The organism is Brevibacillus sp. SAFN-007a, from assembly GCF_051967035.1.
Lineage (GTDB): Bacteria > Bacillota > Bacilli > Brevibacillales > Brevibacillaceae > Brevibacillus.
The window spans coordinates 1-90,200 of the sequence record NZ_JBQCKK010000016.1 but is presented as its reverse complement, the minus strand read 5'-3'; the positions used below and the strand labels follow the sequence as shown (position 1 = coordinate 90,200).

Annotated in this window: 90 protein-coding genes, 2 tRNA genes, 4 pseudogenes and 2 riboswitches; of the genes and pseudogenes, 82 read left to right on the top strand and 14 right to left on the bottom strand. The window is 53.4% G+C overall.

What is annotated here, in order from left to right; genetic code table 11:
• Positions 1-254 precede the first annotated feature (254 nt).
• A complete protein-coding gene (gene istB / locus ACTHO6_RS16380) occupies positions 255-1,022 on the top strand; it encodes an IS21-like element helper ATPase IstB (protein WP_023555282.1) in 768 nt (255 codons plus the stop codon).
• A 145-nt stretch (positions 1,023-1,167) separates the two neighbouring features.
• Here istB and ACTHO6_RS16375 read toward each other — a convergent pair.
• Positions 1,168-2,650, bottom strand: a pseudogene (locus ACTHO6_RS16375) (IS1182 family transposase).
• A gap of 430 nt (positions 2,651-3,080) precedes the next feature.
• Here ACTHO6_RS16375 and ACTHO6_RS16370 point away from each other — a divergent pair.
• The 15 genes from ACTHO6_RS16370 (at position 3,081) to ACTHO6_RS16300 (ending at position 12,198) form a co-directional block, all read left to right on the top strand.
• The gene (locus ACTHO6_RS16370) at positions 3,081-3,767 is read left to right on the top strand and encodes a class I SAM-dependent methyltransferase (protein WP_440242830.1); all 687 of its coding nucleotides are present in this window, start codon (positions 3,081-3,083) and stop codon (positions 3,765-3,767) included.
• A 164-nt stretch (positions 3,768-3,931) separates the two neighbouring features.
• Positions 3,932-4,252, top strand: a complete 321-nt coding sequence (trxA, locus tag ACTHO6_RS16365; RefSeq protein WP_019007357.1) for a thioredoxin — start codon at positions 3,932-3,934, stop codon at positions 4,250-4,252.
• Positions 4,253-4,328: 76 nt separating this feature from the next.
• Positions 4,329-5,114 (top strand): sulfite exporter TauE/SafE family protein, encoded by a 786-nt coding sequence (locus ACTHO6_RS16360; RefSeq protein WP_440242829.1) that lies wholly within the window; start codon positions 4,329-4,331, stop codon positions 5,112-5,114.
• 11 nt (positions 5,115-5,125) lie between these two features.
• The gene (locus ACTHO6_RS16355; RefSeq protein ID WP_198827739.1) at positions 5,126-5,473 is read left to right on the top strand and encodes a rhodanese-like domain-containing protein; all 348 of its coding nucleotides are present in this window, start codon (positions 5,126-5,128) and stop codon (positions 5,471-5,473) included.
• A 4-nt stretch (positions 5,474-5,477) separates the two neighbouring features.
• On the top strand, positions 5,478-6,056 hold the full coding sequence (locus ACTHO6_RS16350) for a sulfurtransferase TusA family protein (protein ID WP_440242828.1): 579 nt from the start codon (positions 5,478-5,480) through the stop codon (positions 6,054-6,056).
• Positions 6,057-6,083: 27 nt separating this feature from the next.
• Entirely contained in the window at positions 6,084-6,482 is a 399-nt protein-coding gene (locus ACTHO6_RS16345) for a DsrE/DsrF/DrsH-like family protein (RefSeq protein ID WP_440242827.1), read from the top strand.
• A gap of 18 nt (positions 6,483-6,500) precedes the next feature.
• Positions 6,501-7,640 carry an MBL fold metallo-hydrolase gene (locus ACTHO6_RS16340; RefSeq protein WP_440242826.1) on the top strand — a complete coding sequence of 380 codons (1,140 nt, stop codon included), beginning with the start codon at positions 6,501-6,503 and terminating at the stop codon, positions 7,638-7,640.
• A 34-nt stretch (positions 7,641-7,674) separates the two neighbouring features.
• Complete coding sequence (locus ACTHO6_RS16335) at positions 7,675-7,899, top strand: sulfurtransferase TusA family protein (protein ID WP_015256538.1); 225 nt, start codon at positions 7,675-7,677, stop codon at positions 7,897-7,899.
• Between the two features lie 190 nt (positions 7,900-8,089).
• Entirely contained in the window at positions 8,090-8,569 is a 480-nt protein-coding gene (locus ACTHO6_RS16330; RefSeq protein ID WP_440242825.1) for a DsrE/DsrF/DrsH-like family protein, read from the top strand.
• 64 nt (positions 8,570-8,633) lie between these two features.
• Entirely contained in the window at positions 8,634-8,900 is a 267-nt protein-coding gene (locus ACTHO6_RS16325; RefSeq protein WP_015256540.1) for a metal-sensitive transcriptional regulator, read from the top strand.
• Positions 8,901-8,909: 9 nt separating this feature from the next.
• A complete protein-coding gene (locus ACTHO6_RS16320; RefSeq protein WP_440242824.1) occupies positions 8,910-9,281 on the top strand; it encodes a rhodanese-like domain-containing protein in 372 nt (123 codons plus the stop codon).
• Between the two features lie 70 nt (positions 9,282-9,351).
• Positions 9,352-9,741 (top strand): DUF302 domain-containing protein, encoded by a 390-nt coding sequence (locus tag ACTHO6_RS16315; RefSeq protein WP_440242823.1) that lies wholly within the window; start codon positions 9,352-9,354, stop codon positions 9,739-9,741.
• Between the two features lie 105 nt (positions 9,742-9,846).
• The gene (locus tag ACTHO6_RS16310) at positions 9,847-10,533 is read left to right on the top strand and encodes a response regulator transcription factor (protein WP_440242822.1); all 687 of its coding nucleotides are present in this window, start codon (positions 9,847-9,849) and stop codon (positions 10,531-10,533) included.
• Positions 10,523-11,617, top strand: coding sequence for a sensor histidine kinase (locus tag ACTHO6_RS16305; protein ID WP_440242821.1), 1,095 nt, complete (start codon positions 10,523-10,525; stop codon positions 11,615-11,617). The genes ACTHO6_RS16310 and ACTHO6_RS16305 overlap by 11 nt, the downstream gene beginning before the upstream one ends.
• 5 nt (positions 11,618-11,622) lie before the next feature.
• The gene (locus ACTHO6_RS16300) at positions 11,623-12,198 is read left to right on the top strand and encodes a class I SAM-dependent methyltransferase (RefSeq protein WP_198827731.1); all 576 of its coding nucleotides are present in this window, start codon (positions 11,623-11,625) and stop codon (positions 12,196-12,198) included.
• A 294-nt stretch (positions 12,199-12,492) separates the two neighbouring features.
• Here ACTHO6_RS16300 and ACTHO6_RS16295 read toward each other — a convergent pair.
• Positions 12,493-12,756 (bottom strand): annotated as a pseudogene (locus tag ACTHO6_RS16295) (bifunctional metallophosphatase/5'-nucleotidase); the annotation flags it as partial.
• Positions 12,757-13,148: 392 nt separating this feature from the next.
• Here ACTHO6_RS16295 and ACTHO6_RS16290 point away from each other — a divergent pair.
• The 7 genes and pseudogenes from ACTHO6_RS16290 to ACTHO6_RS16260 all read left to right on the top strand — a co-directional run bounded on the left by ACTHO6_RS16290 (position 13,149) and on the right by ACTHO6_RS16260 (position 18,072).
• Positions 13,149-13,829: a hypothetical protein gene (locus ACTHO6_RS16290; RefSeq protein WP_198827730.1), complete on the top strand. Its 681-nt coding sequence runs from the start codon at positions 13,149-13,151 to the stop codon at positions 13,827-13,829.
• Entirely contained in the window at positions 13,822-14,544 is a 723-nt protein-coding gene (locus tag ACTHO6_RS16285) for a cytochrome c biogenesis CcdA family protein (protein ID WP_198827729.1), read from the top strand. The genes ACTHO6_RS16290 and ACTHO6_RS16285 overlap by 8 nt, the downstream gene beginning before the upstream one ends.
• 18 nt (positions 14,545-14,562) lie before the next feature.
• Positions 14,563-15,120 (top strand): TlpA disulfide reductase family protein, encoded by a 558-nt coding sequence (locus ACTHO6_RS16280; protein WP_198827728.1) that lies wholly within the window; start codon positions 14,563-14,565, stop codon positions 15,118-15,120.
• An 83-nt stretch (positions 15,121-15,203) separates the two neighbouring features.
• On the top strand, positions 15,204-15,791 hold the full coding sequence (locus ACTHO6_RS16275; RefSeq protein WP_440242820.1) for a hypothetical protein: 588 nt from the start codon (positions 15,204-15,206) through the stop codon (positions 15,789-15,791).
• Between the two features lie 362 nt (positions 15,792-16,153).
• Positions 16,154-17,106 (top strand): annotated as a pseudogene (locus ACTHO6_RS16270) (ISLre2 family transposase); the annotation flags it as partial.
• Positions 17,107-17,449: 343 nt separating this feature from the next.
• Complete coding sequence (locus tag ACTHO6_RS16265; protein WP_198827726.1) at positions 17,450-17,755, top strand: type II toxin-antitoxin system RelB/DinJ family antitoxin; 306 nt, start codon at positions 17,450-17,452, stop codon at positions 17,753-17,755.
• On the top strand, positions 17,752-18,072 hold the full coding sequence (locus ACTHO6_RS16260; RefSeq protein ID WP_198827725.1) for a type II toxin-antitoxin system RelE/ParE family toxin: 321 nt from the start codon (positions 17,752-17,754) through the stop codon (positions 18,070-18,072). The genes ACTHO6_RS16265 and ACTHO6_RS16260 overlap by 4 nt, the downstream gene beginning before the upstream one ends.
• 18 nt (positions 18,073-18,090) lie before the next feature.
• On the opposite strand, the pseudogene ACTHO6_RS16255 reads toward ACTHO6_RS16260, so the two are convergent.
• Both ACTHO6_RS16255 and ACTHO6_RS16250 read right to left on the bottom strand, forming a co-directional pair.
• Positions 18,091-18,885: pseudogene (locus tag ACTHO6_RS16255) on the bottom strand (IS5/IS1182 family transposase); the annotation flags it as partial.
• A gap of 340 nt (positions 18,886-19,225) precedes the next feature.
• Positions 19,226-19,645 carry a TIR domain-containing protein gene (locus tag ACTHO6_RS16250; RefSeq protein WP_221843794.1) on the bottom strand — a complete coding sequence of 140 codons (420 nt, stop codon included), beginning with the start codon at positions 19,643-19,645 and terminating at the stop codon, positions 19,226-19,228.
• Between the two features lie 53 nt (positions 19,646-19,698).
• Between ACTHO6_RS16250 and ACTHO6_RS16245 the strand changes: the two genes are divergently transcribed.
• Entirely contained in the window at positions 19,699-19,902 is a 204-nt protein-coding gene (locus ACTHO6_RS16245) for a PGDYG domain-containing protein (RefSeq protein ID WP_221843793.1), read from the top strand.
• On the opposite strand, the gene ACTHO6_RS16240 is transcribed toward ACTHO6_RS16245, so the two are convergent.
• On the bottom strand, positions 19,892-20,434 hold the full coding sequence (locus tag ACTHO6_RS16240; RefSeq protein WP_338463375.1) for a DUF4231 domain-containing protein: 543 nt from the start codon (positions 20,432-20,434) through the stop codon (positions 19,892-19,894). The two genes, ACTHO6_RS16245 and ACTHO6_RS16240, sit on opposite strands and share 11 nt — an antisense overlap.
• A 187-nt stretch (positions 20,435-20,621) precedes the next feature.
• Between ACTHO6_RS16240 and ACTHO6_RS16235 the strand changes: the two genes are divergently transcribed.
• From ACTHO6_RS16235 to ACTHO6_RS16085, 31 genes are all read left to right on the top strand, one after another.
• Positions 20,622-20,906, top strand: a complete 285-nt coding sequence (locus tag ACTHO6_RS16235) for a YolD-like family protein (RefSeq protein ID WP_221843645.1) — start codon at positions 20,622-20,624, stop codon at positions 20,904-20,906.
• A gap of 218 nt (positions 20,907-21,124) precedes the next feature.
• The gene (locus ACTHO6_RS16230) at positions 21,125-21,367 is read left to right on the top strand and encodes a hypothetical protein (protein ID WP_440242819.1); all 243 of its coding nucleotides are present in this window, start codon (positions 21,125-21,127) and stop codon (positions 21,365-21,367) included.
• Between the two features lie 142 nt (positions 21,368-21,509).
• Complete coding sequence (locus ACTHO6_RS16225) at positions 21,510-21,818, top strand: hypothetical protein (protein WP_440242818.1); 309 nt, start codon at positions 21,510-21,512, stop codon at positions 21,816-21,818.
• Positions 21,819-22,192: 374 nt separating this feature from the next.
• Positions 22,193-22,268 (top strand) — tRNA-Gly (locus ACTHO6_RS16220).
• Between the two features lie 47 nt (positions 22,269-22,315).
• Positions 22,316-22,392 (top strand) — tRNA-Arg (locus ACTHO6_RS16215).
• Between the two features lie 227 nt (positions 22,393-22,619).
• Positions 22,620-23,573 (top strand): AAA family ATPase, encoded by a 954-nt coding sequence (locus ACTHO6_RS16210; RefSeq protein WP_440242817.1) that lies wholly within the window; start codon positions 22,620-22,622, stop codon positions 23,571-23,573.
• Between the two features lie 13 nt (positions 23,574-23,586).
• A complete protein-coding gene (locus tag ACTHO6_RS16205; RefSeq protein ID WP_440242816.1) occupies positions 23,587-24,792 on the top strand; it encodes a DUF58 domain-containing protein in 1,206 nt (401 codons plus the stop codon).
• Between the two features lie 4 nt (positions 24,793-24,796).
• Entirely contained in the window at positions 24,797-27,031 is a 2,235-nt protein-coding gene (locus tag ACTHO6_RS16200) for a transglutaminase TgpA family protein (RefSeq protein WP_440242815.1), read from the top strand.
• 20 nt (positions 27,032-27,051) lie between these two features.
• Positions 27,052-27,154: riboswitch (purine riboswitch) on the top strand.
• 230 nt (positions 27,155-27,384) lie between these two features.
• A complete protein-coding gene (guaA, locus tag ACTHO6_RS16195) occupies positions 27,385-28,923 on the top strand; it encodes a glutamine-hydrolyzing GMP synthase (protein WP_440242833.1) in 1,539 nt (512 codons plus the stop codon).
• A 90-nt stretch (positions 28,924-29,013) separates the two neighbouring features.
• Positions 29,014-29,116, top strand: a riboswitch (purine riboswitch).
• Between the two features lie 121 nt (positions 29,117-29,237).
• Positions 29,238-30,614, top strand: coding sequence for an NCS2 family permease (locus tag ACTHO6_RS16190; protein ID WP_440242814.1), 1,377 nt, complete (start codon positions 29,238-29,240; stop codon positions 30,612-30,614).
• A gap of 132 nt (positions 30,615-30,746) precedes the next feature.
• Positions 30,747-32,264 (top strand): M1 family metallopeptidase, encoded by a 1,518-nt coding sequence (locus tag ACTHO6_RS16185; RefSeq protein WP_440242813.1) that lies wholly within the window; start codon positions 30,747-30,749, stop codon positions 32,262-32,264.
• Between the two features lie 19 nt (positions 32,265-32,283).
• The gene (locus tag ACTHO6_RS16180) at positions 32,284-33,822 is read left to right on the top strand and encodes a M1 family metallopeptidase (protein ID WP_440242812.1); all 1,539 of its coding nucleotides are present in this window, start codon (positions 32,284-32,286) and stop codon (positions 33,820-33,822) included.
• Between the two features lie 182 nt (positions 33,823-34,004).
• Positions 34,005-34,493, top strand: a complete 489-nt coding sequence (gene purE / locus ACTHO6_RS16175; protein ID WP_440242811.1) for a 5-(carboxyamino)imidazole ribonucleotide mutase — start codon at positions 34,005-34,007, stop codon at positions 34,491-34,493.
• Positions 34,490-35,653: a 5-(carboxyamino)imidazole ribonucleotide synthase gene (gene purK, locus ACTHO6_RS16170; RefSeq protein WP_440242810.1), complete on the top strand. Its 1,164-nt coding sequence runs from the start codon at positions 34,490-34,492 to the stop codon at positions 35,651-35,653. Before purE ends, purK begins: the two co-directional genes overlap by 4 nt.
• The gene (gene purB / locus ACTHO6_RS16165; protein ID WP_440242809.1) at positions 35,650-36,945 is read left to right on the top strand and encodes an adenylosuccinate lyase; all 1,296 of its coding nucleotides are present in this window, start codon (positions 35,650-35,652) and stop codon (positions 36,943-36,945) included. The genes purK and purB overlap by 4 nt, the downstream gene beginning before the upstream one ends.
• A 345-nt stretch (positions 36,946-37,290) precedes the next feature.
• A complete protein-coding gene (locus ACTHO6_RS16160; RefSeq protein ID WP_440242808.1) occupies positions 37,291-37,806 on the top strand; it encodes an RNA polymerase sigma factor in 516 nt (171 codons plus the stop codon).
• A gap of 143 nt (positions 37,807-37,949) precedes the next feature.
• A complete protein-coding gene (locus ACTHO6_RS16155; RefSeq protein WP_440242807.1) occupies positions 37,950-38,648 on the top strand; it encodes a response regulator transcription factor in 699 nt (232 codons plus the stop codon).
• On the top strand, positions 38,645-39,694 hold the full coding sequence (locus tag ACTHO6_RS16150) for a sensor histidine kinase (RefSeq protein ID WP_440242806.1): 1,050 nt from the start codon (positions 38,645-38,647) through the stop codon (positions 39,692-39,694). The genes ACTHO6_RS16155 and ACTHO6_RS16150 overlap by 4 nt, the downstream gene beginning before the upstream one ends.
• Before the next feature lie 36 nt (positions 39,695-39,730).
• The gene (locus tag ACTHO6_RS16145) at positions 39,731-40,501 is read left to right on the top strand and encodes an ABC transporter ATP-binding protein (RefSeq protein WP_440242805.1); all 771 of its coding nucleotides are present in this window, start codon (positions 39,731-39,733) and stop codon (positions 40,499-40,501) included.
• The gene (locus ACTHO6_RS16140; protein WP_440242804.1) at positions 40,476-42,365 is read left to right on the top strand and encodes an FtsX-like permease family protein; all 1,890 of its coding nucleotides are present in this window, start codon (positions 40,476-40,478) and stop codon (positions 42,363-42,365) included. Before ACTHO6_RS16145 ends, ACTHO6_RS16140 begins: the two co-directional genes overlap by 26 nt.
• Positions 42,366-42,441: 76 nt before the next feature.
• The gene (locus ACTHO6_RS16135; protein WP_440242803.1) at positions 42,442-42,912 is read left to right on the top strand and encodes a nucleoside deaminase; all 471 of its coding nucleotides are present in this window, start codon (positions 42,442-42,444) and stop codon (positions 42,910-42,912) included.
• Between the two features lie 227 nt (positions 42,913-43,139).
• Positions 43,140-43,616, top strand: a complete 477-nt coding sequence (locus tag ACTHO6_RS16130) for an Lrp/AsnC family transcriptional regulator (RefSeq protein ID WP_440242802.1) — start codon at positions 43,140-43,142, stop codon at positions 43,614-43,616.
• Between the two features lie 121 nt (positions 43,617-43,737).
• Entirely contained in the window at positions 43,738-45,300 is a 1,563-nt protein-coding gene (locus ACTHO6_RS16125; RefSeq protein ID WP_440242801.1) for an ABC transporter substrate-binding protein, read from the top strand.
• A gap of 42 nt (positions 45,301-45,342) precedes the next feature.
• Positions 45,343-46,299 carry an ABC transporter permease gene (locus ACTHO6_RS16120; RefSeq protein WP_440242800.1) on the top strand — a complete coding sequence of 319 codons (957 nt, stop codon included), beginning with the start codon at positions 45,343-45,345 and terminating at the stop codon, positions 46,297-46,299.
• Positions 46,299-47,129, top strand: a complete 831-nt coding sequence (locus ACTHO6_RS16115) for an ABC transporter permease (protein ID WP_440242799.1) — start codon at positions 46,299-46,301, stop codon at positions 47,127-47,129. Before ACTHO6_RS16120 ends, ACTHO6_RS16115 begins: the two co-directional genes overlap by 1 nt.
• A 40-nt stretch (positions 47,130-47,169) precedes the next feature.
• The gene (locus ACTHO6_RS16110; RefSeq protein ID WP_440242798.1) at positions 47,170-48,144 is read left to right on the top strand and encodes an ABC transporter ATP-binding protein; all 975 of its coding nucleotides are present in this window, start codon (positions 47,170-47,172) and stop codon (positions 48,142-48,144) included.
• Positions 48,141-49,127 (top strand): ABC transporter ATP-binding protein, encoded by a 987-nt coding sequence (locus ACTHO6_RS16105; protein ID WP_440242797.1) that lies wholly within the window; start codon positions 48,141-48,143, stop codon positions 49,125-49,127. The genes ACTHO6_RS16110 and ACTHO6_RS16105 overlap by 4 nt, the downstream gene beginning before the upstream one ends.
• A 24-nt stretch (positions 49,128-49,151) precedes the next feature.
• On the top strand, positions 49,152-49,733 hold the full coding sequence (locus ACTHO6_RS16100; protein ID WP_440242796.1) for a chromate transporter: 582 nt from the start codon (positions 49,152-49,154) through the stop codon (positions 49,731-49,733).
• Complete coding sequence (locus tag ACTHO6_RS16095; protein ID WP_440242795.1) at positions 49,730-50,260, top strand: chromate transporter; 531 nt, start codon at positions 49,730-49,732, stop codon at positions 50,258-50,260. The genes ACTHO6_RS16100 and ACTHO6_RS16095 overlap by 4 nt, the downstream gene beginning before the upstream one ends.
• Positions 50,261-50,292: 32 nt before the next feature.
• Positions 50,293-51,903 carry a gamma-glutamyltransferase gene (ggt, locus tag ACTHO6_RS16090; RefSeq protein ID WP_440242794.1) on the top strand — a complete coding sequence of 537 codons (1,611 nt, stop codon included), beginning with the start codon at positions 50,293-50,295 and terminating at the stop codon, positions 51,901-51,903.
• Between the two features lie 306 nt (positions 51,904-52,209).
• The gene (locus ACTHO6_RS16085) at positions 52,210-53,001 is read left to right on the top strand and encodes a DUF169 domain-containing protein (protein ID WP_440242793.1); all 792 of its coding nucleotides are present in this window, start codon (positions 52,210-52,212) and stop codon (positions 52,999-53,001) included.
• Here ACTHO6_RS16085 and ACTHO6_RS16080 read toward each other — a convergent pair.
• Positions 52,998-53,519, bottom strand: a complete 522-nt coding sequence (locus tag ACTHO6_RS16080; protein WP_440242792.1) for a DinB family protein — start codon at positions 53,517-53,519, stop codon at positions 52,998-53,000. The genes ACTHO6_RS16085 and ACTHO6_RS16080 overlap by 4 nt on opposite strands.
• Positions 53,520-53,584: 65 nt before the next feature.
• Positions 53,585-54,532: a helix-turn-helix transcriptional regulator gene (locus ACTHO6_RS16075; RefSeq protein WP_440242791.1), complete on the bottom strand. Its 948-nt coding sequence runs from the start codon at positions 54,530-54,532 to the stop codon at positions 53,585-53,587.
• Positions 54,533-54,676: 144 nt separating this feature from the next.
• On the opposite strand from ACTHO6_RS16075, the gene ACTHO6_RS16070 reads away from it, so the two are divergent.
• Positions 54,677-55,039 (top strand): hypothetical protein, encoded by a 363-nt coding sequence (locus ACTHO6_RS16070; RefSeq protein WP_440242790.1) that lies wholly within the window; start codon positions 54,677-54,679, stop codon positions 55,037-55,039.
• A gap of 98 nt (positions 55,040-55,137) precedes the next feature.
• Here ACTHO6_RS16070 and ACTHO6_RS16065 read toward each other — a convergent pair whose 3' ends face one another.
• Both ACTHO6_RS16065 and ACTHO6_RS16060 read right to left on the bottom strand, forming a co-directional pair.
• On the bottom strand, positions 55,138-56,253 hold the full coding sequence (locus tag ACTHO6_RS16065; RefSeq protein ID WP_440242789.1) for an aminopeptidase: 1,116 nt from the start codon (positions 56,251-56,253) through the stop codon (positions 55,138-55,140).
• 90 nt (positions 56,254-56,343) lie between these two features.
• On the bottom strand, positions 56,344-57,543 hold the full coding sequence (locus ACTHO6_RS16060; RefSeq protein ID WP_440242788.1) for an iron-containing alcohol dehydrogenase: 1,200 nt from the start codon (positions 57,541-57,543) through the stop codon (positions 56,344-56,346).
• A 276-nt stretch (positions 57,544-57,819) separates the two neighbouring features.
• Between ACTHO6_RS16060 and purC the strand changes: the two genes are divergently transcribed.
• From purC to purD, 10 genes are all read left to right on the top strand, one after another.
• Positions 57,820-58,539: a phosphoribosylaminoimidazolesuccinocarboxamide synthase gene (gene purC, locus ACTHO6_RS16055; RefSeq protein ID WP_440242787.1), complete on the top strand. Its 720-nt coding sequence runs from the start codon at positions 57,820-57,822 to the stop codon at positions 58,537-58,539.
• Complete coding sequence (gene purS, locus ACTHO6_RS16050) at positions 58,532-58,780, top strand: phosphoribosylformylglycinamidine synthase subunit PurS (protein ID WP_440242786.1); 249 nt, start codon at positions 58,532-58,534, stop codon at positions 58,778-58,780. The genes purC and purS overlap by 8 nt, the downstream gene beginning before the upstream one ends.
• 4 nt (positions 58,781-58,784) lie before the next feature.
• Positions 58,785-59,477 carry a phosphoribosylformylglycinamidine synthase subunit PurQ gene (purQ, locus tag ACTHO6_RS16045; protein WP_440242785.1) on the top strand — a complete coding sequence of 231 codons (693 nt, stop codon included), beginning with the start codon at positions 58,785-58,787 and terminating at the stop codon, positions 59,475-59,477.
• Positions 59,458-61,701, top strand: a complete 2,244-nt coding sequence (gene purL, locus ACTHO6_RS16040; RefSeq protein WP_440242784.1) for a phosphoribosylformylglycinamidine synthase subunit PurL — start codon at positions 59,458-59,460, stop codon at positions 61,699-61,701. Before purQ ends, purL begins: the two co-directional genes overlap by 20 nt.
• On the top strand, positions 61,686-63,104 hold the full coding sequence (purF, locus tag ACTHO6_RS16035; RefSeq protein ID WP_440242783.1) for an amidophosphoribosyltransferase: 1,419 nt from the start codon (positions 61,686-61,688) through the stop codon (positions 63,102-63,104). Before purL ends, purF begins: the two co-directional genes overlap by 16 nt.
• Positions 63,105-63,135: 31 nt before the next feature.
• Complete coding sequence (gene purM, locus ACTHO6_RS16030) at positions 63,136-64,176, top strand: phosphoribosylformylglycinamidine cyclo-ligase (protein WP_440242782.1); 1,041 nt, start codon at positions 63,136-63,138, stop codon at positions 64,174-64,176.
• Positions 64,170-64,781 (top strand): phosphoribosylglycinamide formyltransferase, encoded by a 612-nt coding sequence (gene purN, locus ACTHO6_RS16025; protein WP_440242781.1) that lies wholly within the window; start codon positions 64,170-64,172, stop codon positions 64,779-64,781. Before purM ends, purN begins: the two co-directional genes overlap by 7 nt.
• A gap of 213 nt (positions 64,782-64,994) precedes the next feature.
• On the top strand, positions 64,995-65,369 hold the full coding sequence (locus ACTHO6_RS16020; protein ID WP_440242780.1) for a hypothetical protein: 375 nt from the start codon (positions 64,995-64,997) through the stop codon (positions 65,367-65,369).
• A gap of 187 nt (positions 65,370-65,556) precedes the next feature.
• On the top strand, positions 65,557-67,107 hold the full coding sequence (gene purH, locus ACTHO6_RS16015; RefSeq protein ID WP_440242779.1) for a bifunctional phosphoribosylaminoimidazolecarboxamide formyltransferase/IMP cyclohydrolase: 1,551 nt from the start codon (positions 65,557-65,559) through the stop codon (positions 67,105-67,107).
• Between the two features lie 37 nt (positions 67,108-67,144).
• Positions 67,145-68,437: a phosphoribosylamine--glycine ligase gene (gene purD, locus ACTHO6_RS16010; RefSeq protein ID WP_440242778.1), complete on the top strand. Its 1,293-nt coding sequence runs from the start codon at positions 67,145-67,147 to the stop codon at positions 68,435-68,437.
• A 52-nt stretch (positions 68,438-68,489) separates the two neighbouring features.
• Here purD and ACTHO6_RS16005 read toward each other — a convergent pair whose 3' ends face one another.
• Complete coding sequence (locus ACTHO6_RS16005; RefSeq protein ID WP_440242777.1) at positions 68,490-68,624, bottom strand: EYxxD motif small membrane protein; 135 nt, start codon at positions 68,622-68,624, stop codon at positions 68,490-68,492.
• Positions 68,625-68,643: 19 nt separating this feature from the next.
• Positions 68,644-69,186: a YgaP family membrane protein gene (locus ACTHO6_RS16000; RefSeq protein ID WP_440242776.1), complete on the bottom strand. Its 543-nt coding sequence runs from the start codon at positions 69,184-69,186 to the stop codon at positions 68,644-68,646.
• Between the two features lie 197 nt (positions 69,187-69,383).
• Between ACTHO6_RS16000 and ACTHO6_RS15995 the strand changes: the two genes are divergently transcribed.
• From ACTHO6_RS15995 to ACTHO6_RS15935, 13 genes are all read left to right on the top strand, one after another.
• Positions 69,384-71,138 carry an adenine deaminase C-terminal domain-containing protein gene (locus tag ACTHO6_RS15995; RefSeq protein WP_440242775.1) on the top strand — a complete coding sequence of 585 codons (1,755 nt, stop codon included), beginning with the start codon at positions 69,384-69,386 and terminating at the stop codon, positions 71,136-71,138.
• A 256-nt stretch (positions 71,139-71,394) separates the two neighbouring features.
• Positions 71,395-72,204 carry a MetQ/NlpA family ABC transporter substrate-binding protein gene (locus tag ACTHO6_RS15990; protein ID WP_440242774.1) on the top strand — a complete coding sequence of 270 codons (810 nt, stop codon included), beginning with the start codon at positions 71,395-71,397 and terminating at the stop codon, positions 72,202-72,204.
• 90 nt (positions 72,205-72,294) lie between these two features.
• Positions 72,295-73,317 (top strand): methionine ABC transporter ATP-binding protein, encoded by a 1,023-nt coding sequence (locus tag ACTHO6_RS15985; RefSeq protein ID WP_440242773.1) that lies wholly within the window; start codon positions 72,295-72,297, stop codon positions 73,315-73,317.
• Positions 73,310-73,981, top strand: coding sequence for a methionine ABC transporter permease (locus ACTHO6_RS15980; RefSeq protein WP_440242772.1), 672 nt, complete (start codon positions 73,310-73,312; stop codon positions 73,979-73,981). The genes ACTHO6_RS15985 and ACTHO6_RS15980 overlap by 8 nt, the downstream gene beginning before the upstream one ends.
• Positions 73,982-74,012: 31 nt before the next feature.
• Positions 74,013-74,792, top strand: a complete 780-nt coding sequence (locus tag ACTHO6_RS15975; protein WP_440242771.1) for an enoyl-CoA hydratase-related protein — start codon at positions 74,013-74,015, stop codon at positions 74,790-74,792.
• A gap of 21 nt (positions 74,793-74,813) precedes the next feature.
• Positions 74,814-75,959 carry an alpha-hydroxy-acid oxidizing protein gene (locus tag ACTHO6_RS15970; protein ID WP_440242770.1) on the top strand — a complete coding sequence of 382 codons (1,146 nt, stop codon included), beginning with the start codon at positions 74,814-74,816 and terminating at the stop codon, positions 75,957-75,959.
• A 23-nt stretch (positions 75,960-75,982) separates the two neighbouring features.
• On the top strand, positions 75,983-77,170 hold the full coding sequence (locus ACTHO6_RS15965; RefSeq protein ID WP_440242769.1) for a CaiB/BaiF CoA transferase family protein: 1,188 nt from the start codon (positions 75,983-75,985) through the stop codon (positions 77,168-77,170).
• A gap of 339 nt (positions 77,171-77,509) precedes the next feature.
• Positions 77,510-78,757: a branched-chain amino acid ABC transporter substrate-binding protein gene (locus ACTHO6_RS15960; RefSeq protein WP_440242768.1), complete on the top strand. Its 1,248-nt coding sequence runs from the start codon at positions 77,510-77,512 to the stop codon at positions 78,755-78,757.
• Positions 78,758-78,908: 151 nt separating this feature from the next.
• Complete coding sequence (locus tag ACTHO6_RS15955; protein WP_440242832.1) at positions 78,909-79,859, top strand: branched-chain amino acid ABC transporter permease; 951 nt, start codon at positions 78,909-78,911, stop codon at positions 79,857-79,859.
• A 9-nt stretch (positions 79,860-79,868) separates the two neighbouring features.
• Positions 79,869-81,152, top strand: a complete 1,284-nt coding sequence (locus ACTHO6_RS15950; protein ID WP_440242831.1) for a branched-chain amino acid ABC transporter permease — start codon at positions 79,869-79,871, stop codon at positions 81,150-81,152.
• A 21-nt stretch (positions 81,153-81,173) separates the two neighbouring features.
• On the top strand, positions 81,174-81,950 hold the full coding sequence (locus ACTHO6_RS15945) for an ABC transporter ATP-binding protein (RefSeq protein ID WP_440242767.1): 777 nt from the start codon (positions 81,174-81,176) through the stop codon (positions 81,948-81,950).
• A gap of 14 nt (positions 81,951-81,964) precedes the next feature.
• Positions 81,965-82,672, top strand: coding sequence for an ABC transporter ATP-binding protein (locus ACTHO6_RS15940; RefSeq protein ID WP_440242766.1), 708 nt, complete (start codon positions 81,965-81,967; stop codon positions 82,670-82,672).
• Between the two features lie 212 nt (positions 82,673-82,884).
• Complete coding sequence (locus ACTHO6_RS15935) at positions 82,885-83,859, top strand: aldo/keto reductase (protein ID WP_440242765.1); 975 nt, start codon at positions 82,885-82,887, stop codon at positions 83,857-83,859.
• Between the two features lie 60 nt (positions 83,860-83,919).
• Here ACTHO6_RS15935 and ACTHO6_RS15930 read toward each other — a convergent pair whose 3' ends face one another.
• The 3 genes from ACTHO6_RS15930 to ACTHO6_RS15920 form a co-directional block, all read right to left on the bottom strand.
• Positions 83,920-85,419 (bottom strand): IMP dehydrogenase, encoded by a 1,500-nt coding sequence (locus ACTHO6_RS15930; protein ID WP_440242764.1) that lies wholly within the window; start codon positions 85,417-85,419, stop codon positions 83,920-83,922.
• Positions 85,420-85,634: 215 nt separating this feature from the next.
• Positions 85,635-87,038 (bottom strand): HAMP domain-containing sensor histidine kinase, encoded by a 1,404-nt coding sequence (locus ACTHO6_RS15925; RefSeq protein WP_440242763.1) that lies wholly within the window; start codon positions 87,036-87,038, stop codon positions 85,635-85,637.
• The gene (locus ACTHO6_RS15920; protein ID WP_440242762.1) at positions 87,035-87,736 is read right to left on the bottom strand and encodes a response regulator transcription factor; all 702 of its coding nucleotides are present in this window, start codon (positions 87,734-87,736) and stop codon (positions 87,035-87,037) included. The genes ACTHO6_RS15925 and ACTHO6_RS15920 overlap by 4 nt, the downstream gene beginning before the upstream one ends.
• Before the next feature lie 174 nt (positions 87,737-87,910).
• On the opposite strand from ACTHO6_RS15920, the gene ACTHO6_RS15915 reads away from it, so the two are divergent.
• The 3 genes from ACTHO6_RS15915 (at position 87,911) to ACTHO6_RS15905 (ending at position 90,095) form a co-directional block, all read left to right on the top strand.
• Positions 87,911-88,975: a DUF3048 domain-containing protein gene (locus tag ACTHO6_RS15915; protein WP_440242761.1), complete on the top strand. Its 1,065-nt coding sequence runs from the start codon at positions 87,911-87,913 to the stop codon at positions 88,973-88,975.
• Positions 88,976-89,094: 119 nt separating this feature from the next.
• Positions 89,095-89,385 (top strand): YerC/YecD family TrpR-related protein, encoded by a 291-nt coding sequence (locus ACTHO6_RS15910; RefSeq protein ID WP_122903015.1) that lies wholly within the window; start codon positions 89,095-89,097, stop codon positions 89,383-89,385.
• A gap of 17 nt (positions 89,386-89,402) precedes the next feature.
• The gene (locus ACTHO6_RS15905) at positions 89,403-90,095 is read left to right on the top strand and encodes a heptaprenylglyceryl phosphate synthase (RefSeq protein WP_440242760.1); all 693 of its coding nucleotides are present in this window, start codon (positions 89,403-89,405) and stop codon (positions 90,093-90,095) included.
• Positions 90,096-90,200 lie beyond the last annotated feature (105 nt).

The window sequence follows — 90,200 nt, the reverse complement described above, 5'->3', positions numbered from 1 at the left end:
AATCCCCCTCTGTTCTTCTGATACCAGATTAACAAGATAAGGGGTGATAACTCAAATCCAATTTTGGGGCTTTAGAGAAATGACCTCCGGGATGTTGCACAGCACCTTTCCCGACTAAAAGATACCAAGCCCTCCTCAGAACCTCGTTTCGATCAAGCAATACCAAGCAACTTCCGCAACCTCTCCGCATTACAAGCCACTTCACCAACGAGGGAAATGGATAAATATTTAAAAATACTAGGGGGCATTTGACGTTGAACAGCACCGTACAGACCATGCAAAATTACTTCCGCCATCTTCGGATGGCGGAGACAGCCAATGAACTGCCTGAATTCCTTCGTAAAGCTGAAAAATTCTCTTGGACCTATCAGGAATTTCTAGAAGAACTCTTAACCTATGAATTGAAACGGAGAGAAGCAAAAAATGCGGAGAGGAGATTGAAATGGGCCAAGTTTCCCTATCAAAAGACCTTGGATGAATTTCAGATCGATGAGCAAAAGTCAATCAGTTCCCGCCAAATCAAACAGTTGAAGGAACTGAATTGGCTAGAACAACAGTACAATCTGATCCTTCTTGGTCCTCCAGGAGTGGGCAAAACCCACATTGCAATTGGACTTGGGTTAGAAGCGATACAAAAGGGTTTTCAAGTTACCTTTTCAACCATGGGAGAGTTGATCCATCTATTGAAAACCCAAGAGTACCTCACAAAATCACAAACGCAGCTTAAAAGAATAAACGAATCCGATTTGGTCATTATTGATGATCTCATGTATATGGCAATGGATCAAAGGGAGGCAAACCTATTTTTCCACCTCATAAACAACCTGTATGAACGAAGTTCAATCATATTAACATCCAACAAAGGACCCGAACAGTGGGGAGAATTAATAGGTGATCAAGGAATTACGACGGCTATATTAGATCGATTGCTTCACAGAGTGGAAGTGATCCAACTAAACGAAGAAAGCTACAGAATCAAATACAGGAGCTCTATTTTCGGAGAAAAAAGTGTTCAATCTTAATGAGCAAAAAGTGTTCAAAACTACTTGACGGTTACACCAGATTGGGAGAGTCCTGCAAAATACCTCTTTTGAGGTTTGCGGATCGGGTAACCCACACTATTTTTTACAAAAAAGGACTTTAACGAAAAATGCAGCCCATTCTCCTTTAAGAGGCGGGCTGCATTTTTTCTGTCAATTTTATCATCCGTTTTACATTTACGACGAAAGTCGTAAGTATTGCCTGTATTCGCATACGAAAGAGACCACGGTACTTGGCCTTGGTCATCCCATGATACCTTTTTAATTCAGCATTTTTGTGCTCAATAATCGATCTGCGACGAATACGTTCTTTGAACGTATCGCTGTTTTCAAACTCGATTTGCGCCTTGTAGGTTTCCGCCACGATCCGGATGGAGTAGGTCTTGCTCTTCGCTCCTGGTTTGAAACAGCCTTCCCTAAGTGGGCATGTCTTACATTTCTCCGTATCGAAGTAGAAAACGAGAGAACGACTTTTTGCCACTCTTGCTTCCTTGGACAGCCTTTCGGATACTATGTTGTCCTGCCGGACAAATAACAAAGTCTGCATCCTTGTTGTACTCAAAACCTTCTTGCCTTAGCCCTCCGTTATGTACGATTGGGTTTAGTGGGACGACGGGTTGAATCTTCTTGGCTTTCATCTCGTCCAAGTTATCTTTACCCGAATATGCGGTGTCAGCAATCACTTCTTGTACTTCTATTCCTACGTCAAGCGATTGGTTCAAAAGTTGTTTGAATTGTTTTCCGTCATCCGTACTTCCTCCGGTGACCTCCACAGCCGTAATGATTTCTTCTTCGGTCATGGCAATATGCTCTTTGTAGCCAAAAAAGGATTTCGTATTGCTCTTCCATCCAAAGCGTGCATCTGGATCAATGGCCGACATAATACCTTTATTGGCGAGGAGACGTTCGTCTTCCACGATGGCCTTGGCGATCTTGACCTTCTCCGAGATGGAACCCTCATGATCGGGTAACAAAGTCTCGACAGTCTCTCCAAGTTCCGCCAAGTAGTGAAGCATGATCTTCTCAGCATCCTCTTGATCTTTCTTCAACTCCGGTAACCGTGGGAGTTTCTTTTCGAGTTTTGGATGCTTTTTCACCACAACACGGAATAAGCGCTTCGCCGCATCCCGCAGTACTTCAAGCGGCTTTTGTTTTTGCGAAGCTGCCAGTGTATGGGTGGAATCCATGATGATCGTCTTTGACTTCACAAGTCCTTTTTCGATGGACTGACGTACAACTGATTTAAGCACCTCATCCACGGCTCCCGCCCCTAACCGATGATTACGAAAGCGGGATAATTGAGAGGGGTCAGGAAGGGTATCTTCTGGATTTAAACCTAAAAACCACTTATAAGCGAGGTTTACCTGCGTTTCCTGAATGATGCGTTCATCCGAAAGATTGTAGAGAACTTGTAAAAACAATAGACGAAACAGGAGTTCGGGTTCGTTAGCAGGTCTTCCGTAATGCTCACAATAAGAGGAACGAACCAACTCATGAATGAATGTGAAATCTACGATTTCATTGATTTTACGTAATGGGTGATCCGCGGGAATCAGTTTATATAATTCGGCATGGAAGGATGCCGTGATTTGTTTAGAGGGCTGTAGCAATGGTTCCAACTCTTTCGTTTTCTTTTCATTGTACAACAAACCCAGTGTCGAAGGGGCATTGGGTTTCAGCCTGTTGAAAACCTACTGTTTCGGAGGAGAAGCATGTTTCCAGGCGGAGCGACTGGCGGAGTCCAGCAAAGCGGAACAGCGAGCCCGGGGAAACAGAAGCGCAATCTATGAGTAAACCCCGGAGCTGCGCGCCGTTTTGCGCTTCCCCCGGGATCGCTGTGGAGCGGACAGTTTCACATCCTTGCAGGACGTAGACCGGAGCGCAGATCGGAAACATGCTTCTCCCCACTACAGCTACATTCTCGATAATTAAAACCCCAGTACCTAAGGGCACTAGGGTTACGGTTTACAGATATTAGGTGGACTTTTGCAGGACTCTCTGATAAGGATAGGCCTTGGAATAAGAAAAGGGAGAGCGATCATGGCGTTGTTCGATCAGGAAGCTTCCACTTATGATAACTGGTGCAACACTCCACTGGGTTCGTTTGTCGACAAAGTGGAAAAAGAATGGATAGCCAAAAGTGCGCAGCCGCAAGTGGGAGAAAAAGCAGTGGACCTGGGATGCGGCACGGGAATTTTCACCATATGGCTGGCGAAACAGGGACTTGACGTTACCGGAATCGATCTGTCCTCGGAAATGCTGGCCAAAGCACAGGAAAAAGCACAGAGGGAAGATCTTGCAATCCATTGGATTCAAGCGGACATGAACCGACTTCCGTTTGACCGTGAAACGTTCGATCTTGTGATTGGCAATATTGTTTTGGAATTTGTTGAGAATCCTGAGAAAGTCGTTGCGGAAGCGCTGCGGGTATTAAAAAAAGACGGACGATTGGTGATCGGATTGATCAACAAGGAAAGTTACTGGGGAAGAACTTATTCGCAAAAGGGAAAAGATAATCCCGACAGCGTTTTTGCCCATGCACATTTTTATTCGGAACAAACGATCGTATCTTGGGAAACAAGACATTTTGCCTCTTTGGACTATGGATTATTCGTAACCCCGGAAAATTTCGAAAATGAAAATCAAGCGCTTGAATTGGAAAAGAAGCTTTCCCGAACCGCCGCAAAAAATCAAGCCGGTTTTATCGTTGTCAGATGGAATAAATAAGTTAAAAAAGGAGAGAATCGTTGGGAAGTAACAACGAAAGAAGGAACAATAGGACTGCCTTTGGGGCGGTCCTTTCGTCAATTTGGCATTGACAAAAAGGCAAGAACGATTTATTATACCTATAGGGGTATTAGTATATGAAAATCACAAGGAGGGACGATTTTATGGCAGCAATAAAGGCAACGGACAATACTTTGGATCAGATCATCAGGAATAACAAAGTCGTTCTGGTCGATTTTTGGGCTCCGTGGTGCGGACCTTGCCGCATGATGGCCCCGGTTTTGGATCAATTGGCTGCAGAAGCGGACAAAGAGGCCGTCATCGTAAAAGTGAATGTGGATGAAAATCCGGTTTCCGCCATCAAACACCATATTCAAGGCATCCCGACATTGAAACTCTTTGTCAACGGGAAAGAAACCACTACCTTTGTCGGTGTCCAGCCGCTAAATAAACTGAAAGCATTGATCATGCAATATGCAAATTAATTTTTTAATTCAAAATACCCCTATAGGTATATTGAAGTAACAAAAATCGGAATCATACAAACGAAAGGGGGGTCTTATGGAACTGGATGTAGGTTGGGTCATCACATTATTCGCGATCGGTTTTGTCGGTTCCATGATCTCCGGAATGGTCGGGATCGGCGGTTCCATCATTAAATATCCGATGCTGCTGTATATTCCCCCGCTGCTTGGTTTCGCGGCGTTTACCGCGCAAGAAGTTTCCTCAGTGAGTGCGGTCCAGGTGTTCTTTGCTACGCTAGCCGGAATGTTTGCTTACCGCAAAGGCGGGTTTATCAATAAGAAGCTCGTCATCGCCATGGGGATTCCTATTATTGCGGGAAGTTTTATCGGCGGCTACGGCTCGAAATTTCTGCCCGATTCCGCGATTAACCTGACGTATGCCGTTATGGCGCTCGTTGCGGCGGTCATGATGTTTATGCCAAAAAAAGAAACGGACAGAACCGACTATTCCAACGTTAGCTTCAACACAACTGTCGCGGTCATTGCCGCGGCGACTGTGGGCCTCCTGTCGGGGATCGTTGGTGCGGCCGGCGCTTTTATCACGGTCCCGATCATGCTGGTCGTACTGAAGATTCCAACCCGTGTGGCCATTGCCTCATCGCTCGCGATCACGTTCATTTCCTCGATCGGTACCACGGTCGGGAAAGTGATGGGCGGTCACTTGCTTCTGATTCCGTCCCTGGTGATGGTTGTGGCGAGCATTGTCGCTTCTCCGCTCGGCGCCAAGCTTGGAAAGAAAATGAAAGTGAAGGTGCTGCAATGGATTCTCGCCGCGCTCATCACGGCAACGGTCATTAAGATTTGGGTGGATATTTTGATGTAAACAAGGAGTGGATGAAGGTGTCCGGAACCTATACGAAAAACATTCTCCCCCAGGAAGTACAAAGACGGCTGGAACGTGGGGAAAAGCTGAATCTGTTGGATGTGCGGGAGCACGACGAATGGGAATCGGGACATATTCCCGGCGCAAAGCATATTCCCTTAGGTTCACTTGGGGAAAGACACAAGGAACTGAACCCGGGCGAAGAAACGATTGTGATCTGCCGAAGCGGGAACCGCAGCGCCCTGGCATGCGAATATCTGGCATCCATGGGTTATAAGGTCGTCAATATGCAAGGCGGCATGATCGAATGGACCGGGAATATCGAATACGGAAAATCACCATGCTATACTGGGGGGTAATGTTGTGAGCAGAGAAATCCAAACGGATCGTGTCCTTGAATGTGAAAGATTGTCATGTCCGATGCCGGTGGTAAAAACCAAGAAAGCCATGGAAGAAATGAAGCCGGGGGAAGTCCTCGAAGTGCGGGCCACCGATAAGGGATCTGTCGCGGATTTGCAGAGCTGGGCCAAACGCACCGGCCATCAATACATCGGTCTTATCGAAGAGAACAGGGTTTTCCGCCATTTCTTGAGAAAAGCCTCCAACAACGAAACAAAAGCGGAAGTCAAATTCCCTCACACCATGAGCAACGAGGAATTAAACCAAAAAATGGATTCCGGCGAAAGCATCATCGTATTGGATGTTCGCGAACCTGCGGAATATGTCTTCGGGCACATTCCCGGCGCCATATCCGTACCTTTGGGACAACTGGAGGAAAAAATAAGTCAGTTGGATCCGGGCAAAGAGTACGCAGTGATTTGCCGTACGGGAAACCGCAGCGATATGGCCTGCCAAATTCTTGCCGAGCACGGATTTTCCAAAGTGAAAAATGTGGTGCCGGGCATGTCCCAGTGGCAGGGAGCCACAGAAAGCGACGAATGAAAAACTTCAAAGAAAGGAGATCGAAATATGGCAAACAAAAAAGTGGCGATTATCGCGTCTTCTCCGGGTCTGGAGACCGCATATAAAGCATTGAACATTGCAACGGCGGCTGCGGCGCTGGACGCGGAAGTGGCGATTTTTTTCACCTTTGAAGGGCTGTCCATCATTCATAAAGATGCGGAACAAATATTGAAGCTCAGACCGGGCAACGAAGGGCTGGCGGAAGGCTTCAAGAAGGTCAACGTTCCCACCGTTCCGCAGCTTCTGGACATGGCGAAAGAATCCGGAGTACGCATGATCGCATGCCAAATGACGGTGGACGTGATGGGACTGGAAAAAGATCACTTTATCGATGGAGTTGAACTTGGCGGCGCGGCGGCATTTTTGGATTTTGCCTTCGACGCGCAGGTGACGCTGAACTTTTAACAGGAAAGGAGAATAAAGATGGAAAAAGTTCTCTCGATTACGGCGGAAGAGCTTCACCGCAAAATGAATTCCGGTGAAGACATCTTGATTCTCGACGTAAGGAACGAGACGGATTACAATGATTGGAAAATTGAAGGCAAAAAAGTGAGATCCATGAACATTCCGTACTTTAACTTTCTGGAAGAGGATGAGCAGGTGTACGCGGGACTGCCGAAGGATACGGAAATTGTCGTTGTTTGCGCGAAAGGCGGCGCTTCCGATTATGTAGCGGAAATGTTGATGGAAAAAGGGTATAAAACCTGGTCGTTAAAAGGCGGAATGCTTGCCTGGAGCCAGTTTTACTATCCCACCACCGTATATAGGGACGAAAAAATGAAAATCATTCAAATCAACCGTTTGGCTAAAGGCTGCCTTTCCTATGCGGTCATTTCGGAAGGGAAAGGCATGATCATCGATCCGAATCAAAAGGTCGATGTATACCTTGACCTGGCAAAGCAGCATCATTTCAAGATTGAACATGTCGTGGATTCTCATCTTCATGCCGATCATATTTCCGGAGGTTTGCAGCTTGCCGAACAAACCGGCGCGACCTACTACATCTCTTCCGGGGAGGTAAAGGATACGAATCTGAAGTTCGAGCCGCTTGATCGGCATAACCGTATCAGAGTCGGAGAAATTGACGTGGAGGTCTTGGCGATTCCTACTCCAGGCCATACTCCCGGATCAACTTCCTTCCTGATTAACAACCGGTTCCTGATGTCCGGCGATACCATCTTTGTCGGCGGTTTGGGAAGACCTGATCTAGGAGGAAAAGCAAAAGAATGGGCTATGGATCTGTACGATACCGTATTCAACAAGCTGAGCAATCTTCCGGATGATTGTCTCGTTCTTCCAGCTCACTATGCCGACATTCAGGAAATCAACGATAACGGGATTGTCGGGGCCACACTCGGAGAGATTCGCGGGAATAACGAAATTATGCGCAACGCCGATAAAGAATCGTTTACAGAACAAGTGGCCGGCGCGGTTTCCATGGAGAAACCGCCGAATTTCGAGGAAATTGTGGCCATCAACCGGGGAGAACTTCAGGTAGATGCGGAAAAAGCCATTGAACTCGAGATCGGACCGAACCGCTGCGCGGTGCACCATCGCGGATAAAACATCACGGAAAAACGAAGAGGAGGTTTCAAGCATGACGGACATTTTTGTCGACGCAAAAGGTTTGGCTTGCCCGATGCCGATCGTCAGAGCAAAGAAAGCCATCGATTCGCTTCAATCTGGTCAAATCATGGAATTGCACACAACCGACAAAGGTTCCATGAACGACTTTCAAGCATGGGTAAGACAGACCAACCATGAATTGATCGAGGCAAAAGAAGACAACGGTGTATTTAAGTTTATCGTAAAGAAAGGGTAAGTTTTTTAGGAGATGCGGTTCTAACCGCATCTCCTTCCAACATCAACGTTTGCCAATTCGAAATCACCGGCCTGAGTTCAAGTCTTCATTATATAACTTGCTCAAAACAAGGTTATGCGCCAAGTATGACTCATTTTATTTGCAAATTCGATACCCATACCTGTATAAGCCAAAAAGAAAGGATGATCGTATGAGCCAAAAAGAAAAAACCACCATTATTCTGTTCAGCGCCGATCTGGACAAAGCGATCGCCGCCTTCATCATCGCGAATGGAGCGGCTGCATATGGTCACGAAGTGACGGTCTTTTTCACCTTTTGGGGGTTGAATACGCTTCGCAAAGATCAGCCTGTTTCCGTCAGGAAAGGGTTTCTCGAGAACATGTTCGGCAAAATGATGCCGCGCGGAGCGAATAAACTGGGACTTTCCAAAATGAATTTTGCCGGAATCGGTCCGAGACTGATCAAACATGTCATGAAGAAGCACAACGCGCTCGGCCTGCCGCAATTGATTGAGCTTGCCCGGGAACAGGGAGTCAAGCTTGTCGCGTGCACGATGACCATGGATTTGCTTGGACTAAAGAAAGAAGAACTGATCGACGGGATCGATTATGCCGGTGTTGCAACCTATTTGGGGGATGCTGCAGAAGCGAAAGTAAACTTGTTCATTTAAGGCCGGTTCCCCGGATTTAGGGTATAATATACCTATACACGTATTCGTGATTGGGGGATATTCCATGCTGATGAAATATGATGAGGACGTCAAAAGAAGGCTGCGCCGCGTGGAAGGACAAGTTCGCGGCGTACTGAAAATGATGGAGGAAGAGAAAAACTGCAAGGATGTGGTGAGCCAGCTTTCGGCTGTCCGAAGTGCAGTGGACAAAGCCATTGCCTATATCGTGGCAGTCAATCTGGAACAGTGCATCCTGGAAGAGAAGGAGGCCGGCAAAGATACCGGCAAACTGGTTCAGGAAGCTGTCGAATTATTGATCAAAAGCAGGTAGGTGAGTTCATTGGAACCTTACCTTTACGCAATCATGGTTTTACTCGTATCGTGGTTTGTTTACAAGCAGTTTGCCCCGGTGAAGGGGTTGCGAAATCTGAATGCCGAGCAGTTCAAAACGGAATCGAAAGGTCAAAGGATGATTGACGTCAGGGAAGTTCATGAGTTTAAACAGGGACACATTCCGGGAGCGATCAACATTCCGTTAAGTCAGTTGCGAACAAGACTTTCCGAGATTCCGAAAGACAGCCCCGTCTTTTTGTACTGCCGCAGTGGGATGCGCAGCAAACAAGCCGGCAGGATCCTTAGCCGGAACGGATACCGTAATGTGGCTCACTTGAACGGTGGGATTATGGCCTGGAACAGACCTCTGGCGAAATAGACGAGTTATTTTCCGGAAAAGATACCATACTATCGTTAGGATTTGGAATACACTGACTGGGGGAACGGTTATGTTTCATTATACGGCAGAAACAACAACGAGCGTTCAGAATGCCATTGCCGCCTTGGAAACATCTTTAAAGGAAGAACAGTTTGGCGTGCTATGGCGGTTTAATCTTCGTGAAAAACTGAAGGAAAAAGGATTTGATTTCGAGCGCGAGTACGTGGTCTTGGAGGTATGCAATCCTGCAGAAGCGAACAGAGTCATTAGTGAAAATGTATTGGCCGGGTACTTCTTGCCATGTAAAATTGTCGTATATGAAGCGGACGGAAAGACCAAAATCGGCATGCCGAAACCGACCGCATTCATGAATATGCTGGAGGATGATGCTCTGATGGGTATTGCTGCCGACGTGGAAGCCCGATTGATGAAATGCATCAATCGGGCTGCGAATCCATGATATGAAAACCGATGAGTTCATCTCATTGGTTTTTTCTTTAACGCATCTTAACAAATGGTTGTTATTCTCGGACAAACAGCCAGGTGTTTAGGGGGTGTTAGAGGAATGAAGGGCAAAACGATCCTGATTGTTGAAGATGACGCCAAAATCCGACAGTTACTGAAAATATATCTGGAAAAAGAAGGATACGAGATCCTGTTGGCGGCGGACGGCGCCGAAGGAATGAAGCTCTTTGAAAAGCTCGATCCCTGCTTTGTCATTATGGATCTCATGCTTCCGCACAAAAGCGGGGAAGAGCTTTGTCAGTGGATCCGTTGCGACATGAAAAGCGATATTCCGATCATCATGCTGACGGCCAAAGTGGATGAGGCGGATCGAATTCAGGGGTTGCAATTAGGGGCGGATGATTATATCACGAAACCTTTCAGTCCGCGGGAGGTCGTTGCCAGGGTGGAAACCGTCCTGCGCAGAACGGCCAATCGTTGCAGCAAAATCAGCTACAGGGGTTTAACGCTGAAACCTCATAGAGGAGAAGTGAAGTTTAACGGAGAGCTTATTCCGCTGACGGTGCACGAATTTAAACTGCTATACTTTCTGATGCGGCATCCGAATCAAATATTGTCAAGAGAACAAATATTACAAGAACTGTATCCGAATGAAGAACGTTCGGTAATCGACAGGACCGTGGATGTCCATATTAGCAAGCTCCGTGAAAAGCTTGAAGCAATGGGCGGGGCTCCGCGTTTTATTGAAACGATAAGAGGGATGGGATATCGATTTCATGCATATTAAACATGGGATGTTTTGGCGAAAGCATTTGACGATGAAACTCATAATGGTCAACGGCCTGGTTATCGCTGTTGTGATCTGGCTCGCAGGGGTATCGGTAAAAGATTTTGCTTGTATGGTAGTAGCCCAATATGAACTTGTCGGCGAGGAAAAAAGCAGATTCTTCAATGAAACGATGGAGTTTTATTTATGGAGAGCCAGTGTTTTGGCCATTTTGGTCGCCGCCGTCATTCATTATATGTTTATCAGAAAAATACTTTCTCCTTTAAAACGGCTCACAGAATCGACACGACTCATGATCGAGGGACATTACCCAAAGCCCATCGAACCCAAATCTCATGATGAAATCGGTCAGCTTACCCAACATTTCAATGAACTGGCAAAAAAGCTGAAGCGTACGGAAGAAAACCGGAAACGTCTTCTAAGCAATATATCTCATGAATTGCGTACGCCTCTGAGCAACTTAAACGGCTATTTGGAGGCGTTGTCCAGTGGTGTCATGGAAGGCAACCGTGAACTGTACCAATCCCTGCTTGAAGAAGCTCAGTACCTCACCCGGCTCGTTGAACAACTTCATCATTTGACGGTCTGGGAAGCCAGAAGGAATATCAGTCTGGATCAGACAGAAATCAAAATCCATGAACTGCTGCAACAAACGATTCAGGCTTTTCAGTTGGAAAGCGAAAAAAAGGGTGTCTTATTGGACGCCTCCATACAAGAGTGCGTCGTTCTTGGCGAGGAAGACGGAATCAAGCAGGTCATGAACAATTTGCTCAAGAATGCTTTCATGTACAATACAGGGAAAGAGATCAGGATTACGGGAAAAAGGGAACAAACAGAATACCGTATCACGGTATCCAACATGGGGGAGCCTATACCGGAAGAAGCCTGCGATTTGGTTTTTGAGCGGTTCTATCGCGTTGATCCGTCAAGACACCGGGAAAAAGACAGGTACGGTACGGGGCTGGGTCTTGCGATTGTGAAAGAAATTGTGGAACGGTTCGGCGGAAAAGTCGGATTGCAATCGGATGGCCGCAAGCATACGTTTTGGGTTACCCTCCCCATAAAAATGGATAAAGGTGGTTAAGAAACATGACAGAACGCCGATTTAAACCTGAACATATGAAGAAACTGGACAACCCGGAACGGCGTAAATTGCTGCCACCACACAAGCTATTGGAGTTGCTGGAAATCCAAGATAACGACATTCTGATTGATTTGGGCGCAGGTACCGGGTACTTTACCATACCGGCGGCAAGTCTCACCCGGAACAAAGTCTACGCCTTGGACGTGGAACCGCAAATGTTGCAATATTTGGGGAAACGTGTGGAGGAGCAAAAACTTGACAATGTCGAGTTAATTGAAGGAGCCATTGAGCATATTCCCTTGACAGGACAAATCGCCGACCATGTGATCGCTTCATTCGTCTTACACGAAGTAGAACCTTTGGAAAAAGGACTCCAAGAAATGAGCAGAGTGCTAAAGCCGGGTGGAAAAGTATTATGTATCGAATGGGAGAAAAAACAAACGGTACAAGGTCCTCCTCTCCATCATCGAATACAATCCAATGAACTGGCAAAAGCATTTGATGAGAATGGCCTCCTGGTTGAAAAACTGACCTATCCTTCCGATCAGCACTATCTTATTGTTGCAAGAAAAACGAAATAAGGGAAAAAATCATGGAGGATAATGACTACGGGTAGGCATATGATCCAAAAGCCTAGAAAGGCTGCCGGTCCGTTGGTTGCATGCCGCTGCGGTTGGTGAACAACTGACGTCCTCCATTCATGAAGTTGCCCAACATGCCGCTACTGTAGCCGATCAAACCTCTGAAGCCGTTCGCAATTCGTTCAGGTAGGATTTTTGAGTCTAACATTCATCATTTTGCCAAAACTGATCTCTAACGGCATGCGTTTCGCAAGGCATCATGCCAGAGGTTGCCTGTGCTTGTGCACATAACCGCTAAATACTGAAAATGCGGGGCGTATCATGAATTTCAATGGTTTGATGGGCCTGAAAAAAGTGCCTGATCGCATCATGGGCATGAATTCCTGAATGTTTCTTGACAGACTGATATTGCCCAAGGATTTGTTCGCCGGCACTGACAATTCGGTATATGGCATCCGGTTTAAGCGGTTTATTTTGAACGAGAAAATGTTCGATTCGCCGTCCTTTGGGGTTATATGGTTTATAAGCCATGATGACACCGGAAGTTCGCAATACATATCCGCCTTTCTGCTGAAACGGGTCCGTGGAAAAGACTTGACGAAATCAATGCTATCGATTACCCCAAGGATGAAGCCTGCCCCATCTTTAATCGCTTGTCTGACAAAGTCCGAGCAATCGAGAGTCCGGTTATCGGAGCGACAGGAACCAAATTCGAAAGGCGCCCCCAAATATTTCATACTGGCTTCAGTCACGTTTTTGGCTGTTCCGGCAGCGGTTTGCGCAGTTTCGCCGGAAAAGTAACCCCCCCACGGATATGTACCGGCTCTGCGTAGTGACATAACCGGTTTGTCCCCGGTGATCTTTGATTTTGTACGAATTAGGGGTTTACCCATAGCTTAATCATTTCTTTAAAAAGGAACGTTATCCTCATCTACAAAGGGGGTGGGGGGGTGCACAGCATTCAAATCGGTTCTTTTGTCTTGAACGGACAATTGATTTTGTATTTCAGTTTTGGGGCGGCGGGCTGGTTGATGTTACAATATCGGCTCCGAAACATGCCGGAGCGGGGGTTGATCTTGTCCTGCGTATCCAACGCATTCTGGCTGTGGCTGATCGTCTGGAAAGCGAGCTACCTGCTCTTTCATCCGGTTGAAGTCATCCAACAGCCTGTTTCTTTCATCTATTTCGATGGCGGGGAACGTGGGAAATGGATGGCAAGCCTGGTTGCCGTGACCTATATTTGGCTGAAGGCTTCGAAGCAGAACGTTCCTTTAAAAATGTGGGTGGACATTTTAATAACGTATGCCTTTGCGGGTTGGTCGGCCTGCCAAGTGTTGTTATTCATGATCGGGGAGGAGCCGGCCTGGTTTCATGCGGCAAGCGCCGGATTATCCGCGGTTCTTTTCATGTCCTTCTCGTTTTCTTCAAGAGGATCCGATTCTCCGGAAGGAATTGTATATGCCATTTGGTTCTCGATTGGTCATGTGATGCTATGGTTTCTGGTCCCCGATCGTTCGATGTGGCTTTTGTCCTTCAACAAACAGCAGTTGATTTTTCTGCTCGTTGCCACGGGTTTGACCGGATGGGCCTGGTTGGACGAGAAGGTGAAAAAAGGAGGTTCTCATGGATAATATTTCGGTTTTCGCAGCCTTTGCCGCGGGGATGCTATCCTTTTTATCCCCTTGCGTCTTTCCGCTCATCCCCGCTTACGTTTCCCATTTGACGGGCTCGTCCTTTCAAGATGGCAAACTGGTCGTGCATCGGGGGAAACTGATTGTTCAGTCTCTTAGTTTTATTGTGGGTTTTAGTCTCGTTTTCATCGCGATGGGGGCTTCGGCAAGCTTTATTGGCCGCTTCTTTGCCCAGGAACGCGATTTGATCCAAAAAATAAGCGGTCTGTTGATTATTGTGTTTGGTCTGCAAATGGCCGGATTATTAAATCTCCGGCTGTTGATGTCCGGTAAAACATGGGAAATCAAAACGAACAGGAGCCGCGGCGCAATCCGTTCGCTACTTACCGGTGTGGCTTTTAGCGCCGGCTGGAGTCCCTGTGTAGGGTTGGCGTTGTCATCCATTTTGCTTCTGGCCGGGTCTGCCGAAACGCTGTGGAACGGGATTGGGTTGTTGGCCGTGTATTCGCTCGGGTTGGGTGTTCCGTTTTTACTGATTTCATGGTTGCTGACGTATTCGCTGCAGTTCATGAAAAAAATGAACAGATGGATCCCTCTTCTGTCCAAACTGAATGGCTGGCTGCTCATCGGGCTGGGGTTTCTGTTGTTTACCGGGCAATTGCAGAAGATCAGCGCCTGGTTATCCCAATATACGTTTTGGGAGATCAACTTTTAACGAGTGGAGATGAAACGGATGAAAAAAAGCATGATCGCTGTTCTGGTTTTGATAGGGCTCGTCGTTTATGGCGGATATGATTATTTTCACAAGTCTTCTTCAGAAACCGGAAAAATTGCGGAATCGGGGGAAGCAAACCTGGAGACGGGCATTCTGAAGGGGCAGCTTGCGCCGGACTTTGCGCTTACGGATTTGCAGGGGAACACGGTTCACCTGTCTGATTTTAAGGGCAAGAAAGTGCTGGTCAATTTTTGGGCGACATGGTGTCCGCCGTGTCGGGTGGAAATGCCCCATATGCAAAAATTTTATGAGGATTACCAATCGAAAGACGTTGTGATTTTGGGTGTTAACCTGACACCTACCGAGGAAAATCCGGATAACGTACAAGCATTTGTGAAAGAGCAACAGCTCACGTTCCCCATCGTTCTGGACAAGGAAGGAGAAGTCATGCAAACCTATCAGGTTGTCGCCTATCCCACGACATTCTTGCTGGACTCGGACGGAGTGATTCGGGAAAAGTTTCAGGGCGCGATTAATTACGACATGATGAAAGAAGCTGTTTCCAATATCAAATAAGACGGGAGAGGTTATGCCGCATGAGTCAATCGGTTAAAAAATTGATTTTGTTTACACTATCCGCTTGTCCGATGGGCCGCTCCATGAATACGGTCATCGGAGAATTGCTTGCCTGCAAAAAAGAGCTTGCATATGAAGTCGTCTATGTGGATGTTGACCATGAAACGACCAATCGATATCGCATTAAGATGAATCCCACCACGCTCTTTTTGGATGACAGCGGCGTTGAATTGTACCGTATTGAAGGTTTTAAAGAAACGGAAGAGGTATGGAACTTGTTTGGACAGATAGAAGAAGGATCGCTGCGATCGGAAGCGCCGCGGGAAGAAAACCGGGAGACTACCGAAACTTACACGATCTATTTGTTCCAAAACGGCAACGCCGTTCCGGTGGAGACAACGGTGATCAACAAGACTTCCGTTAAAGCGCCAAGAATCACAGCGATTAAACAATTGTTGCGCACCCGGCCTGAAGGATTTGACAATCCGTTTCCGGCAGACACTTCGCTTGAGCGGGTTTCCTTTCATCATAATTCTTGCATCGTAACGCTCCGTTCGACAAATAAAGTGAGCATGGAAGAAACCGATCGAATGAAGACGTTGCTCGCTCATACTTTGGCGGTCTACGGCATCTCCGAAATCAAATTGGAGTGGATGAAGCCGTCCAATTAGCCAACCACGAAGCAAAGAAGGGAGAGGGAAGCCCATTGTAATAATCTTGCCCATCGTTATAACGATCGTAATGTAATCTATTATTGTAAGTAGATTATTGGAATCCTGATGGACGATGGGGACGATTCAGACGGAAGAGAGGCTGGACTCAATGTGGGAGGGATATCAGATTTCACAGGCCGAAGAAAACTTGACAGTCTTGGCTTGACTCATAGTGGGACATAAGGTATGAGTAAAATGTTCGTGGGCAAACAGAAAAGAAATTGAAGAAAAATCAGTAGGAGGGTATAGAAAAGGGCTTCTCTTCTTGGTAAAGTGTAAATCGCCAAAAAACCAACACAAACCAAGGAGGAGAAACCCCTATGCGTCAGTGTAACACGGAATTTCCGACAATGAAAGAGCTTGAAACCCTGTTATTTCGGAAGTTACAGGAACAATTTGCAGCAGGTATGGGCACGCATGCTGGAATTGCTGGACGAGTATCTGATGCATCAACGGGATCATACTCGATTTCGCTTGAAGGATCAGCGAGAAGTGCAGATCGACACGCTCTTTGGTACGGTTCGATTCAAACGGCGATTGTATCAGGATCGAGTGAAGGGTCAGCATGTGTTTTTGTTGGACCACATGCTGGCTTTTGACGGGCGGGAGAAGCTCAGCCCGTTTTTGGAAGAGGTAGCGATCGAGTTTGCCAGCCAAGGTCCCTCGTACCGGGACAGCGCCAACCGCCTGGAAGCGTTGCTGGGATATCGGGCATTAAGCCATGAGGCAATCCGAGACAAATTGATAACTCGAATGGAGCAGGGGGCAACCGTGTTGCCGGAGGCGACCCGAAGGTCGGTTCGCTTGCTGTTTGTGGAAGTGGATGGACTCTACACAAGCTTGCAACGACAACGCCAACGGGGGATGGAAAATCGAATCGCGGTCGTACATGAGGGATGGGAACAAGAGGGAGGCCGAGTGCGTCTTAGGTCAAACGACATTACCTGCATACAAGGAAGGGAGACTTCTGGGAAGGGTTTGGCGACTTTCTCGTTCGTCATTATGACATGGATGAAAACACGTGGCTGGTGGTCAATGGGGATGGAGCCGAATGGATCGGAGGATGCGAATCATACTTTCACCGCTGTATTTACACACTGGATCGCTTTCATGTGGCGCGAGAATTGCGCCGATTCCTGGGTCAGCTGCCAGAGACGTGGCCAACCGTACAAATCGTTGGCATCCTTTGATACAGATACCTTGCTTTACAACAGTAGAATCCGCTCCAGAGGAAAAGATTGGGGAGGAGCACCGAAACGAGTGGCGCAAATACGTGACATGAGGGACGGCGTTAGGCGGTCAGACTAAAGAGGAAGTGAAGGATTGCTGCGGGATGTCAAAGAACAGGCAAAAGGCTATATAAACGGGATAATCCGCCTGTTGCACGGGCCATATCAAAGCAGCCCTACCGGGCTGGCCTTAAAAGCCCTTCGCGGATGAAGCAAAAAACGAGTGGAAACAAGGAGTCAGCGTAAAATAAAACGCTTTCAAGAGAAGGGAACCACAGTGAAGTAAAAAAAGGTGTCCGCAATAGCTTGACTCAACCTAAATTTGCGAAACGCATGCATATCGCAATACAATCGGGTATAATATATTGCAGAAGGAGGCGTTTTGAAATGGCAAGAACAGCTAATATATTTGCCCGTGTTGAGCCTGAAATTAAGGAACAGGCCGAAAAGGTGCTTGAGCAGCTGGGCATTCCCATGTCTAACGCAATCGGGCTTTTTCTGCGTCAGGTTGTGCTTCAGCGCGGAATTCCGTTTGATATGAAGCTTCCTCAAAATAAGCCTTTGTCTATTGAAGAGCTCAGCGAGGAACAGTTTAATGCGGAAATTGAGAAAGGCATGGCTGATTTAAACAGCGGGAAGGTTGTCACGGCGGAAAAGGTTTTTGACAGGATAAACAAGGATTACGGGCTATGAGCGCTTGGAAAGTGGTTTATACCGAGCGGGCGGAAAACGACCTGCGCGGAATTTACGAATACATCGCTTACTCCCTGCTTGAGTCTGAAATTGCAAGAAAGCAGACGAAACGTATTATGGAAGCTGCGGCAAAACTAAATGAAATGCCTTTCCGCTGCCGCCTGTATGAAAAGGAACCGTGGCACAGTAAGGGGCTTCGGGTTTTGCCGGTTGATAACTACCTGGTATTTTATCTGCCCATTGAAGATCGGGAAACTGTTGCAATCATCCGTATTATGTACGGCGGGCGGAATATTGAGAAGCAATTGAGTAAATAGGGCTTGCTGAACGATTCTTTACATGGCACAAATGGACAAAAAATCTGTCGAACGGAATCCAAACAGCCGTCTGATGTATCGGACAAAAAGATCCCGCAGCCTGCGCTCGAGGTTCATCACCAGGAGTTGAAGTGCGATGACGGTTTCGCTCGTTTTCACAAGGCATGCTCGAATACGGTCAAGCGCAGGACCGCTCAAGCGAATGCCATGTGTTTGGCAAAACGCCCGGTTCTCCCGCGTGCGATAAATCTGCTCGGCCAGTACCGCCTTCGGGTAAAAGCCGAAGCGCCTCTTTTACGTTTCAAGGGTTTCGATCAGCGTTAAGCCCTCGTTGAAGTTATCCCACGACTGGCGTTCCAAAATCGCATATCCGTTCACCATGGTAACGGATACCTTGGCACCAAACTCCACACGGGCTTTCGCTTTGCCGCGTACGATCGGGCGAACGTGTGGTTGACTGATGCTCACGATTCGATCTTCAATCTGGTGCGACCTTCGCTCGAACATGATGCGTTGCTGCCGATACAGTTCTTGAATCACAAGCAAGTCGCGATACTGTTTCCGGCTCAGAATCTACAATGACTGCTGCGAGGCCAGGTCATGGATGATTCGAAGGTTACGTGCAACATACTGAAGTTGCTTGCCGATCGCTCGACGAATGACCTTGCCGCTTGCCCGATGCTGTTTGGCCACGGCCAGGAACTGTTTTCGTGCTATCTTCCGATATGTCCGTGGTTTGCGGGCATGACCGATCAACGGAGCATGCAACGTGTCGATGATATCCTCCAGTTTTTCACGCGCTTCGTTCAGCAAACCCTAATATAACAAATCGTGTTCGGATTCGCATACTCACCGGATCGAGAGTTGGCGGCTATCCTCGGGGCTGTCGGTAAAGTGGGTGCAGACAAATAAAACTGTAGTGTTGAATTAAAGGGAGAGAAAGTCATCCGCCGCCTGTCGCTGGTAAGAAATTGGCGGCGGAGTTATAATCAATTTGAGATGAGTTATCTTGGAGGTTTGATTGGAGGCATCGGTCGAGATGGCGGCATTGGACTTGGTGGATAACTTGGTTGCTTAGGTCCTGGAATCGGCCCTGGACCTGGTTTTGGATTTGGAGGATTAAATACCATTTTCAAACACCTCATTCAAATTATTACCTTGCAGCAACTGCATTTACAATCGAGCTTTTGTTCCAGCCAACCATAATGTCTGCATTATCAGAAACTTTTGTGGGAATACGTTCTTGACCCCATGGTTTGACGCCAATAATGTATTTTTCATACGATTTAGCTGTGTCAATTTCAAAGTCAATCCAATAACTGTGGGCAACATACATGCCAGCAAGAATAATAACAATCGACGCAGGTTTAATTTGAGAGTCTAAGGCTGCTTTCAGTTGTGCTTTACCAACTTCGGTATTCGGGTCGATAGCTGGATCATGTTCGGGGACAGAATAATTTTTCCAATTGAAGGTACCTTCTGACTGGGCTTCATTAAGCCACTGAACCACTTTATTATAGTGCTCGGAATACTTCCATGCGTGACTAATGAAAATGTTGTATGTTTTTGCCATCGTGCATCACTCTCCTTACTTTTAAAGTTTTTTTCATATTGGAGGGATGGTATATGGGAAAATTAAATGCAGGTAAGTACCGCAAAAAGCCAGTAACAATAGAAGCCTATCAAACCACTACGGCAGTGACCATTCAAACTCTGGAAGGCTTAATGAAGGCTGAACCGGGAGACTGGGTCATTACTGGAGTTGCGGGTGAGCAGTATCCTTGCAAACCTGAAATCTTTGAGCAAACTTATGAGAAAGTTAACGATTGATATGCTTTTTCTTCTCATCGGTAGAGGTAGCAAGTTGCGACCAGTTAAAATTTTCGGAAGAAATGAAACTTTCGACTCTTTGAACCAGGAGCTGAAAGTTTCTTTCTTCATATGGGCTTGTACCAGTCAGGTATAAATATTTTTCGTGCTTAAGCAACTCACAAATAGATCGATACTCGATCCAGTTTTCATGGTATTTGCCTAGCCTAGTGAGTGCGGCGATAATCACAACAAGTGTTCCCATTAAGGAAATCGCAAAAGGAATGGACCAGTGCTTGTCAGCATATCCACTGAGAAATGGGATCATAGCAGCCAAGACAATTTCGGCTCCTTGGAGACGTTTATATTTCCGTTGAGCGGATATGCTTTTGTTGTCATACCAAGTTATTTGGTCATCAAGCCTTGTTTTGATGTAGTCATGCACTGGCATCGAAACATACTCTTCAATCTGCCCCTTTTGTACAGTTTCGCTTATATATATCCCTCCTTTGTAATAGGTCTTAAGAGCATTCTCATGACCATCCTCCGACATAATTTTACACCATAAGCCCTTTTTTGGCGATATATGGAATATCTTTGGTAGGGAAATGACACCCTGTTCACAAAGGACTTTCTTTTCGATGTGAAAATTTTATCCCAATTCACAAGTTTTTTGTCTTGAAACAAGAACAAATGTTCTTGTAAAATACAAACAAATGTTCTTGTTTGGAGGTGCCGTCATGGCTTTGCTTATTGACGAAACCACACTGGTGAAACGTCCTGATGTCGACGAAGACGAACTGATGGAGTATGGCTACATGATCACGGAGAGTCAGAAAGAGGGTAAAACCGTCACCGTGCGCTGGTGGCATCCAGTGAAGGTCAAAGAGAAGCTTGGGGAGATTCGGGAAGTATGCGGCGTTGTGCAGAAAATTGACACATCCAATCGCCGCATTCGACTGGAGAACATACACGGTAGTGTCTGGATCGACGTTGCAAAGATTGTCCGTGTATCAACAAATTGAACGGGTGATGAGTATGCACCGTGAACTACAACGATACCTCAATGCTGGCCAGCTGGTGGAGATTATCTACATAGATCGTCGCGGCCAGACGAGCAAACGAACCTTACGTCTGCACGCAATAACCGGTAACCGCGTCAAAGCTTACTGCTTCACTCGGCAAGCAAAACGCGTCTTTACAATCGCCAACATCCTCGCAGTCGCCCCGGTGGTGACCCGACATGCTGTCTGATATCGAAAGGCAGGTCCTGCGTATCATCGGCAACTATTCTGCCGGCCGTCGCCGGACACCAACGGTAGATGAACTGTGCATCAAAACCGGGAGATCCCGGGGCGGAATCATGGAGGTTTTGGAAGTCTTGAAACGAGAAGAATATATCAATTGGGACCGCATGCAGCCAGATAAAATCGAACTGCTGGAAGCATGGGAAAGGGGAGTCCATCATCCATGGCGAGCAAAATAGACAGAAGAACTGCGCAGCATGTGGGGCGTGATCAAGTGGATGGATCAAAACAGCCGACGGGTTAAACTGGTGAACGATGAGGAGAGCCGGTGGATTCAGATGGATGCAATCATTGACGTAATTCCATAAAGGGGAGAGCAACGTGTCAAATGTACTTACCTCATTAGATTCAATGGATGTAAGAAGTAGGATCATGGGAGCCATTATTGTTGTTTTTAAAAAACCAGAAGCGATAGCACAATTTGTAGATGAGAGTACTGGGACCACGTACGTTGTTACTTACAACCGAAAAATATTGAAAATTTCGGTTGGTAACGGTGATTACCAACAGTTCGACAACTTACTCGTATTTTTGACATCTCAGATAGGGCCCCCAGATAAAATTTACACCAAAGAATCAAGGCTTGATCCCGGACAGATGATTTCGTATATGGAGTGGCTCAACAAATAAGAAGCTGTAGACCCGTCTCTGCATTAAATCGGAGACGGGTCTTTGCCTTCAATATCGATCCAAATAATCCGCCGTATGCATATTTAATGCCGTATGCATATTTAATATAGAAGAAATCCGAGGGACACTTGGGGACGCGGGGACGAATTGGGGACCAAATCGAACAGCAGGTTTCATTTTTTGCCCTTCCTTACCATAAACAGTTTGCACAAAACCCTTGACCCATCAGCATTCGACATGATACACTCTTATCTGTCAGATGGCCTCGACCAGATTTAGGTTCTGGCGGGAGACCGTGGGGGTTCAAGTCCCTTCACCCGCACCAAATAAGCAGAGGGGTTTGCAGCCAGAGCAAACCTGTTATCATGTCGCATGCGGACGTAGCTCAATTGGTAGAGCGTCGCCTTGCCAAGGCGAAGGTCGCGGGTTCGAGACCCGTCGTCCGCTCCATAATTGTTCTGCTTGCTATCAACCAGTCAGGTTGGCCCGCAAAACATGTGCCCTTAGCTCAGCTGGATAGAGCGTTTGACTACGAATCAAAAGGTCGGGAGTTCGAATCTCTCAGGGCACGCCATTACTTCATATGAAATCGAAGAGTAGGATCTGTTCCTACTCTTTTTTGCATAATCACGGTTGCATTCTTACAATTTTCAAGTAAGTTTTCCTTGTATCTCCCATTTCCATCCATTACTTTAGAATTACACTGCTCTCTCGGTGATGGTATAAGGGAGGACGGCTAACAAAACGCTTTTGTTACAAGCTTGGTGGAAAGAAATATGAGGGAACAGGAGATGTATCAACGTGAACCCAATCAAATTGGAACAAATGCATCCTGCAATCGTCAAGTTGATCGATAATATAGAAAAAGTTTTGATTGGAAAACGCTCCGTCATCGAGATGATGGTGGCTGCTGTTTTGGCAAATGGGCATGTTTTGCTGGAGGATGTCCCGGGTGTGGGCAAGACAATGCTGGTACGTGCCTTGGCCAAGTCGATCGGCGGGGAATTCAAGCGTATTCAGTTTACGCCTGATTTGCTGCCGACAGATGTAACAGGGGTAGCGATCTTCAATCAGCAAACGATGCAGTTTGAATTCCGGCAAGGACCGCTTTTTGCAAATGTGATTTTGGCGGATGAAATCAACCGGACCTCTCCGAAGACACAATCTGCTCTCTTGGAAGCGATGGAGGAACGGTCCGTTACCGTAGACGGTGCAACCTATCGGCTGGCCGATCCGTTTTTTGTGATGGCGACCCAGAACCCGTTGGAGTACGAAGGGACGTTTCCGCTGCCAGAGGCACAGCTGGACCGTTTCCTGATGCAATTGCGGCTGGGCTATCCGACGGTGGAAGAAGAGATGCGCATGCTGTCGCGATTCTCAGAGGCGAATCCGCTCGCACAGCTTGAGCCTGTCATGACGGCTGCAGACCTGGCGAAGCTGCAAAAGGAGGTAGCGACGGTCAAGGTTTCGGAGGGGGTAAAGGAGTATATCGTACGGCTTTGCCACCGCACACGTGACCACCATCACATCTATCTCGGGGTAAGTCCGCGCGGCTCTCTCGCCCTCTACAGAGCTGTACAGGCGCTGGCTTACGTGCGCGGCAGGGATTACGTCATCCCGGACGATGTCAAAGAGCTGGTGCCAGTCGTCTTTGCCCATCGGATGATCGTGAAGCCGGAAGCTCGCCTGGAAGGAGCAACCGTTGATCGGGTATTGACCGTGATCTTGGCCGAAACCCGCGTCCCGGTGAGCTAAGGAGTGACTGCGGATGAGACAGCGAAGATGGGGTAAGCTCAAAGCGCTCCTGCTTGTGGCTATCACGTACGTGTTTGCCAAATTTCAGGGCGGCTTTTCCAGTTGGTTTCTGTTTTACAGCAGTCTGGTGTTCCTCGTGTATGAGGTTTTGGCGTATGTCTTACTGTTCACGACGCTGGAGGTAGAGCGGGTCATCGACCGTAACCGCTTGCAGGACGGCGAGGACTTGGTGGTAACCGTGCGCCTGCGCCGGAGAGTCCGCTTTCCGTTGGGCTGGCACATGATCGTGGAGCCTTTGCCGGAGCGGCTGGCAGGGGTATTTGAGCCGCATCGGCAGCTGATTTTTCCCTGGTTTCAAAAAGAAATGGAGTTCCGCTATGTCATACCGAGTCTTCCGCGAGGTTTTTACCGGCTGGATTACTGCGTCGTGAGTGGCGGAGATTTTTTTGGATTCATGGAAAGGCGCAAAGTCTTCTCGTGTCCCCAGGAATTTCTCGTTTACCCGCGGTATAAGGACGTAACGCACTGGGCTTTAGGGGACGGCAGTTTCAGCGGCAATGTGCACGTGTCGCATCGACGCTCCGATGATGTTGCTGCGGTGAGGGGCGTACGCGAATACCAGCGCGGCGATCGCCTGAGCCAGATTCATTGGCGCGCGTCGGCAAGGGGAACCGGCTTGAAGACGAAAGAATTTGAGCATCAGGCAATGAACCAGGCCGTTTTTTTCCTCGATGTAGAAAAAGAAAGCTATCAAGGTCGGCCTGCACAGTTGTTTGAGACAGCGGTTCGGCTGACGGCAAGCCTGATCGCCTATGCCAACCGCAACCAGTATCATTACGGTTTGGTATACAAGCAAAAGGAACGCATCTCGATAGCTCCCGCGCTTTCCCATCCTCATTTTCTCCGCGTCTTCGATCAATTGGCGCGGGTGATGCCCACGGGCAGCGAGTCGTTTGCACGGGTCGTGGGACGCGAGGCATTGGAACAGCAGCAGGGCGTGACGCTGATCGTCGTGACCCCGCGTGTGGACAAAGACTTGGTTCATCGTTTGATTGCGTTGGCGCAAAAAGGCAGAAGAGTGCAACTGTTCTATGTACATGCTGACGCCGTCATTCCGCAAGAGCGACGGCAGGCCTTGCAATTGCTGAGGGGAAGCAAAGTATCGTGTACGTCTGTCCACATCGATGAACAAGAGTGGAAGCGGATTGGAGGTGCATAGACACATGAACGTGTGGAAGCGACCAACGATATGGCAGTGGGTCTCGGCGCTTTTTCTGTTCCTCATGCTACGGGAGTGGCTGCTCCCTCTCCAGGAGTTGACGGATACCGGTGTGTTGTGGCCGTTTCTGGTCATTGTGGCCGGGGTCCTGGTGATCGACGTATCCATACCTTACAGGTGGGCGACGTTGCCGCTCAAGCTGCTCGGCCTCCTCTGGCTGTTGCATGCTACATTATTTGATACGCCGCTGTTTGCCACGGATTGGCTGGCGGAATTGTACCGGCAGATTGTGCATGATCTCCCGCTGGCCTTCCAGCAGGACTGGGGATCGATGTCCATTTTGTCGCGCAATGCCTTGTTTGACGCCATGCTGCTCGTCTTGATTAGCATGCTGACCTATCTGGTGCTGGAGCAGAGACAGGGCTTGTGGTTTGTATTTTTGACCGAGCTGTACTTGGCGGTGCTTGACACATTCCTGCCTTACGATGCCAGCGCTGGGATTGTGCGGACGCTGATTTATGGCTTTTTGCTTCTCGCTGTCAGCCATTTGATGAAAATGACGGGCATGGCTACCGTGACAGAAAAAAGAAGCCGGCTTCTCTTCGGCTCGCTGCTGGCCTCCTTGCTGGTCATTTTGATTAGTGTGGGCATTGGATATGCGGCTCCCAAAAAGCCGGCGAGCTGGCCCGATCCGGTTGCCTTTTTGATGGGGATCGGCACGGAAGCGCCTGCCGCCGTTGTCAAAAAAGTCGGCTATGACAACAATGACGAACGATTGGGCGGGCCGTTCCAGCAGGACAATACGCTCGTGTTCATGGCGACGACCAATGAGCGCAGCTATTGGCGCGGCGACTCCAAGGACGTCTACACAGGCATAGGCTGGGAAAAAGGGGATCGCGAGTACGAGGCGATTTTGGACCCGCAGGCATACGAGTGGAAAAACGAACTGTTCCATGGCCTGGAAACGAAAAAGGTAGAAGCGACTTTGGCGTTCAAAGGTCCGCAGCAGTTTGCTACCGTTTTTTATCCCGGCCAATTGAACAAGGTGAGCAAGTACGCTCCGCCTCATGCGACTGTCGTCTACGACAAGCTGAACCAGCAGTTGGAGGTTCGCGCCGGAAAAATCAACCTGATCCAGCCTTCAGGCGCAAACGGACGGGCAGAGTACGGGCCGAACACGATGTTGCTCAAGCTGAACCAGTACACGGTGGAAGCCGAGGTGCCGATTGTCAGCGAGAAGGCCGTCAAAGAGGCGGGCACGGATTATCCGGACGAGATCAAAGAGCGCTATTTGCAGCTCCCGCCGTCTTTGCCGCGGCGTGTAAAGGAACTGGCAGAGAGCGTGACGCAAAATGCCAAGACTCCGTATGAAAAAGTAAGGGCGATCGAGAATTACTTGCGATCAAGTGGAAAATATAAGTATGAAACGACCGATGTGCCTGTACCAGCGGAAGGACAAGATTTTGTCGACCATTTTTTGTTTGAGAGCATGAGGGGATATTGCGATCATTTCTCTACCTCGATGGCGGTCATGCTGCGCTCCCTGGACATCCCGGCGCGCTGGGTAAAAGGCTTCGCGCCAGGGGAAAGAGTGGGCAGCGACGAGCAGAACCGCGATATCATGGAGATTCGCAATAAGGACGCCCACTCGTGGGTAGAGGTGTATTTTCCAGGCTATGGCTGGATTCCGTTCGAAGCGACCAGCACCTTCCTCTCGCCCGTACGCTTCAACTACGATTTGCAAACAGCGCAGCCGCAGCTTCCGATTCCGGTGCCGGATCTGGGGAATCAGACTTCGCCAGACCGGGGAGAGGGACGTTTCAACGAATTGGAAGAGGGGGACGCCATTCCGGGGACGAGCTTTTCGATTCCATGGCAGGTACGTGTTGGGCTGGCAGTGGCAGTAGCAACCGCAGGCTTCCTGGTGTGGCGGCGCAGAAAAGACATTCAAATCTGGTGGCTCCGAAGACAGATCGATCAGGACAAAAGCAACAAGTATACGGATCGCTTCAACTTACTGCTTAGCATGATGGAGCGGGTATACACAAGAAGGCAGGCTGGCGAGACACTGCGGGAGTACGCGAGCAGAATTACGATTCCGGCTGACAAGCGGCAAGATTTGCGTTACCTGACGGAAATGTACGAGCGAACCGTTTACGGCTACAAGGAATTGGAACAAAAGGCACGGTCAGTGGCAGAGCAGCTGATCGAGAGATTGATTCGTCAATTGAAGCCTTGAACAAAGCCGTCCCATCTGCTAGAATGACGATCAATGAGTCTCGTATAATACTCAGGAATATGGCCTGAAAGTTTCTACCGCTAAACCGTAAATTTAGCGACTACGAGGAGAGCACTTCGGATTTTTGTACATGCAACCTAACATGTGTACACAAGCTGGGACGCTGCCTCCGTATGATGAGATCGGAGTCACTGTCCCGTTTTTTTTGCACAGAGGCGATGAGTTGGGCAGGTATGTATGGATGCAAGAACCGAGGGAAGCGGAATTTGCTTTATCATGCAGCGAGCGAGGATGTCGGCAACAATGCGGCCGATACTTGCACGTCCTGTTGGGTACAGGAGAAGGGGGATATGATGGACAAGTCATTGGAAATGGTCGTCGTACTTGATTTCGGAGGCCAGTACAATCAGTTGATCGCACGTCGCGTTCGCGATCTGGGTGTTTACAGCGAACTGGTGCCGTTCAATACGCCTGTAGAAAAAATCAAGGAAATGCAGCCAAAAGGCATTATTTTTTCCGGCGGACCTGCGAGCGTGTATGAAGAGGGAGCGCCCAAGGTCGATCCGGCTATTTTTGATCTTGGCGTGCCGATCCTGGGCATTTGCTACGGCATGCAGCTGATGAGCCATATGCTGGAAGGAAAAGTCGAACGCGCCGGCAAACGCGAGTACGGCAAAGCCGAGCTGCGTCTGCAAAATACGCACAGCCTGTATGAAAAATGGGAGACGAACGAAATCGTCTGGATGAGCCACTCCGATAAAGTAGTGGAGTTGCCGACCGGGTTCCGCGTAGACGCGGTAAGCGACAGCTGCCCGGTAGCGGCGATCAGTCATCCGGAGCGGAAGCTGTACGGCGTGCAGTTCCACCCGGAAGTTCGCCATACCGTAAAGGGAACCGAGTTCATTGGCAACTTCCTGTTCAACGTATGTGGATGCGAGCCGACTTGGAGCATGACGACGTTCATCGAGGACGAACTGGTGCGCATTCGCGAGACGGTTGGCGACAAGCAAGTGCTGTGTGCGCTGAGCGGCGGTGTTGACTCCTCTGTCGTAGCGGCGTTGATCCACAAAGCAATCGGCGACCAGCTGACTTGCATGTTCGTAGACCACGGTCTTCTGCGCAAAGGCGAGGCGGAAAGCGTCATGGAGACGTTCGCTGAAAAATTCTCCATGAAGGTCATCAAGATCGACGCGCGCGAGCGTTTCCTGAACAAGCTGAAAGGCGTCTCTGACCCTGAGCAAAAACGCAAAATCATCGGCAACGAGTTCATTTACGTCTTCGATGAAGAAGCGAGCAAGCTGACCGACATGGAATTCCTGGCGCAAGGTACACTGTACACGGACATCGTGGAAAGCGGAACCGCTACTGCGCAGACCATCAAGTCGCACCACAACGTAGGCGGCTTGCCGAAAGACATGAAGTTCAAGCTGATTGAGCCATTAAAAACGCTGTTCAAGGACGAGGTTCGCAAATTGGGGACCGAGCTTGGTCTGCCGGACGAAATTGTTTGGCGCCAACCATTCCCGGGTCCTGGTTTGGGCATTCGCGTTTTGGGCGAGGTAACAGAAGAAAAGCTGGAGATCGTTCGTGAATCCGATGCCATCTTGCGCGAAGAGATTGCCAAGGCAGGTCTGGATCGGGATATTTGGCAATACTTTACCGCTCTGCCGAACATGACAACGGTAGGCGTGATGGGCGACGTTCGCACCTACTCCTATACAGTAGGGATTCGTGCCGTAACCTCGATTGACGGCATGACAGCGGACTGGGCGCGCATTCCATGGGAGGTTCTGGAGAAAATCTCCACGCGGATCGTGAACGAAGTCGACAACGTCAACCGTGTCGTGTACGATATTACCTCCAAACCGCCAGCAACTATTGAGTGGGAATAATAGTAAACCCGGATGTTTGTTGAATTCCAAAAATGAACGTTCGTATTTTCGTTGACATTCTTGATATCTCCTGATACACTTCTCAATGTGAACAGGTAATACAGGAAGGTTCGTATATTCTTGAGAATATGGCTCAAGAGTTTCTACGAGGTCGCCATTAAACGACCTGGCTACGAACAAAACGTCGACGGGATGCGAATTTGTTATCATTTTTGGAATTGTTCCCGGAGTGTTTTGTGAAGAGGCCAGGCGCATCATAATAGCGTCCGGGCCTTTTTTCATTGCCATTACCATAAGCATGGGGGGACTTTTCGGTGCGGAAGTATTTTGAGTTTGACAAACTGGGCACCAACTATCGCCGCGAAATCATCGCGGGCATCACTACTTTTTTGGCCATGGCGTATATTCTGGCCGTCAATCCATTCATGCTCAGCGGAGCGGATTTGCCGGCGGAGCTGAAAGCCAACTACCCTGAGTTTGGCGCCGTGTTCACCGCAACGGCTCTGGCAGCGGCGATCGGTACGCTGCTCATGGGGATTCTCGGACGCTTGCCGATTGGACAGGCACCGGGGATGGGACTGAACGCATTTTTCACCTACACTGTCGTATTGACCATGCATATTCCATGGCAACAAGCATTGGCTGGGGTATTTGTTTCTTGTACGATCTTTTTGATTCTGTCTTTGACCGGCATTCGGGAAGCGATCATCAAAGCGATTCCGAAAGGGTTGAAATTTGCGGTTTCTGCAGGGATCGGGCTGTTTATCGCGTTTATCGGCCTGAAAAACGCAGGGATTGTCGTTGCCAACGATGCGACGTTTGTCGCGTTGGGCCATTTGACCTTCTACCATGAAGGCATGAAGCCGGAAGAAGTATTGGCAGCGAAAAATGCGCTGCTGGCGATTTTCGGTCTGATTGTTACCGTCGTTCTGCTGTCTCGCAAAGTGAATTCCGGCATTTTCATCGGGATGATTGTTACGTCAGTGGTCGGCATGATCTTCGGTCTGGTCAGCCTGCCCGAGCAAATCGTCTCTGCACCGCCGAGCCTGGCGCCGACATTCGGTGCGGCGTTCCAATATCTCGGCGATCCGTCTGCGTTCTTCACCGTGAACATGCTGATTGTCGTGCTGACGTTTTTGTTCGTAGACTTTTTCGATGCGACAGGCACGCTGCTCGGGGTAGCCAGCCAAGCGGGACTCCTGCGCGAAGACGGCAACCTCCCGCGTCCGGGAAAAGCGCTCGCTTCCGATGCGATCGCAGGGATGGCTGGCGCGGTGCTGGGTACTTCTACGACAACCGCTTATGTGGAGTCGACAGCGGGGGTAGCAGCAGGGGGCCGCTCCGGTTTTACCGCCATCGTGACAGGTATCCTGTTCCTGTTGGCCTTGTTCTTCTCGCCGCTGCTTTCGATTGTGACTCCGGCTGTCACCGCACCGGCACTCATTGTCGTCGGCGTATTGATGGCTTCGCACGTTGCGCAGGTGGCCTGGAATGAACTGGACGAAGCGTTTCCTGCCTTCCTGACCATTCTCCTGATGCCGCTGACGTACAGCATTGCAACAGGGATTGCTGCGGGCTTCATCGTCTATCCGGTCATGAAGGTTTTGAAAGGAAAAGCGCGTGAAGTCCATCCGGCGATGTACGTTCTGTTCTTTGTCTTCCTGGCCTACTTCATCTGGCTGCGCGAATAGGATTTTTGGAAAAGGGGCTTCCCGTCTGCTGGACGGGGAGCTTTTTTGCGCTTGGCCGGGAAAACGGGCGGATCGAATTCAATAGTCTTTTGCTGTTGCTTTCGGTACGATAGAGCAAAAGGGGGCGATGGCATGCGCAGATGGGTCTTATGGCTTGGGTGCAGCAGTCTGGCAGCGATGGCGGCGTGGCGGCTGCCCGGCCTGGCGAACGAGGAGAAGCTGTTGCCAAAACCGCTCTACCAGGCGGATGTCCGGATTGATCCCGTGAAAAAAGAAGTCAGCGGAAGCGTAGCCATCACGTTTTCGCCGCAAGACCCGCAACGTGCCTATTTGCATCTCTATCCGGACGTATTTACCGAACAACAGGAAGGCATCCTATGGGAGGAACTTTTAGGCAAGGAACCTGTACCTGGTACGTATGCTAGTAACAGGCTTGCCGTCGATGGGAACCTGGTTGTCGGTCAAAAGGACCGGCATGTGCTGCAGGTGCCGCTGCAAGCGAACGAACAGTCCGGCATCGCAGCAGGCCCACGCACGATTCAACTTGATTTTGCCATGAAGCTCCCTCAGAACGAGGGGAGAATGTCGTACGATGACCACGCGATCTGGCTGGGCAACTGGCTGCCGATTCTCGCCGTGCACGAGCAGGCAGGCTGGCGTCTCGATGCGTACGAGCCTGTCGGCGATCCGTTTTACAGCGAAATCGCCGACTACGAAGTCAATGTCACGTATCCCGCAGGCTATCAGTTGGCCAGTACGGCAGCGGATGACGGGGCGGAAGCAGCAGCTTCGCCAACTGCGTCCGGAGGAAAAAAGACGGTTCGGCTGCGCGTGGAAAACGTACGCGACTTCGCGCTCGTGCTCATGGACTCGACTTATCAGAAAGCGGATACAAAGGCAGGCAATACGCTTGTCCGTACCTGGTGGCGCCAGGGGGATGACGAGCTTTTGGCCACACAGATTCATGAGGCCGCGGTTCAGTCGCTCGCTTATTTTCAGGAACAGTTCGGCGCCTACCCCTACGGGGAATACGATGTGGTGCGGACAGGCGGAGCGATCAACGGCATGGAATATCCTGCCCTGGTGTTTATGGACGGGCGTCATTTTCTGACGGGGGCTGAGACCGGAATGGTGACGGTGGCGCATGAGACGGCGCATCAATGGTTTTACGGGCTGCTCGGCAACGATCAGCTGCGAGAGGCGTGGCTGGATGAAGGGTTTGCCGAGTATGGGACGCTCGCCTTTCTCTCTCAGGAGTACCCGCCGGCAGGAGCGGAGTGGGTACGCAGGCGCTTGGAGAACGGCACCTCCGTCGCGATGTACGTGAAAGAAAACCTGCGTCCGTGGCAGGCTCTCTCTGCCTTCCCTGCCAATCAGAGCTACAGCGATCTTGTCTATTCCCGGACGTCGGCGATGCTCTGGCTGTTGCGGGAAGCGTGGGGGGAAGAACGGCTGCACGATGTGTTGCGCGAATACGTGAAGACATACCGCTATCAGAACGTCAACGGAGAACAGTGGGAAGCGTTTCTGTCCCGGGCGGCGGGAGAAGATGCGCGTGCTTTTCTGGACTATTGGATGAAGCTGGACATGTCCCGGCAGGAGCAGGCTGCGGCCTGGCTGGAACGCCAGCGTGACAAACACCGAAAGTAAGCGAAGGCAGGGGAGTGCCATGTGGCGCAAGCATGGGGTGGTCAGCATGGTGGCAGGGATGGTTCTGGCAGGGATGTTGTGGAGCAGCCCGTGGACGGGCCAGGCCGGGACAGACGTTGCGGCGATCGCAAGTCCGGAGCAGGTGCCCGCAGCCGCCACGTACAGCGCAGATGTGCGGGTGGATATGAACGAGCGCATCGTGACCGGCATGCTGACGGCCCGTTTTGTCCCGCGGGACGACAAAGCGTATTTTCATCTGTATCCGAATGCTTTCGCCAAACAGGCGGATCTTGGCACAACGAACTGGGAGCAGGTGCTTGGCAAGCAGCGGGAGCCGGGCGGCATCACGATCACGGCAGTCAAAGTAGATGGACGAAGGACGGACATCCACTACGAAGGAAAGACGAACACGCTGCTGCGCGTACCGCTCCCCGCGAAACAGACGCCCGCCGAGACCGTCGTGGAGCTTGGCTTCCGCCTGCAGGTTCCTTACAACAACGGGCGACTCTCCTACCACGACCATGCGCTGTGGCTGGGGAACTGGCTACCGATCTTGGCGGTCAAGGACAGCGGCGGCTGGCGGCTCGACCCGTACACGGCGATTGGCGATCCATTCTACAGCGAAGCAGCGAATTATCATGTGCGCGTTCATTTGCCGGAAGGGTATCAGCTCGCTACGACAGGGATGGAGAGCGTTGCCGTCATTACGCAGACCAGGCCGCAGCGGCAAAGTATATATGAACTGGATGCATGGAATGTTCGGGATTTTGCCATGGTCGTCATGGACGGCACGTACCAGGCGGTGTCCGGAAAAGTCGGGGAGACGATCGTGCGGACGTGGTCACAGCAGGGAGACGATCCGGCGGCTGTGAAAAGCGTGCACGAGACGGCAATGGGGTCGCTTGATTATTACGGGAAGCAGTTTGGCGCCTACCCGTACAAGGAGTACGACGTCGTCAAGACAGGCGGCTTTTTCGGCGGCATGGAGTATCCGGGCCTCGTCTTCATCGAGGAGGGATTTTTTCAGACGGCCGACAGCATGGGCGCAGCCGTCGTCGCGCACGAAACGGCCCATCAATGGTTCTACGGCATCGTCGGCAACGACGAGGTGCGCGAGGCGTGGCTTGACGAGAGCTTGACCGACTACGCGACGATGGCGTATTTGCAGGAAAAGGACCCGAAGCGATCGCAGGCGTACATCCGGCTGAGGCAGGGCCAGTCTCGCGCAGCCGAAGCGTATGCGAAACGAGGCATTTCCGCCGAGACGAGCGTCGCTGCCTTCCCCGACTGGAAAAGCTACAACGAGCTTGTGTACGGGCGCTCCGGCGTCATGTGGTGGACGTTGCGGGAGGCGTGGGGGGGCGAGCGGCTGCATCGGCTTTTGCGGCAATATGTCAGTGAGCATCCATACGAGCTGGCAAGTGGCGAACAGCTCAAAGAGCTGGTCTCGGCAGCAGCCGGAGCAGACGCGACGCCGTTTTTCGACTATTGGCTGCGCGTGCGGCTGGACTCCAAATCGGCGGCAGAAGAGTGGGTGGAAAAAGGGAAACACGAATAATGGTATCTAACTCATTTTTAAATGTTCGGAAACGATGTTGACAGGTCAACTTTCTCCCTGCTACACTGAGTACGTGGATAGTAAACGAGTACGAATAGCCCAGGCGATGAGTACGGCTGCGAAAGCCGTTAGTCGGTTGGGTTTTCTTCTGAATGATACAACACGTAGGGGGCGAATGGTTCATGCTACAGCCTTTGGTAGGCGTTATTATGGGCAGCACGTCAGACTGGGAAACGATGAAGGAAGCATGCGCAATTCTCGATGAACTCCAGGTGCCATACGAAAAGAAGGTCGTTTCCGCGCACAGAACGCCTGACTTGATGTTTTCGTATGCGGAAAGCGCCAAAAGCCGCGGTCTGGAAGTCATCATTGCGGGAGCGGGGGGCGCAGCCCATTTGCCGGGCATGGTGGCGGCGAAAACGGAGCTGCCCGTGATTGGCGTGCCTGTGAAATCGTCCAACCTGAACGGCTTGGATTCGCTTTTGTCCATCGTGCAAATGCCAGGCGGCGTGCCTGTCGCCACTGTCGCCATCGGCAAAGCGGGTGCGATCAATGCCGGCCTGCTCGCTGCGCAGATTTTAGGGATCAAATACCCGGATGTGCAGGAGCGCTTTGTGGCAAGACGCGATGAGGTGCGCAAAAAAGTGTTGGAGGCTGGCGAACTGGCATGACGACCAAACAGAGCAAGCAAATCAAACCAGGATCGACTCTCGGAATACTCGGCGGCGGACAACTGGGCCGCATGATCGCTCTCGCTGGACGAGCGATGGGCTACCGCTTTGTAACGATGGACCCGACAGCAGATGCGCCGTGCGGCCAAACGGCGGACAAGCAAATCGTCGCCCGCTACGACGACGTGGAAGCAGCGATGCAGCTCGCTTCTGTCAGCGATGTCATTTGCTACGAATTTGAAAATGTGGACGCGCAGGTCGCGGAAGTGCTGGAGAGCCATGCCTACGTGCCGCAGGGCAGCCGCCTGTTGCGCATCACACAGAACCGGATTTCCGAAAAGACGGCGATTCGCGAAATCGGGATTCCGGTTGCGCCGTTTCGCGTAGTCGGCAGCTTGCAAGATGTGCAGGCGGCAGTTGCCGAGCTGGGGCTGCCTGCGGTGATGAAAACGGCGACAGGGGGCTACGACGGCAAAGGCCAGTGGGTTTTGCGCAGCGAGGACGAGCTGGCGGAGGCGTACGAGACGCTCGCCAAGGCAGGAACAGAGCTGATCGTGGAGCAGTTCGTGCCATTTCAGCTGGAGCTGTCCGTGATCGCGGCGCGCAATCCGGACGGGGAGCTGGCTGTTTTTCCGGCGGCGGAAAACATTCACCGGGAAAACATTCTGCATCTGAGCATCGTGCCAGCCCGCGTTCCGGCGGAAGTCAAGGCACGCGCCGAAGAAATCGCCCGCACGATTGTCGAAAAGCTCGATGTCGTGGGGCTGATCGCCGTAGAAATGTTTTTGACCGCCGACGGAGAGCTGTACGTCAACGAGCTGGCGCCACGCCCGCACAACTCCGGCCACTACACGATGGACGCTTGTGTGACCTCGCAGTTTGAGCAGCACGTCCGGGCCGTCTGCAACCTGCCTTTAGGCTCGACAGAGTTGCTCTCTCCCGTCGTGATGGTTAATATTTTGGGAGAGCACCTGCAGCCTGTTCTGGATCGAATCGACAAGCTGCCGCGCACGGCCAAGCTGCATTTGTACGGAAAAGCGGAGAGCAAGGCAAAGCGGAAAATGGGGCATATCAACGTGCTCGCCCCCACTGTGGAAGAAGCGCTCACCTGCATTGATGAGCTGAAAATCTGGACGAATCCATCGGAGGTAGAATCATGATCGAACGTTATTCCCGCCCGGAAATGCGCGCCATTTGGACGGAAGAAAACAAATTCAAGGCATGGCTCAAAGTAGAAATTCTCGCGTGTGAAGCATGGTCCAAGCTGGGGGTCATCCCGGAGGAGGACGTGAAAAAGCTGTGGGAAAAGGCCAGCTTTGACATCCAGCGCATCTATGAGATCGAGGAAGAGACACGTCACGACGTGGTGGCGTTTACCCGCGCGGTATCCGAGACGTTGGGCGAAGAAAAGAAATGGGTCCACTACGGCTTGACCTCTACAGACGTCGTGGACACCGCGTTGTCCTACCTGCTGCGCCAGGCGAACGAAATTTTGGAAAAAGACATCGAGGACTTCATCGCGATTTTGGCAGACAAAGCGCGCGAGCACAAGGATACGGTCTGCATGGGCAGAACGCACGGCGTGCATGCCGAGCCGACGACCTTCGGCTTGAAGCTGGCTCTGTGGCACGAAGAGATGAAGCGCAACCTGGCGCGTTTCCGGGCGGCGAAACAAGAAGTGGCATACGGCAAAATTTCCGGTGCAGTCGGCACGTATGCGAACATCGACCCGTTCGTGGAAGCGTACGTTTGCGAAAAACTGGGCCTGACTCCGGCTCCGATCTCCACGCAAACGCTGCAGCGCGACCGCCACGCCGAATACATGGCGACATTGGCGCTGATCGCCACGTCGCTGGAGAAGTTCGCAACCGAAATCCGCGGCCTGCAAAAGAGCGAAATGCGCGAAGTGGAAGAAGCGTTTGCCAAAGGGCAAAAAGGCTCCTCCGCGATGCCGCACAAGCGCAACCCGATCGGCAGCGAGAACATCTGCGGTCTGGCGCGCGTCATCCGCGGCCACATGCTCACTTCCTATGAAAACGTGTCTCTCTGGCACGAGCGGGATATTTCCCACTCCTCCGCAGAGCGCGTGATTTTGCCAGACGCGACCCAGGCGCTGAACTACATGCTGCGCCGCTTCATGAACATCGTGAAAAACTTGACCGTGTTCCCGGAGAACATGAAGCGCAACATGGACCGTACTTTCGGTCTGATCTACTCCCAGCAAGTGATGCTCAAGCTGATCGAAAAAGGCATGAGCCGCGAGCAAGCGTACGACACTGTCCAGCCGCGCGCGATGCAGGCTTGGGAAGAGCAGCGCTCCTTCCGCGCCATTGTGGAGGAGGACCCGACTGTCAGCTCCACGTTGACCAAGGAAGAGCTGGATGAGTGCTTCGATTACCGTTACCACCTGAAGCATGTGGATACGATTTTCCAACGTCTTGGTTTGTTGTAATGCTGCGATTGTTTACGTGATCCGAGAAACGCTCCCGATGAATGCGGGGGCGTTTTTTTGCTTGGGGAGCGGGGGGAAGAGGGAACAGTGGAAGTCCTGGAGATGATGAAGTAGGAAATAAGCCAAGAAGAGGTGGAGCTTCATCATACCGAAAAGGATTTTGCAAGTTGGTTCAGGCTGTAACCAAATGAACCGCCTTACCGTACTTACCAGCGCAAGCTTACAACCATCCTATGCGTACCTTACAAAAGTGTAAGCTTCCTGAAAGTTAACTCGATGGTTCCTGCTTCTGATCCGTCTTACAATGAGAGCAACTCATACGGATCACGAAATGGGAGATCGAACATGAATACGGCAATGCTTTATTCCAAACCGAATCAACGACAAATTTACGAGGAGTATTCCGCCAAAATATACCGCTATTTCCGCTACCGCGTGAAAAACGTCTGGGACGTGGAAGACTTGACAACGACCGTGTTTATCAAGGTGTACTCCAAGCTGGAGCAATACGACGGCCGCTATCCGTTTGGCGCCTGGATTTTTCGAATCGCGCACAATACGCTGATCGACTTCATGCGCAAAAAACGGGAATGCCCGGTTGACCAAGAAATGTTCAGCACGCTTACGGCTACTGACAAGCTGCCGGAGGATTGCGTGCTGACACAGGAAACGGCGGAGGGGCTGTGGCAAAAGGTACACACGCTGACGACTGACCAGCGCAACGTCATCTCGTTGCGCTATCTCGCGGACTTGCGCATGAACGAGATTGCCGAGATTTTGGGCAAGACAGAGGCCTCTGTCAAAATCCTGCATTTTCGCGGAATCAAAAAACTGCAACAAATGATGGAAGCAAAAGCGTGAGGGTGGGGACTGTTCCGCCCTTTTTCTGTTTGAAAAAAGCGGGAGGACAGCAACGGGCAAGAGGCTTGGCGTCATTGGCGCAGCCCAGTTTGCAAGTGGTATAGTAGGAGGAAGAGAAGACTCACGAGAGGAGGCTTTAGCGGATGTCTACGATCATGATTGTAGAAGACGACCCGAAGATCAACCAGCTTTTGCAGGAGCAATTGGAAAAATATGGATTTCATACAGTCAATGTGGAGCATTTCGACCGTGTCATGGAAGTGTTCGTGAGCAAGCGGCCTGATCTGGTGCTGTTGGACGTGAACTTGCCCAAATTCGACGGCTTTTACTGGTGCAGGCAAATGCGGCAGGAGTCCAACTGCCCGATTTTGTTCATCTCTGCGCGGGAAAGCAAGATGGATCAGGTGATGGCGCTGGAAAACGGAGCGGACGACTACATTACCAAGCCGTTCGATTACGATGTGGTACTGGCGAAAATTCGCAGCCAGCTGCGCCGCGCCTACGGCCAATACGCGCCGCAGGAAGGGGAGCGCACCGTGGAGGTCATGGGACTGAAGCTGTTTTTGGAACGGCTGGAGCTTGCGATGAATGAGACGAAAGTCGAGCTGAGCAAAAAAGAAGCGCTGCTGCTGGAAGCGCTGATGAACCAATATCCGCGCGTCGTCAGCCGCGAGCGGCTGCTGGAAAAGCTGTGGGACGAGCAGTTCGTCGACGAAAACACCTTGAATGTCTACATTACGCGTGTGCGCGGAAAGCTGAAGGACATCGGGCTGGAAGGGGCCGTGGAGACAGTGCGTGGCTCCGGCTATCGTCTGCGAGCGACATGGGAGGACGGCCAATGAAGCTGTTTCTTCGGGATCAATGGGCATTTGCGGCCCTTTTTCTCGTTCAGCTGATGTTGTTGCTGCTGATCTTTGCCATGGACGGGTACTGGAACGCATCGCTGATGATTTACGTGGTGTTTCTTTCTGTCCTTTTTGCCGGGGCGTTTCTGGTCGTTCGCTATTTGACGCATCGGCTGATTTACCAGCGGTTGACTAAGCCGGTGGAGTCGCTGGAGGAGCTGACGCAAACGTACGGCAACGCCGCGTTGTGCCGGGCGATGGACGAGAAAAGTCTGGAGCAGTACCGCCTCTACAAGGAACAGCTGCACGCCTACGAGAACAAGCAGCGCGATTATACGACGTTTATCCAGCAGTGGGTGCATCAGATGAAAACGCCGATCGCGGTCATCCATCTTTTGCTGCAACAGGAAGATGACCCGAAGTCCGAGAGCATCCGCGAAGAGGTCGACCGAATCAAGCGCGGATTGGAAACCGTGTTGTACATCGCGCGGCTGGATCGTTTTGAGCAGGACTTTTTGATCGAGCCGGTGTCGCTCCGTTCGCTGGCGCAAAACGTGCTGGCGGAAAACAAGCGGCTGTTCATCCGCAACCAGGTGTACCCGGAGCTGAAAATCGACGAAGACTGGCGGGTGGAGTCCGACGACAAATGGCTTTCGTTTGTGCTCACCCAGCTGTTGACGAACGCTGTCCGCTATTCGGCGGGCAAAAGCAGCAAGGTCACGATCCGCGCCTACGAACGCGGGCCGCATCTCGTCCTGGAGGTGCAGGACTACGGCATCGGGATTCCGGCAGAAGACGTCCAGCGCGTGTTCAAGCCGTACTTTACAGGGGAAAACGGCCGCAAGTACCCGGAGTCCACCGGGATGGGGCTTTATTTGGTCAAGGAAATTTGCGGGCGGCTGCACCACAGCGTGGAGCTGGAGTCGAAAGTCGGGGAAGGCACGACAGTCCGCATCGTCTTGTCCGCGGTAGTGCCGACCTTACAAGAACGTAAGAATGCGGAAAGGGAATTCGATAGCGGGAAAACGCGCCCCCTCGTATAGTGGATAGTGGGATGTCAGCGGAAAGGGGAGAGAGGCATGGAAATGCTTGCGGTGAACAGTCTGAGTAAAATATACGGAGGCAAGATCACATACCGCGCGTTGACGGACATTGATTTGTCCATTCGCAAAGGGGAATTTGTCGGGATCATGGGTCCGTCAGGCAGCGGGAAAACAACGCTGTTGAACATGATTTCGACCATTGACTCTCCGACATCCGGGACTGTTCTCTTGAATGGAACGAATCCGCACTTGTTGAAAAAAGACAAGCTGGCGCTCTTTCGTCGCCGCGAACTGGGCTTTGTTTTTCAGGATTTCCATTTGCTCGATACATTGACGATCGGAGAAAACATCGTGCTGCCGCTTACGCTGGAAAACGTGAAGGTGCAGACGATGGAGGAAAAGCTGCACAGCGTGGCCGCGAAGCTGGGGATCCAGGATATTTTGGAGAAGCGCACATACGAGGTGTCAGGCGGTCAGCGCCAAAAGACGGCGATCGCCCGCGCCATCATCCATTCTCCCTCGCTGTTGCTGGCGGACGAACCGACAGGCAATCTCGACTCCAAGTCTTCGCGAGCGGTCATGGAAACGCTGGAAGCGATCAATCAAACAGAAAAGATGACGATGATGATGGTCACGCATGATCCGCTGGCAGCCAGCTATTGTCACCGGGTCATTTTTATCAAGGACGGCCAACTGCACAACGAGATGTATCGGGGCGAGAACCGCCAGGCGTTTTTCCAAAAGATTATAGACGCGCTGTCGTTCTTGGGAGGGAACACCTATGACCTTTCGACAATTCGCGTGTAAGAATGTTTTGCGCAACAAACGCACCTACGCTGCCTTTTTCATGAGCAGCGTGTTTTCCGTCATGATCTTTTTCGTCTATGCCATGTTTATCTTTCATCCGGGAATCGTCGGCGAGGAGATTCACGAGTCGGTCGCGACCGGGATGATCGTGGCGGAATACGTGATCTTTTTGTTCTCGTTCTTCTTTCTCTTCTACTGCGTCGGCGCGTTTTTGAAAAAGCGGGAGAAGGAATTCGGAATCTTGTTCATGCACGGCATGACGCCGCTGCAACGAAACCTGCTGATCTTTATGGAAAACATGCTCATCGGGATCGTCGCGATTGCTTTCGGGATCGGGCTTGGCATGGTGCTGGCCAAGCTTTTTTTCCAGTTCGCAGGCTTTCTGCTGGATGTGAAGGCGCTGGGCTTTTATTTTCCGTGGAAAGCGATTGCGCTGACCGTTGTCGCTTTTCTCATCCTGTTCGCCGCCATCTCGCTGTTTACGGTGATGCTGCTGAGAAGCCGCAGCTTGCTGGAGCTTTTGCAGGGCAGCCGGCGCCCCAAACGGGAGCCGAGCGCGTCGATTGCGCTGTCGCTCGTGGCCGTGGCGCTGCTTTGTATGAGCTATGCACTCGCGCTGACGGCGGATGGCATCTACGTGGTGGCGCTGGTGCTGCCCGTGACGGCATTGACGGTGGTCGGGACGTATTTACTGTTCACCCAGCTTAGCGTGATTCTGCTCGAATTTTTGAAGAAGCGGCGGTTCATTTATTGGCGGCGCACGAATTTGTTGACGCTGTCTGATCTCTCCTACCGGATGAAGGATAACGCCCGCATGTTTTTCCTGGTGTGTATCGTGTCGACGGTCGCCTTTTGCGCGATCGGGACGCTGGCGGCATTGGCCGGGTCGATCCAGGAGACGGTCGTGAAAACGAATCCGTTTGCGTTCGAATACCAGACCAAGGCGGAGAATGCCGCCAAGGACAAACATTTGCAGCTCATTGAAAACCGTTTGCAGCAAGGGGGCTTTTCCTTCGAGCGGTACCAGGTGTCGATGCGGGTGCTTCCAGAGCAGGTGGATGAGGAGACGGTCGGGGTGGTCAAGCTGTCCGATTACAACCGGTTTGCCGTGGCGGCCCGTTCGCGCGAACTGCAAGTGAGGGACAACGAAGTATTCATTCTGCTCCGCTGGTTCGGCGATACGGTGGAGGAGCAGACGTTGAAAGTCGGCGGGCAGGAGCTTGTGGTCAAAACGGACACGAAGATGAACCCGCTGATTCACGGCATCGGCTTTGAACGGCTGGCGGTGGTGCCGAACAACGTGTACGATCAGCTGCGCGATTTGCAGGAGGAGCAGCGCTTTGCCTACGATGTCCCGCGATGGAAGGATACGCAGGAGATCAGTCTCAAGCTCGAAGACGAGATCTGGCATGATCCGGACACGTATTCGTTTTCCGCCCGCGCGCCCGTCTATCACCAGATGAAACAGATGGCGAACACGGGACTGTTCATCGGGCTGTTCGTGGGCGTGCTGTTCTTCGTGGCGGCGGCGAGCTTCCTGTACTTCCGTTTGTACACGGACCTGGAAAACGACAAAAGGCAGTACGGCGCGATAGCCAAGATCGGGTTGACGGAAGCCGAGCTGACCAGAATCGTGACGATCCAGATTGCGCTGTTGTTCTTTGTGCCGATTCTGGTGGCGATCCTGCACAGCATCGTGGCGTTTGTGTCGCTGCAAAGCCTGCTGAAGATCATGCTTGTCGCATCCGTCGCCAAGCCGACAGCCATCGTGCTGTGCAGCTTCGTGATCGTGCAGGCGATCTATTTCTGGGTGATTCGCAATCGGTATTTGTTTCATTTGAAGCGCTCGATGAACTGGATATGACAGCAGTTTTGTTTCGCTAATGCCGGCAGACAAACTGGCATAGGATAAGGGGAGAGAGGCGCAAGGAGGGAAAGGGATGGATCAGGAAGCGTGGATGAGGGAAGCCGTCAGCCTGGCTCTGCACAACGTGAAGGAAAGCCACGGCGGACCTTTTGGAGCGATTATCGTCAAAGACGGGCAAATCGTCGGACGGGGCCGCAATGAAGTGACAGCGAAGAACGACCCGACTGCCCATGCGGAGGTGCAGGCGATTCGCGAGGCGTGCCGCAAGCTGGGCACGTTTCAGTTGAGCGACTGCGAGCTGTATACGAGTTGCGAGCCGTGCCCGATGTGTTTGGGAGCGATTTACTGGGCAAGACCTCGGGCCGTGTACTATGCCTGCACGAAAGAAGACGCAGCCAGCGTCGGATTCGACGACCATTTCATTTACGAGCAAATCGCGCTGCCGCATGAAGAGCGAAGCATTCCTTTCCGGCAATTGGCACTGGATGATCGTCGGAGGCCGTTTATCGCATGGGCGCAAGCGGAAAAGCGAATCGAATACTGAGATGTTGTTGTCAGCAAAAGCAGCCACTTCAGCTACGGGAGTCGGCTGCTTTTTTTCGTTGAAAAATGAAAATGCTTTCAAAAAGAAATTTTCTGAATACTACTTGCAACTGGTTGTAATTCGTATTATATTAACAACAATCGTTACGAAATTCGGCTACTATTTTCGAGTTTTAGTCGTAATAAGGATAAAATTTCAATAAACAAGACGAATTAGGGAGTGTTGATATGGAGGAGAAGTTCCGCCGTTCTCTGTATCCGGAGCTGGACGATACGGATTACGGCATTATCCGGGCGCTGCAGGAAAATGCCCGCTTGCCTTTTACCCAGATTGCCAAAGATCTCGGGGTAACGGAAAAAACGATTCGCATGCGCGTACAGCAGTTGCAGGATGAAGGGACGCTGAGTCTGGTTGGCATCGTCAATCCGGTCAAGGCAGGCTTGCACGTCCAGGCGATCATTCAGGTGGCGGTCGAGGCGGAAAAGCTCGACGAGGTCGTAGCCGCGTTGAACGAGATCGTGGAAATTCGCCTGATCGTTTTGACCTCCGGCGACTATCAGCTGTTCACGCAGGTTTTGGTCAGAAGCTACGAAGAATTGTCGGAATTTTTGCTGAAAAAGCTGTACAAAGTGCCGGGCATCGTTCGGACAAACGTCATCAATGAGCTGAAAATCCTCAAATCCAAATACAACTTCGTCCGCTAAAGCCAAAAGCGAAGCGAACACCTCGGAAGGGGGAATGCCATCGGACGAATGAGCCGCTGGGAATGGGGTCTGTCGTTTCCTGTTTAGAGCCACCAATACGAAAGAGAAAAGGGGTCATTCTATGTTTTCGACCAAGATGGGCAAAGCGATGCTCAGTGCCGTGCTGGGGACGGTTTTATTGGCAACAGGCTGTGGAGGAGGAAGCGGGACAGGCACTGGCGATAGCGGAAGCGCGGCAACGGCGCCTGCTACCGGCAAAAAAGTCATCAACATCGGGCTGAAAGCAGACCCGCCATCCATGGACCCGAGCATTTCTACTTCTCTCTATGATCGCCAGGTATACGCGAGTCTCTACGACAAGCTGTTCGACATTGACGCAGAGGGCAAAATCATTCCGATGCTGGCCGAATCGTACGAGGTTACGCCGGATGGCAAAACCTACACGCTAAAGCTCAAGCAAGGCGTAAAGTTCCACGATGGCACCGAGTTTGACGCCGAAGCAGTCAAATTCAACTTCGACCGCAACATCTCCGGCGAGAAGTCCCGCCGCAAAGGCGAGCTGAAATTCGTCGACGCTGTGACGGTCGTCGATAAAAACACGGTCCAAGTCCAGTTGAAGGAGCCGTTTGCTCCGTTCCTGTCCGTCTTGACAGACCGTGCCGGCATCATGGTGTCGCCCAAAGCGGTCAAGGAACACGGCGATCAATACCTCAATCATCCGGTTGGTACAGGCCCGTTCGTTTTTGTGGAACAGGTAAAAGGCGACCACGTGACGCTGAAGAAAAACGAAAACTACTGGAACGGCGAGGTAAAAGTAGACGAAGTGACCTACAAAGTGTTCACGAACGGAACAGCCAAGGTGCAAAACTTGCGCTCCGGCGCGCTGGACATCATCGACGATACGCCTGTGAAGGAAATTCCCGTTGTAAAAGGCGATGCCAACCTGCAACTGATATCCGAATCAGGAATGGGCTACCAGGGGCTTTATTTGAACAACTCCCGCCCGCCGTTTGACAACAAGTACTTGCGTCAAGCGGTCGACCGCGCGATTGACCGGGAAGCAGTCGTCAAAGTATTGTTCAACGGCTACGCGGCACCTGCGCGTACCGCGTTTACGAAAGGCAGTCTGGCGTACAACGAGCAGTTGAACACGCCTGTACCGCCAAACGCGGCTGAGATCAAGGAGCTGCTGGCGAAGGGCGGCAAGCCGAACGGCTTCGACTTCAAGCTGTACATCACCACTTCTCCGGAAAACGAGCAGCTCGGCGCTGTGCTGCAAAGCATGCTGAAGCAGCACAACATCAATGTAGCGCTGGAGAAGCTGGAGTACGGCCAACTGATCGAGACAGGCGAAAAAGGCGAATTCGATGCCTTGCAGCTGGGCTGGTCCGGTCGTCAGGACCCTGACCAAAACCTGCATGATTTCGTAGTCACCGGCGCTTCCAACAACGACGGTCGCATCTCCATTCCGAAGCTGGACGAGCTGGTTGTGGCGGCGCGCGGGGAAATGGACGAAGCGAAGCGGAAGGCACTGTACGAGGAAGCGACCAAGCTCTTGCAGGAAGAGGCGGGCTATGTGTACCTGTACCACCAGTACGTTCTGATCAGCATGAACAAAAAAGTGACCGGCTTCACCTACGTGCCGGACGGCTTGATCCGCACCGCCACATTGGACAAGCAATAAGGCGACCACACACGATAACGGCAAAAGCAAGGAGGAATGGTCATGATGTTCGTGGTCAGGCGTCTACTGCTGACAATCCCGATTCTCCTGCTGGTGTCCCTGATGACGTTCTCCTTGATCCACTTGATCCCGGGCGATCCTGCCCGGGTCATTTTAGGACAGGAAGCGACACCGGAAGCCTATCAGGCACTGCGAACAGAGCTGGGGCTGGACCAGCCGATCGCGGTGCAGTATTTTTCCTGGCTGGGAAGAGTGCTGCAGGGCGATTTGGGAATCTCGATTACGGACCGGGTGCCGGTCTCTGAATTAATCAAGCAAAGGCTGCCCGCAACGGTGGAGCTGACGATCGGAACGTTCCTCGTCGCGATCCTGATTGCTTTTCCGGCGGGAATCCTGGCGGCTGTGCGCCGCGGGACGTGGATGGACTATACGAGCACGTTTGCTGCGCTGGGCGGGATGAGCATCCCGAGCTTCTGGCTTGCCATGATGATGATTATCTTTTTTGCAGTGAACAACCAATGGCTCCCCGCATCCGGCTACGTGCCGTTTCTGGAAGATCCGAAGCAAAATGTGCTGGCGATGGTTCTCCCTTGTTTGGCGACCGGCCTGCGGGAGTCTGCGGTGCTGATGAGGATGCTGCGTTCTTCGTTGCTTGATGTGGTCAGCATGGACTTCATCCGGACGGCAAAGGCCAAAGGCTTGAATGAAGCGCGCACGATTTTGGGCCATGCGCTGCGCAATGCGATGGTGCCTGTGGTGACGACCTCCGGGCTGATGATCGCGGGCCTGTTGGGCGGATTGGTCATTACCGAGTCGATTTTCTCGATTCCGGGCTTCGGCCGTCTGATTGTCGAGTCGGTGTTCAAAAGGGATTATGTGACGGTACAAGGTGCCATCCTTGTTTCGGCGGTGCTGGTCGTCTTGGTCAACCTGGCTGTCGATATGCTGTATGCGGTGATTGATCCGCGCATCAAAGCTGGGAAAGGAGCGGGTGACTGATGAAAACCGCGCGCAAATTCCTGCGAAACGGCCTTGGCGTCATCGGAGCGGTGATTATCCTTGCATTGATCGTGGTCGCGCTTTTCGCGCCGCAAATCGCTCCGTTTGACCCGAATGCGCAAGATTACAACAAAGTGATGATGCCGCCGGGCGGCGAGCATTTGTTTGGCACAGACGATCTCGGGCGGGACATTTTCTCCCGCGTCGTCTACGGGGCGCGCATTTCCATCCAAGCTGCCTTGATTTCAGTAGGAATCGCCATGCTGATTGGCGTGCCGATCGGGTTGCTGTCGGGATATTACCGCGGCTTTTGGGACGAGTGGGTGGTCATGCGCAGCGTCGATGCGATGCAAGCCTTTCCGTTTCTGATTTTGGCGCTGGCGATCTCGGCCGTGCTCGGTTCCGGCTTCGGCAACGCGATGCTGGCAATCGGGATCGGTTTCGCTCCTGCCTTCATCCGGATTACCCGTGGCCAGGTTCTGTCTTTGCGCAACATGGAATATATTCAAGCGGCGCGTTCCGTCGGCGTGAAGGATGCCCGCATCATTTTCCGCCATATTTTGCCCAATGCGCTCAACCCGATTGTGATTCAGGCGACACTGGCGATGGCATCCGGGATTATCGCCGAAGCCTCGCTTTCCTATCTGGGGCTGGGCGTGCAGCCGCCGACGCCCTCGTGGGGAAGCATGCTGAACCAGGCGCAGACGCTGATGTCTGTCGCGCCGTATGCGACGTTTTATCCGGGGATTGCCATCTTTTTAGTCGTGCTGGGCTTCAACTTGCTGGGGGATGGATTGCAGCAGGTACTGGACCCGCGCTCGCGCAAATAGCAAATCATCAATGCCTACGCAGGAAAAAGGAGTGGAGCAGATGACGACCATCTTGGAAGTAGAGCAGCTACGAACCCGGTTTCGCACGGACAGCGGTGTCGTCCATGTTGTTGACGGCGTCGACTTCACCATCCGTGCCGGCGAGACACTCGGCGTCGTAGGCGAATCGGGCTGCGGCAAGAGCGTCACCAGCCTGTCGATCATGCGGCTGTTGCCGCCGAACGGCAGCATAGACGGAACGATTCGCTTCCAGGGGAAAAACGTGCTGGAGCTGTCGGAAAAAGAAATGCAAGGAGTGCGCGGCAACGAGATCGCAATGATTTTTCAGGAGCCGATGACTTCGCTCAATCCGCTGCACACCGTAGGCAGACAAATTGAGGAAGCCGTCATGCTGCACCGCAAAGTCTCCAAGGCACAAGCAAAAGAGCGGGCGATTGCGATGCTCAAGGCCGTCGGGATGCCGCGCGCCGAAGAAATCTACGGGGAGTTCCCCCATCAACTGTCCGGCGGTATGCGGCAGCGGGTGATGATCGCCATGGCGATGTCGTGCGATCCGAAGCTGATTATCGCCGATGAGCCAACAACGGCGCTCGATGTGACGATTCAGGCGCAGATACTCGACCTGATGCGCGAACTGAAGGAAAAGACGGGCACCTCGATCATGCTGATTACGCACGATCTGGGCGTCGTGGCCGAGATGTGCGACCGCGTCATCGTCATGTACGCGGGGCAGGTAGTCGAGGAAACCGATGTGGATACGCTGTTCGAAAGCCCCAAGCATCCGTACACGATCGGCCTGATGAACGCCATCCCGGAGCTGAACGAGGAGCGCGAATATTTGGAGACGATTCCCGGCGCGGTTCCGTTGCCGCATCAGATGCCGGCAGGCTGCCGCTTTGCGCCGCGCTGCTCCCGGGCGTTGCCGATCTGTCAGGAAAAGCCGCCAGAATTGTTCCAACTGGGTGGACAAAAATGCCGGTGCTGGCTGTACGCAGAGGAGGGAGAGCGGATATGACAACCCCTCTATTGGAAGTAAAAGGGTTGAAGCAGCATTTTCCGATCAAGGGCGGCTTTTTGAAGCGGACGGTCGGCCATGTCAAAGCGGTGGACGGCATTGATTTGACGGTGTACCCCGGCGAGACGCTGGGGATTGTGGGGGAGTCCGGCTGCGGAAAATCGACGACGGGCCGGACGATTTTGCGGCTGTTGGAGCCGACGGCTGGGGAAGTCTGGTTTGACGGCAAAGATTTAGCCACCTTGCCCAAAGAAGAAATGCGCCGGATGCGCAAGGACCTGCAAATGATTTTTCAGGACCCGTACGCTTCGCTGAACCCGCGGATGACGATCAGGCAGATTTTGCTGGAATCGCTCATGGTGCACAACATCGGAACCAAGGAAGAGCGGGAGCGGGTCATCGAGGAAATCATTCAGGTGGTCGGTCTGCGAAAAGAACATTTGAACCGCCATCCGCACGATTTTTCCGGCGGACAGCGGCAACGGATCGGGATTGCCCGCGCGCTTGTGGTCAAGCCGAAGCTGATAATCGCGGATGAGCCGGTATCTGCGCTGGATGTGTCGATTCAGTCGCAGGTGCTGAATCTGTTGAAGGAGTTAAAAAAAGAATTCAATCTGACCTTGATGTTCATCTCGCATGATTTGTCGGTCGTCAAGCATTTGTGCGACCGGATTGCGGTGATGTATTTGGGCCGTGTCGTAGAAATTGCCGATAAACGGGCGCTGTTCGACAACCCGCGCCACCCGTACACACGGGCGCTGCTCTCGGCTGTTCCCGTAGCGAAACGGCGGGAAAAGCGGGAACGGATTTTGTTGAGCGGAGACTTGCCGAGTCCGGCCAATCCGCCAAGCGGCTGCACGTTTCACCCGCGCTGCCCGTATGCGACAGAGGTTTGCAAAACGCAGGTGCCAAGCCTGGCAGAGATCGGTGGAGGCCAGCTTGTCTCCTGTCATCTGGTGCAATCGGGTGAGCTGCCCCGCTAAGGCAAGGATGGAGGTACGAACCAAATGGTGTATTGGCAATTGTTTCTGGCCTTTTTCCGCATCGGGATATTTGGCTTTGGAGGAGGACCTACGATGGTTCCCCTTTTTTATACGGAGTGCGTGAAAAAGTACAAGTGGGTGACGGACGAGGATTTTTCCGACAACCTGGCGCTCGCCAACGCTTTGCCTGGACCGATTGCGACCAAGCTGGCTGCGTTTATCGGCTATCGGGTCAAAGGCTGGATGGGGGCACTGGTAGCGAATATCGCTGTCGTCCTGCCGCTCGTTCTCGTCATGATCGGCTTGTTGCAGGTCATTTACCGCTGGAAGGATGCGCCCGGCGTCTACGGCATGATCCAGGCGATCGGCCCGGTCATTGCGGTCATGACAGGCGTCCTGACGTGGGAGTTTCTCGTCAAGGGCTGGAAGGGCGCGGCGAACAAGACGGGAGTGAGCCTATCGCTTGGCCTGTCGCTTGTCGCGCTGCTCTTTCTTGACTGGCATCCGGGCATCGTCGTAGGCATTGCGCTGGTCGTTTCCTTTGCCTACTCCACCTGGTTTGTCCGCAAGCGCAGGAAAAAGGACAGCAAGGAGGGCGCGGCATGATTTACTTCCAGTTGTTCTGGGCTTTTTTCATTTCGAACATTTTGGGGTACGGAGGAGGGCCGCCGAGCATCCCGCTGATTCAAAACGAGGTCGTCGAGCATTACCAATGGATGTCGATGAAGGAATTCGGGGAAGTGCTGGCGGTAGGCAATGCATTGCCAAGCCCGATCGCGACCAAGCTGGCCGGCTACATCGGCTATCAGGTGGCGGGAGTGCCGGGAGCGACCGTCGCTTTGCTGGCGACGGTTGCGCCTACGGCGATTGCGATGATACTTCTGCTCCAATTCATCAACCTGTTCCGCAACGCCCCGCAGGTAAAGGCCATGACGCAATCGGTTCGCCCGGTCGTGACGGTTCTGCTCGGAACGATGACCTATCAATTTTTGCTCGGGGCAGTCGAAGGAATCGGTTGGATACAGACAGGCATTTTGACCGTCGCATCGTATCTGCTGCTGGAGACATGGAAAGTGCATCCGGCCTTCGTAATAGTAGCGGCGATGGCGTATGGGTTCATTTTTATCGGGTAGCAACGCCAACCAGATACAAGGAGGCCTCAATCATGGTAAACTACGACGCAATGGAATACCCGTATGCATCGAAACGTGTCACGACATTTGCCAAAAACGGCATGGTAGCGACCTCGCAGCCGCTCGCGGCGCAGGCAGGTCTCGATATTTTGAAAAAGGGCGGCAATGCGGTGGATGCGGCAATCGCGACTGCTGCGTGCCTGACGGTGGTCGAGCCGACCTCCAACGGGATTGGCGGCGATGCGTTCGCGCTCGTCTGGATCAAGGACGAGCTGCACGGACTGAACGCCAGCGGCCCTGCTCCGCAAGCAATCTCCATCGCGGCGCTGAAAGCCAAAGGGCTGGAAGAGATGCCGACGTACGGCTGGACCCCTGTGACCGTGCCAGGCGCTCCGGCTGCCTGGGCGGCTCTGTCCAAGCGCTTTGGCCGTTTGCCGCTGACAGAAGTTTTGCAACCGGCCATCGACTATGCGGAACACGGCTATCCGCTGTCGCCGACGCTGGCCTACTACTGGAACGCGGCGTATAACAAGTTCTCGCAAACGTGCAAAGGCGAAGAATTTGCCCACTGGTTCTCGACGTTTGCGCCAGAAGGCAAGGTGCCAAAAGCGGGAGATATCTGGAAGTCGCCGGGACACGCGGCCACGCTGCGGCAAATTGCCGAGACGAACGGAGAGAGCTTCTACCGCGGCGAGCTGGCCGAGAAAATCGACGCCTTTTCCCGCGCGTGCGGCGGCTATCTGCGCAAAGAGGACCTGGCCGCCTATGAGCCGGAATGGGTACAGCCGATCAGCGTCAACTACCGCGGCTACGACGTGTGGGAAATCCCCCCGAACGGGCAGGGGATGATCGGCCTGATGGCGCTGAACATTTTGAAGGGCTACGATTTTGCGGCAAAAGACACAACCGACACCTATCACAAGCAGATTGAAGCGATGAAGCTGGCGTTTGTGGACGGATTGAAATACATTACGGAAGCAAGCAAAATGAAGGTGGCGGTAAAAGACCTGCTGTCGGAGGAATACGCCGTCGAGCGCCGCGCCATGATCGGCGACGAGGCCTTGACACCGGAGCCGGGCCAGCCGAAGTCGAGCGGAACGGTCTACTTGGCAACTGCCGATGGCGAGGGCAACATGGTGTCCTTCATCCAAAGCAACTACATGGGTTTTGGCTCAGGCGTAGTCGTGCCGGGAACGGGAATCGCGCTGCAAAATCGCGGACACAACTTTTCGCTCGATCCGAACCACGACAATTGCCTGGAGTCGGGCAAAAGAACGTTCCATACGATTATCCCGGGCTTTTTGACCAAAGACGGAAAAGCGGTGGGGCCGTTCGGCGTCATGGGCGGCTTCATGCAGCCGCAGGGCCATGTGCAGGTCATCATGAACACGATTGACTTCCACCTCAATCCGCAAGCGGCGCTGGACGCACCGCGCTGGCAGTGGATGGAGGGCAAGACGGTGGAGCTGGAGCGGCACTTCCCCGAGCATCTGGCCCAGGCGCTGGAGCGCAAAGGGCACACGATCAAGTGGGCGCAGCTCGGTCAGTCCTTTGGGCGCGGCCAAATTATTTGGCGGGATGAAAACGGCGTCTTGAGCGGCGGAACGGATATGCGGACGGATAGCAGTATTGCGGCCTGGTAGGGGAAACAGAGTAGTGAACCAGTATGCCGGAGCCTAGCTTCGGCATTATTGCTTTTGACGAGAGAAGAAGGAAGCTGTTCGACTTTTGCGATTGCCTAGGTTCATGATGGAACATGCTGCTCCGTCCCTAGGTCTGAGGCAAACACAACACGATGAACGGGGGCAGAAAACCCCTCTCACGCTGTCAGAAGCTTGCAAACAAATGAGGCGGACAGAGAGGACATAGGGGTTGAAAAGACGAAAAATTCTGTGTACGGGTTTGAGAGTGAGCGAGGCCAGTCTTTTCGAAGCGAGGAGGAGAGTGCGATGAGTACGAATACCGCTAGCGCCCTGGAGTTGAACCAGACCATTCAAGCGTATGTGCGGACGGAAACCTTTCCGGTGGGCATTTCGATCGTGCGCGAGGAAGCGGGACTGCCGTCCAAAGCAAAGCGGCCGCTGCGGGACTTGGGCTATGCGATCACGATTTGTCAGGCGGTGGGCTTTTCGCGGCGCTATGGCTGGAGCATTGCCATGAACGGGGCAGACCTGTCCTGTCCGATCGCGCAGGTGGCATTCGGCTACGAGGAGCAGCCTGCGTATTACACCGAGGGCCATCTCGCCTGCGGGATGTACACAGATTCGCTGGAAACGGGAGCGAAAAGCGAGGCGGATGTCCCGAAATTTTCAGCGGAGGAAAGCGGCTACTACGTGTCGTACCCACTGGAGCGGGCGCAGGTCGAGCCGGATGTGGTCGTCATTTACGGAAATGCAGCACAGGTGATGCGGCTGGTGGCGGGAATGCTCTATAAGCGCGGCGGCTCGATTCCTTCCACTTTTTCCAGCAGGGCGGATTGTGCCGATATTGCGATCAAGCCGATCCAGACCGGACAACCGCAAGTGATCGTTCCTTGTTACGGGGATCGGCTGTTTGCCCAGACGCAGGACCACGAGATGGCGTTCAGCTTTCATTTCCGCGATGCAGCCGAGCTGGTGGAAGGGCTGGCAGCCACGCAAAAAGGCGGGATACGTTACCCGATCCCGTCCTTCCTGCGCTATCAGGCAGAGTTTCCGCCGACCTACCAAAAGCTCGCTGGTCTGTTCGGAGAAAAAAGCTAGCCTTTCAGCCTGTTCAATTGGTGCAGATGGTGGCGATAGTGCATCTCTACAAGCGCAAACCACTCCTGCGCATTCAAAGGCCCGAAGCGAGGGTGTGCGACTCTGTGATGTGTCGGAATATTTTGCAAGGTCGGCTCCAATTCTCGCATCAGGCGCAGCACAGTGCGCAAGCCGTCGCGCAGCTGCTCTTTGCTCTCAGGCTGCTTGGGTGTATATTGGGGCGAAGCAGGAACGTGGATGCGGATAGGCGGAAAAGAGCCTTGGGCAAAGATCGCTTGCCCGTCCTCAGACATTCGGGCATCCGGCTGGATGACTTCGGGCGCGCCTTCTCTACACGCTTCGATGTTGGCGAGTTGCATATAGAGGGCCGATTGGATCAGATGCTGGTACATCTGGCCGATGGACCATTCCTCTTCGCTTGGCTTTTGCAGCAGACGGTCCATGTCAAATGCTTCGAGCTCCTGAATGTACAAATCCGTTACTTGTTCCATGCTGCGCATCATTTCCGTTGTATTCATCTTCTGGTCAGCTCCTCATTCTTTCTTTGTGATAAGCATACAAAAACGCTACTGACAACAGTATGTCAGTAGCGTTTTAGCAATTGTTCCGCTTCCTCGCGAATTTTTTCGCGGAGGGATGGCGGTTCGAGGACAAGCGCTTTTGCCCCCAGCCCCAATACCCAGGCGAAAATTTCGTCTACATGCCGCACCCGCAGCTTGACCAACACGCCGTCCGGATTTTCCTCCATCTCTTCTATATAAAAGGATTTCGCCTCTTTTACCTGATCTGCGAGGGTCGGCTGCACGAGGAGCTGGACTTCCAGATCGCGATTGTCAGGAGGCTTGTAGTCTTCAAAAGAAAAGTGATCCGGGAGTTCAAAGCTGTCTGCAAGCATTGTCAGACCGTCCATGCGCGTCAAGCGGAACCTGCGAATATCTTTTCGCAGTTCGCAATAAGCGAGGAGTACCCATAAGCCGCCTATCAGCACAAGGCCGTAAGGGGCAACGTCGCGAATGCTCTCACGGTTTCCGTCTGGATCGGGAATGTGCTTTTTATAGCGAAAGCGAACTTTTTGCCGAGACAAGATCGCTTGATGCAGCAGCTCCGCGTATTGCTTTTCCCGCTGGCGCAGATTGTGCTCGCCAAAATGGATCAGACGAAAGGTAGAACGGATACGGCTTACTTCCTGAAGCAACTCGTGCGACAAAATGGCTTCTACTTTCCGCTGGACGTCACGCGCGCTGTTGCCGTAGTTTTGATCAAAAGCTTGCTCAACCAGGTCGGCACCGATCAGCAAAGCGACAGCTTCTTCAGCCGTAAAGCGTACAGGGGGGAGAAAAAAGCCTTCCATTAGCGAGTAGCCTTGCCCAGGCGATCCGATAACGGGCACCCCTGCTTCACTCAAAGCTTGCATATCGCGATAAATGGTTCGGACGCTGGTTTCAAAAGTCGCTGCCAAATCTTCGGCACGCAAGGTGCGTTTGCGCTGAAGCTCCAGCACGATGGCTAGCAGGCGGTCAGATTTGTTCATGCAAGGCCCCCTTTTTCACATGTAGTTCTGATGTTCCCGGAACCGCTGACAGGTAATTCGTTGTGCGAAATGATAAATATTGACAGTATAAGTCACTCATCATTATGATTGTAATACTCATTTTGAAATACTAGGAGAATGAACATGGCAAAAGGTGCACTTTTGGTTGGTTGGGGCGATATCATTCCAGGGCGTGAAAAAGCCGCGAAGGCAACGCTGAACAATGCAATGCAATACATCGTAGGTTTGCAACAGGAAGGAAAAATCGACCGCTTTGAGGTAGTGGCTCTAGAGCCGCATGGCAGTGATCTCATGGGTTTCGTCTTTATCACAGGCGACAAGGAGACGATAGCCAAGCTGCGGGCAGAAGACGAGTTTGTCTCGGTGATCGTTGGCGTGCAGCTGGTACATCGGAATGTAAGGGTAGTTGGTGCCTACACAGGGGCTGAGCTGCATTCCTTGTTCGCAATGTGGGACGCACAAGAGGACAAACTGCTCGTTGAATAAATCGTGTAGTCAAACTGACAATGGTGAAGTCTTTTATGCAAGTGAAAAAAGCCAGGGAGCTTGTCCCTGGCTTTTTCGTGTGAACATGACGTGGTGGGTTACACCAGATTTTCCGGGTTCAAGCCTTCCAGCTCCGGCAGGACGAAGCGGCCGTCTTTTCTGATCAGCACGTCGTCGAACCAGATTTCGCCCCCGCCGTATTCCGGGCGCTGGATTTGCACCAGATCCCAGTGGATGGAAGAGCGGTTTCCGTTGTCCGCTACGGTGTAGGCGTTGCCAGGCGTGAAGTGGAAGCTTCCGGCGATTTTCTCGTCGAACAGGATGTCCAGCATCGGATGCAGGATGTGCGGGTTGAAGCCAATGGCAAATTCCCCGATATAGCGAGCGCCTTCGTCCGTGTCGAGAATGTCATTCAGCGCTTTTGTGTTGGAGCTGGTCGCTTCCACGATTTTCCCTTGCTTGAAGGTGAACTGGACATCGGTAAAGGAAATGCCGTGGTAGTTGGAAGCCGCATTGTAGTAGATCGTTCCCTCTACCGAGTCGCGGACAGGCGCTGTGTACACTTCGCCGTCCGGGATGTTGCGTTTGCCGTCGCATTTGACCGCGTTGATGCCTTTGATGGAGAAGCGCAGGTCTGTCTTCGGCCCGACGATGCGGACGCGGTCGGTGCGCTCCATCAGCTCTTTCAGCGGAGTCATGGCCTGGGACATTTTCGCGTAGTCCAGGTTGCACACGGAGAAATAGAAGTCCTCGAACCCTTCCAGGCTCATGTTGGACAGCTGCGCCATGGACTTGTTCGGGTAGCGCAGAACGACCCACCGCTTGTTTGGCACGCGTTCGTTTGTATGCACAGGCTGGTACAGGATGCGGGAGTAGATGCTCATCTTGTCTTCCGGAACGTCGGCGAATTCATTGATGTTGTCGTAAGCGCGGATCGCGATGTACGCGTCCATGTCTTTCATGCGCTCGTATTCGTATTTGGCCATCAAGGCCATGTGTTCTTCGCTGGTCCCCTGGTAGAGCGCGCGCAGAACTTCCTGGTCTTTTAGCGTCACGAGCGGCAGAGCGCCGACTGCGAACGATTCGCGTACGAGTGCGCGTACAAGCTCGGGCTGCAAGCCTGTGTTTTCGATGAGGACCTTTTCCCCTTTTTGCAGGTTGAGCGAATAGCGGACGAGACGGCTAGCCAGTTCCTTGATGCGTGGGTCTGCCATATGTACGACCTCCCATGTAGTAAAAAATTTTTTATTAATAGTATTATCGCACAGGAAAGCGGGTGTGTGCCAGTAGGTTCCGCGAAAGGGTTACAAGCATGCCCGATAGATGGCGATGACGTCATCAGCGTTCAGCTTTCTGGCACTGGACAAGTAGCCTGCGCCGCGCCCGCCGATTGTGACGGCTTCTTCGGCCATTTTCGGCAAAGCGTCCTCCGTCACGCCGAAGTCGGAAAGTCGCTCGGTGATGCCCATGTTCTCGTACCAGCGGGAAACAGCGGCGATGGTCGCGCGTGCGGCCGCGCCGTCGTCCTCTTCGGTGACGCCGAAGCAGTGACGGCCCATGCGCGCCAGCCGTTCCGGACGAAGCGGCAAAATCACCTGCTCAAAGTAAGGGATGGACAAAATCGCCAGGCCGCGCCCGTGCGCCATGTCGTACATTCCGCTCAACGGGTGCTCGATGCCGTGCAGGGGCATGCCTGCGCCGCGTCCGGCGTTTGCAAACGGACTGAGCGCCAGCGTGCTTGCCCAAAGCAGGGTGGAGCGGGCTTCCTCGTGATCCGGCTCATGAATGGCTGTGAGGGAATGCTCGGCGACCAGCCGAATGAGCGTCTCCGTGATTCCGTCCTGGACATTGGTTTGGTCTGCGCTGATGAGATAGGGCTCGAACAAATGGGAAAAAATATCTGCGCAAGCTTCTGCCGTGACACGCGCAGGAACCGTAAAGGTGATGGCTGGATCGAGAATGGCGATTTTCGGGAAGAGCGCCGGTCCGTAAATGGAAGATTTTTCGTGCGTGTCCCAATGGGTCAGGACGCTGATGTTGTTCGCTTCCGATCCGGTAGCGGCCACAGTCGGCACCGCGAGGAGGGGCAGCGCCTCCTGCACAGGCACCAGCCGTTTGCTTGAGCCGCTCGGGTTGCCGCGCATGTAGTCGTAGATCGGACGGCCGGAGAGCGCTGTTGTGGCAATCGCTTTGGCAGCATCCATGACGGAGCCGCCGCCGAGCGCCAGCACGAAGTCGCACTGCTCTTCGCGAGCGAGCGCTGCCCCGGCATCGACGGAAGCGGTGCGCGGATTCGGTTCGATTTTGTCATAAAGAACAAAGGCTACCTGCGCTTCCTGCAAGAGCGTAGTCGCGCGCTCCAGCAGACCTGTGCGCTTGGCTGCGCTGCCGCCGGTGACGAGAAGTGCCTTGTTGCCGAGAGTTTTCGCTGCCTGGCCCAAACGCGCAAGTTCGCCCATGCCGAAGTAGATATGGGTAGGAAACGATACTTCAAAGGGAAACATCTGCGATTCCTTCTTTCACGTGTAGGTTGTACCAAAGACAGTGTAACATAAAGGAAGCTCCCAGGTGGAATGGCTCGAATCGGGTAAGAAAGCGGAAATGCACATGCGAATGTTCATGATCGCACGCAGGGAATCATGTAATAATTCCCGAACATTTGTCGAAGTGTGTTCACGCTTTTTTCGTTGATAAATGCGTATATTTATGTTTTAATGTAGTTGAATCGTTCGTGAATTAATCGCAACTCAACCTTTTTATCTGGGAAGGTGACTCCTACAGTGGAAAAACAGGAACAACTCTACGAAGGTAAGGCGAAACGGATTTATCGGACATCTGAGCCGGATCAATACTGGGTAGAGTATAAAGACGACGCCACAGCGTTCAACGGAGAGAAACGGGCGCAAATCACCGGAAAAGGTGAGCTGAACAACCGTATTACCGCTATCTTTTTCACCATGCTAAAGGAAAAAGGCATCGACAACCATTTTGTCCGCCTGCTGTCTGCTACCGAGCAGGTTGTCCGCAAAGTGGAGATCATTCCGTTGGAGGTCGTTGTCCGCAATATCGCGGCAGGCTCGCTGGCCAAGCGCCTTGGCATGGAAGAGGGCACCGTTCTCCCGCAGCCGGTTGTCGAGTTTTACTACAAGGACGACGCATTGGGCGATCCGTTGGTGAACCCTTCCCATATCAAAGTGTTGGGAATTGCGAGCGAAAGCGACCTGGAGACGCTGGAGCGCATGGGCCTGGCTGTGAACGAGGTTCTCGTGCCTTATCTGGCCGAGCGCAACATTACCCTGGTCGATTTTAAACTGGAATTTGGAAAAACGCCGAACGGGGAGATCCTCCTCGCCGATGAAATATCCCCGGATACATGCCGTTTCTGGGACGCGGTAACAAAAGAGAAGCTGGACAAAGACCGCTTCCGTCGCGATTTGGGCAATGTAGAAGAAGCGTATCAAGAAATGCTGAAGAGACTGGGAGGAGACGTACATGTTTAAAGCTGTTGTCTATGTAACGCTGCGCGAGAGCGTTTTGGATCCGCAAGGCCACGCTGTAAAAGGGGCGCTGAACACCCTTGGTTTTGACGAAGTAAACAATGCGCGGATCGGGAAGTACATGGAGCTTACGCTGAACTCGGCGAACAGTGCGCAGGCGGAAGAGCGTGTACGTGAGATGTGCGAAAAGCTGTTGGCCAATACGGTGGTTGAAGACTATCGCTTTGAAATCGTGGAGGGCTAAGGACATGCGAGTAGCGGTGATCGTCTTTCCAGGCTCCAATGCCGACGTAGATTTGTATCAAGCAGTTGAAGACGTAATGGGAGTGCCGGTTGATTACGTATGGCATTCCGAGACGGATTTGTCCGCGTATGACGCGATTCTTTTGCCGGGCGGCTTCTCCTATGGAGACTATTTGCGCTGTGGCGCCGTCGCCCGCTTTTCGCCCGTGATGGATCAGGTGGTGAAGGCAGCGGAGGAAGGCAAGCTGGTGCTGGGAATCTGTAACGGCTTCCAAATCCTCACGGAGGCAGGGCTGTTGCCGGGAGCGCTTCTGCGCAACCGCTCTCTCAAGTTCGCCTGCAAGCTCTCCGGACTGCGCGTGGAAAACAACGAGACCCCGTTTACCCGCGAGTACGCGGCCGGGGAAGAAATTCAGATTCCGATCGCCCACGGCGAAGGAAACTACTACTGTGACGAAGAGACGCTTGCGAAGTTGCAAGCGGGCAAGCAGATCGTCTTCCGCTACAGCGGCGAGAACCCGAACGGTTCCATTGACGATATCGCAGGCATTTGCAACGAACGCGGCAACGTGCTCGGCATGATGCCTCACCCTGAGCGCGCTGTCCACAAATGGATGACTTCCGATGACGGACGCCGCATGTTTACCTCGATCCTGAAGACGTGGAGGGAACAAAACAGTGTCACAACTCACGCATAAAGAACCGACCGCAGAACAAATTGCCGATCAGAAGCTCTATCGCGAAATCGGGCTGACTGACGAAGAATACCAACGTGTTGTCAACATTTTGGGCCGCCAGCCAAACTGGACAGAGACAGGTCTGTACAGCGTGATGTGGTCTGAGCACTGCTCGTACAAAAACTCCAAGCCTGTCCTGCGCAAGTTCCCGACAAAAGGACCTCGCGTGCTGCAAGGTCCAGGCGAAGGCGCAGGGATCGTGGACATCGGCGACAACCAGGCCGTTGTTTTCAAAATCGAAAGCCACAACCACCCGTCGGCTATCGAGCCGTACCAGGGCGCAGCGACTGGCGTGGGCGGCATTATCCGCGACGTGTTTTCCATGGGCGCGCGTCCCATCGCCCTGCTCAACTCGCTTCGCTTCGGGGAGCTGAAAACGCCGCGCGTCAAATATTTGTTTGAACACGTCGTGGCCGGTATCGCCGGTTACGGCAACTGCATCGGGATTCCTACCGTGGGCGGAGAAGTGAACTTCGACCCTACGTATGAAGGCAACCCGCTCGTCAACGCGATGTGCGTGGGCCTCATCGACCACGAAAAAATTCAAAAAGGGGTAGCCTCCGGGATCGGCAACCCTGTCATCTACGTCGGCGCAAGCACAGGCCGCGACGGGATTCACGGCGCAACGTTTGCGTCCGAGGAGCTGACAGAGGAATCGGAGAAAAAGCGTCCGGCGGTGCAGGTGGGCGACCCGTTCATGGAAAAGCTTTTGCTCGAAGCGTGCCTGGAGCTGATTGACACCGGAATCGTCGTCGGAATCCAGGACATGGGCGCGGCGGGCTTGACCAGCTCCAGCTCCGAGATGGCGTCCAAGGCAGGAAACGGCATTGAGATGAATCTGGACCTCGTGCCGCAGCGTGAAGCGGGCATGTCCGCGTATGAAATGATGCTGTCCGAATCGCAGGAGCGCATGCTCGTCGTCGTGGAAAAAGGCAAGGAAGCAGAAGCCATCGCGATTTTTGACAAATGGGGCTTGGCGTCTGCGGTCGTGGGCAAAGTAACGGGTGACGGCCAACTGCGCCTGCTGCACAAAGGCGAGATCGTGGCAGAAGTGCCGGTCAACAGCCTAGCAGAAGACGCGCCGGTCTACCACCGCCCTTCCGCGGTACCTGCGTACTACGAGGCGAACGCGCATGTAGACGTGCTCGCTGCCATTCCGGAGCCGCAAGATTTGAACGAGACGCTGAAAAGCATACTGGCACAGCCGACTGTCGCCAACAAAGCGTGGGTGTACGAGCAATACGATCACATCGTGCGGGCCAACACAGCGGTCAAGCCCGGCTCTGACGCGGCGGTAGTCATGGTACGCGGTACGCGCAAAGCGCTTGCGATGACGACGGACTGCAACGGACGCTACGTCTACCTCGATCCGAAAGTGGGCGGGGCCATCGCCGTAGCGGAATCGGCTCGCAACGTCGTTTGCTCCGGTGCCGAGCCGCTGGCGATTACCGATTGCCTCAACTTCGGCAACCCGGAAAAGCCGGAGGTATTCTGGCAGTTCGAGAAAGCGTGCGAAGGCATGAGCGAAGCGTGCGTGGCACTCGACGCGCCTGTGATCGGCGGCAACGTATCGTTTTACAACGAACGCAGCGGTGACGCGATCTATCCGACTCCTACCGTCGGCATGGTCGGTCTGGTTACCGATGTTGACCATATTACGACCCAAGATTTCAAAAACGAAGGCGACGCGATCATCCTGCTCGGCGAAACATTCGCAGAGCTGGGCGGCAGCGAGTATCAAAAGCTCGTGACAGGCTCCATCTCCGGCCGTCCTCCGCAAATCGACCTGAACAAGGAAGCCGCTGTGCAAAAGCTCGCGCTCACAGCGATCCGCAAAGGCTTGGTCCACTCCGCTCACGACCTGTCCGAGGGCGGTCTCGGCGTGGCCCTGGCAGAGTCTTGCTTCGGCAAAGGCATCGGCGCCCAAGTCGAGCTTAGCTCCGAGCTGCGGAACGACGTCCTCTTGTTCAGCGAATCTCAATCCCGCATTTTGCTCAGCGCAAGTCCAGAGCAGGCGGAAGCGATTCTTGCGTTGGCAGGTGAGCATGGGGTACCGGCTGAAAAAATCGGTACGATCGGCGGCGATCGTCTGGTAGTGAATGTGAACGGGACCGAAGCGATCAACGCTTCGATTCAAGAGGTGAAAGCAGCCTGGAAGGATGCGATTCCATGTTTGATCGGGTAATCTGGGACAAACTGAATGAAGAATGCGGTGTCTTTGGCATCTACAACCACAAGGAAGCATCCCAATTGACCTATCTTGGTCTGCACGCCCTTCAGCATCGCGGTCAGGAGAGCGCAGGTATCTGCGCCTCCGACGGCGAGAAGTGGTATAAGCATCGGGGAATGGGACTCGTATCGGAGGCGTTTGGCAAAGGCGATCTGGAAAAGTTCCGCGGCCACATCGCCATCGGCCACACCCGCTATACCACCGCCGGGTCCAGCAAGATTGAAAATGCCCAGCCGCTGTTTTTCCGCTACGCGCAAGGCAGCATGGCTGTTGCCCATAACGGAAACCTCGTCAATGCGGCTGTTCTGCGAAAAGAGCTGGAGAAAAAAGGCTCGATTTTCCAGACGACCAGCGACACCGAGGTGATCGCGCATCTGATCGCTCGCTCCGAGCGCCCCGATCTGCCAGGCGCGGTAAAAGACGCGCTGCAACACATCAAGGGGGCATACGCGCTGCTCGTCATGAACGAAAAGCAGCTCGTGATCGCACTTGATCCGAACGGCCTGCGTCCGCTGTCGCTCGGCCGACTGGGCGATGCGGTGACGGTCGCCTCCGAGACCTGTGCGTTCGACATTATCGGTGCCGAGTATTGGCGCGACGTGCAGCCAGGAGAAATGATCGTCATTGACCAGGACGGCATTACCGAGACCAGGCATACCGAGAAGGCACAACGTTCCATCTGTACGTTCGAATACATTTACTTTGCCCGCCCGGACAGCGACATTGACGGCATTAACGTCCACATGGCACGCAAACGCCTGGGCAAACAGCTCGCCCTGGAATCCGCCATTGACGCCGATGTCGTAACAGGCGTGCCGGACTCCAGCATTTCCGCGGCGATCGGGTTTGCGGAAGCGACAGGCATTCCGTACGAGATCGGCTTGATTAAAAACCGGTACGTGGGCCGGACGTTCATCCAGCCTAGCCAGGAGCTGCGCGAGCGAGCGGTGTATCTCAAGCTGTCGGCGGTCCGCAAGGTGGTCGAAGGCAAGCGCGTCGTCATGATCGACGATTCGATCGTGCGCGGCACCACGAGCAACCGGATTGTCCGCATGCTGCGCGAGGCTGGCGCCAAGGAAGTGCACGTGCGCATCAGCTCTCCGCCTGTCATGAACCCGTGCTTTTACGGCATCGACACCTCCACGCGCGACGAGTTGATTGCCGCGACCAAATCCGTAGAGGAAATTCGCCAGATCATTGAAGCCGATTCCTTGGCGTTTCTGTCGGTGGAAGGAATGATCGAGGCGATTGGCCGTCAGGATTCGGCTCCGAACAAAGGGCATTGCCTCGCGTGCTTTACCGGACAATATCCGACCGAGATTGAATTCGAAGAGGCGCTGCCAGCCTCCAAGTGCTAATACAAGCAACCTCTTGTAAGGGGGAGAAACGATGAGTGAAGCATATAAACAAGCGGGTGTCGACATCGATGCGGGGAACGAAGCCGTCGAACGCATGAAAAAACACGTGAAGCGGACATTCCGCCCCGAAGTGCTGACCGATTTGGGCGGCTTCGGAGCGTTGTTCCGTCTGGACACGAAAAAATATGAAAAGCCGATTCTCGTATCCGGCACGGATGGGGTAGGCACGAAGCTGAAGCTGGCTTTTGCCATGGACAAACACGACACAATCGGGATCGACGCCGTCGCCATGTGCGTCAATGACGTGGTGGTGCAGGGCGCGGAGCCGCTCTTTTTCCTCGATTACCTGGCCGTAGACAAGGTGATTCCGGAAAAAATCGAAGCGATTGTGAGCGGAATCGCCGAAGGCTGCGCGCAGTCCGGCTGTTCGCTGATCGGCGGAGAGACGGCAGAAATGCCAGGCATGTACGCCGAGGGCGAATACGACATTGCCGGATTTACCGTAGGGGTTGTCGACGAGAGCAAAATGATTACGGGCGCGAACGTGACAGCAGGCGACGTGCTGATCGGGCTGGCGTCGAGCGGCGTACACAGCAACGGCTTCTCGCTCGTGCGCAAGGTGCTTCTCGCTGACAAGGGCATGTCCCTGCACGACCATGTAGACGTCCTGGGCAAAAAGCTCGGCGAGGAGCTGCTGACGCCGACCCGCATTTACGTGAAGCAAGTATTGGCTGTGCTGGAATCGCATGAGGTCAAGGCGTTGGCTCACATTACGGGCGGCGGCTTTACGGAAAACATCCCGCGCGTGCTCCCGGAAAACACGCAAGCGGTCATCAACGTCGGCTCCTGGCCAGTCCTGCCGATCTTCTCGCTCGTGCAGGAGGCCGGAAACATTTCCTTCCCGGACATGTACAAAACGTTCAACATGGGCATCGGCATGATCCTGGTCGTGAAAGAAGCAGATGCGGCGAGCGTCATGGAAAAGCTGCAAGAACTCGGCGAGCAGCCGTACCTGATCGGAAATATCCAGGCGGGTGAGCGCAAGGTCGTATACAGCGGGGTGGAATGGTGAGAAAGCTGGCCATTTTCGCCTCAGGCAGCGGCTCCAACTTCGAGGCGATCGTGCAGGCCGTTCAGGCTGGACGGCTGCCGGGCGTGGAAGTCGCGCTGCTCGTCTGCGACAAGCCGCAGGCGAAGGTGCTGGAGCGCGCCGAACGATTGGGAATCGAGGCGTTTGTGTTTCAACCGAAGGAGTACGCCAGCAAGGCAGCGTTTGAAGCGGAGATTGTCGCCGAACTGCAAAAACGCGAGATTTCGCTGGTCGTGCTGGCAGGCTACATGCGGTTGGTGGGCGAGACGCTGCTGTCCGCCTACGAAGGCAAAATCATCAATCTGCACCCGTCGCTTCTGCCCGCTTTTCCAGGCAAGGACGCGATCGGCCAGGCGCTCGCTTACGGGGTAAAGATAACGGGGGTAACGGTCCATTTGGTCGATGCCGGTCTCGATACGGGTCCGATCATCGCCCAGGTTCCCGTAGCCGTGCAAGACAACGACACGGCCGAGACGCTGGCAGCGCGCATCCACGAGGTGGAGCACGGGCTGCTGGTGGAAGTCATCGGCATGCTGGCGGAAGGCCGGGTCAAGCTGACAGGACGGCAAGTTCAGGTGATCGGCTAGCGTCAAAAGAAAGATCGGCACAGGATAAAGGTGTCGGTCTTTTTTGCGTGAACCCGACGAATTGTCAACGGTGGAGAAAACACTGATGGCGAGTTGACTCCTGCACCCCTCCGGGCATCCGCATGCCCGCCAACGATTGGCAAGAACGAAAGCAAACCAAAATTACCCTCCCGACATATGGTAATAAGAAGCCGGAAATGAGGAGGGGCCGAGTTGAGCGGAGATTTTGTTGCGGATTTGCTGGGCAAGCTAAGCAAGAGAACAGGGCGGGAATGGACGCTGAACGATATTATGAAGCTCGCGCAAAAATTTCCCAAAGGCGGGGGCAACATCGACGAACTGATGAATGAGCTGTCTGAGATGGGACTCGACGTGCCGGAGGAGACAAAAGAGCGCGTCAAGGAGCGAATGAAAAGCGGAAAGTCGATTTCCATGGAAGAATTGGGGTCGATGGTTCCCAAAGAGGTCAAGGCAAAAAGCAGCAAGCCGAAAAAGCCAGCACCAGCTAAAGCTACGGGCAAAAGCAAGCATCTTTCTCTGGCGGAGCGGGTGAAGAGGCTGTCTGGGGGAAGCAAAAAAAAGCGATAGGCTTCCGGCAGCGGGAGCAAATGAAGCAGTCGCGAGTGCCGAACAGGCATGGGCGGCTGCGTTTGTTTTCTGAGGAAACTCTTGATAAAAGCGTACAATTATGTTTTAATATGGATGTAATGTTCGTGTTTTAGTGTGTGCTTCTCGCTTTGCGTGTTCCTTAACTAAAAGTCAGGAGGTTCTATCCGTGAGTGTGAAAAAGGCGTTGATTAGCGTTTCTGACAAGACTGGATTGATTCCGTTTGCCCGTCGATTGGCAGCTGCCGGAGTAGAGATTATTTCCACCGGAGGTACGGCCGCTCTTTTACAAGCAGAAGGGATTCCTGTTATTGGCATTTCCGAGGTAACCGGATTTCCCGAGATTTTGGACGGGCGCGTCAAGACGCTGCATCCGAATATCCACAGCGGCCTCTTGGCTGTGCGCGACAACGACGCACATCAAAAGCAGCTGAAAGACTTGAACATCGAACCGATCGATCTGGTTGTGGTCAATCTGTATCCGTTCAAGGAGACGATTGCCAAGCCGGACGTGACATACGAAGAGGCGATTGAGAATATTGATATTGGTGGGCCGACCATGCTGCGTTCTGCGGCGAAAAACCACGCGTTCGTGAGCGTTGTCGTGGACGCTGCCGACTATGACAAGGTAGCCGAGGAAATCGAGGCAAACGGCGATACTACGCTGGAAACGCGCCGTCGTCTGGCCGCGAAAGTATTCCGGCACACAGCGGCCTACGATGCCCTGATCTCCCGCTATTTGAGCGAGCAGGTAGGCGAGCTGTTGCCGGAGAGCTACACGGTGACTTACGAAAAAGCGCAAGACTTGCGCTACGGCGAAAATCCGCACCAGCGCGCCGCTTTTTACCGCGAACCGCTGTCCAGCCAGTTGAGCATCGGCCATGCAGAGCAGTTGCACGGCAAAGAGCTTTCCTACAACAACATCAACGACTCAGACGCGGCGTTGGCGATTGTGCGTGAATTCACCCAGCCTGCTGTTGTGGCGATCAAGCACTCCAATCCTTGTGGCGTGGGGATCGGCGCAGACATTCGTCAGGCGTACCAAAAAGCGTACGATGCTGACCCGGTCTCGATTTTCGGCGGAATCGTCGCGGCGAATCGCCCGATTGACAAAGACACGGCGCTCGCAATGAAAGAAATTTTCCTGGAAATCATCATTGCTCCTGATTTTACCGAAGAGGCTTTGGCTGTGCTGACGGAGAAAAAGAATCTGCGTCTCTTGCGCATCCCTGCCCTGAAGGAGCCTGTCCAAAAAACGGACAATCTGTTCCGCATCGCTCCGGTAGCGGGCGGCGCCCTGATCCAGGATTATGATTACAAGCAAGTGGAAGAAAGTGAACTCCAGGTCGTGACGGAGCGTCAGCCGACCGCAGAGGAAATGGCCCAACTGCAATTCGCCTGGAAGGTCGTCAAGCACGTGAAGTCCAACGCGATTTTGCTGGCAAAAGACAACATGACGATTGGCGTAGGCGCAGGTCAGATGAACCGTGTGGGCGCAGCGAAAATCGCCATCGAGCAGGCGGGAGAGCTGGCAAAAGGCGCTGTGCTCGCCTCGGATGCCTTCTTCCCGATGGGAGATACCGTTGAGGCGGCGGCCGCGGCCGGAATTACGGCGATTATTCAGCCGGGCGGCTCGATTCGCGACCAGGAATCCATTGATGCCTGCAACCGTGCGGGCATCGCCATGGTGTTCACCGGCATACGGCACTTCAAGCACTGATTCATACAGATCCCTGCAAGAACAGGAGGATACCCCCATGAAAGTATTGGTCATTGGCGGCGGCGGCCGTGAACACGCCATTGTCTGGAAGCTTTTGCAAAGCCCGAAGGTGGAGAAGGTATACTGCGCTCCGGGAAACGGCGGTACCGCCGAGATTGCCCAGAACGTCCCGATTGGCGTCCAGGATTTTGCGGCGCTGGCTCAGTTTGTCAAAGACGAAGGGATTGATTTTACTGTCGTTGGACCGGAAGATCCGCTGCTTGGCGGAATCGTCGACTTTTTCCAGGAACGGAGCCTGCCGATTTTTGGACCGAATGGAAAAGCAGCGATGATCGAAGGCAGCAAGTCGTTCGCCAAAAGCCTGATGAAGCGCTACAACATCCCGACCTCTGCCTACGAGTCGTTCATCGACTACGAATCGGCGAGCGCGTATGTCCGCCAGCAAGGGGCGCCGATCGTCGTCAAGGCGGACGGCCTCGCCGCAGGCAAAGGCGTTGTCGTGGCCGAGACGGTAGAGGAAGCGGAAGAAGCGCTTCGCCAGATCATGCAGGAGAGCGTTTTTGGTGCAGCGGGTACGCGCGTCGTCATCGAGGAATGCATGTTTGGCGAAGAGCTGTCCCTGCTCTCCTTTGTCGACGGCGAAACGGTGAAGCCGATGATTACCTCGCAGGATCACAAGCGCATTTTCAACGATGATCGCGGGCCGAATACGGGCGGTATGGGAACGTACGCCCCGGTTCCGCACATGTCGGCCGAACTGGTCGATACCATTGTGAAAACCATCGTCCAGCCGATGGCGTCCGGGATGGCCAAGGATGGCATTCCGTTCAAAGGCGTTCTCTACACCGGACTGATGATTACCGAGCAAGGGCCAAAGGTAGTCGAGTTCAACGCCCGCTTTGGCGATCCGGAAACACAAGTGATTCTGCCGCTTTTGGAAACGGATTTGCTCGACATTTTTGTGGCAACGGTGAACGGAGAGCTGGACGCATTGGACGTGACCTGGAAAGAAGGCAGTGCCGTCTGCGTCGTCATGGCCGCTCCCGGCTATCCGGGGGAGTATCCGAAGGGCAAGCCGATCGACGGGCTGACGCCAACGAAAGAAGGCGTAACGGTCTTCCATGCAGGCACCAAGCAAACCGACGAAGGCATCGTGACCAGCGGCGGCCGCGTCCTCGGCGTAGTCGGGACCGGAGCCAACCTCGAACAAGCACGCGAGGCAGCGTACGCGTCTGTGCAGGCGATCTCCTTTGAAGGAGCGCAATACCGTACAGACATTGCCGCCAAAGCGATGAAGTACCAACAACGAAAGGAACCAGCAGTCGAATAGCAAAAAGGCAGCCCCATTCGCCGATATGGCTTGGGTGCTGCCTTTTCTTGTCCTATTGCCGATAGCGCCCTTTTCGCTTGGAGGCGTAAAAAGCGTAATAGCCTGCTACGGCAATGACACCGACGATCATGGCCATGACGAACAGATTGTGGGACAGCCATTCATAGAGAGGGGTTCCGACCATCATGGGCAACGTCTCCTCTTTTCTACGAGTAAGTGGGATAGCGTGTACTACTGTCGTCCTTTTCCTGTGAGCGATAGGAAATAAACTCGCGGGCAGCTTGTTCAAGCAACTGGTCTTCGGCAGACAGCTTGCCTGTTTCGGATTCGTTTTGCTGCGTCGCGGTATGCGTGTTTGCAGCGGCAGCCTGCGGTTTTGCGGTATGCGCGTCTGCGGCGGCTGTAGCAGTAATGCTTGATTCCTGCTGATTGTGCTCCTTGCCTTTTGCGGAAGTGTCGCTGCCGCTGATCGCGCCCGTCACCTGGTTCATGACGGTTTGAATCCCTGTTTGCTTCATCCGGTCCATCATCCCGGACATGCCGTTTGCCTTGGTTGTGTTGATACCCAGCGCTTTGTACATCGGGCAAAAGCGTGTAGCACCCTCCGCTACCTTCATGGCGGATAGGGCCATCAACAGCCAAGGGGCATTGTGAGGGCGACGGCTCATTTTGCCTATGCCGTAAGCCAGACCCAAGAGTCCGCCTGTCATCCGGATGATGGCATCTGTTGTTCCTACGTTTCGTTGCATGGGTTCTCGCCTCCTGTCGCATCTTCTACACAGTAGTCTGTGATAAAGACGGCAGGACAACCCGTGGAAATTGCAGGACGAAGTGTCGCGGCAGGCAGGGGAAGTCTTCGCGAGCGGCGAAGCAGTAAAGCAATGTGAACGATCATTCAGTCGATGCCGACGAAGACGAAGATGGACAGCGAGGGGAGAGAAAAAGCATGCGAGTTCGAGCCTTATCAGAGGAAGCGTACCGGAACCTGCTGCGTGTAAGCAAACGACAGGCACCGGCCAGTCTGTGGATCAAGGGAGCCAGCGTCCTGAACGTATTTACAAAAGAATGGCAGGAGCATCATATCGTTGTGGCAGGAGAGCGGATCGCCTATGTAGGGGAAAAAGAACCGCTGACGGATGAGCATACGGTGATCGTCGAAGCGGACGGGAAGTACGTCGTGCCCGGCTACATCGAGCCGCACGCCCATCCGTTCCAATGGTACAACCCGTACACGCTGGCGGACTTCGCATTGGAGCGGGGGACGACCACGCTTGTGTCCGACACGTTGATGCTGATGAATTTGCCGCCCGAGCAGGTGGCGGCACTGATGGAGTCTCTGTCCGCCCATCCGGTCAAACAGTTTTTCTGGGCGAGACTCGATCCGCAGACGGGTAAAGAGCATCCGCAATTTACGAAGGAAGGACTCGCTCGCATGCTGGAGCATCCGCTGGTCATTCAGGGCGGAGAGCTGACGAACTGGTCCGGCGTGCTCCAGGAGGACGAGACGCTGTTGTTCGGCTTGAAGCACACGCGCGATCTGGGCAAAAGAATGGAGGGGCATCATCCCGGCGCTTCCTACGAAACGCTGAACATGGCAGCGGCGGCCGGAATCACCGCCTGTCACGAAGGGATTACAGCAGAGGATTTGCTCCAGCGGCTGCGGCTTGGCATGTACGCCACTCTGCGCCATTCCTCGATCCGCCCGGACTTGCCGGAGCTGGTGCAAGGCTGGCTCGCGCTCGGGCTGCCGTGGTCGCCGCGGATGATGCTGACGTCAGATGGCAGCACGCCGCCGATGCACCGCAACGGCTTCCTCGACGGGACGATCCGCGTTGCGATAGAAGCAGGCATGCCGCCGGAAGAGGCGTATGTCATGGCGACGCTGAATCCGGCCGTCTACTATGGGCTTGACGCCGAACTGGGCGGGATCGCGCCGGGCAGAATCGCAGATATGCTGCTTCTGCGAGCCAAGGACGACCCTGCGCCGCTTGTCGTCTTTGCCAACGGACAAAAGGCCGCCGAAACAGGCAGACTGCTCGTTCCAACGGTCGAGCCGCACTGGGATGCATACGCGTTTCCAAGTGTCGATCCCTTGCAGGAAGACACACAGGCAGAATGGTTCACGCTTCGCCCGGATGAAGCGGGGAAGGTGCCGATGCTTCACATGCTGAATGCCGTCATTACCCGCCTGACGCTGGAGGAGCTTCCGCTAGACGAGCGCGGCTTCGTCTCGCTTGCGCACGACCCGCAGCTTGCCCTGATTGTCAGCGTCGATCCGACAGGAAAACGGCGCACAGCGGCCGTGCTGCGCGGCTACGGGGAGCATATCCAGGGCCTGGCCAGTACCTATACGGCGTCCGGCGACTGGCTTGTCATCGGGCGTGATCCGCAGGCGATGGCGGCAGCGCTTGCGCGAGTGAGAGAAATCGGGGGCGGAGTCGTACTGATCGAGAAGGGGCAGATTGCCTGCGAGTGTCCCTTGCCGCTTGCGGGAAAATTTTCCCCGGCTCCCATGGAGGAAGTGATTGCCATGGCAGAGAGGCTGACTGCCAGACTGCGGGAAAAAGGACACGTGCATCTCGATCCGCTTTACTCTCTCCTGTTTTTTACCGCCACCCACCTTCCGTATGCGAGATTGACTGCGGAAGGCATCGCGGACGTCAAAACCGGACAAATTCTTGTTCCGGCACTCCCTTTATAAACGAGGTTTGCAAGAAGGCTCCCAGGCAGTTTCCCTGCTTGCCGGGGCTTTTTTGCGTTTCACTCTGCTAAACCTAGTTATTGACTAGGATATAGTTCTGAGGTATAGTTGCTTCTATACAAATAGAGAGGGTTTCCTGTAAGCGCGGGAATGATGCTTTGCCGATTGCTGTTAAGTGGGGGTAAAGCGTGTTCTTGTACATGTTATTCACACTAATCTTACCTGTTTACAAGGGAATGCAAGGGGGACGTATCACATGAAAAAAGTCGTACAGGGATTGGCAGCGGGGTTGCTTGTTTTGGCACTGGCCGCCTGCGGCAGTTCAGAGACAAGCACAGCCATCAGTGAAGACAAAATTGTCGTGGGGGTAACTTCAGGCCTTCACGAAGAGATTTTGGAAAAAGTAAAGGAAGTAGCCGCAAAAGACGGACTGAACGTAGAGATCAAGGCATTCTCCGACTTCCAGATGCCTAACATCGCCCTGGTAGAAAAAGAAATCGACGCAAACAGCTATCAGACGATTCCGTTTCTGGAAACGTACAAATCCGAGCATGGCGCTGATCTGACGCATGTGGGTGAGACCGTTCTCAACCCGATGGGCGTTTACTCCCATAAAATCAAGAGCCTGGATGAACTGAAGGAAGGCGACACCCTCGGCTTGCCGAGCGATCCGACCAACAGCGTACGGGCATTGCTGGTGTTCCAGAGCGCCGGACTGATCAAGCTCAAGGACGGTGTAGGCGACGAAGCGACGGTACTGGATATCGCAGAAAATCCGAAAAATCTGAAGTTTGTCGAATTGGATGCGGCGCAAATCGCCAAGCAGCTGGATGACTTGACAGCCGCTGCGATCAATACCAGCTACGCGATTAAAAATAACCTTCAGCCGGGCAAGGACTCCATTTACCTGGAGCAAAAGGACTCCAAGCACCACAATGTCATCGTCGTCCGGACCGAGAACAAGGATGACGTAGCTGTGCAAAAACTGGTTAAGGCCTATCAGAGCGACGAAGTCAAGACCTTCATCGAGGAACGTTTTGAGGGCTCCGTAATTCCCGTCTGGTAATGCCGCTGGCTCCACTCGTCTGAATGAGGGTGGAGTCAGACCTTTTTTCACAGAAAACAATCAGCCAGAGTAAAGGGGGTAAGGACGGGTTTGATTACGCTTTCGCACGTATCCAAGACATTTCAGACGAAAAAAGGGCACATTCAGGCCATTCAGGATGTTTCCCTTCAGGTAAAAAAGGGAGAGATTTTTGGGGTGATCGGCTACAGCGGCGCGGGCAAAAGTACGCTGATTCGCTGCGTCAATCTGCTGGAAGCGCCGACGTCCGGCTCCGTCGTGATCGGCGGGCGCGACGTCACCCATCTGTCCGCCGAAGAGCTGCTGCAAGTGCGCCGCAAGATCGGCATGATTTTTCAAGGCTTCCATTTGCTCAAGACGGCGACAGTGTACGACAACATTGCCATTCCCCTGCGTTTGACCGATGTGAAGCAGGAGGAGATCGACGCGCGCGTCTCCAAGTACCTTCGCATCGTCGGACTGGAGGACAAGCACGATGCTTACCCGAGCCAGCTTTCCGGCGGGCAGAAGCAGCGGGTAGCGATTGCCAGGGCTTTGGCCCAGGAGCCGGAAATCCTGCTTAGCGACGAGGCGACAAGCGCGCTGGACCCGGAAACGACGGAGTCGATCCTGGAGTTGCTTTTGGAAATCAACGCGAAGCTGGGCATCACGATTTTGTTGATTACCCATGAAATGCACGTGATCCAGAAAATTTGCGACCGTGTAGCGGTGATGGAGAATGGCCGCGTGATCGAACAGGGAAAAACCGTCGATATTTACGCACAGCCGACCCATCCGACGACGAAGCGATTTGTCAACAGCACGTACCACAAGGAGCTGCCGGGCGCTTTGCTGGAAGAACTGCAGGCGACAGGAACGGTGCTTCGCCTTTCCTTCGTCGGAGAGAGTACAGGCAAGCCCGTGCTGACTTCGATGAGCAGCCGGTTTGCGGTATCTGCCAACATCCTCGCGGGCGGCATCATCCAGCTCAAACAGGAGAAGATTGGTACGCTGGTCGTGCATCTCTCCGGCGAACAGGAGGAGACCCAAAAGGCGATTGCCTATCTGATCGCGCAGGGAGTAAAGGTAGAAGGAGTGGAAGTGGCAGATGAGTGAACTCCAACAGTTTATCGAAGGGCGCATGCCCATCATCGGCGAGTCGGTCATCCAGACCTTTCAGATGGTATCGATTTCGCTCGTGTTTTCTGTCTTGATCGGCCTGCCGCTGGGGGTATTGCTGATTTTGACCCGTCCGGGAAACGCCCTGGAGAATCGCCTGGTCTACCAGGTGTTAAACGTCATCATCAATATCGTTCGTTCCATTCCGTTTATCATCCTCCTGTTCTTTATTCTGCCATTTACGAAGCTGATCGTCGGCACCTCGATCGGGATCAAGGGAGCGATTGTACCGTTGATCGTACACGCAGCCCCTTCCATCGCCCGGCTGATGGAAAATGCACTGGTGGAAGTGGACAGCGGCGTCATCGAGGCGTACAAATCGATGGGCATTCGCACCCGGCACATCATCTGGCATGTGATGCTGCGCGAGGCTCGCCCTACGATCATCCTCGGCTTGACGATTGCCCTGATTAACCTGATCGGCGCGACGGCGATGGCTGGTCTCGTCGGAGCCGGCGGCCTGGGAGATTTGGCGTACCGCTTCGGCCACTTGCGCTACGAGGTCGACGTAATGTACGTGACGGTGTTCATTTTGATAGTAATGGTGCAAAGCTTGCAATCGCTGGGGAACAAATTGGCAGCGAAGTATAAAAAAGATTAGGGCAAATCTGACAGGGAGGTGTGAAAGCAGGATGGAAGAACAAAGCTTGTACATCAGCAAGACGGGAGCGGTGGCGACGATTGTGCTCAATCGACCGCAAAAGCGCAACGCGTTTACGCTGGACATGTGGATCGGCTTGACGGCGATACTGGATCAGCTGGAAGCCGATGACGAGACCAAGATCGTCGTCATTCGCGGGGTGGACGATACGGCGTTTGCCGCCGGAGCGGACATCAGCGAATTTTTGACTCATCGCTCGTCTGCGGAAAAGGCAAAGGCGTACAATGACCGCTCGATGGAAGCGGTAGACCGCCTGCATCGCTTTCCCAAGCCGACGATTGCGATGATTCAGAAGTACGCTGTAGGCGGCGGGCTGGACATCGCGCTGTCGTGTGATTTCCGCTTTAGCACGGGGGACGGGATATTTGCCATCACCCCGGCCAAGCTGGGCATCGTCTACAATTTGACGAGCACCAAGCGCCTCGTCGATCTCGTCGGTCCGTCGAAGGCCAAGGAAATTTTGTACACGGCCAACGCGCTGGATGCAGCCGAAGCGTACCGCATCGGCCTGATCGATCACCTGTACGAAAAGGACGAGATCATGGAAAAGACGTACGAATTCGCCCAGTTGCTCACGGAGCGCTCCCAGGTTTCCCTGCGCGGAACCAAACAGATGGTGCAAGCCATTCTCGACGGCCATACGGAGGAAGACGAGAGAATTGCCCGGATGGTGCTGCAATCGTTTGATTCCGATGATTACAAAGAGGGCGTACAAGCTTTTTTGGAGAAGAGAAAACCACATTTTCGCTAACCAAGAAAGGAAGAGAGCGACATGGCGTCACTAAACAAGGAAACCTTGCTGTTCACCAAAATACAAAAAGAGACAGAGGCGCTGCCGATTTCCTTCGAGGATTGGGAGCAGAGGGCGCGTGAGCTTGTGCCTCCTGGACCGTTTGATTATACGTACGGAGGATCGGGAGCGGAGGAGACGGTGGCTGCCAACCGGGCAGCGTTTTCCCGCTGGGCGATCGTGCCGCGGATGCTGCGCGACGTAACGAACCGCACGATGCAAATCAGCCTGTTCGGACAAAGCCTGAAAACGCCGATACTTCTCGCTCCGGTCGGGATGCAGGCAATTTCCCATCCCGAAGGCGAACGGGCGACGGCGCGGGCAGCAGCGGCAGCCGGCGTACCACTGGTGGTCAGCACCGTGTCCTCCTACCCGCTGGAAGAAATCGCCGAAGTCATGGGAGATGCTCCCCGCTGGTATCAGCTCTACTGGTCGAGCGATCGGGAAGTCAGCGCCAGCATGGTCAAAAGGGCGGAAGCCGCTGGCTATTCGGCCATCGTCCTGACGGTAGATACGATCATGCTCGGCTGGAAGCGGCGGGATTTCCGCAATGGCTACTCGCCGCTGCGCGAAGGCAAAGGCATGGCGAACTACATCACCGACCCTGTCTTTTGCTCGCGATTGTCGGAAGTGACGCCGGAGAAAGCGGTCGAGGAGATTTTGCGCACGATCTATACGCCTGCCCTCACCTGGCACGATCTCGCGTATTTGCGCGAACAGACGAAATTGCCGATTCTCATAAAAGGCATCCTGCACCCGGAAGATGCCAAGCTGGCGCTGGCGCACGGCGTAGACGGAATCATCGTCTCCAACCACGGCGGGCGGCAAATGGACGGAGCCATCGCTTCGCTGGAAGCTTTGCCTGCGATTGCCGAGGTTGTCGCCGGTAAAATCCCGCTTCTGCTCGACAGCGGCGTACGCACCGGGGCGGATGTCGTCAAGGCGCTCGCGCTGGGGGCGAATGCGGTATTGATCGGCCGGCCGTTCATTTACGGCTTGGCCGTGGCCGGGGAAAAGGGCGTAGCCAGCGTGATCGACACGCTGCTGAACGAACTGGATGTGGCGATGGCTCTCTCGGGGAGCACATGCGTCGCCGACCTCAACCGGAGCATCCTGATCCAACGGTAAATACAACGTGGAGGCTTACGAACATGCAGCAGGCGTTACGAAACATGAAGGTGGTGGATTTGTCGCAGGTTCTGGCCGGGCCGTACTGCACGATGGTCCTCGGTGATCTGGGAGCGGACGTCATCAAGGTGGAAAAGTATCCAGACGGCGATGACAGCCGGACGATGGGGCCGTACGTCGACCAGGAAAGCTACAGCTTTATGATGGCAAACCGGAACAAGCGGGGAATTCGTCTCAACATCAAAGAGGAAGCAGGCAAAGCGATCCTTTTGGACCTGGTCAAAACAGCAGATGTTTTCATTGAGAATTTTCGCCCCGGAACGGTGAAAAAGCTGGGGATCGACTATGATACCTTGCGCGAAATCAATCCCGGATTGATCTACTGCTCGATCTCCGGTTACGGGCAAACGGGCCCATACAGCCACAAGGGCGGCTACGACATCATGGCCCAAGGCTTGTCCGGGCTGATGAGCATGACGGGCGAAAAAGGCGGCCGTCCGGTGAAAAACGGCATCGCCATCCACGACATCGCGGCAGGGGTAACCGCTGTCTACTCGATCATGGCTGCGTATATTCACAAAATGCAGACGGGCGAGGGACAGTATATCGACATCTCCCTCGTCGATTCGGGTCTTGCCTGGACGGTCTGGGAGTCTGCTGCCTACTTCGGCGCGGGAGAAGTATCCACGGCGAATGGCTCTGCCCACCGCGTCACGGCGCCGTACCAAGGATTCGCCACCCGCAACGGGCACATTCTCGTCGGGGCGGGCAATCAAAAGCTGTGGGAAGCGTTTTGCCGGGATGTCCTTGAGCGCGAGGAACTGATTGCCGACCCGCGTTTTGTGACCAATACGGACCGCATCAACCACCTTGCCGAACTGGAAGCGGTGATCCAGGAGGTGCTCGTGCAGCAGGACACCGACTACTGGCTGGCCAGACTGGATGCGGCGGGCGTGCCTTCCAGTCCGATCAACCGATACGACGAAGCCTTGCATGATCCGCAGATTCGTTCGCGGGAGATGGTCGTGGAATACGAGCATCCGTTGGCGGGAAAAGTCCGGAGCCTGGGTATCCCTGCCAAACTGTCGCGGACACCGGGGCAGATCAACCGCCCGGCTCCGCTGCTCGGCCAACACACCGAGGAAGTGTTGAAGGAGCTGGCGTATACCGACGAGCAGATTCAAAAACTGGCGGAAAACAAGATTATATAGCGGATGCGACGCATCCCGAGAAGACGGGCACTCCCTCTGTAAAAGAGGGAGTTTTTGATTGATAACATTAACGCTTTGTTGCAGGAAAGGAAAGGTTTAATCATTTAATTTCAATAGCGGGGAATGAAATCACGAGCATGTAAGCATTCGGTATATGATTGGAAAAAATATTTTTCCTCTTGTAAATTATCAGATTTATTTTACAATAAATAATAGCCAAGCCACATCTATCTTCTGCCCCGATAGAAAGAGTGCTTATCTTATCGCAACCTGGTAAGTAGGGTAGATCGTACGGCAAGGACAAAAATAAAGAATCATTAAAGGGGGATTCAATTCCGCATGAAAAAACTCTCTCACATCAGCATTTTATCTGCGGTATTGGCGACAAGCATGGCACTCACAGGTTGCGCAGGAAGCAGCAATTCATCAGGAGGATCCAACACAGGCGGAGGTGGTGAGCAACCGGCGCAAAACCAACCGGGCACTTCTGGCAGCGGAGGGGCAACAGACGGTGGTGTCATTAAAATCGCAACCCAAACCCCCCTCTCCGGGAACCAGTCCTCTCTCGGAGACGCGATCAAGACAGGTGCCGAATACGCCCTGAACTTGCGCAAGGAAGAATTCAAAAAGCTTGGCTTCGACGTTCAGCTTTTCCCGCAGGATGACCAGGCGGACCCGAAAATCGGCGTATCCAACGCGGAAATGCTCATTTCCAACCCTGATGTGTACGCAGTCGTGGGCCACCTGAACTCGGGCGTCGCGATTCCGTCATCCGTGAAGTATGAAGAGGGCAATCTGGTCATGGTGTCTCCGGCCAATACGGCGGTGAAGCTGACCGAGGAAGGCAAGAAAACCGTACACCGGATTTGTGCGCGCGATGACGCTCAGGGACCGAAAGCGGCCATGTATGCGAAAAACACGCTCGGCGTGAAAACAGCCTTTATCATTCATGATAAGACCGCATACGGCCAAGGCTTGAGCGACCAGGTGAAGATGCAGTTTGAAAAAGACGGCGTGCAGCTTCTCGGCTACGAAGGCATTACGCAAGGCGAAAAGGATTACAGCGCCGTACTGAACCAGGTGACGGCCAAAAACCCTGACATTATCTTTTTCGGCGGATTGTATCCGGAGGGCGGAATTCTGGTCAAGCAAGCCCGTGAAAAAGGCTACAAAGGATATTTTATGGGTGGCGACGGCTTGGACTCTTCTGATATGATTAAAATAGCCGGCGATGCTGTCGAAGGTGTCGTGTTTACGTCAGTGGCAGGTGACGTGACGCAGACCGAAGAGGGCAAGAAGTGGGCCGAAGAGTACAAGAAAGTGACGAACAAACCTTTAGAAACCTACTCCGTCTACGGTTTCGACTCCATGAACGTCATTCTCAACGGCGTCATGGAAGCAATCAAAGCGAATGGTGGCAAAAAACCAACACGCGAGCAAGTTCTGGAAGCCGTTCACAAAACCAAAGATTTTCAGGGGCAATTCACAAAAGTTACCTTTGATGAAAAAGGTGACAACATTAACGCAGATGTATTCATTTACAAGTATGACAAGGACAAGTCCACTTTTGTAGGCAAGGCCGAGTAATCGCAGCCAACATCACCGTACACTCTTTCATGCCTCATACAGTCCGGGGCGGCACGCTTGTGTTCGCCCTTTTTTACTGAAACTCACGTCCGGTCATGCGAATGAATGCAGAAAATTTCTACAAGTTCATTGAGAAGTGAGGGATCGCATGATGCTCAACATTTTGCCTCAGGTGTTGGTTGACGGATTAACACTTGGATTCATGTATGCAGTCGTAGCGCTAGGCTACACCATGGTTTACGGAATTTTGGAATTCATCAACTTTGCTCATGGGGAAATTTTTATGGTCGGGGCCTTTGTCGGTACCGAGGTATTGTTGATCTCGGACGCCCTGGGAGCGCTGGAAGGCATGAATCCTTTTGTCGCACTATTCTTGACACTGATTATTGCCATGGCGTTTACCGGGGCGCTCGGGGTTGCGATTGAGAGGGTCGCCTATCGGCCGCTTCGCGGAGCGCCGCGTCTCGTGCCGCTGATTTCTGCCATCGGCGTCTCGTTTTTGCTGCAAGACCTGGTTCGTTTTACGGAAGCGCTGGCTCGCAACGAATTTTATCTGAACAGTCCCACTCTTTTTACAGGTTCAATTTCGATTGGCAGTCTTGCTACGATTCCAACCAAAGGCTTGATCGTCATTGTTCTTGCGATTGTCATGATGATTGGGTTGACGCTTTTCATTAACAAGACCAAATGGGGAATCGCCATGCGTGCCGTTGCGCAGGATCAGAGTACGGCTTCGCTGATGACCATAAATGTAGACAAAGTAATCATGCTTACGTTTTTGATCGGGTCCAGCCTGGGTGGAGCGACAGGCGTGCTGTTTGCGCAAAATTACGGGACGATCGACCCTTATATCGGCTTTATCCTCGGCTTGAAGGCCTTTACCGCAGCCGTTCTCGGCGGGATCGGCAACCTGCGCGGCGCCATGGTGGGCGGGGTGCTGCTCGGTCTCCTGGAATCGCTGTCTGGCGCATTCATGGGGCCGCTGACCAACGGCGCATTCGGTGCCGAGTACAAAGATGTGTTCGCGTTCAGCATTCTAATCCTCGTGCTTCTCTTCAAGCCGGAAGGGCTGTTTGGCGAAGCTGTGAAAGAGAAAGTGTAGGTGAAACCAATGGCAAATCTGGCCTGGAAAACATTCAAAGGAATTCCGCTCGCGCTCACCTTGGTTTGGATCGCCGTCTTCGCGGCTGCTTTGCACTTCATGGACAAATCAGTCATCGCGTTTCTCGGCATTCTCTCCTCCATCGTGCTCGTCTATTATACGAATACGTCCAAGACGATCAAAATGATTGTCGGGGCCGCTGTCCTGCTGATTGTCATTCCGCTGGTCGCCGGTGAAAACCGCTACTACATGGAGGTTGCTTCGCAAGTCGGCATCTACGTGGCGATGGCGCTCGGTCTGAACATCGTAGTCGGGTTTGCGGGGCTGCTCGATTTGGGGTACGTCGCTTTCTTCGCTGCCGGTGCGTATGCCTACGCGATCTTCTCGACCTCGCAGGCGAATGAATTTATCGCAGGCGGCCTGTTTCCGCTCTCCGGTGACTGGTTCTGGCCGTTCCTCATCGTCGGTCTGATCGTGGCCGCGATTTTCGGGATCTTGCTCGGCCTGCCGGTGCTGCGGGTAAAAGGGGACTATCTCGCCATCGTTACGCTTGGTTTTGGTGAGATTATTCGGATTATTTTTAATAACCTGGACAAACCGATCAACATTACAAACGGTCCGCAAGGGATTACCCCGATTCCGTCGCCGGAGCTGTTCGGCATCAAGATGGGGACACCGTTTTACTTCTACTTTATCGTCCTGTTCGTCATCGCGTTTATCGTTTTGGCGAATATCCGCTTTGAGCATTCCCGCCTGGGCCGGGCGTGGATCGCGGTGCGCGAGGATGAGCTGGCGGCGCAGTCTATGGGGATTTCGCTGTTGAATACGAAGCTGGCCGCTTTTGCGACAGGCGCTTCCTTTGCAGGGGTAGTCGGAGTGATTTTCGCAGCCAAACAGACCTTTATCGATCCGACTTCCTTTACGTTGATGGAATCGATCGGCATTCTGGTCATGGTCATTCTCGGCGGAAGCGGAAGCATCCCTGGGGTCGTGCTCGGAGCTGCGTTTGTCACGATTTTGCAGGTGCAGCTTTTGAAAGAATTCTCCAACTTCTTGCACAGCCTGCAGCAATCCGGGATTATCAACCTGCCGAACCAGCTGGACCCGTCCAAGTTCCAGCGGCTCATTTTCGGGATTATGCTGATTCTCGTCGCCTTGTATCGTCCAAACGGACTGATCCCGGCCAAACGGAAAAAGACCGATCTCGACGCGATCAAAGAGAGCGAATACGGCAAACAAAAGCTGGGGATTCTCGGCAAGCTGTCCCAATTGGCTACTGGCAAGCAGTCATAGCGGACGAGGAGGGAAAAGGGCATGGCATTGTTGGAAGCAAAAAACTTGACGAAGCGTTTTGGCGGACTGGTAGCGAACCAGGACGTCTCGATTTCCATAGAAAAGGGAAGCATTACAGCAGTCATCGGGCCGAACGGGGCCGGGAAAACGACCTTCTTCAACATGATTACCGGCTTTTACGAGCCGGATGAGGGCGAAATTCTCCTGAATGGAAAAAGCATCAAAGGGCTGCGCCCAGACCAGATCGCCAGCCGCGGAATTACCCGGACCTTCCAAAACATCCGGCTGTTCAAGGAAATGACGGCGCTGGAAAACGTCATGGTCGGCGTGCACAGCCGCTTGTCAGCCGGGCTGCTCGGGATTTTGTTCAACACCAAGCGCGTGCGGGTGGAGGAAGAGAAGGCCCGCGTAGAAGCGTATCAACTTCTGGAGTACGTCGGCATCGCCCATATTGCCAACGAAGCAGCCGGGAGCCTGCCGTACGGATTGCAGCGTCGGCTGGAAATTGCGAGAGCCATGGCGACGAATCCGCAGATTATTTTGCTCGACGAGCCTGCGGCGGGGATGAACCCGCGCGAGACCGTCGAGATGACAGAGTTTATCCGCAAGCTGAAACGCGAGCTGGACCTGACGATTATCCTGATCGAGCATGACATGAAGCTGGTCATGGGACTCAGCGAATACATTCACGTACTGGACTACGGTCGAAAAATTGCGGAAGGCACACCGGAGCAAATTCGCAACAACCCGAACGTCATTGAAGCCTATCTCGGAAAAAGTGCGTCGGAAGTGTCGTAGAAGGAGGAAACACGATGGCATTGCTAGAGCTGAATAACGTTCATACCTATTACGGCGGTATCCACGCATTGAAGGGATTGAGCATTACCGTCAACGAGGGCGAGGTCGTCACCTTGATCGGTTCCAACGGGGCGGGAAAATCCACCACCCTGAAAACGATCTGCGGCCAGACCCGCGCCAAGGAAGGCAAAGTGATCTTCAACGGCAAGGATATCACCCAGATGCGCACCCACGATATCGCCAGTGCGGGAATCGCCCATGTGCCGGAAGGCCGTCGGATTTTTCCGAAGCTGACCGTGCGCGAGAATCTGGAGATGGGAGCCTTCGGCGTATCGGACAAACATGTGATCGAGGAAGGAATCGAGCGAGCTTTTGCCTATTTCCCGCGACTCAAGGAGCGGATTGACCAAAAAGGCGGCACAATGTCCGGCGGTGAGCAGCAAATGCTGGCGATCGCACGCGGACTGATGATGAAACCGAAAATCCTCATGCTCGATGAGCCGTCGATGGGCTTGGCGCCGATTCTCGTCGAACAAATTTTTGATATCGTAACAGAGCTGAACAAAGAAGGCATGACGATCCTTTTGGTAGAGCAAAACGCGAACCAGGCTCTCTCTGTCGCTCATCGCGGTTATGTCATCCAGACAGGAGAAATCATTTTGAAGGACGATGCGCAGATTTTGCTGGCCAATCCGCAGGTTCGGGACGCTTATCTTGCATAACCAGCGATCGATTCACTCCGCCTGCTGTAGCCAATAGGATAAGCCGGGGCCGATGGAGAATTTTCTCCGTCGGCTTTTCTTTTTGCGAGTGGGGGGAAGATTCAGTGACGCTGATGGGCCAAGCATAGACCGGACGTGAAATACGAAAGCAAATACGAGATAATAAAAGAGCCTTGCGCAAGCCATTTCAATGGAGAGAGAGGTCGACAATCATGAAATATTTCCGTTTGGGGAAAAGCGGGCTGAAGGTTTCGGCTCTGGGACTGGGAACCAACTCATTTGGAGGGCGTGCCGATGAGAAGACATCCATAGAGATCATCCATACTGCGATCGAAAACGGCGTGACGTTCATTGATACGGCCAACATTTACACGCAAACCGAATCAGAGCGAATTATCGGGCTCGCGCTGGAAGGGAAGCGGCATGAGGTCGTACTGGCGACCAAGGCCGGTCTGGTCAAAGGAGAAGGGCCAAATCAGCGAGGCTCGTCGCGCTACCATCTGATGCGCGAGCTGGAGGACAGCCTGAAGCGTCTGCGGACCGATTACGTGGACTTGTACCAGATTCATACCTTTGATCCGGAGACGCCGCTGGAGGAGACGCTGCGTGCCCTGGATGACATGGTGCGATCCGGCAAAGTGCGCTATATCGGGGCGTCGAACTACGCAGCGTGGGAGCTGATGAAGGCGATCGGGATCAGCGAAAAAGAAGGCTTGAACCGATACGTATCGACGCAAGTCAGCTACTCGCTGGCAGATCGGACGCCGGAGCGCGAACTGGTGCCGATGTGTCTCGATCAGGGCGTGGGCATCATTCCGTACTTCCCGCTGGCGGGAGGCATTTTGACCGGAAAATATACGAGCGCAGAGAAAGCCCCGGCAGGTTCGCGTGCGGACAAGGAGCCGCGTTTTGTCCAAAAGCTCAGTGCGGACAATCTGGCGCTCGGGCAGCAAGTAGCGGAGGCTGCGGCCGAACTGGGCGTTTCACCAAGCGTGCTGTCGCTTGCCTGGCTGATGCATAAGCCTGCTGTTTCCACTGTAATCGTGGGAGCGAGTCGCGTAGACCAGTTCACGGAAAACTTGCTGAGCGCCTCGCTTGCGCTCGATGCGGCGACGATGGAGAAGCTGGACCGCCTGAGCGACCCGTACCGTCTTGGGGAGCCGTTTGCCGTGTACCGCCTGCCCTGACCTTCCCATAGAAAAACGACGCGGGTTACAGCTTCCGCGTCGTTTTTTTCTGTCTGTCTGTTATTCAGCTGCCATCGTGCTTTCTTTGAGGATGACGTCGTGCGCTCCGCCTTCGACGAGGCTGGTCGCGGAGATAAGCGTGATGCGCGCTTTTTGCTGTAGCTCGGGGATGGACAGGGCGCCGCAGTTGCACATGGTCGACTTGATCTTGCTCAAGGTGCGGTCCAGGTTTTCACGCAGGCTTCCCGCGTATGGCACGTAGGAATCCACGCCTTCTTCAAAGACGAGGCTGCTTTTGCCGCCTGTGTCGTAGCGCTGCCAGTTGCGCGCACGGTTGGAGCCTTCTCCCCAGTATTCTTTCACGAAGTTGTTGCCGATCTTCACTTTTTTGGTCGGGCTTTCGTCGAAGCGGGCGAAGTAGCGCCCCAGCATGACGAAGTCCGCGCCCATTGCCAGCGCGAGGGTGATGTGGTAGTCATGCACGATGCCGCCATCGGAGCAGATCGGTACGTAAATGCCGGTTTCCTTGAAGTATTCGTCGCGGGCTGCCGCCACTTCGATTACCGCCGAAGCCTGGCCGCGTCCGATGCCTTTCTGCTCGCGGGTAATGCAGATCGAGCCGCCGCCGATCCCCACTTTTACGAAGTCTGCACCTGCTTCCACGAGGTAGCGGAAGCCTTCCTTGTCGACGACGTTGCCGGCGCCGATGGGCACGTTGAAGTTTTGTTTGACAAACTGCACCGTGTCGCGCTGCCATTCGGAGAAGCCGTCCGAGGAGTCGATCACGAGAATGTCCACGCCTGCTTCTACCAGGGCAGGTACGCGTTCCTGATAGTCTTTTGTATTGATGCCCGCTCCTACGATATAGCTTTTGTTGGCGTCCAGAAGCGACAGCGGGTTGTTTTTATGGGAGTCGTAGTCCTTGCGGAAAACGAGGAAGTCGAGATGTTGATTGTCGTCCACGATCGGGAGGCAGTTGAGCTTGTGTTCCCAGATCAGATCGTTTGCTTCCGACAGCGTGATGCCGGATTTGCCGTAGATCAGGGAGGAGAACGGCGTCATGATATCGCGCACAGGCTTGTCCAACGGATCGCGGCTGATGCGGTAATCGCGTCCGGTAACGATTCCGAGCAGCTTGCCTTTGGCAGAGCCGTCTTCTGTCACGGCTACTGTCGAGTGACCCGTCTGTTCTTTCAGCTCCAAAATATCTTTCAAAGTGTGGCTTGGCGTCAGGTTGGAGCGGCTGACGACGAAACCTGCCTTGTGGTTTTTCGCTTTGCGAACCATGGTCGCCTGGCTCTCGATCGATTGGGAGCCGAAAATAAAGGAAATACCGCCACATCTAGCCAATGCGACCGCCATATGATGGTCGGAAACTGCTTGCATGACTGCGGATGAGAACGGTATGTTGAGCGTGAGTGCTGGTTTTTCGCCTTTTTTAAACTTGGTAATCGGAGTGGATAAGTCTACATTGTTTGGGGTGCATTCTTTTGTAGTCAGGTTCGGAAGTAGCAAAAACTCACTAAACGTCCGGGATGGTTCTGTGTAATAAAAAGCCACAAGTCTCTCCTCCTGTATGATCTTGATTAGAGAAATTTTTCTCATGGTAACCGCCAGGCGTAAGAACGTCAATAGGGAATCGAAAGAAGGGAGGTTTTTGTCGTGATTTTGCCGATGAAAGGGGGAACAAGTCGCAAAAAAAGAGCGATTTAGCCGCGATGGTTGGTAGCAGGTTAGTTGCATCGGGCAAATCGCTCTTTTTGTTGCTGGCTCTGTCAGCCTTTGAACGTGACGGGAATCGTCATGGTGAAGCAAGGCCCGTCCGCGTCATTGCGGGCGTCAATCGTGCCTTTGTGGGCTTCGAAAACGGCGCGGGCAATCGCCAGTCCAAGGCCGTGCTTGCCGGACTTGCCTTTGCGGAAGCGCTGGAACAGGTTCGGCAGCAGCGCCTCTTCGATGGGCGGACCGTCGTTGGAGATGCTCACGACCACGTTTTGTCCCAACTGTCGACCGGTGATCGTCAGTCGGCTTTTGGCGTAGCGCAGCTGGTTTTCCATGATGTTGACAAAAGCGGTGCTGAGCTGCTCGCCGTCGCCTTCCACGATCAAGTCGGGGGGCACGTTCACTTGCCACTCGACTTGCGGACTCAGCACGGACAGTCGCTGCCGCAGCAAATGCATCATTTCTGACAAATCGACGCGCCCGACCTGCATCATTTGGGAGACGGATTCGATTTTGGTCAAATACAGCAACTGGCCGACGACCTTTTCCAGCCGCTTGCTTTCTTCCATGATGATCGCCAGAGCTTTTTCCGCTTGCGGTCCCTGGAAGACCCCCTCGGCCAAGCCTTGGGTATAGCCCTGGATCGCCATGATCGGCGTTTTCAGCTCATGGGAAATGTTTTGCACAAAATGACGCTGCGATTCGTCGTATTCCTTCAACTGGTTTTTCATCGTATCGAACGAGCGGGCCAACTGCCCAATCTCGTCGCCGCGGTCCATCACGAGCGGAATGTCGAACTGGCGGCGGGCGATCTTTTTGCACAGCTCGTCCAGACTGCGCAGCGGCCTGCTCAAGTATCCGCTGAACCAGACGGCGAGCAGCCAGCTGACAAGCAAAAGCAGGCTGAAAATCAGCAAGAACTGGCGCGTGAGAATCGCGTTGATCTGATTCAGCTCCTGTTCCTTGGAGAACAGCACCATGTAGTAGGGAAAGCTGTGATAGTCCATGCGCTTGCTGACGAACAGGTAGTTTTCGTCGCCGCGCCTCAACGTGCCGTGTTGCAGTTGGTCGTTCGGATGGGCAGATGCCTTGAGAAACAGTCCGCGCGCCACCTCGTACGGAATCCGTCCGCTGCTGCTGCGGCTGCCCAGCTCTCGTCCGTTTTCGGCGTAGACGATCATGTCAAACGAGTATTCGTAGCGGGAGAGCAGCAGTTGCAAGAAGTAAGGGGCCGCAGCCGGAACGGGCAAAAGCTCGTTGTGTTCGTTGAAGGAAATATGCTCGGACAGCGTGTAAAACTCGTCCTCCAACAGGGCGTACGTGTTGGAGACCAGATACTGCTTGACAGCCAACGGATAGCCGATGCCAAGCCCAACGCCCAGCACACTCGTCAACAGCATGAACAAAATGAGAATTTGCCGGGAGAGCGGCAAGTTTTTCAGTCGAAATTTGCTCATGCGCGCGTCATCCGGTAGCCGAAGCCGTAGACCGTTTCGATGGGAAACTTGGGCATTTTTTTGCGGATGCGCTTCACCAGGTCATCCACGGCGCGGTCGGAGCCGATGTAGTCTTCGCCCCAGATCGAGGTCAGGATTTGCTCGCGGTTCAGGGCCAGTCCCTGATTGTGCAACAGGTAGACGATCAGTTCGAATTCCTTGGTCGTCAAGTCGATCAGCTCGTCGCCTTCTTTTACTTGCCGTCCTTTTTCGGAGATCATATACGGACCGACCGTTACCCAATCCTGGAAGGTTTGCGGCGACGCGACGGCAACGCCCGGCTTTTCGTACGTGCGCTGCAACAGCTTTTTCGCGCGAATGACCAGCTCGCGAGGCAAAAACGGCTTGGCGAGGTAATCGTCGCTGCCCAGCTCCAGACCGATGATTTTATCGACATCCTGGTCGCGGGCCGAGATGAAAATGATCGGGACATTCGATTTTTGGCGGATGAGCCGAAGCAGCTCGTAGCCGTCGATATCCGGCATCATGATGTCCAATATCCACAAATGGGGCTGTGTCTCTTCCTCAAGCAGCGGCAGCACCTCTGTGCCGCTGGAAAATGCCTTGACCTGCAATCCGGCGCTTTCCAGGTACGATTGCAGCAATTCTAGCAGGTTGGTTTCATCGTCCACCAGATAGACAAGGTAGGGGGTGTTCATGGCTTCGCCCTCGCTTTGCATCTGTTTTTCATTATTGTAGCATAGCCCAAAAAGAGATGTGTGGGAGGAGCGTATGAGAATCGTGGAAAACGTGTGGAAGCAGGAATCCCCTCCGCTCTCGCGAAAAATGAAGAAGGGAAAAAACGGCATCGACAGATGGAAAGGAGCGATTTCATGAAACGACAGACGAAAACGTCACTCATGCTACTATCCTTGCTGCTCATGGTCACGGCCTGCGCCACGCAGCAGGTTGACACGCAGCCTACCCCGGCTCCCGGGCAGCCGACCGCTCCTACCGTGCAGACGCCGCCGGAGACGAATCAACCGATCCACTACCCGTACACTGCCCCGCTGACAGGACTCGGCAGTCAGGAGCGGTTGGACAGCAAACGCCCGATCATGGTCATGATTAACAACGCACCGCCAGCGCGGCCACAGACTGGGCTGAACAAGGCGGACATCATCTACGAAGTGCTGGCGGAGGGCGAGATGACCCGCTTTTTGACGATTTACCAGAGCCAGCAGCCGGACGTCATCGGACCTGTCCGCAGCATTCGCCCGTATTTCATTCAGGTGGGCATCGGCTTTGATGCTGTGCTTGTCCATGCAGGCGGCAGTCAGGAAGCGCTGGAGACATTGGCGCAGTCCGACTACAGCCATTTGGACGAAATCCCGAACGGCCGTTATTTCTGGCGGGAGAGCTTCCGCAAAATGCCGCACAACCTCTACACCAAACCGGAGCTGATCGAGCAGGCCATGGAGGACAAAGGCATGCGCAAAACGGCAGAAGTGCCTCACTTCCCGTTCCTTCCGGCGGATGCGGAGATCAAGGAAGGCGAGCCGGCAACCCAGATCGATCTGACGTTTCATTCGCTGAACAAGGCTGCCTTTACATACGATGCCGAGCAAAAGAAATACATGCGATTTACGGCTGGCAAGCCGCATGTCGACCTGAGCGACAACAAGCAGCTTTCGGCGACGAATGTGCTGGTCATCTCGGCCAAACATCGTGTTCTCGATAGCGAGGGCCGTCGGCAAGTCGATGTCATCGGTCCGGGAGACGGCTATTTGTTCCAGCAGGGCAAAGCCCGCAAAATCAAGTGGAAGCGCAGCAACGGCGTCATTCGCGCCTACGAGGACGCAGCCCTGACGCAGGAGGCGCCGCTTTTGCCAGGAAATACATGGGTGGAAATCCTCCCGACTACCCCGGGTCTGTCGCAATCCTTGAAGTTCCAGTAGGGATTGGGGCTTGCGGATGAAGGCGGTTTCTTCTAAGATGAATGGGAAGGCTTTAGTGCTTAAAAATTGTACAGTGAGAAACCGTCCGGCAGACGGATACCATAATCGGGGTGACGAATATGCAATTGGAAAAACTGAAGGGGAAAGGGATTGAACAGCTGTTTGAAGCGATTCTGTCTCTGGAAACCATCGAAGAGTGCTATCAATTTTTTGATGATTTGTGCACCGTAAACGAAATGCAATCGCTGGCGCAGCGTCTGGAAGTGGCGCGCATGCTCCGCAAGGGCTTTACCTACAATCAGATTGAAGCGGAGACAGGGGCCAGCACAGCCACGATCTCCCGTGTCAAGCGCTGCCTGAACTACGGCAACGACGGGTATCAGATGGCGCTGGAGCGAATTGGAAAATAGCTAGGAGGCAAAAAACGTTGATGGACTATCGCAGTTGGCGCCATACGTTTAAGCTGGACCCGGACAAAATGATCGACGACGAGGCACTGGAGCTGATTTGCGAGTCTGGTACCGACGCGATTATTGTCGGCGGCACGTACGGCGTGACATTCGACAACACGCTGGATCTCATGTCCCGCATCCGCCGCTACGCGGTTCCGGCTGTGCTGGAGATTTCTTCGCTCGATGCGGTTGTGCCTGGATTTGATGCCTATCTGATCCCGCTCGTGCTGAATGCGGGCGATCCCGACTGGATGGTGGCCCCCCATGTCACCGGGCTGAAAACATATGGTGCCTATATTCACTGGGACGAGATCATTACGGAAGGATATCTGATCGCCAATCCGGCAGCAGGAGTGGCCGAGCTGACGCGCGCGCGGCCGATTGCGGACGCTGCGGAAGCCAAGGCCTACGCGCAAGTCGCGACCAAAATCTGCCGTCTGCCCGTCGTTTATCTGGAGTACAGCGGCACCTACGGCGATCCTGCTATTGTCAGGGCGTGCAAGGCAGGAGCCGACGAAGCGCACGTCTTTTACGGGGGCGGCATCCGCACTCCGCAGCAAGCGGCGGAAATGGCCGCGATTGCCGATACCGTGGTCGTGGGCAACGTGATTTATGACGATCTGCGTGCAGCTTTGGCGACGGTGGCTGCCGTGAAGGGCGAGAAATAGCCGAACAGACAAAGAGAGCCGAGAAAAAGTGATATGCTCCCTCCATAGTAGACAGGCAAAAGAAAGGTCTGTACTGTCTACTGTGGAGGGATTTTTTATGGGGAA

What these genes read in the sequence shown, in the direction of transcription:
- ACTHO6_RS16370 (WP_440242830.1), top strand. Translation starts at nt 3,081, where the DNA reads ATGGCGTTGTTCGATCAGGAAGCTTCCACTTATGATAACTGGTGCAAC.
- trxA (WP_019007357.1), top strand. Translation starts at nt 3,932, where the DNA reads ATGGCAGCAATAAAGGCAACGGACAATACTTTGGATCAGATCATCAGG.
- ACTHO6_RS16360 (WP_440242829.1), top strand. Translation starts at nt 4,329, where the DNA reads ATGGAACTGGATGTAGGTTGGGTCATCACATTATTCGCGATCGGTTTT.
- ACTHO6_RS16355 (WP_198827739.1), top strand. Translation starts at nt 5,126, where the DNA reads ATGAAGGTGTCCGGAACCTATACGAAAAACATTCTCCCCCAGGAAGTA.
- ACTHO6_RS16345 (WP_440242827.1), top strand. Translation starts at nt 6,084, where the DNA reads ATGGCAAACAAAAAAGTGGCGATTATCGCGTCTTCTCCGGGTCTGGAG.
- ACTHO6_RS16340 (WP_440242826.1), top strand. Translation starts at nt 6,501, where the DNA reads ATGGAAAAAGTTCTCTCGATTACGGCGGAAGAGCTTCACCGCAAAATG.
- ACTHO6_RS16335 (WP_015256538.1), top strand. Translation starts at nt 7,675, where the DNA reads ATGACGGACATTTTTGTCGACGCAAAAGGTTTGGCTTGCCCGATGCCG.
- ACTHO6_RS16330 (WP_440242825.1), top strand. Translation starts at nt 8,090, where the DNA reads ATGAGCCAAAAAGAAAAAACCACCATTATTCTGTTCAGCGCCGATCTG.
- ACTHO6_RS16325 (WP_015256540.1), top strand. Translation starts at nt 8,634, where the DNA reads ATGCTGATGAAATATGATGAGGACGTCAAAAGAAGGCTGCGCCGCGTG.
- ACTHO6_RS16315 (WP_440242823.1), top strand. Translation starts at nt 9,352, where the DNA reads ATGTTTCATTATACGGCAGAAACAACAACGAGCGTTCAGAATGCCATT.
- ACTHO6_RS16310 (WP_440242822.1), top strand. Translation starts at nt 9,847, where the DNA reads ATGAAGGGCAAAACGATCCTGATTGTTGAAGATGACGCCAAAATCCGA.
- ACTHO6_RS16305 (WP_440242821.1), top strand. Translation starts at nt 10,523, where the DNA reads ATGCATATTAAACATGGGATGTTTTGGCGAAAGCATTTGACGATGAAA.
- ACTHO6_RS16300 (WP_198827731.1), top strand. Translation starts at nt 11,623, where the DNA reads ATGACAGAACGCCGATTTAAACCTGAACATATGAAGAAACTGGACAAC.
- ACTHO6_RS16285 (WP_198827729.1), top strand. Translation starts at nt 13,822, where the DNA reads ATGGATAATATTTCGGTTTTCGCAGCCTTTGCCGCGGGGATGCTATCC.
- ACTHO6_RS16280 (WP_198827728.1), top strand. Translation starts at nt 14,563, where the DNA reads ATGAAAAAAAGCATGATCGCTGTTCTGGTTTTGATAGGGCTCGTCGTT.
- ACTHO6_RS16275 (WP_440242820.1), top strand. Translation starts at nt 15,204, where the DNA reads ATGAATACGGTCATCGGAGAATTGCTTGCCTGCAAAAAAGAGCTTGCA.
- ACTHO6_RS16265 (WP_198827726.1), top strand. Translation starts at nt 17,450, where the DNA reads ATGGCAAGAACAGCTAATATATTTGCCCGTGTTGAGCCTGAAATTAAG.
- ACTHO6_RS16260 (WP_198827725.1), top strand. Translation starts at nt 17,752, where the DNA reads ATGAGCGCTTGGAAAGTGGTTTATACCGAGCGGGCGGAAAACGACCTG.
- ACTHO6_RS16250 (WP_221843794.1), bottom strand. Translation starts at nt 19,645, where the DNA reads ATGGCAAAAACATACAACATTTTCATTAGTCACGCATGGAAGTATTCC.
- ACTHO6_RS16245 (WP_221843793.1), top strand. Translation starts at nt 19,699, where the DNA reads ATGGGAAAATTAAATGCAGGTAAGTACCGCAAAAAGCCAGTAACAATA.
- ACTHO6_RS16240 (WP_338463375.1), bottom strand. Translation starts at nt 20,434, where the DNA reads ATGTCGGAGGATGGTCATGAGAATGCTCTTAAGACCTATTACAAAGGA.
- ACTHO6_RS16235 (WP_221843645.1), top strand. Translation starts at nt 20,622, where the DNA reads ATGGCTTTGCTTATTGACGAAACCACACTGGTGAAACGTCCTGATGTC.
- ACTHO6_RS16230 (WP_440242819.1), top strand. Translation starts at nt 21,125, where the DNA reads ATGCTGTCTGATATCGAAAGGCAGGTCCTGCGTATCATCGGCAACTAT.
- ACTHO6_RS16205 (WP_440242816.1), top strand. Translation starts at nt 23,587, where the DNA reads ATGAGACAGCGAAGATGGGGTAAGCTCAAAGCGCTCCTGCTTGTGGCT.
- ACTHO6_RS16200 (WP_440242815.1), top strand. Translation starts at nt 24,797, where the DNA reads ATGAACGTGTGGAAGCGACCAACGATATGGCAGTGGGTCTCGGCGCTT.
- guaA (WP_440242833.1), top strand. Translation starts at nt 27,385, where the DNA reads ATGGACAAGTCATTGGAAATGGTCGTCGTACTTGATTTCGGAGGCCAG.
- ACTHO6_RS16185 (WP_440242813.1), top strand. Translation starts at nt 30,747, where the DNA reads ATGCGCAGATGGGTCTTATGGCTTGGGTGCAGCAGTCTGGCAGCGATG.
- ACTHO6_RS16180 (WP_440242812.1), top strand. Translation starts at nt 32,284, where the DNA reads ATGTGGCGCAAGCATGGGGTGGTCAGCATGGTGGCAGGGATGGTTCTG.
- purE (WP_440242811.1), top strand. Translation starts at nt 34,005, where the DNA reads ATGCTACAGCCTTTGGTAGGCGTTATTATGGGCAGCACGTCAGACTGG.
- purK (WP_440242810.1), top strand. Translation starts at nt 34,490, where the DNA reads ATGACGACCAAACAGAGCAAGCAAATCAAACCAGGATCGACTCTCGGA.
- purB (WP_440242809.1), top strand. Translation starts at nt 35,650, where the DNA reads ATGATCGAACGTTATTCCCGCCCGGAAATGCGCGCCATTTGGACGGAA.
- ACTHO6_RS16160 (WP_440242808.1), top strand. Translation starts at nt 37,291, where the DNA reads ATGAATACGGCAATGCTTTATTCCAAACCGAATCAACGACAAATTTAC.
- ACTHO6_RS16155 (WP_440242807.1), top strand. Translation starts at nt 37,950, where the DNA reads ATGTCTACGATCATGATTGTAGAAGACGACCCGAAGATCAACCAGCTT.
- ACTHO6_RS16150 (WP_440242806.1), top strand. Translation starts at nt 38,645, where the DNA reads ATGAAGCTGTTTCTTCGGGATCAATGGGCATTTGCGGCCCTTTTTCTC.
- ACTHO6_RS16145 (WP_440242805.1), top strand. Translation starts at nt 39,731, where the DNA reads ATGGAAATGCTTGCGGTGAACAGTCTGAGTAAAATATACGGAGGCAAG.
- ACTHO6_RS16140 (WP_440242804.1), top strand. Translation starts at nt 40,476, where the DNA reads ATGACCTTTCGACAATTCGCGTGTAAGAATGTTTTGCGCAACAAACGC.
- ACTHO6_RS16135 (WP_440242803.1), top strand. Translation starts at nt 42,442, where the DNA reads ATGGATCAGGAAGCGTGGATGAGGGAAGCCGTCAGCCTGGCTCTGCAC.
- ACTHO6_RS16130 (WP_440242802.1), top strand. Translation starts at nt 43,140, where the DNA reads ATGGAGGAGAAGTTCCGCCGTTCTCTGTATCCGGAGCTGGACGATACG.
- ACTHO6_RS16125 (WP_440242801.1), top strand. Translation starts at nt 43,738, where the DNA reads ATGTTTTCGACCAAGATGGGCAAAGCGATGCTCAGTGCCGTGCTGGGG.
- ACTHO6_RS16120 (WP_440242800.1), top strand. Translation starts at nt 45,343, where the DNA reads ATGATGTTCGTGGTCAGGCGTCTACTGCTGACAATCCCGATTCTCCTG.
- ACTHO6_RS16115 (WP_440242799.1), top strand. Translation starts at nt 46,299, where the DNA reads ATGAAAACCGCGCGCAAATTCCTGCGAAACGGCCTTGGCGTCATCGGA.
- ACTHO6_RS16110 (WP_440242798.1), top strand. Translation starts at nt 47,170, where the DNA reads ATGACGACCATCTTGGAAGTAGAGCAGCTACGAACCCGGTTTCGCACG.
- ACTHO6_RS16105 (WP_440242797.1), top strand. Translation starts at nt 48,141, where the DNA reads ATGACAACCCCTCTATTGGAAGTAAAAGGGTTGAAGCAGCATTTTCCG.
- ACTHO6_RS16100 (WP_440242796.1), top strand. Translation starts at nt 49,152, where the DNA reads ATGGTGTATTGGCAATTGTTTCTGGCCTTTTTCCGCATCGGGATATTT.
- ACTHO6_RS16095 (WP_440242795.1), top strand. Translation starts at nt 49,730, where the DNA reads ATGATTTACTTCCAGTTGTTCTGGGCTTTTTTCATTTCGAACATTTTG.
- ggt (WP_440242794.1), top strand. Translation starts at nt 50,293, where the DNA reads ATGGTAAACTACGACGCAATGGAATACCCGTATGCATCGAAACGTGTC.
- ACTHO6_RS16085 (WP_440242793.1), top strand. Translation starts at nt 52,210, where the DNA reads ATGAGTACGAATACCGCTAGCGCCCTGGAGTTGAACCAGACCATTCAA.
- ACTHO6_RS16080 (WP_440242792.1), bottom strand. Translation starts at nt 53,519, where the DNA reads ATGAATACAACGGAAATGATGCGCAGCATGGAACAAGTAACGGATTTG.
- ACTHO6_RS16075 (WP_440242791.1), bottom strand. Translation starts at nt 54,532, where the DNA reads ATGAACAAATCTGACCGCCTGCTAGCCATCGTGCTGGAGCTTCAGCGC.
- ACTHO6_RS16070 (WP_440242790.1), top strand. Translation starts at nt 54,677, where the DNA reads ATGGCAAAAGGTGCACTTTTGGTTGGTTGGGGCGATATCATTCCAGGG.
- ACTHO6_RS16065 (WP_440242789.1), bottom strand. Translation starts at nt 56,253, where the DNA reads ATGGCAGACCCACGCATCAAGGAACTGGCTAGCCGTCTCGTCCGCTAT.
- ACTHO6_RS16060 (WP_440242788.1), bottom strand. Translation starts at nt 57,543, where the DNA reads ATGTTTCCCTTTGAAGTATCGTTTCCTACCCATATCTACTTCGGCATG.
- purS (WP_440242786.1), top strand. Translation starts at nt 58,532, where the DNA reads ATGTTTAAAGCTGTTGTCTATGTAACGCTGCGCGAGAGCGTTTTGGAT.
- purQ (WP_440242785.1), top strand. Translation starts at nt 58,785, where the DNA reads ATGCGAGTAGCGGTGATCGTCTTTCCAGGCTCCAATGCCGACGTAGAT.
- purF (WP_440242783.1), top strand. Translation starts at nt 61,686, where the DNA reads ATGTTTGATCGGGTAATCTGGGACAAACTGAATGAAGAATGCGGTGTC.
- purM (WP_440242782.1), top strand. Translation starts at nt 63,136, where the DNA reads ATGAGTGAAGCATATAAACAAGCGGGTGTCGACATCGATGCGGGGAAC.
- purN (WP_440242781.1), top strand. Translation starts at nt 64,170, where the DNA reads ATGGTGAGAAAGCTGGCCATTTTCGCCTCAGGCAGCGGCTCCAACTTC.
- purD (WP_440242778.1), top strand. Translation starts at nt 67,145, where the DNA reads ATGAAAGTATTGGTCATTGGCGGCGGCGGCCGTGAACACGCCATTGTC.
- ACTHO6_RS16005 (WP_440242777.1), bottom strand. Translation starts at nt 68,624, where the DNA reads ATGATGGTCGGAACCCCTCTCTATGAATGGCTGTCCCACAATCTGTTC.
- ACTHO6_RS16000 (WP_440242776.1), bottom strand. Translation starts at nt 69,186, where the DNA reads ATGCAACGAAACGTAGGAACAACAGATGCCATCATCCGGATGACAGGC.
- ACTHO6_RS15995 (WP_440242775.1), top strand. Translation starts at nt 69,384, where the DNA reads ATGCGAGTTCGAGCCTTATCAGAGGAAGCGTACCGGAACCTGCTGCGT.
- ACTHO6_RS15990 (WP_440242774.1), top strand. Translation starts at nt 71,395, where the DNA reads ATGAAAAAAGTCGTACAGGGATTGGCAGCGGGGTTGCTTGTTTTGGCA.
- ACTHO6_RS15980 (WP_440242772.1), top strand. Translation starts at nt 73,310, where the DNA reads ATGAGTGAACTCCAACAGTTTATCGAAGGGCGCATGCCCATCATCGGC.
- ACTHO6_RS15975 (WP_440242771.1), top strand. Translation starts at nt 74,013, where the DNA reads ATGGAAGAACAAAGCTTGTACATCAGCAAGACGGGAGCGGTGGCGACG.
- ACTHO6_RS15970 (WP_440242770.1), top strand. Translation starts at nt 74,814, where the DNA reads ATGGCGTCACTAAACAAGGAAACCTTGCTGTTCACCAAAATACAAAAA.
- ACTHO6_RS15965 (WP_440242769.1), top strand. Translation starts at nt 75,983, where the DNA reads ATGCAGCAGGCGTTACGAAACATGAAGGTGGTGGATTTGTCGCAGGTT.
- ACTHO6_RS15960 (WP_440242768.1), top strand. Translation starts at nt 77,510, where the DNA reads ATGAAAAAACTCTCTCACATCAGCATTTTATCTGCGGTATTGGCGACA.
- ACTHO6_RS15955 (WP_440242832.1), top strand. Translation starts at nt 78,909, where the DNA reads ATGCTCAACATTTTGCCTCAGGTGTTGGTTGACGGATTAACACTTGGA.
- ACTHO6_RS15950 (WP_440242831.1), top strand. Translation starts at nt 79,869, where the DNA reads ATGGCAAATCTGGCCTGGAAAACATTCAAAGGAATTCCGCTCGCGCTC.
- ACTHO6_RS15945 (WP_440242767.1), top strand. Translation starts at nt 81,174, where the DNA reads ATGGCATTGTTGGAAGCAAAAAACTTGACGAAGCGTTTTGGCGGACTG.
- ACTHO6_RS15940 (WP_440242766.1), top strand. Translation starts at nt 81,965, where the DNA reads ATGGCATTGCTAGAGCTGAATAACGTTCATACCTATTACGGCGGTATC.
- ACTHO6_RS15935 (WP_440242765.1), top strand. Translation starts at nt 82,885, where the DNA reads ATGAAATATTTCCGTTTGGGGAAAAGCGGGCTGAAGGTTTCGGCTCTG.
- ACTHO6_RS15925 (WP_440242763.1), bottom strand. Translation starts at nt 87,038, where the DNA reads ATGAGCAAATTTCGACTGAAAAACTTGCCGCTCTCCCGGCAAATTCTC.
- ACTHO6_RS15920 (WP_440242762.1), bottom strand. Translation starts at nt 87,736, where the DNA reads ATGAACACCCCCTACCTTGTCTATCTGGTGGACGATGAAACCAACCTG.
- ACTHO6_RS15915 (WP_440242761.1), top strand. Translation starts at nt 87,911, where the DNA reads ATGAAACGACAGACGAAAACGTCACTCATGCTACTATCCTTGCTGCTC.
- ACTHO6_RS15910 (WP_122903015.1), top strand. Translation starts at nt 89,095, where the DNA reads ATGCAATTGGAAAAACTGAAGGGGAAAGGGATTGAACAGCTGTTTGAA.